This window comes from Vibrio tasmaniensis, from assembly GCF_024347635.1.
Lineage (GTDB): Bacteria > Pseudomonadota > Gammaproteobacteria > Enterobacterales > Vibrionaceae > Vibrio > Vibrio tasmaniensis.
This window is the reverse complement of sequence record NZ_AP025511.1, coordinates 1,211,101-1,326,443: the sequence shown is the minus strand read 5'-3', so window position 1 is coordinate 1,326,443 and position 115,343 is coordinate 1,211,101. Positions and strand designations below refer to the sequence as shown.

At 43.5% G+C, this 115,343-nt stretch carries 88 protein-coding genes and 9 tRNA genes (2 of these 97 only partly in view); 54 read left to right on the top strand and 43 right to left on the bottom strand.

Features of this window, described 5'->3' with window-relative positions; all coding sequences use genetic code 11:
- Nucleotides 1-16,650: the 5' portion of a tandem-95 repeat protein gene (locus tag OCV44_RS20105; RefSeq protein WP_139684946.1), read on the bottom strand. Its footprint begins 3,441 nt before the window's first position; only the first 16,650 of its 20,091 coding nucleotides appear in the window; the start codon lies at nucleotides 16,648-16,650; its stop codon lies off the left edge, out of view.
- A gap of 186 nt (nucleotides 16,651-16,836) precedes the next feature.
- On the opposite strand from OCV44_RS20105, the gene OCV44_RS20100 reads away from it, so the two are divergent.
- The 10 genes from OCV44_RS20100 (at nucleotide 16,837) to OCV44_RS20055 (ending at nucleotide 31,322) form a co-directional block, all read left to right on the top strand.
- Nucleotides 16,837-17,199, top strand: coding sequence for a hypothetical protein (locus tag OCV44_RS20100; protein WP_139684945.1), 363 nt, complete (start codon nucleotides 16,837-16,839; stop codon nucleotides 17,197-17,199).
- A gap of 3 nt (nucleotides 17,200-17,202) precedes the next feature.
- Nucleotides 17,203-18,552, top strand: coding sequence for an HlyD family type I secretion periplasmic adaptor subunit (locus OCV44_RS20095; RefSeq protein ID WP_086051044.1), 1,350 nt, complete (start codon nucleotides 17,203-17,205; stop codon nucleotides 18,550-18,552).
- Nucleotides 18,553-18,555: 3 nt separating this feature from the next.
- On the top strand, nucleotides 18,556-20,787 hold the full coding sequence (locus tag OCV44_RS20090; RefSeq protein ID WP_139684944.1) for an ATP-binding response regulator: 2,232 nt from the start codon (nucleotides 18,556-18,558) through the stop codon (nucleotides 20,785-20,787).
- The gene (locus OCV44_RS20085; protein ID WP_139684943.1) at nucleotides 20,762-22,186 is read left to right on the top strand and encodes a TolC family protein; all 1,425 of its coding nucleotides are present in this window, start codon (nucleotides 20,762-20,764) and stop codon (nucleotides 22,184-22,186) included. The genes OCV44_RS20090 and OCV44_RS20085 overlap by 26 nt, the downstream gene beginning before the upstream one ends.
- Nucleotides 22,176-23,762 (top strand): ABC transporter transmembrane domain-containing protein, encoded by a 1,587-nt coding sequence (locus tag OCV44_RS20080; protein ID WP_139684942.1) that lies wholly within the window; start codon nucleotides 22,176-22,178, stop codon nucleotides 23,760-23,762. Before OCV44_RS20085 ends, OCV44_RS20080 begins: the two co-directional genes overlap by 11 nt.
- A complete protein-coding gene (locus OCV44_RS20075; RefSeq protein WP_139684941.1) occupies nucleotides 23,759-25,897 on the top strand; it encodes an ATP-binding cassette domain-containing protein in 2,139 nt (712 codons plus the stop codon). The genes OCV44_RS20080 and OCV44_RS20075 overlap by 4 nt, the downstream gene beginning before the upstream one ends.
- Before the next feature lie 113 nt (nucleotides 25,898-26,010).
- Nucleotides 26,011-26,385 carry a hypothetical protein gene (locus OCV44_RS20070; RefSeq protein WP_139684940.1) on the top strand — a complete coding sequence of 125 codons (375 nt, stop codon included), beginning with the start codon at nucleotides 26,011-26,013 and terminating at the stop codon, nucleotides 26,383-26,385.
- A gap of 214 nt (nucleotides 26,386-26,599) precedes the next feature.
- Nucleotides 26,600-29,782 carry a response regulator gene (locus OCV44_RS20065; protein WP_139684939.1) on the top strand — a complete coding sequence of 1,061 codons (3,183 nt, stop codon included), beginning with the start codon at nucleotides 26,600-26,602 and terminating at the stop codon, nucleotides 29,780-29,782.
- Nucleotides 29,783-29,791: 9 nt separating this feature from the next.
- The gene (locus OCV44_RS20060; protein WP_139684938.1) at nucleotides 29,792-30,268 is read left to right on the top strand and encodes a hypothetical protein; all 477 of its coding nucleotides are present in this window, start codon (nucleotides 29,792-29,794) and stop codon (nucleotides 30,266-30,268) included.
- A gap of 1 nt (nucleotide 30,269) precedes the next feature.
- Entirely contained in the window at nucleotides 30,270-31,322 is a 1,053-nt protein-coding gene (locus tag OCV44_RS20055; RefSeq protein ID WP_139684937.1) for a porin, read from the top strand.
- A gap of 80 nt (nucleotides 31,323-31,402) precedes the next feature.
- Here OCV44_RS20055 and OCV44_RS20050 read toward each other — a convergent pair.
- The 5 genes from OCV44_RS20050 to OCV44_RS20030 all read right to left on the bottom strand — a co-directional run bounded on the left by OCV44_RS20050 (nucleotide 31,403) and on the right by OCV44_RS20030 (nucleotide 32,077).
- Nucleotides 31,403-31,476, bottom strand: a tRNA-Cys gene (locus OCV44_RS20050).
- 64 nt (nucleotides 31,477-31,540) lie between these two features.
- Nucleotides 31,541-31,627 (bottom strand) — tRNA-Leu (locus OCV44_RS20045).
- Nucleotides 31,628-31,707: 80 nt separating this feature from the next.
- Nucleotides 31,708-31,783: transfer RNA gene (locus OCV44_RS20040), tRNA-Gly, on the bottom strand.
- Nucleotides 31,784-31,832: 49 nt separating this feature from the next.
- A tRNA-Cys gene (locus OCV44_RS20035) sits at nucleotides 31,833-31,906 on the bottom strand.
- 84 nt (nucleotides 31,907-31,990) lie between these two features.
- Nucleotides 31,991-32,077 (bottom strand) — tRNA-Leu (locus OCV44_RS20030).
- A 349-nt stretch (nucleotides 32,078-32,426) separates the two neighbouring features.
- Between OCV44_RS20030 and OCV44_RS20025 the strand changes: the two genes are divergently transcribed.
- On the top strand, nucleotides 32,427-33,215 hold the full coding sequence (locus OCV44_RS20025) for a lipase family protein (RefSeq protein ID WP_139684936.1): 789 nt from the start codon (nucleotides 32,427-32,429) through the stop codon (nucleotides 33,213-33,215).
- Between the two features lie 74 nt (nucleotides 33,216-33,289).
- Here the strand turns inward: OCV44_RS20025 and OCV44_RS20020 are convergent.
- From OCV44_RS20020 to OCV44_RS19995, 6 genes are all read right to left on the bottom strand, one after another.
- Nucleotides 33,290-33,363 (bottom strand) — tRNA-Cys (locus OCV44_RS20020).
- 65 nt (nucleotides 33,364-33,428) lie between these two features.
- Nucleotides 33,429-33,515, bottom strand: a tRNA-Leu gene (locus tag OCV44_RS20015).
- 80 nt (nucleotides 33,516-33,595) lie between these two features.
- Nucleotides 33,596-33,671 (bottom strand) — tRNA-Gly (locus OCV44_RS20010).
- A 46-nt stretch (nucleotides 33,672-33,717) separates the two neighbouring features.
- Nucleotides 33,718-33,791, bottom strand: a tRNA-Cys gene (locus OCV44_RS20005).
- A 199-nt stretch (nucleotides 33,792-33,990) separates the two neighbouring features.
- A complete protein-coding gene (gene viaA / locus OCV44_RS20000; protein ID WP_139684935.1) occupies nucleotides 33,991-35,436 on the bottom strand; it encodes an ATPase RavA stimulator ViaA in 1,446 nt (481 codons plus the stop codon).
- Between the two features lie 12 nt (nucleotides 35,437-35,448).
- Nucleotides 35,449-37,104: an ATPase RavA domain-containing protein gene (locus OCV44_RS19995; RefSeq protein WP_139684934.1), complete on the bottom strand. Its 1,656-nt coding sequence runs from the start codon at nucleotides 37,102-37,104 to the stop codon at nucleotides 35,449-35,451.
- Between the two features lie 287 nt (nucleotides 37,105-37,391).
- Here OCV44_RS19995 and OCV44_RS19990 point away from each other — a divergent pair, with 287 nt between their 5' ends.
- The 11 genes from OCV44_RS19990 to ylqF all read left to right on the top strand — a co-directional run bounded on the left by OCV44_RS19990 (nucleotide 37,392) and on the right by ylqF (nucleotide 48,274).
- A complete protein-coding gene (locus OCV44_RS19990) occupies nucleotides 37,392-37,907 on the top strand; it encodes an NUDIX hydrolase (RefSeq protein ID WP_139684933.1) in 516 nt (171 codons plus the stop codon).
- 40 nt (nucleotides 37,908-37,947) lie between these two features.
- Nucleotides 37,948-38,952, top strand: coding sequence for a low-specificity L-threonine aldolase (gene ltaE / locus OCV44_RS19985; protein WP_139684932.1), 1,005 nt, complete (start codon nucleotides 37,948-37,950; stop codon nucleotides 38,950-38,952).
- 793 nt (nucleotides 38,953-39,745) lie between these two features.
- Nucleotides 39,746-40,270: a hypothetical protein gene (locus OCV44_RS19980; protein ID WP_246091758.1), complete on the top strand. Its 525-nt coding sequence runs from the start codon at nucleotides 39,746-39,748 to the stop codon at nucleotides 40,268-40,270.
- Between the two features lie 78 nt (nucleotides 40,271-40,348).
- On the top strand, nucleotides 40,349-40,849 hold the full coding sequence (locus OCV44_RS19975) for a hypothetical protein (protein ID WP_086050872.1): 501 nt from the start codon (nucleotides 40,349-40,351) through the stop codon (nucleotides 40,847-40,849).
- A gap of 115 nt (nucleotides 40,850-40,964) precedes the next feature.
- On the top strand, nucleotides 40,965-41,690 hold the full coding sequence (locus tag OCV44_RS19970; protein WP_139684931.1) for a fimbrial biogenesis chaperone: 726 nt from the start codon (nucleotides 40,965-40,967) through the stop codon (nucleotides 41,688-41,690).
- Between the two features lie 2 nt (nucleotides 41,691-41,692).
- On the top strand, nucleotides 41,693-42,379 hold the full coding sequence (locus OCV44_RS19965; RefSeq protein ID WP_139684930.1) for a fimbrial biogenesis chaperone: 687 nt from the start codon (nucleotides 41,693-41,695) through the stop codon (nucleotides 42,377-42,379).
- 91 nt (nucleotides 42,380-42,470) lie between these two features.
- On the top strand, nucleotides 42,471-44,855 hold the full coding sequence (locus OCV44_RS19960) for a fimbria/pilus outer membrane usher protein (protein ID WP_139684929.1): 2,385 nt from the start codon (nucleotides 42,471-42,473) through the stop codon (nucleotides 44,853-44,855).
- On the top strand, nucleotides 44,845-45,726 hold the full coding sequence (locus OCV44_RS19955) for a hypothetical protein (RefSeq protein ID WP_139684952.1): 882 nt from the start codon (nucleotides 44,845-44,847) through the stop codon (nucleotides 45,724-45,726). The genes OCV44_RS19960 and OCV44_RS19955 overlap by 11 nt, the downstream gene beginning before the upstream one ends.
- A gap of 95 nt (nucleotides 45,727-45,821) precedes the next feature.
- Nucleotides 45,822-46,505, top strand: coding sequence for a response regulator transcription factor (locus OCV44_RS19950; protein ID WP_139684928.1), 684 nt, complete (start codon nucleotides 45,822-45,824; stop codon nucleotides 46,503-46,505).
- A 352-nt stretch (nucleotides 46,506-46,857) separates the two neighbouring features.
- On the top strand, nucleotides 46,858-47,172 hold the full coding sequence (locus OCV44_RS19945) for a c-type cytochrome (protein WP_139684927.1): 315 nt from the start codon (nucleotides 46,858-46,860) through the stop codon (nucleotides 47,170-47,172).
- 166 nt (nucleotides 47,173-47,338) lie between these two features.
- A complete protein-coding gene (ylqF, locus tag OCV44_RS19940; protein WP_139684926.1) occupies nucleotides 47,339-48,274 on the top strand; it encodes a ribosome biogenesis GTPase YlqF in 936 nt (311 codons plus the stop codon).
- Between the two features lie 183 nt (nucleotides 48,275-48,457).
- Here the strand turns inward: ylqF and OCV44_RS19935 are convergent, their stop codons facing one another.
- Nucleotides 48,458-49,003, bottom strand: a complete 546-nt coding sequence (locus tag OCV44_RS19935; protein WP_139684925.1) for a GNAT family N-acetyltransferase — start codon at nucleotides 49,001-49,003, stop codon at nucleotides 48,458-48,460.
- A gap of 166 nt (nucleotides 49,004-49,169) precedes the next feature.
- Between OCV44_RS19935 and OCV44_RS19930 the strand changes: the two genes are divergently transcribed.
- From OCV44_RS19930 to dcuC, 3 genes are all read left to right on the top strand, one after another.
- Nucleotides 49,170-50,312 (top strand): acyl-CoA desaturase, encoded by a 1,143-nt coding sequence (locus OCV44_RS19930; protein WP_139684924.1) that lies wholly within the window; start codon nucleotides 49,170-49,172, stop codon nucleotides 50,310-50,312.
- 255 nt (nucleotides 50,313-50,567) lie between these two features.
- The gene (locus OCV44_RS19925) at nucleotides 50,568-50,858 is read left to right on the top strand and encodes a putative quinol monooxygenase (RefSeq protein WP_139684923.1); all 291 of its coding nucleotides are present in this window, start codon (nucleotides 50,568-50,570) and stop codon (nucleotides 50,856-50,858) included.
- A 437-nt stretch (nucleotides 50,859-51,295) separates the two neighbouring features.
- Complete coding sequence (gene dcuC / locus OCV44_RS19920) at nucleotides 51,296-52,663, top strand: anaerobic C4-dicarboxylate transporter DcuC (RefSeq protein ID WP_139684922.1); 1,368 nt, start codon at nucleotides 51,296-51,298, stop codon at nucleotides 52,661-52,663.
- Between the two features lie 208 nt (nucleotides 52,664-52,871).
- On the opposite strand, the gene OCV44_RS19915 is transcribed toward dcuC, so the two are convergent.
- Nucleotides 52,872-53,504, bottom strand: a complete 633-nt coding sequence (locus OCV44_RS19915; RefSeq protein WP_009845450.1) for a response regulator — start codon at nucleotides 53,502-53,504, stop codon at nucleotides 52,872-52,874.
- A complete protein-coding gene (gene narQ, locus OCV44_RS19910; protein ID WP_139684921.1) occupies nucleotides 53,491-55,221 on the bottom strand; it encodes a nitrate/nitrite two-component system sensor histidine kinase NarQ in 1,731 nt (576 codons plus the stop codon). Before narQ ends, OCV44_RS19915 begins: the two co-directional genes overlap by 14 nt.
- Nucleotides 55,222-55,474: 253 nt before the next feature.
- On the opposite strand from narQ, the gene napF reads away from it, so the two are divergent.
- The 12 genes from napF (at nucleotide 55,475) to OCV44_RS19850 (ending at nucleotide 69,718) form a co-directional block, all read left to right on the top strand.
- Nucleotides 55,475-55,954 carry a ferredoxin-type protein NapF gene (gene napF, locus OCV44_RS19905; protein WP_139684920.1) on the top strand — a complete coding sequence of 160 codons (480 nt, stop codon included), beginning with the start codon at nucleotides 55,475-55,477 and terminating at the stop codon, nucleotides 55,952-55,954.
- Nucleotides 55,955-55,977: 23 nt separating this feature from the next.
- Nucleotides 55,978-56,283: a chaperone NapD gene (locus OCV44_RS19900; protein ID WP_009845453.1), complete on the top strand. Its 306-nt coding sequence runs from the start codon at nucleotides 55,978-55,980 to the stop codon at nucleotides 56,281-56,283.
- Nucleotides 56,280-58,769, top strand: a complete 2,490-nt coding sequence (gene napA, locus OCV44_RS19895; protein ID WP_139684919.1) for a periplasmic nitrate reductase subunit alpha — start codon at nucleotides 56,280-56,282, stop codon at nucleotides 58,767-58,769. The genes OCV44_RS19900 and napA overlap by 4 nt, the downstream gene beginning before the upstream one ends.
- A gap of 124 nt (nucleotides 58,770-58,893) precedes the next feature.
- Nucleotides 58,894-59,355, top strand: coding sequence for a nitrate reductase cytochrome c-type subunit (locus tag OCV44_RS19890; RefSeq protein WP_009845455.1), 462 nt, complete (start codon nucleotides 58,894-58,896; stop codon nucleotides 59,353-59,355).
- 29 nt (nucleotides 59,356-59,384) lie between these two features.
- Nucleotides 59,385-59,966, top strand: a complete 582-nt coding sequence (locus tag OCV44_RS19885) for a NapC/NirT family cytochrome c (RefSeq protein ID WP_009845456.1) — start codon at nucleotides 59,385-59,387, stop codon at nucleotides 59,964-59,966.
- Nucleotides 59,967-59,977: 11 nt separating this feature from the next.
- On the top strand, nucleotides 59,978-60,115 hold the full coding sequence (locus OCV44_RS19880; RefSeq protein WP_009845457.1) for a TIGR02808 family protein: 138 nt from the start codon (nucleotides 59,978-59,980) through the stop codon (nucleotides 60,113-60,115).
- A gap of 449 nt (nucleotides 60,116-60,564) precedes the next feature.
- Entirely contained in the window at nucleotides 60,565-61,764 is a 1,200-nt protein-coding gene (locus OCV44_RS19875) for an HD-GYP domain-containing protein (protein ID WP_139684918.1), read from the top strand.
- 395 nt (nucleotides 61,765-62,159) lie between these two features.
- On the top strand, nucleotides 62,160-63,368 hold the full coding sequence (locus OCV44_RS19870; RefSeq protein ID WP_139684951.1) for a TolC family protein: 1,209 nt from the start codon (nucleotides 62,160-62,162) through the stop codon (nucleotides 63,366-63,368).
- A 1-nt stretch (nucleotide 63,369) separates the two neighbouring features.
- Nucleotides 63,370-64,590, top strand: coding sequence for an efflux RND transporter periplasmic adaptor subunit (locus OCV44_RS19865; RefSeq protein ID WP_139684917.1), 1,221 nt, complete (start codon nucleotides 63,370-63,372; stop codon nucleotides 64,588-64,590).
- Nucleotides 64,580-67,735, top strand: coding sequence for an efflux RND transporter permease subunit (locus OCV44_RS19860; RefSeq protein ID WP_139684950.1), 3,156 nt, complete (start codon nucleotides 64,580-64,582; stop codon nucleotides 67,733-67,735). The genes OCV44_RS19865 and OCV44_RS19860 overlap by 11 nt, the downstream gene beginning before the upstream one ends.
- Nucleotides 67,725-68,405: a response regulator transcription factor gene (locus OCV44_RS19855; protein WP_139684916.1), complete on the top strand. Its 681-nt coding sequence runs from the start codon at nucleotides 67,725-67,727 to the stop codon at nucleotides 68,403-68,405. Before OCV44_RS19860 ends, OCV44_RS19855 begins: the two co-directional genes overlap by 11 nt.
- Nucleotides 68,406-68,407: 2 nt before the next feature.
- On the top strand, nucleotides 68,408-69,718 hold the full coding sequence (locus tag OCV44_RS19850) for a sensor histidine kinase (RefSeq protein WP_139684915.1): 1,311 nt from the start codon (nucleotides 68,408-68,410) through the stop codon (nucleotides 69,716-69,718).
- Nucleotides 69,719-69,883: 165 nt separating this feature from the next.
- Here the strand turns inward: OCV44_RS19850 and OCV44_RS19845 are convergent, their stop codons facing one another.
- Both OCV44_RS19845 and OCV44_RS19840 read right to left on the bottom strand, forming a co-directional pair.
- Entirely contained in the window at nucleotides 69,884-70,846 is a 963-nt protein-coding gene (locus OCV44_RS19845) for a DUF2860 domain-containing protein (protein ID WP_139684914.1), read from the bottom strand.
- Nucleotides 70,847-71,015: 169 nt separating this feature from the next.
- Nucleotides 71,016-71,696 carry an SH3 domain-containing protein gene (locus tag OCV44_RS19840; protein WP_139684913.1) on the bottom strand — a complete coding sequence of 227 codons (681 nt, stop codon included), beginning with the start codon at nucleotides 71,694-71,696 and terminating at the stop codon, nucleotides 71,016-71,018.
- A 96-nt stretch (nucleotides 71,697-71,792) separates the two neighbouring features.
- Between OCV44_RS19840 and OCV44_RS19835 the strand changes: the two genes are divergently transcribed.
- Together OCV44_RS19835 and OCV44_RS19830 are read left to right on the top strand one after the other, a co-directional pair.
- Nucleotides 71,793-72,368 carry a hypothetical protein gene (locus OCV44_RS19835; protein WP_139684912.1) on the top strand — a complete coding sequence of 192 codons (576 nt, stop codon included), beginning with the start codon at nucleotides 71,793-71,795 and terminating at the stop codon, nucleotides 72,366-72,368.
- A 260-nt stretch (nucleotides 72,369-72,628) separates the two neighbouring features.
- Nucleotides 72,629-72,871 carry a hypothetical protein gene (locus OCV44_RS19830; protein ID WP_139684911.1) on the top strand — a complete coding sequence of 81 codons (243 nt, stop codon included), beginning with the start codon at nucleotides 72,629-72,631 and terminating at the stop codon, nucleotides 72,869-72,871.
- Nucleotides 72,872-73,107: 236 nt separating this feature from the next.
- Here the strand turns inward: OCV44_RS19830 and OCV44_RS19825 are convergent, their stop codons facing one another.
- Nucleotides 73,108-73,566, bottom strand: coding sequence for an Lrp/AsnC family transcriptional regulator (locus tag OCV44_RS19825; RefSeq protein WP_139684910.1), 459 nt, complete (start codon nucleotides 73,564-73,566; stop codon nucleotides 73,108-73,110).
- 149 nt (nucleotides 73,567-73,715) lie between these two features.
- On the opposite strand from OCV44_RS19825, the gene OCV44_RS19820 reads away from it, so the two are divergent.
- Nucleotides 73,716-74,645 carry a DMT family transporter gene (locus OCV44_RS19820; RefSeq protein WP_139684949.1) on the top strand — a complete coding sequence of 310 codons (930 nt, stop codon included), beginning with the start codon at nucleotides 73,716-73,718 and terminating at the stop codon, nucleotides 74,643-74,645.
- Nucleotides 74,646-74,803: 158 nt separating this feature from the next.
- Complete coding sequence (locus OCV44_RS19815; protein ID WP_086050854.1) at nucleotides 74,804-75,259, top strand: exoribonuclease R; 456 nt, start codon at nucleotides 74,804-74,806, stop codon at nucleotides 75,257-75,259.
- A 33-nt stretch (nucleotides 75,260-75,292) separates the two neighbouring features.
- Here the strand turns inward: OCV44_RS19815 and OCV44_RS19810 are convergent, their stop codons facing one another.
- From OCV44_RS19810 to OCV44_RS19785, 6 genes are all read right to left on the bottom strand, one after another.
- Entirely contained in the window at nucleotides 75,293-76,666 is a 1,374-nt protein-coding gene (locus OCV44_RS19810) for a sensor histidine kinase (protein ID WP_139684909.1), read from the bottom strand.
- A 58-nt stretch (nucleotides 76,667-76,724) separates the two neighbouring features.
- Nucleotides 76,725-77,456: a response regulator transcription factor gene (locus tag OCV44_RS19805; protein ID WP_139684908.1), complete on the bottom strand. Its 732-nt coding sequence runs from the start codon at nucleotides 77,454-77,456 to the stop codon at nucleotides 76,725-76,727.
- Between the two features lie 82 nt (nucleotides 77,457-77,538).
- A complete protein-coding gene (locus tag OCV44_RS19800) occupies nucleotides 77,539-78,219 on the bottom strand; it encodes a spondin domain-containing protein (RefSeq protein WP_139684907.1) in 681 nt (226 codons plus the stop codon).
- 9 nt (nucleotides 78,220-78,228) lie between these two features.
- Nucleotides 78,229-78,912 (bottom strand): spondin domain-containing protein, encoded by a 684-nt coding sequence (locus OCV44_RS19795; RefSeq protein WP_139684906.1) that lies wholly within the window; start codon nucleotides 78,910-78,912, stop codon nucleotides 78,229-78,231.
- Complete coding sequence (locus OCV44_RS19790) at nucleotides 78,905-79,045, bottom strand: hypothetical protein (protein ID WP_170213724.1); 141 nt, start codon at nucleotides 79,043-79,045, stop codon at nucleotides 78,905-78,907. Before OCV44_RS19790 ends, OCV44_RS19795 begins: the two co-directional genes overlap by 8 nt.
- Before the next feature lie 254 nt (nucleotides 79,046-79,299).
- Nucleotides 79,300-79,641, bottom strand: coding sequence for a YggL 50S ribosome-binding family protein (locus OCV44_RS19785; RefSeq protein WP_004731398.1), 342 nt, complete (start codon nucleotides 79,639-79,641; stop codon nucleotides 79,300-79,302).
- Nucleotides 79,642-79,895: 254 nt separating this feature from the next.
- Here OCV44_RS19785 and OCV44_RS19780 point away from each other — a divergent pair, with 254 nt between their 5' ends.
- On the top strand, nucleotides 79,896-81,923 hold the full coding sequence (locus OCV44_RS19780; RefSeq protein WP_139684905.1) for a PhoX family protein: 2,028 nt from the start codon (nucleotides 79,896-79,898) through the stop codon (nucleotides 81,921-81,923).
- Nucleotides 81,924-82,146: 223 nt separating this feature from the next.
- Here OCV44_RS19780 and OCV44_RS19775 read toward each other — a convergent pair whose 3' ends face one another.
- The 3 genes from OCV44_RS19775 to OCV44_RS19765 form a co-directional block, all read right to left on the bottom strand.
- Entirely contained in the window at nucleotides 82,147-82,767 is a 621-nt protein-coding gene (locus tag OCV44_RS19775; protein WP_004731394.1) for a LysE family translocator, read from the bottom strand.
- Between the two features lie 164 nt (nucleotides 82,768-82,931).
- On the bottom strand, nucleotides 82,932-84,218 hold the full coding sequence (locus tag OCV44_RS19770; RefSeq protein ID WP_012600498.1) for a DEAD/DEAH box helicase: 1,287 nt from the start codon (nucleotides 84,216-84,218) through the stop codon (nucleotides 82,932-82,934).
- A gap of 182 nt (nucleotides 84,219-84,400) precedes the next feature.
- Nucleotides 84,401-85,384, bottom strand: coding sequence for a CobW family GTP-binding protein (locus tag OCV44_RS19765; protein WP_139684904.1), 984 nt, complete (start codon nucleotides 85,382-85,384; stop codon nucleotides 84,401-84,403).
- A 539-nt stretch (nucleotides 85,385-85,923) separates the two neighbouring features.
- Here OCV44_RS19765 and clcA point away from each other — a divergent pair.
- Both clcA and OCV44_RS19755 read left to right on the top strand, forming a co-directional pair.
- Nucleotides 85,924-87,330, top strand: a complete 1,407-nt coding sequence (gene clcA, locus OCV44_RS19760; RefSeq protein WP_139684903.1) for a H(+)/Cl(-) exchange transporter ClcA — start codon at nucleotides 85,924-85,926, stop codon at nucleotides 87,328-87,330.
- A gap of 232 nt (nucleotides 87,331-87,562) precedes the next feature.
- A complete protein-coding gene (locus tag OCV44_RS19755) occupies nucleotides 87,563-88,543 on the top strand; it encodes a TDT family transporter (RefSeq protein WP_198594507.1) in 981 nt (326 codons plus the stop codon).
- Nucleotides 88,544-88,716: 173 nt separating this feature from the next.
- Here OCV44_RS19755 and hmpA read toward each other — a convergent pair whose 3' ends face one another.
- Nucleotides 88,717-89,913: an NO-inducible flavohemoprotein gene (gene hmpA / locus OCV44_RS19750; RefSeq protein ID WP_139684902.1), complete on the bottom strand. Its 1,197-nt coding sequence runs from the start codon at nucleotides 89,911-89,913 to the stop codon at nucleotides 88,717-88,719.
- A gap of 349 nt (nucleotides 89,914-90,262) precedes the next feature.
- Here hmpA and norR point away from each other — a divergent pair, with 349 nt between their 5' ends.
- Nucleotides 90,263-91,855 carry a nitric oxide reductase transcriptional regulator NorR gene (gene norR / locus OCV44_RS19745; RefSeq protein WP_139684901.1) on the top strand — a complete coding sequence of 531 codons (1,593 nt, stop codon included), beginning with the start codon at nucleotides 90,263-90,265 and terminating at the stop codon, nucleotides 91,853-91,855.
- An 89-nt stretch (nucleotides 91,856-91,944) separates the two neighbouring features.
- Nucleotides 91,945-92,304 carry a glutaredoxin family protein gene (locus OCV44_RS19740; protein WP_139684900.1) on the top strand — a complete coding sequence of 120 codons (360 nt, stop codon included), beginning with the start codon at nucleotides 91,945-91,947 and terminating at the stop codon, nucleotides 92,302-92,304.
- A gap of 106 nt (nucleotides 92,305-92,410) precedes the next feature.
- Here OCV44_RS19740 and OCV44_RS19735 read toward each other — a convergent pair whose 3' ends face one another.
- Nucleotides 92,411-93,004: an OmpA family protein gene (locus OCV44_RS19735; RefSeq protein ID WP_139684948.1), complete on the bottom strand. Its 594-nt coding sequence runs from the start codon at nucleotides 93,002-93,004 to the stop codon at nucleotides 92,411-92,413.
- A 271-nt stretch (nucleotides 93,005-93,275) separates the two neighbouring features.
- Between OCV44_RS19735 and OCV44_RS19730 the strand changes: the two genes are divergently transcribed.
- The 6 genes from OCV44_RS19730 to OCV44_RS19705 all read left to right on the top strand — a co-directional run bounded on the left by OCV44_RS19730 (nucleotide 93,276) and on the right by OCV44_RS19705 (nucleotide 98,821).
- A complete protein-coding gene (locus tag OCV44_RS19730) occupies nucleotides 93,276-93,902 on the top strand; it encodes a thioredoxin domain-containing protein (protein WP_139684899.1) in 627 nt (208 codons plus the stop codon).
- A gap of 42 nt (nucleotides 93,903-93,944) precedes the next feature.
- The gene (locus OCV44_RS19725; RefSeq protein ID WP_139684898.1) at nucleotides 93,945-94,418 is read left to right on the top strand and encodes an FKBP-type peptidyl-prolyl cis-trans isomerase; all 474 of its coding nucleotides are present in this window, start codon (nucleotides 93,945-93,947) and stop codon (nucleotides 94,416-94,418) included.
- 154 nt (nucleotides 94,419-94,572) lie between these two features.
- A complete protein-coding gene (locus OCV44_RS19720) occupies nucleotides 94,573-95,163 on the top strand; it encodes a TetR/AcrR family transcriptional regulator (protein ID WP_009845490.1) in 591 nt (196 codons plus the stop codon).
- Nucleotides 95,164-95,301: 138 nt separating this feature from the next.
- Complete coding sequence (locus OCV44_RS19715) at nucleotides 95,302-96,333, top strand: NADP-dependent oxidoreductase (protein WP_139684897.1); 1,032 nt, start codon at nucleotides 95,302-95,304, stop codon at nucleotides 96,331-96,333.
- Nucleotides 96,334-96,367: 34 nt separating this feature from the next.
- Entirely contained in the window at nucleotides 96,368-96,988 is a 621-nt protein-coding gene (locus tag OCV44_RS19710) for a glutathione S-transferase family protein (protein WP_139684896.1), read from the top strand.
- Nucleotides 96,989-97,138: 150 nt separating this feature from the next.
- A complete protein-coding gene (locus OCV44_RS19705; protein WP_139684895.1) occupies nucleotides 97,139-98,821 on the top strand; it encodes an RluA family pseudouridine synthase in 1,683 nt (560 codons plus the stop codon).
- A 184-nt stretch (nucleotides 98,822-99,005) separates the two neighbouring features.
- Here OCV44_RS19705 and OCV44_RS19700 read toward each other — a convergent pair whose 3' ends face one another.
- From OCV44_RS19700 to OCV44_RS19690, 3 genes are all read right to left on the bottom strand, one after another.
- Nucleotides 99,006-99,299: a YkgJ family cysteine cluster protein gene (locus OCV44_RS19700; protein WP_012600484.1), complete on the bottom strand. Its 294-nt coding sequence runs from the start codon at nucleotides 99,297-99,299 to the stop codon at nucleotides 99,006-99,008.
- Nucleotides 99,300-99,475: 176 nt separating this feature from the next.
- A complete protein-coding gene (locus OCV44_RS19695; RefSeq protein WP_139684894.1) occupies nucleotides 99,476-100,660 on the bottom strand; it encodes a D-alanyl-D-alanine carboxypeptidase family protein in 1,185 nt (394 codons plus the stop codon).
- Between the two features lie 178 nt (nucleotides 100,661-100,838).
- A complete protein-coding gene (locus tag OCV44_RS19690; protein WP_139684893.1) occupies nucleotides 100,839-101,423 on the bottom strand; it encodes a DUF4136 domain-containing protein in 585 nt (194 codons plus the stop codon).
- A 268-nt stretch (nucleotides 101,424-101,691) separates the two neighbouring features.
- Between OCV44_RS19690 and OCV44_RS19685 the strand changes: the two genes are divergently transcribed.
- Entirely contained in the window at nucleotides 101,692-101,946 is a 255-nt protein-coding gene (locus OCV44_RS19685) for a YgjV family protein (protein ID WP_009845500.1), read from the top strand.
- Between the two features lie 81 nt (nucleotides 101,947-102,027).
- Here OCV44_RS19685 and OCV44_RS19680 read toward each other — a convergent pair whose 3' ends face one another.
- From OCV44_RS19680 to OCV44_RS19665, 4 genes are all read right to left on the bottom strand, one after another.
- Nucleotides 102,028-102,870 (bottom strand): IS3 family transposase, encoded by an 843-nt coding sequence (locus OCV44_RS19680; protein WP_139686331.1) that lies wholly within the window; start codon nucleotides 102,868-102,870, stop codon nucleotides 102,028-102,030.
- Complete coding sequence (locus OCV44_RS19675; RefSeq protein WP_139686330.1) at nucleotides 102,867-103,376, bottom strand: helix-turn-helix domain-containing protein; 510 nt, start codon at nucleotides 103,374-103,376, stop codon at nucleotides 102,867-102,869. Before OCV44_RS19675 ends, OCV44_RS19680 begins: the two co-directional genes overlap by 4 nt.
- An 89-nt stretch (nucleotides 103,377-103,465) precedes the next feature.
- Nucleotides 103,466-104,929 (bottom strand): sensor domain-containing diguanylate cyclase, encoded by a 1,464-nt coding sequence (locus OCV44_RS19670; RefSeq protein ID WP_139685564.1) that lies wholly within the window; start codon nucleotides 104,927-104,929, stop codon nucleotides 103,466-103,468.
- A gap of 309 nt (nucleotides 104,930-105,238) precedes the next feature.
- Nucleotides 105,239-108,406 carry a chitinase C-terminal domain-containing protein gene (locus OCV44_RS19665; RefSeq protein ID WP_139685563.1) on the bottom strand — a complete coding sequence of 1,056 codons (3,168 nt, stop codon included), beginning with the start codon at nucleotides 108,404-108,406 and terminating at the stop codon, nucleotides 105,239-105,241.
- 449 nt (nucleotides 108,407-108,855) lie between these two features.
- On the opposite strand from OCV44_RS19665, the gene OCV44_RS19660 reads away from it, so the two are divergent.
- Nucleotides 108,856-110,442 carry a BCCT family transporter gene (locus tag OCV44_RS19660; protein ID WP_139685562.1) on the top strand — a complete coding sequence of 529 codons (1,587 nt, stop codon included), beginning with the start codon at nucleotides 108,856-108,858 and terminating at the stop codon, nucleotides 110,440-110,442.
- 112 nt (nucleotides 110,443-110,554) lie between these two features.
- Here the strand turns inward: OCV44_RS19660 and OCV44_RS19655 are convergent, their stop codons facing one another.
- The 7 genes from OCV44_RS19655 to OCV44_RS19625 all read right to left on the bottom strand — a co-directional run.
- On the bottom strand, nucleotides 110,555-111,031 hold the full coding sequence (locus tag OCV44_RS19655) for a GNAT family N-acetyltransferase (protein WP_139685561.1): 477 nt from the start codon (nucleotides 111,029-111,031) through the stop codon (nucleotides 110,555-110,557).
- Nucleotides 111,032-111,136: 105 nt separating this feature from the next.
- Nucleotides 111,137-111,655 carry a GNAT family N-acetyltransferase gene (locus OCV44_RS19650; RefSeq protein ID WP_139685560.1) on the bottom strand — a complete coding sequence of 173 codons (519 nt, stop codon included), beginning with the start codon at nucleotides 111,653-111,655 and terminating at the stop codon, nucleotides 111,137-111,139.
- A gap of 145 nt (nucleotides 111,656-111,800) precedes the next feature.
- Nucleotides 111,801-111,950 (bottom strand): hypothetical protein, encoded by a 150-nt coding sequence (locus OCV44_RS19645; RefSeq protein ID WP_170213741.1) that lies wholly within the window; start codon nucleotides 111,948-111,950, stop codon nucleotides 111,801-111,803.
- A gap of 93 nt (nucleotides 111,951-112,043) precedes the next feature.
- Nucleotides 112,044-112,400, bottom strand: a complete 357-nt coding sequence (locus OCV44_RS19640) for a hypothetical protein (RefSeq protein WP_139685559.1) — start codon at nucleotides 112,398-112,400, stop codon at nucleotides 112,044-112,046.
- Between the two features lie 98 nt (nucleotides 112,401-112,498).
- Nucleotides 112,499-112,912 carry a lysozyme inhibitor LprI family protein gene (locus tag OCV44_RS19635; protein ID WP_139685568.1) on the bottom strand — a complete coding sequence of 138 codons (414 nt, stop codon included), beginning with the start codon at nucleotides 112,910-112,912 and terminating at the stop codon, nucleotides 112,499-112,501.
- Nucleotides 112,913-113,133: 221 nt separating this feature from the next.
- Complete coding sequence (locus tag OCV44_RS19630; protein ID WP_139685558.1) at nucleotides 113,134-114,381, bottom strand: RidA family protein; 1,248 nt, start codon at nucleotides 114,379-114,381, stop codon at nucleotides 113,134-113,136.
- A gap of 664 nt (nucleotides 114,382-115,045) precedes the next feature.
- On the bottom strand, nucleotides 115,046-115,343 hold the 3' end of the coding sequence (locus OCV44_RS19625; RefSeq protein ID WP_139685557.1) for an AraC family transcriptional regulator. 587 nt of this gene lie beyond the right edge of the window; the window shows 298 of its 885 coding nt (coding positions 588-885); its start codon lies beyond the right edge, outside the window; its stop codon occupies nucleotides 115,046-115,048.

The following is a 115,343-nucleotide window of genomic DNA, read 5'->3' as shown; positions in this document are numbered from 1 at the left end:
GTCCACATCCGATGCTTGAGCAAGCAATTGTTCTTGGCTTAGCGTGATTGAACCATCTTCATCGACTGAGTAAGCCAAGTCACCTGATACTGGTGCGTCGTTGACTGCGATAACATCAATACCCGCGGTCGTTTGAGCAGTTGCACCGTCTTCATCTGCAACAGTTACATCTAGGCTAACATTGCCGTTGAAGTTTTCGTTTGGTGCGAAGCTGTAAGTGCCATCACCATTGTCAGTGAAGATACCGTCTGCGCCAGAGTAGGAAACGTCGCTAACAGATACATCACCTTCGATATCTGAGCTATTCGCAAGAAGCTGAGCATCAGAAATCGTGATAACGTTATCTTCATCAACGCTGTAGGCCGTTGAGCCTGCAACCGGTAGGTCATTAACGGCGATAACATCGATACCTGCGGTTGTTTCAGCTGTTGCGCCATCTTCATCCATCACAGAGACATCAAGACTGATATCACCGTTAAAGTTTTCGTTTGGAGCAAAGGTGTAAGTACCATCACCATTATCAGTGAACACACCATCGGTGCCGCTGTAGCTGACATCGCTGACAAACACTTCCCCTTCAACATCCGAGCTATTCGCCAGAAGTTGTGCATCACTTAGGGTAATGCTGCCGTCTTCTTCAACGCTGTAAGTTGTAGAACCTGCTACCGGTACGTCATTGATTGGAACCACTAGAACATCAATGTTCGCCGATACAACATCAGTGCCATCGCTGACATCGTAAGTTAGGTCGACGCTGCCATTGAAGTTCTCGTTTGGAGCGAAGGTGTATGTACCATCCCCGTTATCCGTGAACACACCGTCTGTGCCTTCGTAGTTAACAGATTCAACAGAAAGGTCATCACCGTCGATGTCTGTTGCACCAGCCAATAGTTGTTCATCGGTAAAGGTCAGCGAGCCATCTTCATTAATGGTGTAGTCGTGGTCGTAAATAACCGAAAGGTCGTTAACTGCTGTTACGGTCACGTCTAGTTCCGCTGGAGTAACCCCGCCGTTACCATCGTCCACGTTGTAGCTAATCGAGAATTCACCATTGAAGTTCTCTTCCGGTGTAATGGTGTAAGTACCATCACCATTGTCCGTGATAAGAGCGTTTTCAATTGAAACATCTCCAACACTTGGTTCGTTACCTCCCGTATCACCAGAATCATCACTTTCATCGCCGGTTAGCAATTCAGAGATATCAATGCCGTTTTCATTCGCGAGCGCTTCTTCTGCCGTTGGCAAGTCGAACGCATTTTGAGTGCCTACATCTTGGCTTGGAACAATAACGCCGTTCACGATATCGAATACATGCCAGTGGTCACCCGATGGGTTTTCAGATAAATCAGGGCTAAAGGTTTCAACCAATATATCGCCAACAAATACCTGAACTTGTACATCTTCAACACCATCTACATCCCAACTTCTGCTGGTGTAGTTGTGTACTGAATAGTGCATGTCCGCATCTTGGTAGTTTGGAATGGTGATGGTTTCAGGGCCGCCACCATTTGTGTCATCAACATCTTGTTGAACGACATTACCTTCACCGAGGTCGTGGCTCATATCGCGGTAGTAGATATGGTCTAGCTCATTGCCATTCTCTGTATCGTAGAGCCATAGGTGGTTGTCCATATCTCGTGGGCTTTCACCCCATGTGACCACGATACGCATATCTGTTTCTTCAAGCACTTCAGATATCGCGGTCACGCCACCATTGGTATCTTCACCTGCTGGTACAAGGAAACTGCTGGTAATAGAGCCTTCTTGTTCAATAGTTACGGTACCTTGGTCAACAACTGGACCACTCACAGAGTAGTGACCAGATTGGTCTGTCACAGTGGTGTATGAGTGACCGGCGTTATCGGTCATTGTGACGTCTGCACCAACGACTGGGCTACCCGTTTCAGCATCCAACACAGTACCAGTAACCGTCGTTTCATCGCCCTGCTCTCCGATAATTGCGGTCATGTCATCGTCTTCGATGTCAGTCGCGAATTGTAGGAGTTCTTCTTGAGTGATGGTGTACGAGCCGTCCTCTTCAATGGTTATTGCCACATCAGCAGAAACAATTGGCGCGTCGTTAACTGGGTCAACGGTCAAGCCTAAATTAGCAGCAATTGGTGTGTCGCCATCGCTGATGCTGTAGGCCACATCGATGTAGCCATTGAAATTTTCGCTTGGAGTGATTGAGAACGTACCGTCGCCATTGTCGACAATCGTTGCATCGTCACCCACTAAGGTTAAGTCGGAAGCGACAAGGTCATCGCCCTCAATATCAGCGGCATTCGCAAGTAGCTGCTCCTGCGTGATCGTGATGATGTTGTCTTCATCAACGTTCGCATAAACATCGTCGCTGGTTGGTAGGTCATTGATTGGGTTAACCGTTAGATCGGCGTTCGCCACAATCGATTCTGTACCATCAGAGATGTCAAAGCTTAGGTCGATATTACCGTTGAAGTCAGCATCTGGCGTTACAGTAAAGGTGCCATCGCCATTATCAACAACGGATGCATTATCGCCTGCGCTTAGGTTGCTTGCGGTCAGGTCATCGCCATCCACATCAGATGCTTGAGATAGCAACTGCTCTTGAGTCAGAGTAATAGAACCATCTTCATCAATGCTGTATGCCAAGTCACCCGATACTGGTGGATCGTTAATTGGAAGAACATCAATGCTTGCCGTCGTGGCCGTCGTTGCACCATCTTCATCAGTGACAACCACATCAAGGCTAACATCTCCGTCGAAGTTTGCGTTCGGCGCGAAGCTGAATGTGCCGTTACCGTTGTCAGTAAAGATACCGTCAGCGCCTGTGTAGTTAACGCTATCAATCGCCACTTCACCTTCGATATCAGAAGCGTTCGCCAACAGTTGATCTGAACTGATGGTGATAACTTCGTCTTCGTTGACTGAGTAACTGGTTGAACCCGCGATTGGTGGATCATTCACCTCAAGTACCGTTATTCCTGCGGTGGTAGCTTCAGTTGCACCGTCTTCATCGGTCACAACAACATCAAGGCTAACTTCGCCATTGAAGTTCTCGTTTGGAGAGAAGGTATAAGTGCCGTTACCGTTGTCTTCGAATACACCATCGCTACCGCTGTAAGCCACGCTATCAATCGCCACTTCACCTTCAATATCTGAAGAGTTGGCTAGTAGCTGTTCGTTACTGATCGTGATTGAGTTGTCTTCATGCACAGTGTAAGACGTGCTGCCCGCCACTGGTGGATCGTTCTCTGGCGTCACACTCACATCAATGTTGGCTTGAACCGTATCTGTGCCATCTGACACATCAAAACTGAAGTTCACATCACCATTGAAGTTTTCGTTTGGCGCAAAGCTATAGCTTCCGTCGCCATTGTCAGTAAGAACACCGTCGGCACCCGTGTATGTCACATCTTCTACCGCCAGGTCATCACCTTCAACATCCGTTGCACCGGTTAACAGGTCAGCGTCAGTAAAGTTAAGAACCCCATCTTCACCAATAGTGAATGCTTGGTCTTGTGGCTCTGGCGCGTCATTGACTGGTGTTACCGTCAAGTCTAGGCCAGCAGCGACCATCTCTTCCCCATCGGTGACATCGTAACTAAATTCGATATTACCGTTGAAGTTTTCACTCGGAGTAATGGTGAAGCTGCCATCGTCGTTCATTTCAACGGTCGCATTTTCGTCATTAGTGGTTAGGTTGATTGCTGATAGGTCATCACCATCAATGTCGACAGCGTGCTCTAGCAACTGCTCTTGAGTTAGCGTGATGCTGTTGTCTTCGGCCGTAACGGCACTGATATCACCATCAACTTCTGGCGCATCATTCGCTGGCGAGATATGAATCGTCACATCTTGCGTTGCCGTTGCGGTTGTTCCTGTATCAACATCCGTTGATGTCGCATTGACCGTTAGTACCACATCACCATTGAAATCACCTGAAGGGATAAACTCTAGCCCTGCAAGTTCTTCTGGCTGTAGAGACCACGTGCCATCGCCGTTGTCGGTACCTGCAGAAAGCGAACTTCCCTCTGGTACATCTTCAATCAAGATAGCGAGGTTTTCTGAGCCATCGGTATCGGTTAACGCCGCATCAATATCCAGTGGTACTGGCGTATCTTCGGTACCAATAATTTGGTAATCCGCATCCGACACTGTGATTTCAATGTTATCGATGCCAAACGACTCATCACTCACACCTTGGTTCAAGGTTGAACCGAAGCCTAACTCAAGTTGGCCATCTTCGACTGGTACCGTTAGGTTGATTTGGTGTGCTTGGTCGTTCCAACCACTGAAGCCTTCACCTTGCGACAGGCCGTGGACGACCTCACCCACTTCATTGCCAGCTGAGTCATACAGTGTTGTTGTGCCGTCTTGAGTCTGGAACGCTGAATTATCTAATGTAGTCAGCTCTTCACCGCCAACAAAGATTTGGAAGGACTCACCATCCCAAGAGTCGATTTCGTAGAAGCTGAACGAGATATTAACTTCGCTCACATCACTTGGAATATCGTAAGTTTTAATTACCGCTTCATCGCCGCCCGTGCCACCGATACGACCTAGCATGTCACCCGATTCGAAGCCTTGTGAGCTTTCTGTGCCCGTATTCCAACCATTCGAGCCGGACTCGAAGTTATCAGAAGCAATGACCAAGTCAGACGCAATCGACAGCTCTGGCATATCAGCCACAGATTGAACATCAATCGTCGCTTCTGCAGGTACCGTTGCCGTACCGTCATTCACATCGAACGTCACATTCACATTGCCATCGAAGTTTTCATTCGGTGCGAATGTGTAAGTACCGTCGCCGTTATCAACCAAAGTACCGCTATCTGAAGCAACATTTTCAACCGATAAGTTATCGCCATCAATGTCGCCCGCATTTTGCAGCAGTTGCTCTTCTGTGAAGGTAAAGCTGGTGTCTTCTTGAGTCACAAATTGTGGCTCACCGACTGTTGGCAAGTCATTAACTGGGTTAACCGTTAGGTCTGCCGTTGCTTGAATCGTCGCATCACCATCGGTAATGTCGAAGTTCAAATCAATGTCGCCATTGAAGTTCGCATCTGGCGTGATAGTGAAACTACCGTCATCGTTTGCAGTGACGCTCGCATCACCACCAACGGTTAGGTTAGCCGCTGTTAAGTCATCGCCATCAACATCGCTGGCTTGAGCAAGTAATTGCTCTTGGCTGATTGTGATTGAACCATCTTCATCAACGCTGTATGCCAAGTCACCCGATACCGGAGCATCGTTAACAGGCAGAACATCAATGCTTGCGCTGGTCGCTACAGTTGCGCCATCTTCATCAGTGACAACTACATCAAGGCTGACATCACCGTCGAAGTTAGCGTTTGGTGCGAAGCTGAATGTGCCATCGCCATTGTCGGTAAAGATACCATCTGAGCCGGTGTAGTTAACGCTATCAATCGCCACTTCACCTTCGATATCAGAAGCGTTCGCCAACAGTTGCTCTGAACTGATGGTGATAACTTCGTCTTCGTTGACTGAGTAACTGGTTGAACCCGCGATTGGTGGATCGTTAACCTCAAGAACCGTTATTCCGGCGGTGGTCGCTTCAGTTGCACCGTCTTCATCGGTCACAACAACATCTAGGCTAACTTCGCCATTGAAGTTCTCGTTTGGCGAGAAGGTATAAGTGCCGTTACCGTTGTCTTCAAATACACCATCGGCACCGCTGTAAGCCACGCTATCAATCGCCACTTCACCTTCAATATCTGAAGAGTTTGCTAACAGCTGCTCATTGCTGATGGTGATTGAGTTGTCTTCATGAACCGTGTAAGACGTGCTGCCTGCAACAGGTGGATCATTCTCTGGCGTTACGCTGACATCAATGTTGGCTTGAACCGTATCTGTGCCATCTGACACATCAAAACTGAAGTTCACATCACCATTGAAGTTTTCGTTTGGCGCAAAGCTGTAGCTTCCGTCACCATTATCAGTAAGAACACCGTCGGCACCTGTGTAAGTGACGCCTTCAACCGATAGGTCATCCCCATCAATGTCAGTCGCACCTGTCAGTAAGTCTTCATCAGTGAAGTTCAAGACGCCGTCTTCGCCAATACTGAACGTTTGATCTTGAGGTTGTGGAAGGTCATTAACTGGATTAACAGTTAGGTCAGCTGTCGCAACAAGCGTATCTGCACCGTCATTAATGTCGAACGTTAGGTCAATGTCACCATTGAAGTTCGCATCTGGCATAATGGTAAAGCTGCCGTCATCGTTTGCAGTGACAGTCGCATCTCCATCAACAATCAAGTTAGAAGCAGTAAGGTCGTCTCCTTCAACATCACTTGCTTGAGCCAGAAGCTGCTCTTGGCTGATGGTAATCGAACCATCTTCATCGACGCTGTACGCTAGGTCTCCGGATACTGGTACATCGTTGATTGGTAATACATCAACCGTAATAAAAGTATCAACTTGCGCACCGTCTTCATCTTGAATGGTCACATCCAGCTGTACTTGGCCGTTGAAGTTTTCATTCGGTGCGAAGCTACATGTGCCATCACCATTGATTGAGAAGATTCCGTCAGGGCCGTCGTAGTTGATCTCAACGAGTTGTACGTCACCTTCAATATCAGAGGCATTCAGCAGAACTTGAGACTCATTAAAGGTCAGTACCGAGTCTTCATCGATAGTGTATGACGTTGAGCCAGCAACTGGCGGATCGTTCACTTCTAGAACCGTAATGCCTGCACTAGTCGATACGGCTGCATCATCTTCATCCACAACAACCACATCGAGGCTAACTTCGCCATTGAAGTTCTCGTTTGGAGAGAAGGTGTATGTGCCGTTACCGTTGATTTCGAGAACACCGTCACTACCACTGTAGGTCACGCTATCAATCGCGACTTCCCCTTCAATATCTGAAGAGTTTGCTAACAGCTGCTCATTGCTGATCGTGATGGAGTTGTCTTCATGAACTGTGTAAGACGTGCTACCTGCCACTGGTGGATCGTTCTCTGGCGTTACGCTCACATCAATGTTGGCTTGAACCGTGTCCGTACCATCTGACACATCAAAACTGAAGTTCACGTCACCATTGAAGTTCTCGTTTGGCGCAAAGCTATATGTGCCATCGCCATTATCGGTTAGGACACCGTCGGCACCTGTGTAAGTAACGCCTTCGACGCTTAGGTCGTCCCCTTCAATGTCCGTAGCACCCGTTAATAGATCTTGGTCTGTGAAGGTTAATACACCATCTTCATTGACGGTGAACGCTTGGTCTTGTGCTTCTGGACCGTCATTCACTGGTGAAACGGTTAGCTCAAGGTTGGTAGAGACAACATCATCACCATCAGAAACATCAAACGTAAAGCTAACATCACCGTTGAAATCAGCATCTGGCGTTAATGTGTACGTACCATCACCGTTATCGGTAATCGTAACGCTCTCATCATCGGTTGCTAAATTCAGAGCGGTCAGCTGGTCGCCATCTAAATCGCGAGCATTAACTAACAAGTCTTCTTGCGTAATGGTGATCGAACCATCTTCTTCTACTGTTGCTGCAACAGGCTGTGCTTCAGGAGCATGCTCGACGTGTGCGCCTGTCGCGTTAATGTAGATGGTTTGAGAGACCGTTTCAGAATCATCATTCGATAGCTCTGTTGCGGTTGCGGTTACATGAACTTCAAGCTGCTCGTTGAAGTCTTCTGGTAACTGGATTTGTAGAGCATTTTCGATTGCGGTTGTTGGTAAGTTCACCGTACCATCAGGGCCAACCGTCACTTCACCGCTGTAGATTTGGCTGTTCACTTCACCCACATCGATTGTGAAGTTGAAGTCCGTGTAATCAGCGTCACCACCGCCATACAAATCTTCAAAGCCGTAAACCAGCTCGCCGTCTTCATTAACCGTCGTACGAGTGTGTTCGATACCATCTTGGTTTAGCTGAGAGCTTGAACCACCATGGAAGATCGCGTCACCATTCTGGCCTTGAATCACTGTTTCGGTGCCATCGGCAGCAACAAACACAAGTTGAGGATCAACCGTATCCATGCTTGCAGGCGAACCATCCTCAGCACGGAACTCATACTGACCGTCTTGCATTGTGTCAAAGTCGTTGTGCTGATGTCCGTTTGGAATCAAGAACAGGTTGAAGCTTTCACCTTCTGCAACTTGGAAGCTGAATTGATCTTGCCCAGGAACAAGGTCACCACCGCCATCAACTTGTGATGCGTTTTCATAAACGACTTCAACACCCGTGATGTTACCGTCTTCGTCAACTTTGTAGTAACCCGCGGTGTTTTGGTAACCTGCGGTTTCACCTTCAAACGTTACAGTGATTTCAGTATCGTTGTAACTGGTGATACCGTTATCTTGGTCATTCAGAACGCCTTCGTTATCGTATTGGATGACAGAACCTTCCGGCACACCATCAACCGTTACAGTCAGTGTTTCTGATAGATCTTGGTCGACAAGCGCCGCTGCAATGTTCAGTTCAACAATGCCGCCAGGCTCAACCAAAATAGCTTCATCATCAACGTTAACGCCGTCGCCATCGGTAATCACAAGATCTGGCGCATCCGCGACCGCTTCAATATGAACGTTAAGGTCTTTCTCTACCTCGTCAGTTCCGTCGGTAACCGTAAAACTGAACTGTAGGTCACCACTAAAGTGCTCTTCAGGAACGAAGCTGAACGTGCCATCGCCGTTATCGGTGACTGTGCCTTCATCGCCAGAATAATTGATACTGGTAACGCTTAAGTCATCACCATCAATATCAATCGCACCACTCAACAGATCTTCTTGAGTGAAGAGAATGCTGCCATCCTCTTCAATGTGATACATACCTGGAGCAACAATTGGAATGTCATTCACCGGATTAACGGTCAATGTCATGTCATTAGGTGTGCTTAGCTCTCCGTCACTTACCTCATAAGTAAATGCAATATCACCGTTGAAGTTTTCAGAAGGTGTTACTGTGTAAGTACCATCACCATTGTCTACAATGCTGGCATTTGGATCGTTGGTTTCGAGCGAAGTAGCAAACAACTCATCGCCATCTTGATCACTCGCGTTTTCTAATAGCATTTCTTGTGTAACGAGGATTGATCCATCTTCGTCGACATCCGCAACCATCGGAGTCGCTTCTGGTGCATCGTTGACGAACTCAACTTTTAGGTCGATGTTTGCAGCCACCACGTCGGTGCCGTCACTCACATCAAACGTTAAGTCTACATTGCCGAAGAAGCCCTGCTCTGGCGTTAATGTGTATGTTCCATCGCCATTGTCTGTTACTTCTACCGTGTCGCTTGCACTCGTCACATTCATAACTGACAGGTCATCGCCTTCAACGTCTGTCGCTTGTGCTAATAACTCAGCTTCGGTAATAGTGATCGCTTGACCATCTTCCGTAGTGAAAGACATGTCTGGAACGTCTGGCGCGTCATTGACTGGATTTACGGTTAGATTGAGGTCAGCTGCAACAGTTTCGATTGCGTCAGTGACATCGTAAGTAAATTCAATCTCACCAAAGAAATCTTCACTTGGTGTAATCGTGAAGCTACCGTCCGAGTTTTCTACGATAACCGCATTTGGATCGTTGGTTGCTAAGTTAACGGCTTCAAGGTTATCACCATCAACATCGGTTGCATTCGATAACAGATCCTCTTGAGTAATAGTGATTGAACCATCTTCATCAACAGCGGCTTCAATTGGGCCACTAACCTCTGGGCCTTCGTTGACGATCTCAACGTCGACTGTTGCAGTGCTTGGCGCGCTTGCTTGACCATCACTGATATCGAAAGTCAGATTCACTTCACCAGAGAAGTTCTCTGTAGGCTCGAAAGTGAACGTGTTATCGCCATTATCCGTTAATGTACCTTGCGTTGGGTCTGCAAGTAGTAGGTTTTCAACATGAAGAATGTCGCCATCAACATCGGTCGCACCAGACAATAGATCTTTTGCTTCGATGATTATGGAGCCGTTTTCAAGCATTTGAGTGTGTAGCGGCTCACCTGGAACAGGAATATCGTTGACTGGTATAACTGTTAGGTCTAGGTGTGTTGCTACTTCATCGGTGCCATCAAAGACTTTGTAATCGATATCGATTTCGCCATTGAAGTTTTCATTCGGCATGAAGGTAAATGTGCCATCGCCGTTATCGACCAAGTCACCGTTATCACCACCATAAGTGATGTCAGAAATAGACAGCGTATCGCCTTCCACATCAGTGGTGTTCGCTAACAAGTCATCCGCACTAAACGTGATACCTTCATCTTCATCTGTCAACAGAACAATCGGGCCAGAAACGATTGGTGCATCATTCACCGACTCGAAGTTAATATTGATGATGTTGCTGTCTGTCAGCTCCCCATCGGTAACTTGATAACCCAGTTCGATTTCACCGTGGAAGTTTTCATCCGGTGTTACCGTCCAAGTACCATCACCATTATCGGTGAGTGTTGCATGCTCTGAGTTTTCACCCACCAGCTCGAGATTTTGAATATCAAGATCGTCGCCATCAATATCAGAGGCTTGAGCCAATAATTGTTCTTCAGTAATCACAACAGAAGCAAACTGTGCTGAACCTTCTGTATCGATAGTGATATTAGGAAGATCAGCCGTTAGCTCAATTTCGTTGTCACCCGCATGGATATTCAGCTCTATCGTTTCAGTAATTTCAGAACCGTCTACACCAATCGATGTGAACACGGCTTCATCATGAGCAGTTTGAGAAACTGTCATATTTTGAACAACATAGGTTCCGTTACCTTGCACGGTACCAAGTTCAAAGTAAGACACAGGTTCAGAAACAGTAAGCGTGTAATCAGTCTCGTAACCACCACGATCTTCTTTGTGGTAAGTCATCGAGTCAATTAGGTCGCCATCCTCATTGAATGCTTTGATTTCTACTTCTGTAAAGTGACGTGACTCTTCCATGAACCAACCACCTAAACCATCTAGGTGGAAACTGATTTCATTGATGTCTTGGCCTTCAACTGAAACTGTCAGTTTCTCATCACCACTCAACCCTTGGCGGTCTGTATCACCAAGGCCATGACCAATGTGTGTATTGCCATTCCAAGCGCCAAGTGGATCATCGTTGCTTTGAACCGTTACCGTTAAGTCGCCATCCGAGAACTCACGAGTATAAGGGTCAACTTCTGTACCCCAGTCATCCACACTCGCGTTATCGTCAAACGTACCGATTTGTGTAGTGTGTGTGCCTTCAGCCAGAGCATCTTCACTTGGAACAAAGCGCACTTCTGTATCTGCAGGAACTTCTTGTCCTACTTCCAGTACCACCCATTCATCATTGACATTCGCTTCAATAATGCCGTTTTCTGGCGCTTGGTCTAAACGCAGTGCGGGCTCTTCACGAAGAGTCACACCAACTGTTTGGTCTTCTTGCGCTTGGATGAAGATTTCATCGCCCGCTTCCGGCGCATCGTTGACAGGGTTAACCGTCAAGTCGAGTGTTGTCAGAACTTCATTGTCACCATCACTGATACTGTATGTGAAGTCCAACTCACCATTGAAGTTTTCTGTGTGCGTAATGGTGAATGAACCGTCGTCATTCGCAACAATTGTCGCATCTGGATCGTTGGTTTGTAGGTTAGTTGCCGTTAACTCATCACCTTCAACATCGGTTGCGTTTGCAAGTAACTGCTCTTGAGTAATGGTAATTGAATTATCTTCGTCTACCTCAGCCTGAATGCCCGAAGTTTCAGGTCCATCATTCACAGCAATAACATCGATACCAGCGGTTGTTGTTGCGGTTGCACCGTCTTCATCAACGACAACTACGTCTAGTGAAATATCACCATCGAAGTTTTCATTTGGCGTGAAGGTGTAGGTGCCATTACCGTTATCAACGAACGAACCGTCGTCACCAGCGTAAGTAACGCTCGATAGAGCAACATCACCCTCTACATCTGAAGAGTTCGCTAATAACTGCTCATCACTGATGGTGATTTGGCCATCTTCTTGAACTGTGTAAGACGTTGAGCCCGCAACTGGTGGATCATTCTCAGGCGTTACACTGACATCAATAACAGCAGCCGTTGAGCCTGTGCCATCAGAAACATCGAATGAGAATTGAACATCGCCATTGAAGTTCTCGTTTGGTGCAAAGCTATATGTGCCGTCACCATTGTCACTCAGAACGCCGTCTGCACCTGTATAGAGCACGTTTTCAATCGACAGTTCATCACCATCAATATCCGACGCACCTGCAAGCAGATCAGCATCGGTGAAGAGTAACGTACCGTCTTCTTCAATCGTGAACTGTTGATCTTGCGCTTGTGGCAAGTCATTCAGTGGATTAACTGTGATATCTAGGCCAACTTGAACCTCACCACCATCGTTATCGATGATATCGAAGTTCAGGTCTAGGTCACCGTTGTAGTCTGCGTCTGGTGTAATGGTGTAGCTGCCATCGTCGTTTTGTTGGATGGTCGCGTTTTCGTCGTTCGACAGGTTAATAGCTTCTAGGTTTTCGCTATCAATATCTCCGGCACGTGCTAGCAATTGCTCTTGGCTTAGCGTGATGGAGCTGTCTTCATTGATGGTGTAAGCCAAATCGCCCGATACTGGCGCATCATTGATTGGCAATACATCAACGTTAATCTGTGTTTCAACGGTTGCGCCATCTTCATCTTGAATGGTCACACCCAGTTGAACCTGACCATTGAAGTTTTCATTGGGTGCAAAGCTGCATGTACCATCACCATTTACAGTGAAGATACCGTCTGAACCATCGTAGTTAATGCCGACTAACTCTACATCGCCTTCTACATCCGAAGCATTCACAAGAATCTGAGATTCGCTGAATGTCAGTACCGAATCTTCGTCAATGGTGTATGACGTTGGGCCCGCAACCGGTGGATCATTCACCTCTAGAACGGTAATGCCCGCAGTGGTTTCATCAATCGAACCGTCTTCATCGGCAACAATCAAATCAAGGCTGATATCGCCACTGAAGTTTTCATTAGGAAGGAAGGTGTAACTGCCGTCACCATTATCTTGGAACACACCATCGGTGCCACTGTAGGTCACGCTATCAACCGATACCGCACCTTCAACGTCAGAAGAGTTTGCTAACAATTGCTCATCAGAAATGGTGATGGCGTTGTCTTCGTTGACCATGTACGAGGTTGAACCCGCAACGGGTGGATCGTTCTCAGGCGTCACAGTCACATCAATGTTAGCGCTGACCGTTTCTGTACCATCAGACACATCGAAACTGAAGTTCACATCACCATTGAAGTTTTCATTTGGCGCAAAGGTATAAGTACCATCACCGTGATCGGTCAATACGCCATCGCCACCTGTATAGCTAATACCTTCAACGGTTAAGTCATCGCCATCAATATCGGTGGCACCAGTAAGTAGATCGGCATCTGTAAATTGCAGAGTGCCATCTTCTTCAATGCTGAATTGTTGATCTTGAGGAACTGGTAAGTCATTAACTGGATTAACTGTAAGATCGGCGGTTGCTTGAAGTGTGTCAGTACCATCAGTAATGTTGAATTGAATATCAATGTCGCCATTGAAGTTCGCTTCTGGAACTATGGTAAAGCTACCATCATCATTGGCGGTTACTGTTGCGTTGCCATCTACCGTTAAGTCGCTCGCGGTTAGGTCTTCGCCTTCAACATCGGACGCTTGCGATAACAGTTGCTCTTGGCTCAATGTAATTGAACCATCTTCGTTAACGTTGTAAGCCAAATCACCCGATACTGGCGCATCATTGATTGGCAATACGTCAACATTGATGACGGTTTCAACTTCTGCACCGTCTTCATCACGTACGGTCACATCAAGCTGAACTTGGCCATTAAAGTTCTCATTCGGAGCGAAGCTGCAAGTACCATCGCCATTTATCGAGAAGATACCGTCAGGGCCATCGTAGCTAATACTAACAAGCTCAACATCCCCTTCTACATCAGAGGCATTAAGCAATACTTGAGACTCATTAAAGGTCAGTACTGAGTCTTCATCAATGGTGTATGACGTTGGGCCTGCAACTGGCGGATCGTTCACTTCAAGAACATTGATGCCTGCAGTTGTCGCATCGGTTGCACCTTCTTCATCGGCAACCACTACATCTAGAGCGATTTCACCATTGAAGTTCTCGTTTGGTGAGAAGGTGTAAGTGCCATTACCGTTGATTTCAAGGACACCATCGCTACCCGAGTAAGTCACGCTGTCTATCGATACATCACCTTCGATGTCTGAAGATGTTGCCAATAGTTGTGCATCAGAAATGGTAATCGAATTGTCTTCATTCACCGTGTAAGACGTTGAACCCGCAACTGGCGGATCGTTCTCTGGAGTCACGCTAACATCAATGTTTGCAGATACGGTATCGGTACCATCAGACACATCGAAGCTAAAATTAACCTCACCATTAAAGTTTTCATTTGGCGCAAAGCTGTATGAGCCGTCACCATGGTCTGTTAGTACGCCATCAGTCCCTTCATAACTGATGCCTTCAACGGTTAAATCATCACCTTCAATATCGGTTGCGCCTGTAAGCAGGTCTGAATCGGTAAATTGTAGAGTTCCATCTTCTTCAACGCTGAACTGTTGATCTTGTGGAACTGGTAGGTCGTTTACTGGATTAACCGTAAGGTCTGCAGATGCTTGAACCGTATTGGTACCATCTGAGATATCAAAGCTGATATCGATATCGCCATTGAAGTTCTCATCTGGCGTGATAGTGAAACTGCCATCGTCGTTTTGAGTAACCGTTGCATCACCTCCAACCGTTAGGCTGCTTGCTGTTAGGTCATCGCCTTCCACGTCAGATGCTTGAGAAAGCAGTTGCTCTTGGCTTAGACGGATAGAGCCGTCTTCGTCGACTGAGTATGCTAAGTCGCCAGATACTGGTGCATCATCAACGGCTGTTACGCTTACGTCGATGTTTGCAGAGACCGTATCGGTACCATCAGATACATCAAAACCGAAGTTCACGTCGCCATTGAAGTTCTCGTTTGGCGCAAAGGTGTATGTGCCATTACCGTTGTCGGTAAGAATGCCGTCGCCACCATCGTAGGTCACACCTTCTACCGTTAAGTTGTCACCTTCAATATCGGTGGCGCCTGTTAATAGGTCTGCGTCAGTGAAGATAAGTGTGCCATCTTCTTCAACGCTGAATTGTTGATCTTGAGGCACTGGTAGGTCGTTAACTGGATTAACCGTAAGGTCTGCTGAAGCTTGAACTGTGTTGCTACCATCTGAGATATCGAAGCTGATATCGATGTCGCCATTGAAGTTCTCATCTGGCGTGATGGTAAAGCTGCCATCGTCGTTTTGAGTAACGGTTGCATCACCGCCGACCGTTAGGCTGCTGGCTGTAAGGTCATCGCCTTCTACATCAGATGCTTGAGAAAGCAGTTGCTCTTGGCTTAGACGAATCGAACCATCTTCATCGACTGAGTAAGCTAAATCGCCAGAAACTGGTGCATCATCAACCGCGGTTACGCTCACATCAATGTTCGCTGATACGGTATCCGTACCATCGGACACATCGAAACCGAAGTTTACATCGCCATTGAAGTTCTCGTTTGGCGCAAAGGTGTACGTGCCGTTACCGTTGTCGGTAAGAATGCCGTCGCCACCATCGTAAGTAACACCTTCAACAGTTAAGTTGTCGCCTTCAATGTCTGTAGCACCTGTTAACAGGTCTGCATCAGTGAAGATGAGTGTGCCGTCTTCTTCTATTTCAAACGTTTTATCTTCTGGTACAGGCGCGTCATTAATAGGACGAACCGTTAAATCAATTGCGCTGCTTACAGTTTCTTGGCCGTCGCTGATATCAAAAGTTAGATCAAGTTCGCCGTTAAAATCTGCAGAAGGAACAACCGTGAAAGTACCATCACCATTATCTTGAACCGTTGCATCTGCGCCAACTTGAACGTTAGAAGCAACCAGTTCATCGCCATCAACATCACTTGCGTATTCGAGTAATTGTTCTTGAGTGAATGTTATCGAGCCATCTTCATCCATGATGTATGCCAGATCTTGTTCTACTTCTGGCGCATCATTTTCACTTTCTACTTGGATTTTGAACGTTTCGCTTACTGTTTCAGAATCAAAGTCATCCTCTACTTCACTGATGGTCTCTTCATCTGAAGCTTGAACATCAACGGCAAATGTCTCTTCGACTGTCTGTGAATCGAGGTCATCACCGACTTGTTGCTCACCCGATTCAGAAGATGTAGAACTCGGCGCTGCTGAGGTACGTGCAGCTTGGCCTTGTTCTTCATTACCTTCAGCATCTGCTCCACCTGTCGCAGACTCTGCGTTATCGCCACCTACGGCTTGAGCGCCAGCACCGGCTCCGCCACCACTGCCAGCAGCATTCTCTGCGCCCGCTTCAGAGGCCGCACCACCGACTACATTAGATTGAGCTGCGTCTGAACCTCCATTGCTTTCTGGCGTCTCTTCTTGAACAGCCGCACTAGAAGCCGATGCTTCTTCCGCATTACCTGCACCACTTGGATTGTCTTCCAACGCTTGGTTTACTTCGTCTGCTGCATCCGTATTTTCAGCACCCGTCGCTACCGTCGACGCAATCGTGTTCTGTTGATTTTGTTGATTCTGCTGTTGGGAGGGCGTACCCGCGTCATTCGTATCCGTCTGTTCTACTGCGTCATTGAGATCTTCATTTTGGTTATTTTGGTTATTTTCGCCTGCCATTACAGCCTCCGTTGCTACTAGCTAACTGATCGTATTTAAATGCATTAAAGGACACCATTTTGGAAAACCAAGTTTTTATACAACTTTTTTCATATTTTTCTTTTTATTCATAAAGAATCAAAAAAAAGTTGAAAACTACCTTTAAAGATCCTTAGTTATTGTGATTAAAGCAATTAAGGCAGTGGGATGATGATAGACATAGCGAACTTGTTGCGTTCAATCGACAACAACCACAAAGGGCTGCAATTGCTTTTAGGCGACTTTTATAAGGATTTTTCGAACGCACCAATGAACATAGAGATGCTTCATAAAGGGAATCGTTTTGACGAACTCAACAGCTACTCTAAAAAACTAAAGACCATCTTGACGTTGTTATGTGACCAAGATCTGCCGCCAAAAATGGCCAAGTTAGAACATTTAAGCAGACACGAGTTCCCGGCTCCGGAAGAGCTTTTAGAAGATGTGAAAACTGAGCTACAAAACGTCAATAGACAAATTAATCACTTGCTGGATATTAAGGAAGTTGTAGATGACGAGTCATCGAGGTAGGTCATGAGCAATAACCAAATAGAGCATCACCTCAGAAAAGCGCTCGTTTCTAACAACGAGGCTTCCAAGGTCACAGCAGATGACACCATCGTGCTCGCAAGTGCGATGACCAGCGTTCACAAGACGTTGCTCATCATCTTCCTACTCGCTTTGGTGGCTATCGCTGTGGCGTCACAAGCGCGCATCGACATTGTTGTTTCTGTACGTGGTGAACTGCTATTGGAATCCGATGTCGAGAAAGTTCAGCACCTAGAAGGCGGTATTTTAGAAGAGCTGTTAGTTAGAAAAGGGGAAGTTGTTTATGAAGGTCAACCTATTGCGCGAATCCGCTCACTCGACCGTAACACCCAACTCGATACAGTGAACACTGAAATCATTCAGCTGGAACTCGATAAAATTCGTTATGAAAGCTTGCGTGACATGGTCGAACCAAACTTTGCTTCTTACATCGAAAAGTACCCAGAACAAGTTCAGGTCAACATGAATACGTGGCAGCAAGAGTTCTCGAAAAACCGCTCCAACGAAGAGCTGATCACTCACGATATTAAACACAAAAACTCTCTGATTGGATCAATGCTAAAGCGTCGTAAAAGCTCAGAGAACCAACTATCGCTCATTCGCAAACAACTCAACATCAAAAACACGCTTTATAAAGAAGAGATGGCGTCCTATGTCGACGTGTTAAATATGCAAGTACAAGAATCCAATATGGTTCGAGAGATTGAGAACCTTGATGAGTCGGTCATGAACGAACGCTTTCAACTCGACAAACTGGAAAAACAACACCGTGATTTGGTTGAGAACCGTAACTCTGAGTACCAAGCACAAATCATTCAGGCCAATAAAGACCTCAAACTAAAACGGATCTTACAACCTCAACATTCAGATAAGGTTGATCGCCTAATCGTCTACTCTCCGGTGGATGGTGTAGTCGACAAATTACACTTCAACTTCCGCTCTGCGGTAATACCTCCAGGAGAGAGCATCGCTGATATTGCACCAATCAATAACTCTCTACACGGTGAAGCCAAGATCCCACGTAAAGACATGGGCTTCGTTGAAATTGGTCAGGCGGTCAAAGTAAAAATGGACACCTATAACTTTGCAAAATATGGATTTGTTGAGGGAACCATCGCATCAATCAGCCGTTCATCATACGAAGAAGAGGACGCCGAATTCTATTTAGCAGAGATTGAAATTGACCGAAACTTTCTTGAACGAGGAGGCACTCAATACAAGTTATCACCGTATATGGAATTTACCGCCGATGTGAAAACAGGCTCGCGTCGTGTGATCGAATACGCAGCGAAGCCAGTGATGTCTGCCATCGAAGATGCATTCGATGAGAGGTAATCAATGAACGGAAAACCTTCTTACAACATTTCCGTACCTGCTCTGCGACTAAGCATATTGTTTAGCGTGGTTTTAGCTGCGCTCGCTTTCTATTTATACTTTTCTTGGTCGAAAGTAGATTCGGTTGCACAAGTGCAAAGCGCCCCTCTACTCATACAAGCCCAAAAGCTTAATCAGACCATAGAACAAGATATTCAAACTCTGCAGCAATGCTTAATTACCAACACTTGTGGTACTAACGAATTCAATCTCGCTAACTTGAAGCGTGAAATTGATGCATTTCGTTCTTTAGCCTCGTTGAACAAAACCGAATTCAGCCTAGTTGGAGCAACTGAATACACGCAACTGGAATTAGCGATTAATCGCTTCTCCGATAGCCCTAAAACACGTAACGACGTATTAGGCTTGTACCTTTCATTAACGAATAACTATCTGCAGATGGATGACAACTATCGCACCATGTTTAACAACCATGCGAACGATTTGATGTCTGAGAAAAACGAGTTCTTTATCTGGTTGTTTATGGTGGTCGTGATATTGGCTGTGATTACGATTTTATCCAACTCAGTTGCTATGTTGAAACTGAAAAAATCCAGCTCGAACGAACGTGAAATCGACTATGAATTCGATGCCCTGTATCAAGAGCTGAAACAGCTCGATTTGCAACGGCTTGAAGAGCTTCTTAATGAAGTGAGCATCAATCCGAAACAACGCCAGATCTACTCTCATCTCAAGCTTATCTTCAGTAAATTGGAAGACCAAAAGCGCAATAACGATCTCTACAAACAGCTGTATGCACTGATCGGCTATGAGATTCGCGGAATCACCAACACCATCAACGGCGGTGTCCAATATCTGGTTCAAGAAACCGATGAAAACGGCGTGTTGATGGCGAAGGATATTACCTCTGCATGTAGCACCTTATCTGAGCTAGCAGAAAACTATAATCGATTGATTTCACAGGGTACGGAAAGCAAGTCGAAAGAATTTTCACTGCTCAACGTATTATCTGAATTGATGATTCATATCAGCGCCAAAATTCAACGAAATGAAGGCGAACTAGACTGCTTTATCTCTGATAATTTGCCGAATCGTGTTGAGGGGCAGTCCACCAGCTTGTTCTGGATCTTGTTCCTGCAGCTTTCTAATGCCATCCAGCTTAAATCAAACAAGAAATTGTTCGTGACGATAGAGTCTGGCGCAGCTTCTGATATGGAAAATACCCGTGTCACCATCAACCTAAACTTCCTTTCAACGTTAGATGTCTCTGTAGCCAAGCTCAATAAGCTTCATTGGAGCACTCATAAACACCATACCGCAAACACCGACGACTTAGCGAAAAGCGTTTTAAAAGATTACGGGTATTACGAAAGTCATTGGTTCCAATCGGGTACACAGGAACGTTTTCAGATTGAGCTGGATCTCAAGGCTAAAAATTTCCACACAGAGAAAACTCGCTTCGACGGCAAGCGTTTACTACTTTGCGCCAATACTCAAGTTCGTATCGATGTCATGAAGAAAATGCTCAGCAACTTGGGGCTTGATATCACAGAAATTCGCACTGCCAATGAGTTATTTTCAGCGGCGAAAACCTTTGGTGAGTACGATGCGATTATGCTAACCGATACCTTTGAACCCAACAAACTGCCGTCACTGAGTAAAACGGTGAAATCTCAACTTAAGAATCATCCCAATACCAAGCTGTTGCTGTCAGTAACCAATACTCAGCATGCACAAGAATGTCATAGCTTCGTCGATAAGATCATCAACTCCCCTGCGATTCCTTATGAGTTTATTCCGAACTTGCTCACCATTATGGAAGCAGAAGCATCAGAAGAGCAGATGGAGAATAGCTCATTCCTTATCGTAGAGGATGACCGAGTTCAGCAGATCTTACTTAAACGAATTCTTACCAAACAAGAGTATGAGCCAGACACGGTTGGCGATGGCGCTGACGCAGTGGAGCACTTCATGAATAAACGTTCTGACATCATCTTCATGGACTGCATCATGCCAGGTATGGGCGGCATTGAGGCGACCAAACGCATTCGCCAGTTCGAACAAGAGAACGAGAAAAACCCTTGTACCATCATAGGGGCAACCGCATTGACCAGCAGTAACGAACACCAGGCTTGTATTGAAGCCGGAATGGATTACGTGATCAGCAAACCTTACAAAAGCGACCAAATCATCAAGGTGATCAACAAGTATGTGGCGGTACAGAAACTTAACTAGCAGCATTATGGCTGCGCTTGCATTCAGCACGATACCTTCAGCATCGGCGACGACCCTGCTTGAGGCGGTAGAGCTCGGCCTGAAAAACAGCCTATCCCTTCGCGCCAGTGATAAAGGTGTGGAAGAGAACGAATACAATATTGGGATCAGCCGATCTAAGTTTCTACCTTCGCTTAATGGCGCTGCCGATACCACATGGAACGAAAATGAAACCTTGCTATCAAGTGTGCCAGATGAAACTTCAAGCTATAACTCAAACAGCTACAGCCTTTCCCTTTCCCAGTCGATATTCAATCTTGGTGATATTTTCAAATATGGAACGGCAAAACTCGACTTCAATATTGAAGAGATTAAACACGAGAACAAAATCCAGAGCACCATCTCTGAAATCGGCTCTCAATACTTCGAGTATTTGAAAAACAACGCACAGATAAAAGCGACCAAGGTCGAGCTTAAATCGTCTGAAACCCGTGAACATCAAATGCGACGCAATGTAGAGTTAGGTAATACAGCCGCCAGTGAACTTTACGAAGTGATTGCTCAGAAAGAAGGCGTCTCGAACCGATTAAGAACCTTACAGAAAGATCGTCGAGTCATTCTCAACGGGCTATCGATTCAGATTCAATACCCTATCACTCCGTCGCAAGATATATACGAAAGCGTGCCATTAAAAGAGATTAACGAAAGCGAACAGCGCTCAATCATGGATCAAGCATTAAAGCTCAACAACGACTTGTTAGTGGCGAAGAAAAACGTCGAGAGAAGCCGGAGAAGCTTAAAAGAGAGCGGTACAAACTTCTTACCTACCGTGTCGCTTTCAGCCAGCTATCGTCACGATGACGCCAATAACTACGATAAAACCGACATCACAGCCACAGGAGAAAGCAACTCTACCAGTGTTGGATTGAATCTAGCCTTGCCTATCTTGTCTGGTGGTTCTGATTATTACGGATATCAAAAATCATCGACGGCAATTGAACGTACCGAACTGCTTTATCAAGACTCGCTTTACACCACACGCAACAGCGTAAACACCTCTGTGCTTAATATTAATGATTTCTCGCAGTCTATAAGCAGTTACGAAAACATCATTCGCGCCAACTACGCCTCTTACAAAGGTATTCAACGAGCTTACCAATTAGGCACACGTACCATCACCGATTTGCTGGCCGCTGAAAGTAAACTGTTCAGCGCCTTAAGAGACTACGAAAGCGCAAGATACGACTACATCATCGAGACCATCAAGCTTGAGCAAATTAAGGGCATACTCTCACTTCAATCAATAGAGAGCATCATGCAATTGATGAGTGATATCGAAGGGCGAAACAATCAAGAATTAGTGCCTAAACACCTTCTCTCAACTGAGTCGTTGAAAACAGGAGGTCGCAATGCAAACTGAGCAATTTTCTCAAAAGATCAATATGGCTGATAAGTGTTACCTCACTTTCTCAACGATAATATCGACCCTGTTTGGCTTGGTACTACCCTTCTCTATTCTGATTATTTTTGACCGAGTATTACCCAACCAAGCACAAGATACCTTGTTCTTATTGTTCGCGATTATCTTGATTTCTATCTTCCTCGACTACCACTTAAAAAGTCAGGAAGAGAAGATATCTTCCATCATCATGAGGCAATTTGAAACCAATCTAACCAACAAGGTATTCCAATCCATTTGTTTGGCGGAGATATCTAAATTCCGCCGTTTAGAGCCGGGCGAATACCTAGAGCGAATCTCAACTATCCCTGAACTTAAGACCTTCTTTGGTGGTGAATCGGTTAGAGCACTGATCAACCTTGCTGTTAGCGTGATTACCATCCTCATCATCGGCCTCATCAATATATGGGCTGGCGTTACACTTCTAATTGCCTCGGCCGTATTGGCGATTTTCGCGTGGAGCCTTTCCAAACAAAAAATTGGTAGCCTACAAAACAAGTCAGACATCGAAGGCTTAACCACCTCAAAGATCATTGAGATCATCTCTAGCCCACTGGATATCAAAGCGCGAAATATGGAATACCGCGTTGAAAGCCTGATGACACAAATGGTCGAGGAGCGCGAAGTTGAGAACATCAAATATGAGCAAATTGAATCGAATTTTGGCTTGATCTTGGCGCTCATCCAACAGCTATCTATTGCTTGTGTTGTTGTAGTATTAGCAACCGCCGTTATCAATATGGAATCGAGCCAAGGCATCATGGCCGCCATCATCATGCTCACCAACCGTTACTTTGCACCCTACCAACAGGTAATGCGCACCGCGAGCCGCTGGGAACTCAATAAGCTTCATATCCAACGTATCGCTGATCTCCTTGAATTGGCAGCCTCTGTTGAACACCAACATGAAACAACAGAAGTAGAACGTATTTCGGTTAAGTATTCTGAAAAGCAGCGTATCGAGTTCGAACTCGGCCAAGCCTATCTGCTGACAGGGAAAAGTGGTTCAGGTAAGACCCACCTTGCTAACTGTATTACGCGACAGAACAGTGATAGCAAACTCGATATCATGATTAACGACACGCCTTTAGATGACGTCAATTACAACGTTTGGCGTAACAGCGTGCTGATGGTTGATAAAACAAGCTCGTTCGTAGAAGGGACGATTATCGATAACCTCACCTGTTTCCGACCAAGCTTGAATAACACGGCGTTTGCACTGTGTGAAACGATGAACATCAAGGCGCAAATTGACGGGCTTCCTGCCGGTTTTTATACAGAACTCAAAGGGCACATGCGCAATCCATTCTCTCGCCAAGTTGGATACGCTCTGTTATTAGTCCGAGCCCTGCTCGCCAGTAAACGTGTATTGATATTTGATGACATCGATTGCGTGTTTGATGAGGAATTTTCACGAGTGGTACTTACCAGCACAGCTTACCGTGCCAATGACAAAATTCTAATCATCGCCAGCAATAAAATGGACAAACTTAACCACCGCCTCAAACGCGTAAAACTTACCGGAGGTGACCAATGAGTATCCTTGTAGACTTCAACAACGTCCCGCAGCGTGTCTTAGATTTTGAATCTAGCGGATACGACGAACGTTACAGTCAATCTCCTCTTATTCGTGGTTTAGCCTACACCCTGATAGCACTCGAATGGGAAGGCACTCCCGCAATACTCAGCGATGCTTTTATTCCAAAACCCAAAGACGGCGACAGCTTTACAGCAACCATCGAGCGCCTTGGGTATCGCTGTGATGTAACCAAGTTAAAGACACTCGAGAATATCGATAAGCACCCTCACCCATGCTTTATTGAAATAGAGAATCTAAGTGCGATTTTCTTAGGCACCAAAGATGGAAGGCTGCTGTTGTTTGATTACACAAACAACAACACCATTGAATACCCAATGTGTAAAAAGCCCTGTTTGCTGATTGCTATTAGTGAATATTCTCGTCTGTTCCGAGAACCACCACCGGAATCTCAAGACAGAAGCAATTGGATTAAATACGCTTTTTATCGTTACAACAATGAACTCAAAAGCCTGATTATCTTGAGCTTCGTCATCAGTATTCTAGGTGCGTTGCAGCCGTTCTTTATTATGAGCGTGTATAACTTCGCTCTTACTTCTAGCTCTCAAGCAACACTCTATTGGCTAACCTTATTTACTGTGATTGTTGGCTTCTCTGAGTATTTCTTTAAGAAGATGCGAGTCAACATCATTGCCACCTCCGGTAAAGATCTCGCGGTACACATATCCCAAGCCGTAATATCGAAGCTTCTTTGGCTGCCCTACGCGATGACATCAACCGCAGGGGTCTCGTCACAATTGGCTCGTTTGAAAGATATCGATACCTTCCGACGCTTAGTGACAGCAGAATCGACCCTCAGCTACTTTGATATGCCGTTTGTGATTGTGTTTATCATCGCGATAGCCCTGATGTCTGGCACAGCTGCTCTTGTGGTAATGGGCGGCTTAATATTGATGTTGGTGTTCTGTGTTTACTCACGCTACATCTACTCGCAAGCCACATCCAAAAGCTCACGCGCCAATGCGATGGTCTCGTACCAATGGAATGAAATCCTGCGTGGTATCAAGACCATTCAAGGCTTGCCTCTACTGCGTGTGGTTCAATCTCGCTTTAGTGCCTCACATATGCAAAGTACCAGCGATGCCGAGAATGTTGCCGTGACTAACAGTAAGATTCAGGCCGCTGGCGGAAGTTTGATACAGGTGATTGGTACTGCAAGTATTGTGACCGCTGTAATCGGTGTAATGGAAGGCACTTCTGATGCTGGTGCCATGCTCGCGACCGTTATTCTGGTTTGGAAAGCGCTAGGCCCAATTATGGGTATCTATAATTCAATTTCTAAGTTCCAGTCGATCAAAGCCTCGTCAGCCCAGATCAACAATCTGATGTCGATGAATGATGACAAATTAACGTTAGAGAAGAGCCCGCCTATTCGCCTATTCCAAGGCAGTATTGTAGGCAGTGGTGTAAGTCATCGTTACACAGGCGCAGCAACCGGCTTAACCAACTTAGGATTCAAGATCCCTCCAAGCGCAAAAGTCGTCATTTGTGGCCCAACTGGCTGCGGAAAAACCACCCTCATATCGATCATTGCTGGTTTAGAAGACCGCTATCAGGGCGCAGTGTCTGTCGATGGTTATAACATTAAGCAGTTCAACAGCTACCGCTATCGCACATCGATAAACTACATCCCTTTTAATTTGCACATTTTTGAAGGCTCACTAGAGACCAACTTCATCTTGCACAATGGCTTAATACCTACTGAGAAAATGCAAGAAATGGTGAGCTTTTTCGAGTTAGATGAATGGCTTCCGGAAGGATTAGCGACTCAATTAAGTGTCGATAAATGCAAAGGGCTTCCCAATGGCATTCAGCAAAAGCTGCGTTTAGCGCTTGGTTTAGGTAACTGTGAGCAATCTCTGATCATCATTGATGAACCGTTCAACGGAGCGGAAAATGAAAACTCGCAGTATTTTAACCGCTTGTTCAGCGATAAGTTACTGAATAAAACTGTCATCTTTTCAACCAATGATCCTGGTTTGATCGCCACTTCCAACATGAGCTTAGTTCTAGAACCTGACGGGAATCTTAAATATTTTGGCTTAACAGACAAATACTTAAATAGCTTAAGTTAAGCACGACGATGGCTACTCGCAAATTACTCGTTAGATAAATAGATGTAATTGACAAAACCATAAGTTAGGGAGATGATTCGACCCAATACTATAGGAAGGAAGCAAGGAAGAAAATGTACACATTCGTTGCAGACAAACTTGATGTCACTTACTTATCCCCCATTCCTGAAAACCATCAACTTCAGGGCTGTGACGTGCCTGAAGAAGAGATCGAACTCCGAGAGATCGTTGAAGTTTGGTATGAATGTGCCTTTCTTCCTGCTTTCAATCTTCAGAAAATCGAAATCGACAACAAAGCTGAACTAGCCGTCATACAAGCCCATGTTTTGAGCAACGATACAAATACGCTCGCTTTCCTACTCAAAAACAGAGTGTACCGCGCTGCACTGAACAGAATGCTCGGTGTTTGGGCGTTAGAACCCTCTGCAAAAACGGTGTTAGAGCAACTCCTATTTGAACTAAGTCTCGATAAAAATCGCCCTCATTAACTCGATTTTTAATATATTAATCAATAAGCATAAAAATCAAACCGACTGGCAAACGCTATAAATTGCTAGTGAGACAACATATTTCAAAATAAGCTCTGGAATCACAAGAACTTATACCCCTCCCACACTTCCATCAAATTTACAGTTTCAAAGTTTCAAAATCGCAATTTTTATTCTACTGTTTTTATATAAAAACAGTTGGATGGATCCTTATATGGCGATTACGGTCTGGAATAACCTTTCAGTCAAACATAAACTCTTTGGCTTAGTTCTACTTCCCATTTCTTTACTACTCTTCCTTGCTGGCAGGCAGGCGTATTTCTTAACCACTCAATTGACAGATTTCGAGAGAACCAGTCAGTTATCGGTGTATCTCGAAGATATTTCGGTGTTATATCGAAGCTCATTTGCCTCCAATCCAGAAGAGTTTACCCAACAAAGTAATCAAGTCAGCGCAGAATTGAAAACACTCTCCCCAAGTATTTTCCTAGGCGCTTCCAATAGCATTAATCAGCTGGTTTCTGACTTTAACGAAGCCACCCTCTCTACGATGGAAGCAACAGACAGCTACGACAAGTTGGATGCTCTTGAATGGCAAAGTGACTTGTTCAAACAGCTACTCCTAGAAATTGAAAAAGTCCCATTCGAAAACACCAAGCGCGAAATTCAACAACACCTTACCGCGTTACAACAGCTTGAATGGCTGATGTTCTGGTCGAACGAAGAGTTTAAACTGGGCACTTCACTTATCGAAATCTTCCAAAATAGCCAAGAATACGACCCAGAACTTGCAGAGCAAATTGCAACCTTGAGTCAAAGACAGCAACTGTTTTTAGAACGCTTCGTTTCTTTGAATGCCAACGAACATCAAGTGTCTTTAATGGTCGAAGTATTTAGAAGTGATGTATTCGCACAAAGCCAAGAAATCAGAAGTGCCCTGCTCGACTTAACGGCTATCAGCCAGCTCACTCCACAAGAGATTTCAGTAGGGCTTGAAGCAATGAGCGCGAGACTTAACTTGCTGCAAAATCTTGGTGGTGTGATCAAACAAGAATTCCAACAAGAAGTTGGACAAGCCATTTCTGATGCTCAAATGCAACGAACGCTATTCATCTCCATCGTTGCCTTGCTTGCGACCATTGTGATGGGCTTAACCTTAAGCTTGGCGAGACAAGTCACTAACAACCTAAATTTAGTGTTGGATTTTTTGAAAAGCGAAAATGATGAAACTCGCCCTTCTTTAGATGAGTTAATTCAAGGTAAAGACGAACTCAGCCTATTTGCACAACAAGTTGAACGGTTGACCATCGAGAGAGAGCTCGCCAAAGAGAGACTAACGATAGCGAAAGAAGACGCAGAAAAAGCGAAAGACCATGCAATACAAGCGAGTAAGGCGAAAAGTAGCTTCTTGGCCAATATGTCTCATGAAATTCGGACTCCACTCAATGGTGTTATTGGTATTTCGGAGATTCTTGCCGATACTCCACTCACACCAACACAACGTGATTATGTAGATACAATCGAGACCTCATCCCAACTACTATTAAGTTTGATTAACGACATCTTAGACTTCTCTAAGATTGAATCTGGCATGTTATTGATAAGCCCACATTCAGCGTCTATTCGAGAATCCATTTACGATATCGCTTCGATTGTTGCGCCTAAAGCCAAAGAGCAGAAAATATCAGTCAACGTCGATATCAGCCCCGACACACCTGCACGTGTCATGATCGATGACCACCGATTAAGACAGATTTTGATGAACTTTATGTCGAACGCAGTGAAGTTCACAGCCGAAGGTGGTGTAACACTATCAATCAAGACACTCGAGCAGTCTAACGACAATGTCACCATTCGATTCGCAGTACGCGACACGGGTATTGGCATCGACAAACAACAACAGAAGCAGATATTCGAACCCTTTGCTCAAGAAGACGATTCAACGACACGCCAATTTGGCGGTACAGGCCTTGGTCTCGCCATCAGTACTCAGTTAGTTGAGCTGATGGGTGGTCAGATTCAACTCGACTCAGTCAAAGGCGAAGGTAGCTGTTTCTACTTCGATCTAGCATTACCCATTGATTTAATGTTGCCAAAACCAAGCACAGCAACCGCCGACATTTATGTTTTGGGTAACGCGAACATGCTCTCTAAACGAATAGAATGGGACCTTAACCTTTATGGTTTAAAAGTAACGCAGCTCACGAGTGATACCGCTGAGGTAACACAACGACTCACGACTCAAAAACACAATAGACCAATCACGGTCATCTTTGCTGAAGATGACGCATTCCTAGCCAGCCACTACACTAATGACCTAGATAAGCTCCACCAACACGGTATCACTATCTGTTTGATTCGCTCTTTCCTTAGCGAGCCTGCGGATATAGGTGATTGTGTCACGGCTCAAGTATCACAGCCCCTACTCGGCTTGCGCTTGATTAAAGCGGTTGAGCTCTGTGATACACGAAGCCTGGTTGAGCTTTCGGAGGCAAGTGAGCCCTCTCTAGAGATACAACACAAAGTCCTTATCGTCGAAGACAACAAAATCAACCAAAAAATTGCTGGGCTTCATGTCGGTAAAAGTGGTTTTGAATTCGAGTTTGCTAATAATGGTCAGGAAGCCGTGGATATGTTCACTGCAAATCCTCATTACGCAGTGATCTTGATGGACTGTATGATGCCAGTCATGGATGGTTTTGAAGCGACAAGTAATATTCGCCGCGTTGAAAAAGAGACCAATGCCAGTCGCCGTATTCCTATCATAGCCCTCACCGCTAGCGTGATTGATGACGATATACAGAAGTGTTTTGACGTTGGGATGGACGACTATGTACCCAAACCATTCAAATTCGAAATGCTAAAAGAAAAAGTACTCGCCGCCGTTGAAGCGATGCCACTTCCCACGACCTACAAAACTAAATCTGCGAAAAAAACTGCGACTGTAACGCCGATTATCAATGCCGCTGCGGCAAAGCGAACATTGCCAGAAGAAAAAGTACATAACACGGTTCCAAGTAAATCTGAAAGAATTTTGCTCGTCGAAGACAATCGAGTTAACCAAAAAGTCGCTTCTGTGATGTTAACAAAGGCAGGTTACTCATTTGAAATCGCAGACAACGGGCAAATCGCCGTCGATATGTACCAAAACGACAGTAGCTTCGACCTTATTCTCATGGATTGCATGATGCCTGTTATGGATGGCTTTACTGCGACCAAAGAGATCCGAGAGCATGAGAAAAACCTAGGCTTATGCAAAACTCCTATCATCGCGTTAACCGCCAGTGTTATTGATGATGATATTCAAAAGTGCTTCGATTCAGGCATGGATGGATACGTCGCAAAGCCAGTAAGGAAAGAAAAGCTATTCCATCAAATAGAAAGTGCGACTTGTTAGGAGAAACCCATGGATTGGATAAAAGCAATAAAAACGCTCCAGTGCAAAGCTGTGCTGACCGCGGCAATAGGGCTGTTAGCAAGTTTACTTCTTGTTAACCCTGCTCATGCCGCGGACGATTACGCCATATTCTCTTTAGATTCCGAATTTGAAGCGTTATCAATTAACAAAGCAAGAAAACTCTACAGAGGAAAAACCAAGCGTCTCAATGGCAAGCGTATAGAACTGTCTGATTGGCCTGAAAATAGCGTCGAGAGAGAGAGATTTTATCAACTTTTACTTGGAAAGAACGCCGCTCAAATGAATGCACACTGGGCTGGGCTGTCTTTCTCAGGAAAAGCTCGTTACCCGCGGGAGATCAAAACGGCCTCAACAGACAGTTTAGTCGACTGGTTAAACGACAAACCAAACCGTATTGGTTATTCCCCACTCTCTTCGGTTCCTGAAAACGCCAATGTTCTATACGTTATAAGTTCGGAGAAATAATATGAAAAGAATAATTACGTCAGTGCTATGTGCTTCAATTGCTTCTCCGGCTTTCGCTATTATTGAACTTACCGATAATTTTTCGTTAAGCGGATTCGGTTCGACTTCTTGGGCAACATCAGATAACGACAACCCTTTAATCATTAACCGTGGTTTTACCGATGAAAATTGTTATGACTGTGATACAACGTTTGGCGTTCAGTTAGATTACTTCTACAACTCATTTAAAGCTTCTGTGCAAGTTGTCAAACCGCCTCAAAATGATTGGAGTGACCCGCAACTAGAGTGGGCTTATCTTGGCTATGAGTTTAACAACTTCGATGTCAGTATCGGCCGTCTAAGGCTGCCCCTATTTCTGGCTTCTGAATACTACTTCGTTGGCCAAGCCTATATGACAGCAAGACCACCTATCGAGGTGTATAACAGCGTTCTGGGTATCACCGCTTTCAATGGGGTCAAAGTCAGCTGGGCTTATGACGTAAACGACGAAGCGACCTTATTACTATCTCCATTCTTCGGAATCAAAGATAAGAATGAAGTCGACTTCAATTCGACGACCGAATTGGAGTTTGAAACGAATCGAATGTTTGGTGGTAACCTACAATTAAGCGGTGACAATTATCGTTGGAACCTATCCTTCCTTGATTCAAATTTCGATCAAACGACAAAAATTAAAAACGTTGGCGCCCTTCCTACAGCAGAGAATCAACACATCCAACTTTGGTCGCTTGGCACTGAATATGAATTTGGCCAAGCCGTATTTTCGAGCGAAGGTCAAATCAGTGACGTTTCTTCATCAATGTACGCCAGCCTTGGTTACCACTTAGGATCATTCACACCTTACGTGGTTTACGGCGCACAATTTAACGCCAATGAACACTTAGAAGGAAATAGCTACTTAATTGGTGTCGATTACGATTTACTACCAAATGTATCTATCAATGGTGAAATGCAATTCTTCGAAACTCGCAGGTCAAACGGTGCCTTTATTGATGCACCTAAAACGGATAAAGATGCGTTGCTCTATACCATCATGTTGAGTTTCGTTTTCTAACTTAAATTCAAGTCAATGGTCATTTACGCCAATTAGAATACAAAAAAGCCCGATCATTTCTGATCGGGCTTTCTAAATGATGGAGGCGCCTCCCGGAGTCGAACCGAGGTCCACGGATTTGCAATCCGCTGCATAGCCACTCTGCCAAGGCGCCTTCAATAGTGTTTTAAGAGAACAACTCTTTTGAGTATTACCAAACAAGGTAACAATCAAATAGATGGTGCCCCGGGCCGGACTTGAACCGGCACAACGCGAACGTCGAGGGATTTTAAATCCCTTGTGTCTACCAATTCCACCACCAGGGCACGCAATTCTTTATTGCGATGCCAATTACTGAAAAGTAAAACACCATCTTAATGTCAAAATGAATCAACATTACAAAATTTGGAGCGATACATCGGGTTCGAACCGATGACCTCAACCTTGGCAAGGTTGCGCTCTACCAACTGAGCTAGTATCGCAATTTTCATTCTTCTAATTTCTTACCTTATCAAAACGTAAGAGAAAGAATGGAGGCGCCTCCCGGAGTCGAACCGAGGTCCACGGATTTGCAATCCGCTGCATAGCCACTCTGCCAAGGCGCCTTTATCAACATAAAAATATATTGAAGTGTTTAAAGAGAACCACTCTTTGTTCATCACTCTACTAAAAAGTAGAAACAAGATAGATGGTGCCCCGGGCCGGACTTGAACCGGCACAGCGCGAACGCCGAGGGATTTTAAATCCCTTGTGTCTACCAATTCCACCACCAGGGCAACGCAATCATGCGATGCTGATTACTGAAGAGTAAAACACCATCTCCCAGCGACCGAAGTCGTGAGAACGAGGTGTACTTTAACGGATGAAAAAAATTCGTCAACAATAAATTTTATCATTTAATTCAAGTGATTAATTATCGAACTCTACAGAATGAATTTAGTGCAGCTTGTACGGTTCTTATACGTAGATCTTGAGTTGTCGCGGGGATTAAAAGGCCGAATTACAATTTTAAGATTCACCAAGTGTTGTTAATTCAGTTGAATGTAAGAAACACTCCTTCGTTTTCATGTGCTTTTCACATTCAAAGGCTAGAGTTTTAAGTAACTTAAATTGCGAAATGAAAACGTGAAGTCACTAAAACGATACCAATATGAACGCTACGCGGTTCTTTGTAACCTCGCCTACCCGAGAGTTTTTAAACAGACTCGTTACGGTTTTGATCCTAATGGACAGCGCATCATAAAGAACCAGTTTGGCAAAACCATGATTCGAGTTTTATGGAGTAGTGACAAAGATGAAGTGGTTGTGGTTATCAAGGGATCGCACAGTATCTCAGATTGGTTGCTTACCTTTGCTCTATGGACAAGAAGCTGTAAAAGAGTTGGGCTCAACTACCGGGTACATGCGGGTTTCTATCATTTGATGTTTCAAGAAAGCCAACCAAGCCGCAATGAAGATAAGCTCGGGTTAAACGTTATCGAGCGCTTAGAAGCGACGCTCATACCTTTGTTAGAGCAAGGGAAAAGAATTTCTATAACCGGGCACTCTTCTGGTGGTGCAATTGGCTGCGTGTTTGCTGATTACCTCGATCAAAAGTATCCAGGCTGTGTTAAGCGAATAGTGACCTTTGGCCAACCTGCGATTGGTGATTGGAATTTTCGAAAGCACTATCGTTTGAGTAAGAAAACCTACCGTATCTGCTGTGACATCGATATCGTTACCTTCATGCCCCCCGTACCTTTATTGTATTGGCATGTAGGCAAAGTACTTTGGCTTTATAACGGACGAATCTACGAGAACACCCCAACCTTTATGCGTCTTGGCCGCTCTATCTTTAGCTGGTTGATAAGACCTTTCTCTTACCACTTAATGAGCAAATATATTCGCAATAAGGATTTCTTTGATAAGCATTGAAATGAATACGTAGGAAACTTATGGATCAGCCAGAAACGAAAAAACCAGCCACGAGGACTGGTTTTTCTAAATGATGGAGGCGCCTCCCGGAGTCGAACCGAGGTCCACGGATTTGCAATCCGCTGCATAGCCACTCTGCCAAGGCGCCTTCAAGTCGTGTTTTAAGAGAACGACTCTGTTGATTACTACCAAGCAAGGTAACAATCAAATAGATGGTGCCCCGGGCCGGACTTGAACCGGCACAGCGCGAACGCCGAGGGATTTTAAATCCCTTGTGTCTACCAATTCCACCACCAGGGCACGCAATTCTTTATTGCGATGCCGATTACTGAAAAGTAAAACACCATCTTAATGTCAAAATGAATCAACATTACAAAATTTGGAGCGATACATCGGGTTCGAACCGATGACCTCAACCTTGGCAAGGTTGCGCTCTACCAACTGAGCTAGTATCGCATTTTCATTCTTATTACCTCTTAATTTATCAAACTAAGAGAAAGAATGGAGGCGCCTCCCGGAGTCGAACCGAGGTCCACGGATTTGCAATCCGCTGCATAGCCACTCTGCCAAGGCGCCTTTTTAATTCAACACGTTAGGGACTAAAGCAAGCCACACCGCTGTGTTCGGGTGCCTACTTTACGGATCGAGGGGAGATAGTCAAACAAAAAAATGAATTTAAATTCCGTTTGCTGACATTTAAATCAAATTGCTGCATGTTCGATCTCTTCAATCGATAAACACGCAGCAATATAAATTAAGTTAAGGTATTCGGACGTTACCACTTCTTCATGAAACGACCGACTAGGCTCGGATGGTAAGCCCAACAATGATCGAACATCGTCATAAGTTGTGGGTTGCCATATTTCGAAAGACTAACCGCGTGAAAACGGTTTTTGTGCTCTTTCAATTTTTCGACTTGAGCAATCATTTCATCAGATTGCTTAGGAGCAATAAAGTCAGAGAGCACGATCAAATCTGCATTCTTGTATTTGTCACCCGTCATCAAATCAATCGACTTCATCAGAACCGGCTCTAAATCTGTACCACCATGGAACGAGTAGCTTAAAAAATCACTCGCTTCACGCAGGCCATCTTGCCTTGTTAACTCGTAAGTGATCTGCTCAGAAGAGAACAGAATCACGTAACAGTCTCTCTCTTCGGCTAGAGCTATCTGCATCAAGGCATAAGCCATTGCTTTAGCTGACTGCTCAGGGAAACCACTCATAGAACCAGAGGCGTCGACACAGACGATAAACGGGCCCTTTTCAATATCGATGTTCTTACTATCAGGCTTTTGCGCTTTCACTTTACGTAATGTTCGTGATTTACCTTGCGAGCGATAGCTCAATAAACGCTTATCAGCCAAGTGTTTGTAAAAGATAACCTCAAGCTCTGGGTACGCTAAGAACATGGTCTCGTTTGGCAACATCTTGTTGAGATCATCACTTTCGTGAATCCCAACAATATCATCGACCGCTTCATCGCTTTTCTCTTCAACCATCTGCAATTCTTCTACAGGGGCTTTGTGTAACGAAGGATCATCTTCCTCACCAGCCATACGGCCGAGTTTTTCTGCGATCTCTTGCAAGCCCTTGTGCTTATTCAAGAACTCAGCGTGGCGCTTCATGATGGTGAGGTCTGTTTTGCTTAACTTAGCTGATGCCATGTCCCATAAGCGCCCAACACTGCCTTCATCGCCCGACTCCGTCACTTTGTCCATGTTTTTCATGGTTTCCATGCGCTGATAAAGATCGGCTAAGACTTTTTCTTTGCTTGTTTCGAGTTCGATTACTTGAGCTTGCTTAATGGCATCTGACAGCGATTGGTACCATTGATCGCAAAAGTAGTGTGGAAACATCGCGTTATAAACGCCTTTATTGTTTTCCATCAAACGTCTTGCTTGTAGATAAAATGCTGAGTGCCATTCCAGCTTCTTGATAACGCTGTCGATCTCGTCAAAGAACTGAGATTCATCCCAGTGAATAACTTCTTGGTATAGCGCGATTTCCTCTTGGAATCGATCGGTTTCGCATACCTTGGTAACACGTTTTTTTACTTTGCCGCGCCATTTAACTAAATGGTTTTTGACTGATGTTTTCACACCTTTGTTCTCAGCAGCCATCATCACTTGAGATCGAGCGATGAGATCATTCATCGCGGTATCAATGATACCTGAATCAGCGACCATCAAAGCAAGGTTTAAGCCGTCTGCTCCTAACATATGCTCCCTCCCTTACTCAAAGTACTGACTCATGAACTTAATACGCTGTGCGATCTTGCTGCTTTTTGCTTTCGTCGTTTCAAGATCTTGTGTTACCGCTTGCAAGCTTGATTCCATCGCTTTCGGCAAATCAGGGTCGATATAGTTATGAGGTAATGCATCATGAAATTCAGTGCGAACTCTTTTTAGCTTGAACTCAGCTTCAGTTAACTGCTCTAGGGCTTTCTCTGCACCACTCAACCACTTGCTATACAGTTCTTGATCTAAGCCGTCTGTGGTAACCACACTCACCAATACAGAGCGATTAGCAATATCTTTAATCACTAATTGATTCGATGCATCCAAGTCGAGCTTTAAGCGACATAGATTTTTGTTTTCGTTTACGTAACCGTAAATGTCGCCATGACCTTCTTTAAGAACACGGTCAAAATCATCTTTGGCTACGTACACCCAACGACTATCGCCTTTCTCAGATTCAGACACCGACATATTGCTTTGCAGCATAACCAATTTAATAAGATTGTATGCGCTACCGACGCTGTACATTTTCGCGTTCTTGATATCATGTTGGTAAACGTCTTTACGTCGTAAGCCACTGGTTGACTCCACAGAGAGCGACACCGACAGAGTCGATTCAACATCATCTTGAATCTCTTCTAGCTCTTCACGAGACATTTCGATTTGAGATTTAGACTCTTGCTGATCAAACGCTCGGTTCAACGCAAAATCTTTTACAACGCTACGAACCACATCGCGAGATTCAGGGCTATGCCACAAACAATCTTGAAGAAGCATAATATCGAGCGGGTTAACGCTATCACGGCCACTGAAGAATGCGCTCGCTTTCAATAGTTTAACCGCTTTCTTCCAGCGTCTGTCTGATACATACAAGTCAGACTCTGATGATGTTCCCTGATTCTTAACGGTCTCTTCAAGCATGGTTTTCAATTCAAATAGCTTGTTAAACGAGTTATCCGTCAGCTCCAAATTATCGAGTTCTTTCTGCCATTGATGGTATTCAATGTCTGTAATCGCTAACCCTTTGGGGATTACGGCTTCCTGAGAAGTACCCGTTGTTAGCATCGATTTGAAGTTTTGTTTGTTTTGAATACGGTTGACGAACACACGAACCAACATTCGGTCATAAAGTGCTTCTAAGCCGCTGTCTTCATCCGGAAGTTCATTGGACGCTGAAACCAATAGACGCATCGGCACGCGCTCGATGTCTGCGCCATTTTTAAATGTCTTTTCGTTAACCACAGTCAGTAACGTATTTAGAATGGCTGGGCCTGCTTTCCAGATCTCATCAAGGAAAACAACTTGCGCTGTTGGTAGGTAGCCCTCGGTCAGCCTTACATAGCGACCGTTATCTTTTAATTCTTGAATACTTAGCGGACCAAACACTTCTTCTGGAGTAGAGAAGCGCGTCATCAAATATTCGAAATAGCTACTGTTGTCAAAAGCCTGTATGAGGCGTTTGGCGATAAGGCTTTTTGCAATCCCCGGAGGACCTAATAAGAACACACTTTCACCAGCAAGAGCCGCCAGCAGACAGAGCTTAATCGTGTCTTCTCTTTCATAAACGCCATCAGAGAGAGCATGCGCTAATTTATTGATTCTTTCAGAGAGTAGCGCCTTGTCAGCATGTGAGGAAATAGAGGGGGTCATGCGTTACTCCGAAAATCTATGAACAGTTGAGAGTGTAGATACGTTTTTATACATTTGTTAGCACTTTGTTACAAGTATCTTTTATTATTGAGTTGCCTTTATATCAGATGGTTACGCTGCAATTTTCGCGCAATCATAGATTCCAATTATGAGATTAACATCACGAACGGTGTGAAACTAAATCTATTACTACGCCTAATTTTTCTTTTATTTTCGACACCATAGACGTTATGGTGGTACACGTCTTCAGTAATACGAAATATTGGCAAGGAAAGTGGCCAGACTGCATGAGTAAAGTTATCCATCAATGGAAAAGTATTTCTCTCATCGAAGAGAACGTGACGCTCCCTACGAACGTTGTGGTAAAACATACAACAATAAACCACCCTGGCGCGGCTGTTATTCTTCCTATCACTTCGTCTGGAAAAATCATCCTCATTAACCAATTTCGCCCTTCTCTTAAAAAATGGCTTTTGGAACTCCCTGCTGGCACGATGGAAATTGATGAGACACCTCTTCAATGTGCACAACGCGAACTCGAAGAAGAAACGGGTTACAGTGCAACTGATTTCCAGAGCTTGGGACAAGTTACCCCTTTAGCTGGCTTCTGTGATGAGATTCAACACTTGTTCATCGCAAAAGACTTAAGCCTTACTACCCGCTTTGAATGTGATGAAGATGAAGTAATAGAGGTTATTGAACTTAGCTTGGAAGAACTGCAACGTAAAATTCGCAACGATCAAATTACCGATACCAAAACCATCGCTTGTTTAAGCAAAGCCCAACTATGTGGCCATCTATAGCCAATTATATGACTACCTAATAGTACTCTAGGAGATAAACATGGACTTTCGTTCTGACACCGTAACTAAACCTTCGCAAGCTATGCGTGATGTAATGGCAAATGCAGAAGTAGGCGATGATGTATATGGCGATGACCCAACCGTCAACGAACTGGAACAATGGGCTGCAAATGAAACCGGTTTTGAAGCGGCTATGTTCACTTCTTCCGGCACACAAGCCAACCTACTGGGTTTAATGGCGCACTGTGAGCGTGGTGACGAATACCTTTGTGGCCAACAGGCGCACAACTACAAATACGAAGCAGGCGGCGCTGCAGTATTAGGCTCGATTCAACCTCAACCCATCGAGAACAACCCTGACGGCACGTTAGATTTTAAAAAGCTTGCTGCTGCGATTAAGCCAGACGACAGCCACTTTGCTCGTACTAAGCTTCTTAGTTTAGAAAACACAATCAATGGTAAAGTGCTGCCAATCTCTTACCTAGCGGAAGCGCGTGAGTTCGTAAACCAACACGGCCTACAAATGCACTTAGATGGCGCGCGTGTCTATAATGCGGCAGCTGCACTAGATGTTCACATTAAAGAGATCGCTCAACACTTCGATTCGATGACAATTTGTTTATCAAAAGGTTTGGGTGCTCCGATTGGCTCTCTACTTCTTGGTAGCAAAGCGTACATAGCTAAAGCTCGTCGACTGCGTAAAATGGTCGGTGGTGGTATGCGTCAGGCTGGTATTCTTGCTGCAGCAGGTAAAATGGCGCTCACGGAGAACGTGGCTCAACTTAAAGTAGACCATGAAAACGCAAAAAACCTAGCTATTGGTTTAAGCAAGTTAGAAGGTTTCTCTGTTAACCCTGATTTCATTCAGACTAATATTGTGTTTGCGAAGTTAGATCAGTCGGTTGATATTAACCGTATCGCACGGGAGTTAGGAGAGGAAGGCATTATTATGTCACCAGGTAACCCTGTACGTTTTGTTACTCATAGAGATATCAGTTCAAAGGATATCGCGACTTTCCTAACTAAGTTGGAAAGTGCGCTTTAACGCTGAACAAGATTCCCATTAAAGCATTTAAGACTAGAGCTTCCCTTACGAAGCTTTAGTCTTTCAGAAAGACCGTTCATCTATTCCACCGAAAAATAACCATCTACATCCGCTAATTTTTCTAATAAACCCCAGTAGATTAAATGTAATAGTACGCAATCTCGTTTTGGCCTATCTCAATACCTTCCATCCATTGCCCCTACATTTTAGTACCCAATTATCGTTTAAGTTCGAGTTACATGAGTTAGGCGGAGCATACATGCCCACGAAAGATAAATAATTTAATAATTTAATAATTAGAGTTTCAGGTTTTTTATTTACCATGCGTGCGGTATTTTAAATATAGAATATATCAATTTTAAAAAAACCGTCGTAAGCGTTTAATTTCAATAAATAAATCCCACTCACTCTCGATAAACATTATCGAATGTGAAAAACCACAAATGCCACATTCAGCAAGTTAATAAAATTACTACGTTTATTTTTAGTAGAAAGCACTGTCAAATTAATGATGGCAGGCAGAATAATCCATAGATAAATTAAAATCACTCCCCGTAGACCATAGTTTTAATTTTATCAATTAAACAATTCTCAATCTCTAATTTGGCTATTGTTTAAAAATCACCTATCTAATTGAAAACAAAATTATTATCAAAAAAATCTCTCTTTATCTTATATATAAAACTCATACTAAAACTCATACTTCTAGAAAATAATAAACTTTTTTTACTACTTCACCATTTTTTAAAGCACTTATAGTTTTGAAAGTTAAGCAACAAGTTACATTCAATTAGTGAGAGGGGAAATGATGACTAGAGCATTCAGGATTCTTCATAATTTCATCATCTCAACGTTAATTTTTAGTTTGTCACTTTCATTCTATGCCAGTGCTAACACCTTAACGTTAGGAATTAACGGTCAGATCAAAGATCGATGCGAAATAAATTTCTTCTCTGGCAACATCATGAAGTTCACGGAAAACCGTGATGTGCAATTGTTGCCTTTTAATATGTATTGTAACCGTCCGTTGGGTATAACGATCAATTCAAAATATGGAGGCTTAAAATATCAGCACCAAGGTGTTGATATTATTGAAAGTTATAATCTGTCATTACAAATAGACGAGCTTCGTCTTTATGAAAACAGGCACAGCAGCCAACTTATTTCACCAGTAATGATAAACAGTTCTGGTGTTATTCCTTTCTCTCAACAAGGGAGCCTTAGGGTAGCACTCGAAAATAGCTTGCGTTACGCAGGTTATTATCAAGACGTTATTGAGATCGAAGTTTACCCTTCGATTCATAGCGTGACAAAGTAAAAACTCTGCAATGTATCTGCAGATACAAAATACGCTCAGCAGTATTCGAGCCAATCATTTAAGATAAAGGAATTTCTAATGAAAAAGCTAACACTCTACGCAGCAACAGTCACTGCTATTTTTGGTGCTCAAGTTCAAGCCGCTCCTGGTGATGTCCAGTTAGTTGGTTTTGTTTCACCTGTATGTGAAGTTACTGGTCTTTCAACACAATTGATGGACTTCGGTAACGTATCTCAAATTCAAAACCTTTCTGTTAGTGGTCTTAACATGAAGTGTAATGACGTCGATGGTGCAACGGTGACACTAACGAGTGCAGAAGGTGGTTTAGAGTCAGACGATAGCGAAGACTACGCTCTTACCTACGATGCAACATTTAACCCTGCGGGCGGCCTAGCTCCTTTCACACTTAATGCTCCCGGTGGACCTGGTCAAAACGATGTTTCAGTCAGTAACTCTTATGGTGGTTCTGGAACATTGGCGACAGGTGTTGCCGCGTCCATTGATATTGTGACAACAGAAACCTCCCCTTGGGCAGGTGGCTACTCAGATACATTAACCGTCAATATCACCTCAAATTAGAGGTTAAATAAGTCGGGGGCTATTTTTTGGCCTCCGACTTCATCCAAGCCTTAGTTGTATTAAAACTTAACCTCAGTTGTATTACCGCCTCTAGTTTAATTTGGAGCTCATCGCGATGTATAAATGGATCATGCATAAATGGACTGTTCTCTTATTATTGTCACTCACTTGTTTGTCAGCTCATGCGTTCAAAGTAGAGCCTATGTCTATGGAGATGACGCCACTTGGTAAAAGAGCTCAAATGACGATGAGGGTTGAAAATTCGTCTCAAGAACCACTCACGGTTGAGTTGTCTCCGGTATACATGACAATGGACAAATATGGAAAAGAGACCACGACGCCTGCAGATGACGAACTATTAGTGATTCCGGTAACCGCGATCATAGAGCCTGGACGTTCACAATCCATTATGGTGCGATATTTAGGTGACCCTTCCATCACAGAGTCAAAAGCTTTTCGTATTGCTGTTAAGCAAGTGAAAGTTCAAAGAGCAAGCAGCAACCAAGGACAAGTGAGTTTGTTACTTCAGTTTAATACGCTGATCAACGTGCGACCCCAGAACACAGCCTCTCAATTAGAAATTAAAAGTATCGAAGCAAATGACAAAAATAACAAATGGGTCCTTGAAGTACTGAATAGTGGTAATAGTTATGGTCGGTTAACCAATACGACATGGAAAATTTCTGACGGTACAAATTCAACATATTTGAAAGGCGTAGAAATCGCCAAACGTATTCCAGGAACTTTGGTTCTTCCCTATTCCACTCGTTTTTTCGAAATGCAGCCACTTGAAGATTACAATGTAGACACGCTATCGATTGAAATCGAGCAGGATCAGTAGCAATGAGACGTTATATCTTGGGTGGGTTCATTTACTGCGTTCTGTGTGCACAAACGTTTGGCATAACACTGTTTCCAACCGTCATTGAGCTCAACACCGATCACAGGGCAACATCGCAACTGGTTGTAACTAACAACTCAACGCGGGATCTCCCACTTGAAGCTAACGTTCGTCGTTTGAAGTTCTTACCTGATGGCTCGTTCCAAACATCAGATCTATCAAGTGAGGTAATGTTTGTATTTCCACCAGCCGCAATGTTGGCACCCGGTGAACGTCAAGTATTCCGTATCCAATGGCTGGGAAAACGCTCACTCGAAACTTCCCAAAGTTACTTTATTCGCTTCAGTACCGTAAACATTGGTCAAAACAACGCAAGAATAGATAAGCCCACAAGTTTAACAACCGGTATCAATTTGCAAGTTCACTACAATGCGCTGCTGCACATTCACTCATCCTCATTAGAGCCTGACGTGAAATTACACATAGATGAACAAGGGCAACTAACACTCACTAATTCAGGGTCGCGATTTACCTATACATCCTTACTCCATTTTAAGGGGCTCGAATCTCAAAACCAAAAAGTACATGCGGCTTTAGGTGAGCAGTTTATTCCACCACGCTCCATTATTACTTTGCCTTCTTCTTTAAATTACTTACCAGTAGGCACTTACCATGGATATGAAAACTGAAACCTCTCACAAGATGTGGCAAGTTTTCTATGTCTTGGGATTAGCACTGTTTTATTGTGCCGCCTTAAGCCCTGCAGCTTGGGGCCAGGAAATGGTCTTGAACCCGACAGGACGTGATATTCAGCTGACCTCTTTACTAAGGATAAGTGACACCATACTGGGGGAAGCGGATATTATCATTACCGCAAACAACGAGATTCTTTTGCCAAAGGAAAGTACGTTGTCTTTCCTTTCGTCTGTCGTCACTAAAGAAGGTATTGGGAAGCTCAATGACACAACAAACGATGAGATGCTTTCTCAGCACCACTTTGAAAACGTAGGGCTGGGACTTAGTTTCGACTTTTCTTCATTGGAATGTATCGTAACAGTACCGCCAGAATTTAGCTTAACCCAACAACTTTCGATGAACGGCGCAGATGATTTTTATAACTATGCTGAGCCAAGTCTGTTAAGCGGGTACGTTAACGTGGTCCTTTCCGCCAATGAGAGTCAATATGTCGATCAAAAATCGTCAAGGCAGGATCTCTATCGCAGTCAATTCGACTCAGCACTTAACATTGGTTTTCTCAATTTTGAGTATGAATCCTATTTAGAAAACGGTTCTTCACGAAAGTCACAATATGTAAGAGAAGGATCTCGTCTTAATATTGACTTTGCTCAGCAAGGTACACGGCTTGTGCTCGGTGATATGTATAACAGTGGTCAATCTTTTCAGGACAGTACCGACATACTGGGGATTGGCTTAACTCGAGATTTCACACTCATTCCAACCAGAAATGCACGACCACGAGCCAATCAATCATTCACATTGCAAAGAGCCTCGAATGTCGATGTCTATATAGATGGGATCGCGGTCCAACGATTAACCTTAGGCGCTGGTAGCTATAACCTGAGTGATATACCTCTCGCGCAAGGTAGTAACGATATTGTACTTGTCATTACCGATCGTTCTGGGAATGAAGAGCGTATCGAATTTTCTATTGCGACGGGTAACGACTTACTCAATAGCGGTGAATTTGAATATAGCATTATGTACGGAGCACCCTCTGAACTCCAAAATGGACAATTAGAATACCTAACCGACGAGCGTATTTTCCATGGTTATATCGATGTGGGTATTAACCCTTGGTTAACGTTAGGTACTAACTTTCAAACCCGTGAAGATCTATACCAATATGGTACCACCGCACTCATTGCTTCTAGATGGGGAGTCACTGAACTCAATGCTTCACGTAGCGAACACCCTGCATTTGGAACTGGCGAGGCTTATAAAGTTGCGTTCGATGCGGAATTATCCAGTAAGAATACACTTGCTCCACAACTGAGTGTTAGTTATGAGTATCTGAGCAACAATTTTACCGGTGTTACTGGGTTTGACGCTTCCGATAAAGACATCAACTTAACCACTCACTATGCTTCTGCATTCGGATCGATTTATCTAGGTCGGTCTTTACGTGCCGCGATGACTGTCAATTACCGTTCAGGAATAGACAAAGAGAATGACTATTGGCTAATTAGCCCGAGTTTATCAGACGGACTGTTTGATACTCCCGCGACTTGGAGTGCGCGTGTTAGCTATCAAGATCACGCCAGTAAAGACGATGACATCAGCACCACGGTCACCATAAGTTGGCCTCTCAGCCGAAAAACTCGTGTCGTCGGTCGTTACAGTACAGAGCTCAAAGAAGCCGCCTTAGATTATAGCTATCAGAATAATATAGGTAACACCGGAGGGATATCGGGGTTTGCGAGTGTCATTACGAATGAAGAAACGGACGTCGATATGGACGCTGGAGTTAATTATACGGCAAACCGTTACGAATTGAGTGCGACCCATGCCTCGCGACTTGACGACATTAGTGGTGACACAAGAAACCACAGTACCGACGTGACCATCAGTAGCGCGCTTGCGTTTGCAGGTTCATCGGTGACGATCGGCAGACCAGTCCGAGAAGCGTTTGCCATTGTCAGCAAACATGAAAGCCTGACAGAGAATGACGTAGCATTAGACCCAACAAAAGATGGACAGTACGCGCGCGTTTACCTTAAAGGAGACGCAAAGGCCATGGTCCCTGATCTCGTTGCTTATAATGGCCAAGTCATCGGTTATGAGGTCGATAACTTACCACCGGGATATGACTTGGGTGATGGTGCTTTTTGGGTTAAGCCTGACTATAAGCGGGGCTACCAACTACAAATTGGCTCCGATGCTGTCTTAACCGTGATTGGCAAACTATACGATCGTCAAAGTAACAATCCAATTTCACTTGTCGCAGGTGTTGCACATTACCTTGGCGACGCTAAACAGTTACCGATTGACTTCTTTACCAATCGGAACGGCATATTTGCAATATCTGGATTAAAGCCAGGGAAATATCAGCTGATCCTTGACACTAAAGGACAAGAGTCAGCCGTCATTACTCTCAGCGAGCGCAGTGACAACTTGATCAGACTAGGAGATGTGTATGTGGATTAAACAACTTCGGTGGGGAGGATGGTTCCTCATCGCCATAAATTCTGTATCCTCTGTATTAGCATGTGAAGCTAGTGCATTGACGATTCAACCCGTCTCATCCCAGTCGCAATACGACGTTTTCAACACTGGTAATTACGCAACAATTAATACTTATCGAATCGATGCGAATATAATTGGCGAAGCCTGCAAATTGAGTTTGGTTTTACAACTTAACGATACCAGTCGGACGTTAAAAGGGGTAAACCAAGACAAACTCAACTTCGAGTGGAGTGGACAAGTGGGTGTACCAATCGCGAATCAGTGGCATTTATTATTAACCGACAGTCAACCTTCGACAACCATACAAATGCGTTTCCCAAGCAAACAGTGGCTAGCGTCAGGAACCTACCGGGGGATTTTAGAAGTGTCGCCCTCTTATACCTCAGACAACCAACAAATAGAGATCAGCCCTAGCTCACTCCCAGTATCCGTTACCGTGCCACCAGCTGCAAAAGTTCACTTTTATGGGTTAACTCAACAGCATTATGACCTTGATCTAGGAACATTATATTCAAACAAGATTATTCGCTCTGCACCGAACCTATGGGTGCAAAGTAATACAGCGTATACCATCGTATTGGAATCATCCCATCAAGGGATGCTACGTCATGAATCTGATGAGACAAAATGGGATATTCCATACGAACTTTCCCTAGATAACGATAGAGTAAACCTCGGTCAACTTGATGCAAAAATTCAGCGTATTTCGGCTACGCTCGGTCAACCTATTCCTTTGAGTTTTGTAATTGGGGAAACAGAGAACAAACCGGGAGGAATATATGACGATACATTACAAATTTCTATAGAACCCCTCCTTTCACAGCAGCCTTAAATATGTAATTATATAAATCCTGAGATATGCAACGCAATTATATAAAACCTAGTATCATATAATCACAACACGATTTGTCAGTTTCGGAGTAAAGTATGCATAACAGTAAAAATAATTTAAAGCACATGCTCCTAATTGGCGATAACGGTATAAATAACCAGTTTATTCAACGAGAAATAGAGAAATACAGTGACTTTTGTTTTAGTCGCGAATGTATTTCAGGCATTGAACGTTCGAATCATCGCAAGACGTTTGATGTCATTCTCATTAGTTACTTACTCTTAGCTGACATCAAAGATGTTTACATCACCTTATCAAAAGTAGAGTCCAACAAATGGGTAATCTATGACGTTCCCTCTGATATTACCGGACAGAGTATTACCGTAATGCAACTATTCAACATGTTTAATATAAAGGGCATAATCTATCAAGATGCTCCTGTAGAACACCTTACACGTTGCTTGAAAACGGTTTGTGATGACGACCTATGGTTACCGAGGAAGTTAATGTCGCATATTTTATCCAATGCGCGCTCTCATACATTCAAGTCACAGGTAATATTATCTAGCCTTACGAAAAGAGAAGCTCAAATATTTAAACGACTTATCAGAGGAGAAACAAACTTAGAGATATCAAATGAACTATTTATTTCAGAAAGTACAGTAAAAACGCATGTATATAACATATATAAAAAAATAAACGTAACCAACCGAAAAGAAGCAATAAGAAAAGCAAATTTTATCAATAGTTTAGAGACTATTATACAACCAGGCATGTAGTTAATATTTGAGTCACAAATATAGAGACATCGGATTACAGTTATTTTACAACATACCGCATTATAATTTAGCCCCTTAAAAATAGGCGCTTCTATTATCCCCCTCCATCATAGAATCACAGTTAGACTGAACAACGAAGTTTAAATCATATCATCAGAGACTTAATTACATTCTGCCCTCTAAGAAACGAGTAGAGTTTGTGGACTCACAAAACATCACTTCTGAAACCCTCGATTTTCCTAGCAGAGCAAAAGTCTGCTGAGTGCTTAACAATATTTGGTTTTATAGCCATTCAGACTTGAGCTTCCCCTTGGGGTAAGCTTTATCGTTGTGTTTTGTCCGGAGCAAAAGCATGACTTACCAATCCTTCGCTTTACTATTACTGACTCTTTCCTCTAGCCTTCACGCCTCTGATTTTGGCGATCCTGAACTGGGCAAAGTGAAGTCACCAAGTTGCGTTTTCTGTCATTATCCCACAGGGGAAACAACTAACGCAGATTACCCCAAACTTTCTGGTCAAGATCCAACTTACCTCTATAACACAATGAAAGCTTACCAAAACGGAGATAGACAAGGCGCTTACGCTGAGATGATGCAAACACAACTGAGTAAGCTCAATGATCAAGACTTGAAAGATATTGCTGCTTTTTATGCTTCACAACAGTAACGGAGCTCACCTTCATTAGGTCAATCTAAGCTAAATAAACATCACAAATTCTCCTATACTTCAAGCAAAGTCACTGAGCTCATTGAAGGTCGCGATAGATATACCTTTACACGTATCATCCAACCCTTACAATGTGCAGCAAATATATTTATCAAGGTTTATCTCTATGTCTATTCAATGGTTTCCGGGTCACATGCATAAAGCCCGTAAAGAAATCGAAGAAGTTATCCCACAGGTTGATGTGATCATCGAAGTACTGGACGCTCGTATCCCGTTCAGTAGTGAAAACCCAATGATCTCTTCACTGCGCGGCGATAAGCCTTGTGTAAAAGTGCTAAACAAGCGTGACCTTGCGGATCCTGAACTTACTCAACGTTGGATTGAGCACTTCGAGAAAGAGCAAGGCGTTAAAGCGATTGCGATTACGACTAGCGTAAAAGAAGAAGTTAACCACGTTATGGAGTTAGTGCGTAAACTGGCACCACACCGTGAGCAAATGGGCAAGAACATCCGCACTATGATCATGGGCATCCCGAACGTGGGTAAATCGACCATCATCAATTGCTTGGCTGGACGTACCATTGCGGTTACTGGTAACCAACCAGCGGTAACTCGTCGCCAACAACGCATCAATCTGCAAAATGGCGTGATTCTTTCAGACACTCCTGGAATTCTATGGCCTAAAGTAGAAAATCCACACAGTGGCTTCCGCCTGGCTGCAACCGGCGCGGTAAAAGATACAGCAATGGAATACGATGAAGTGGCATTCTACACAGTAGAGTACCTTGCAAAGCAATACCCTAACCTTTTGCAAGAACGCTACCAAATTGAAGAGTTACCAGAGTCTGACATCGAGTTGATGGAAGCGATTGGTCGTAAGCGCGGCGCGCTCCGAGCTGGTGGACATATCGACATTCACAAGTGCTCGGAAATCCTACTTCACGAACTGCGTAACGGTACATTAGGCAAAGTGACTCTGGAACTACCAGAAATGATTACTAAAGAGTTGGTCGAAGTTGAAGAAGCGGCCGCACTGAAAGCAGAACAACAAATTAAGAAGAAAGAAGAGCGCCGCAAGCGTTACTTGAAGAACAAGCGTTAATCTCTCTTCGTTTAAAGAAAAACCACATGGTGCGACTAAACGCCAAATAATTTAAGCGTCTACTCGAATCAAAAAAGCCCCGAGCACTTTAATACTCGGGGCTTTTGTCTTTGTTCTTCAGGTTTAAAGCAACTTAACTAGAAGCTACTGTTGAAAAAGGAACGATTAGTCAACGTGAAGCGATTAAGAATACACAACGCTTGCTGTCTTCTGTTCAAGTTCAATAGGAGAACTCCAAGAAATCACTTTTTCTTTAACTTGACTACCACATGGTGCATTCCAAACTTGCTCTAGCTCTTCTTTACCACCAATCGCTTGGTAAAACGCAATGGCTTGGTGATTTTCAGACATCACCTCTAAGTACAGTCCTGAGTCCGAATAGTATTGCTGTAACCACTTCGATAATTCAGACAATAAACGCTTACCAACACCACGACCGCGGTAATTATTGTCGACATGTAACGCATCAATGAACGTACCACGCTCAAAGTTATGATTACCAAACGCACAGACAAAACCAACCAGTAAACCACCCTCTTCAAGCAATAAAACATGTTGGTTAAAAGGAGGATTAATCAAACGAGTCTGCCAAATAACAGATCTGTCCTCCAAAACATCATTTTCTAAGTAATCATCAGCAAGAATGCCACGGTAATATAGCTTCCAGCTATCCGCGTGTAATTGGGCAATCCGCTCATAATCTTTATATTCAGCTACCTTAATTTCCATTTATTAGCCCTTAGTACTTCCATTTATGACTTGCTACTACATTTCACACTACCTTTATACAATATTTAAGCAAAACATACTAATGCACGTTTACACTTTCAATCTTGACTTACACATGTACGCTGATATTCTAGCGCACAGATGTAAGCTCAATGGAAATTTGCTAATGAATAGTGCCGACAAACAATCTACAAAAAAGCCGCCATTAATCTGGCTCAACATTTTTGTGTTCTCTTTTAGTATGCTGCTTGCTGTTGTTGCAGCTCCCGTTTATGGCTACTTTTTTGGCTATGGCATGGAGCACTGGATATGGTTAGCGATCTGCTTTACGTTCTGTAACCTTTCTATCACGACGGGTTATCACCGCTTATGGTCACATAAAGCGTTTGAAGCGCATTCGAGCCTAAGATTCCTGTTTGCATTAGGTGGCGCATTTGCCCTGCAGAACAGCGCGTTACACTGGTCTTCTGATCACCGTGTGCACCACAAGCATGTCGATAACAACGACAAAGACCCATACTCAGCAAAACGTGGCTTTTGGTACTCGCACATTGGTTGGATGATTCGTAACTACAGTACCTCAATGTACGAAAACTATGAAAACTGTCGTGACCTGAAGAAAGATAAGATCGTAATGTGGCAGCACAAGCACTATGTTCTTCTGGCGTTGATCATGAACTTCGGTGTTCCTATTGCATTGGGCGTGATTTACGGTGACGTGATTGGCATGTTGTTAATCGTAGGTGCGGTTCGTTTGGTACTTAACCACCACACAACATTCTTCATTAACTCTCTTGCCCACATCTGGGGTAACCAACCTTTTACCGACAAAAATACGGCCCGTGATAACGGTGTGTTAGCAGTACTCACTTTTGGCGAAGGCTACCACAACTTCCACCACATCTTTGAGAACGATTACCGCAACGGCATCTACTGGTGGCAATACGATCCAACAAAATGGTTGATCAAGAGTGCTTCTTTGATGGGACTGGCAAGCAAGCTTAAGAAAACCCCTCAAGCTCGTATCGAAAAAGCAGAAGCATCAATGTTACTTAAACGCACGCAGCAAAAGATCATGCATCGTGCCGACAAGCAACAAATCGCAGACAAACTTCAACAAGAATTCGATGCTCTAGTATCAAACATGAACGAGTATTACGAAGTCAAAAAGCAGCTACTTGAAAGCAAACGCGAAGATGTTGTGAAGAAGTACGAACACTCTCTACTTAAAGTTCGTTACCAACAAATCAAAATGAATTTTGAGCAACAGAAAAAAAATTGGGCAATGATAGTGGAACAGTATGCTTAAGATAGAACAATATACTTAAGGTAGGATAGTCCGCTTAATGTACCAGTAACGACACTGCTTAACTCTTATCTGAAGCCCTCATATTACTATGAGGGCTTTTCTAATAAGGGTGTCCAATAACCACTAGCTTAAAGCTCTCGAGTATGAATTGTGGACTTCAAGAACCATAGTTATTGGATTTCAGAACTCTTTCTTCAATCTGAATTTATACTTATATTACGTGAAGTTATCGAGTTTAAAGCCGAGGAATTGAAAATGAGCAAACTGACTATTATTGCAACGATCGTCTCTAAAGAAGACAAAACTGAGTTTGTAAAAGCTGAGATGATTAAATTGATCGATAAAACCCGTGTTGAAGACGGCTGTATTAACTACGATCTGCACCAAGATAACAGCAACCCTGCTCACTTCGTTTTTCATGAGAACTGGGAGTCTGAAGCTCATCTAGAGAAACACTTAGCGAGCCAACACATCGCCGAGTACATGGCTGCGACTGAAGACTGTATCGAAACCTTTGTGCTTAATAAAATGACGCACATTGCCTAACCAGTCACTCAGTACTGATTCAATAAAAGCCCTGCTCTCAACGCAGGGTTTGTCTTTTGTACAAACTTATATCTACTCATTCTACTTATAAAAAAACCGCCACCCTCACCGCCTTTCTCATATAAACACCCATTTCGTTACACGTTTCTTTTCAACACACAACAAACCCCCACGCCTTATAAAACAACTCCACCATATGCAACTAAAACAAGCAAAGGTGATCCAAGTTATATTCTAGCCAGCCCTAAAATTTGTTTATTAACATCCAAACAACAGTAGTTAATCAATATTTACAACCACAATTAACATCGAAAAAAATGTTTGTCTTAGATCATAGCAACCTCAAGTATGTCTCGTGCCACAGTGCAGTTTTCTGTACATTCATTGTCATATTCTGAAACACTTTCTTATATTTTTTAAACTTTGTGGAGATTTCTATGTTAGAGCTCTTGATCGGATTAGTGATTACCATCGCTGTTGGTTACTTTATTGTGAAAGGCTATAAAGCGGCAGGCGTGTTACTGACTGCTGGCCTTGCCCTACTTCTTATTACTGGCCTTATCGGTCACACAGTCTTACCAGCTAAGGTCGCTTCAACAGGTAACATGGTTACCGACTCACTAGAATTTGTTAAGTACATGCTTCAGTACCGTGGAGGCGGCCTAGGCATGCAAATCATGCTTCTTTGTGGTTTTGCTTCTTACATGACGCACATTGGCGCTAACAACGTAGTAGTGAAACAGTTCTCTAAGCCGCTTGCTGCTATCAAATCTCCATATGTACTTCTTGTTGCGGCTTACATCGTAGCGTGTCTAATGTCTCTAGCAGTGAGTTCTGCAACAGGCCTTGGTGTGTTACTGATGGCGACCCTATTCCCAATGATGACGGCAATGGGTATTTCACGCCCGGCAGCCGTTGCAGTTTGTGCATCACCTGCAGCAATCATTCTTTCACCAACTTCTGGTGATGTGGTTATCGCAGCAGAAAAATCAGGCATGTCTCTTGACGTGTTTGCCGTTCAAACGGTACTGCCAGTTTCTATCTGTGCGATCATCGTGATGGCAGGTGCCGCTTTCTTCTGGAACAAATATCTAGATAAGAAAGAAAACACACCTATGGAAAAAGTTGACGTTTCTGAAATCGAAACAACAGCACCCGCTTTCTACGCTGCACTTCCATTCCTACCTATTATCGGTGTTTTCCTATTCAACGGCCGCACGATTCCAGGGCTTTCACTTGATATCTACACCATTGTGGTAGGTTCAATCTTCGTGGGCGCAGTTATTGATTACGTTGTTAAGAAGTTTGACGGCGAGAAAACATTAGAAGATTTAGATTCTTGCTACCAAGGCATGGCTGACGCGTTCAAAGGCGTAGTAATGTTGTTGGTTGCGGCAGGCGTATTTGCTCAAGGCCTAATGTCTATTGGTGCGATTGATAACCTAATTGGTCTTGCTGAAGCGGCTGGCGCTGGCGGTATCGCGTTAATGCTTATTCTTACTGGTCTAACAGTTGCGGCTGCTATCGCGACAGGTTCTGGTAACGCACCTTTCTATGCATTCGTAGAGCTGGCTCCATCACTGGCTGCAAAAATGGGCTTGAACCCAGCGTTCCTAATCATCCCAATGCTTCAAGCATCTAACTTAGGCCGTACCATTTCTCCAGTATCTGGCGTAATTGTAGCGACATCTGGGATGGGTAAAATTAGCCCATTTGAAGTCGTAAAACGTACTTCTGTTCCAGTAATCTGTGGTCTTATCACGGTTATCTTCGGTACGTTAGTATTGGTTCCAATGGCGGCTTAATAAACAAACTATCTAGACAGAGAAAAACTGAGACACAGATATAAAATGCCCTAACAAAAAGGCGCTGAACTTAATAAGTTCAGCGCCTTTTTATTTCATCTTATTTTAGAAGATTCAAAACCCTATCTATTGGAGTATGACACTAGAAATGTCTCACAAGAGCTTTAAACAGCACGGCTTTAAATAGTGTTATTCAAAGGACCAAGCCCTACTTCATGTCACCATAGCGTTCAAGATAAAGAACGGTTGCTGCGGTACGAGAAGGCACTTGCAGCTTTTTCAACAAACTCTTCATATGTACCTTAACTGTCGATTCAGAAATAAACAGGTGATCGGCGATCTGCTTGTTACGGTAACCTTTCGCGACTTCTTGAAGAATTTGCATTTCACGTTCAGTCAATTGGTCGAAGATATCATTTCGACTGTCAGCATCATTCAAATAGCGAGCTACCACACTGCTGTATGCCTTATCGCCGCTATGGGCTTGCTTAAGCAGTTCAATCAGCTCATCGGGTTCAGTGTCTTTCAACAAGTAACCATCAGCGCCCGCTTTAACAATCGCTTCGATATCCGCAGGGCTATCAGAAACCGTTAAAATAACGATGTTAGCGCTTGAACCATCTGTGCGAAGTGCTTTCAAGGTATCTAGGCCAGACATGCCTTTCATATTAAGATCCAACAGGATCAAATCAGGTTCTTCTTCATGGGCAAGAGCGACCGCTTCAGTACCGTTACTAGCTTCTGCAATCACTTCAAATTCATCTTCAAAGCTCAGTAATTGGCTTATGCCTCTGCGCATCAATGGATGATCATCAACCAGCATTACTTTACAAATAGTCAACTTTAACTTCCTTCAAACTTTTATATTTCAATATGACTGTACAGCCTTCACCTTGAGCCGCTTCAATCGTTAAGTCACCATTCAGTCTTGCCGCACGCTCCTGCATAATACTCATTCCGTAGTGGTTCATCTTCGAACTACTTGGGTCAAAGCCATCTCCATTATCTTTTATCACGACTAATACTTGTCCGTCCTCATCGATACAGCATACATCTATCAAGTCGGCATTGGCGTGTTTTATTGCGTTTATTGTTGCTTCACGAATCAATTGAAGCAAGTGAACCTGACTGTGTGCATCAAGCTCTAACGATGAAAGGTTATTAGTTAATTTGATCTTCGCATCGGTTCTTTCACTGAGTTGCTCTAGCATGGTGCTCAAAGCATCTCCAAAGCTACCCTCTTTGATGGATAACCTAAATGTGGTGAGTAGCTCTCTCAATTGAGTATAGGCACCCGCTAATCCATTCCCTAGCTCAGATGCTATCTGCTCTGACTGCTCTCTATGTTTATGTTCCGGAAGTTTACCAATCACACGCTTCAACAATGTCACTTGGATTTTTAAATACGACAGCGATTGGGCCAAGGAATCATGCAGTTCACGCGCAATCGTCGCTCGCTCTTCCATAATAATAAGCTGCTCAGCTTTCTTTTGAGCGCGATTATAGTAGATAGCTCTCGATAACAATTGGATAAAACTCTCAATTAACGTCTTAGTCGAATGACCATGATGATATGAGCAATACAGGTAGCCCAAAACAAGTTCGTTATCATCCAGTTTCATTTCAAACTTTTCATAGTCGCAAGTCGGGTCGTACCCTTCATCCATAATCAAAGAACGTCCCGAATTATCGACGATTTCTAACCTTAGCGATTCAATCCCTTCTAGGCTGACCAAGTGCTGCAAAATAGCTCGGAAATTTTCTGGTGCAACACGCGTTACCGTGAGTTCTTGAGAAGAATAGTAGAGTGCTTGCAATGATTGGTTAGCATTTTGCAACTCAACCGTTTTGGCATCGACAACATCTTCAAGGTTTCGATACAGCACCCCTAAGTCTTTCGCCATCGAGTTAAATGTTTTGGTCAAAATGCCCAGTTCATTATTGTTGGTAACCTCTAACTTAACCTCAAAATCACTATTTTTGATTCTCTGGCTAGCTCTCACGAGAGCGTGTAAGGGCTTAACAACTTGTTTACGTACAAAATGAACAACAAAAAGAGATATGACGAGTATGCCACCTAGACCTATACCACCAGCCCATGCCAATTTAATTAATTTATTTTCTGAAAATTCTTGTAACTTAAAAACAAAGCGGTCGATTTCAATAACAAAATTTTTAACCAACACAAGGTAATGTTTTCGATCTTCGCTATTTAAGACCTGCTTCAATTCGTGCCAACGACCAATTATTAAATAATAATCATTTGTAATATCAGTTGGTACTTCCCAACTCACTAAATTAGTCATTGATGTGGAATAAAGCGAACTTTCAAATTCACGAATATGTGAATCATAATCGACTGATTCTATTTGAATATCATGCGCTAAGCGGTAGCTTTGCATACGCATTGAGCCTGCCACGTTAACGGCTTCGGCATCGTTAAGGCTAGACGCCAATGTAAAAATAGCAAAACCAGTGGTGGCAACTGAAAGGAGCAATATTAATAATAATGATTTCGCTATTGTACTCGTCACAGATGAAACAGGTTTAATAAGCAATGTTAATATCCTGAAGGTATATAAGTGGCTATCTGAAACCCATTGTCACACATCAAAAAACAGAGCTCCATTCAATATGTGACCAAACGCTTCATAATTTATTGATCTAAGACAATATAGGATCCTATTTAGCCCTTAAGGGGTATTTATACAAATATTTCTAAAACTACACTACTTGTGAGGATAAATGACAAGATATTAACGAAACAATGACCTACAATTACAACATCTTAGCAACATTAATGGGCATTTAGTGGTAGACCTATCGAAACGACGCCTATTTTCTAGGCGAAAAGTAGATTCAAGCCAGATTCGATTGCCTTGGATTAACAGTCTAGAAAGCTTTGCAGATGATTGTACACGTTGTGGCAAATGCATCGAAAGTTGCGAGACACACATCATCATTGTTGGCGACGGTGGCTTTCCTACTGTCGACTTCTCAAAAGACGAATGTACATTCTGCTATCAATGTGCAGACGTTTGTCCTGAACCAATTTTTAAACCCAAGGAAGAAACGCCTTGGCTGGCAAAAGCAGCTATCTCTGATAAATGCTTAGCACAACAAAATGTTGAATGCCGAAGCTGTGGTGACATGTGTGAACCTATGGCGATTCAATTTCAACTTAGAGCAGGCAGTGTTGCTCTACCAAAAATCGAGTTAGATGAGTGTAGCGGTTGTGGAGCCTGCGTAGCAGTTTGCCCTACTTCGGCTATTCTTGTGAGTAATGCATAAAACAAAAATAACGAGAGCAATTTATGGCACTAAATGAAGTGCATATATCAAGTTTAGTCGTGCATGTGAGCCCAGAGCATCTAGACGAGATCAAAGCACAAATCGAGCAATACGATAATGCGGAAATCTACGGCAGTAGCCCTGAAGGCAAAATCATCGTGGTCCTAGAAACCGAGAACCAAGGTTTTGTTACGGACACCATCGAAGAAATTAATAATATTACGAACGTTTTAGGGACAGCTTTGGTTTACCACCAAATCGAGACTGGACTAGACGAAACGGATTTAGAAACTGGAAGCAACAATTCTCAACTTGAGGGTGAAGTATGAAAATGACAAGACGCGCGTTTGTGAAAGCAAACGCAGCTGCATCAGCGGCAGCCGTTGCAGGTGTAACTCTACCAGCAACAGCAACCAACCTGATTGCTAGCTCAGATCAAACAAAAATTAAGTGGGATAAAGCGCCTTGTCGTTTTTGTGGTACGGGCTGTTCGGTACTAGTAGGTACTCAAAACGGCAAAGTGGTCGCGACTCAAGGCGATCCAGAAGCGCCTGTAAACAAAGGCCTTAACTGTATTAAAGGCTACTTCCTTTCAAAAATCATGTACGGTAAAGACCGTCTTGAACAGCCTCTTCTTCGTATGAAAGACGGTGAATTCCATAAAGATGGTGATTTTGCACCAGTATCTTGGGACAAAGCTTTCGACGTAATGGCTGAGAAATGGAAAGCCGCTCTGAAGAAGAACGGTCCAACAGGCGTTGGTATGTTCGGTTCAGGCCAGTGGACAGTAATGGAAGGCTACGCAGCAGTTAAGCTGATGAAAGCGGGCTTCCGTTCAAACAACATCGATCCAAACGCTCGTCACTGTATGGCATCTGCGGTAGGTGCATTCATGCGTACTTTCGGTATCGATGAGCCAATGGGTTGTTACGACGACTTTGAACACGCAGATGCATTCGTGCTGTGGGGTTCAAACATGGCAGAAATGCACCCAGTACTATGGACTCGTATTACAGACCGTCGTCTAAGCCACCCACACGTTAAAGTAAACGTACTGTCTACTTACTACCACCGTTCTTTCGAGCTTGCAGACACAGGTTACATCTTCGAACCTCAATCAGATCTTGCGATTGCTAACTTCATCGCTAACTACATCATTCAAAACGATGCGGTTAACTGGGAATTCGTGAACAAACACACGAACTTCAAGCAAGCAACGACAGACATCGGTTACGGCCTTCGTGACGATGACCCACTACAGAAAGCCGCTGCGAACCCTAACTCAGGAAAAATGACTGATATTAGCTTCGAAGACTACAAGGCTTCTGTTGCTGAATACACCGTTGAAAAAGCATCTGAAATGTCAGGTGTATCTCAAGATGACCTTATCAAGCTGGCTAAGCAATACGCAGATCCAAACATTAAAGTAATGTCACTTTGGACTATGGGTATGAACCAACATACTCGTGGTGTATGGATGAACAGCCTTGTGTACAACATCCACCTTCTTACAGGTAAGATTTCTACTCCAGGTAACAGCCCATTCTCACTAACTGGCCAACCATCTGCGTGTGGTACAGCTCGTGAAGTTGGTACGTTCTCTCACCGTCTACCTGCAGATATGGTGGTTGCTAACCCTAAACACCGTCAAATTTCAGAAAAAATCTGGAAGCTTCCAGAAGGTACTCTAAATGGCAAGCCTGGTGCTCACGCCGTTGTTCAAGACCGTATGCTTAAAGACGGTAAGATCAACGCTTACTGGGTAATGTGTAACAACAACATGCAAGCTGGTCCAAACATCAACACTGAACGTCTGCCAGGTTACCGTAACCCAGATAACTTCATTGTTGTTTCGGACCCATACCCTACAGCAACTGCACAAGCGGCCGACCTTATCCTTCCAACAGCAATGTGGATCGAAAAAGAGGGTGCATATGGTAACGCTGAACGTCGTACACAAGCTTGGTACCAGCAGGTTAAAACCGTTGGTGATGCTAAGTCTGACCTATGGCAAATCATGGAGTTCTCTAAACGCTTCACTGTTGAAGAAGTGTGGGGCGAAGAGCTTCTAGCTAAGGCACCTGAGTATCGTGGTAAAACGATGTACGACGTGCTGTACAAAAACGGCAACGTTGATGCATTCCCACTGTCTGAAGCACAAGAGCTTAACGACGACGCTCAAGCTCAAGGTTTCTACGTTCAAAAAGGTCTATTCGAAGAATACGCAGCCTTTGGTCGCGACCACGGTCACGATTTAGCACCTTACGACACTTACCACAAAGTCCGTGGCCTACGTTGGCCTGTTGTTGACGGTAAAGAAACACTGTGGCGCTTTAAAGAAGGTTCAGATCCATACGCTAAGAAAGGTTCTGGTTGGGATTTCTACGGTAAACCAGATGGTAAAGCTCTTATCATCAATGCTCCTTACGAAGCGCCACCAGAAGTACCAAGCGACGAATACGACATGTGGCTATGTACAGGTCGTGTTCTTGAGCACTGGCACACAGGTACTATGACTCGTCGTGTACCAGAACTTTACAAAGCAGTACCGGATGCACTTTGTTACATCCACCCTGCTGACGCTAAAGCTCGTGGCCTTCGCCGTGGTGATGAAGTTCTTATTGAAAACAAACGTGGTGAAGTACGCGTTCGTGTTGAAACTCGTGGTCGTAACCGTCCACCACAAGGCTTGGTATTCGTACCATTCTTTGATGCAAGAATTCTGATCAACAAGTTGATCTTGGATGCAACGGATCCTCTGTCTAAGCAGACGGATTACAAGAAGTGTCCAGTTAAGATCACTAAGGTTTCTTAAGAGCCAAGCGCTTTTCGAACCTAGATACAAGATCTAACGTATTTAATATTGTGACTATTTTTTCATCACTTTTTGAAGGAAGTAGTCCACTCAAAGAATTAGCCTTTAGGCGGAGAAATTAACCATGAAAAAACTGATTACTGCCCTACTATCAGCTGGTCTTTTGCTAGCTGGTGCAGTTCAAGCTCAAGCTGAGCTGGATAACCCAGGCGGCATTGGTGGCGTAGAATCTCTACGTGGTGCAAGTGAACTTGAAGCAACTCGCGCAGCAGATGACTTCAAAAAGTTTCCTCGTGACCAAGTACTTGAGAGTGACTACGTATACCAACCACCTTTAGTACCTCATACTATTCGTAGCTATGAAGTGTCTCTTAACGCTAACAAGTGTCTTGCTTGTCATAGCTGGAAAAACGCAAAAGAAATGGGTGCAACTAAGGTGAGTGTAACTCACTACATGAACCGCGAAGATGCGGTACTTGCTGATGTTTCACCTCGTCGTTACTTCTGTCTACAGTGTCACGTACCTCAAGCTAATGCTAAACCGCTAGTTGAGAACGAGTTCAAACCTGTAGATTCACTGCGTTAATCGTAGCCGGACTGTAAGAGAGGCTATATATGATAAAATTACTTAAAGCGTTTTGGAAAAGACTCGCGACACCAAGTAAAGCAGCGGTAGGCGTTGTTTTATTCTTGGGTTTCTCGGGTGGTCTTTTGTTCTGGGGTGCATTCAACACGGGTATGGAAGCAACCAATACGGAAGAGTTCTGTTCTGGTTGTCACGCACCTATCGTTGCTGAAATCCAAGAAACAATTCACTACTCTAACCGTTCTGGTGTTCGTGCTATCTGTTCAGACTGTCACGTACCTCATGAGTGGACAGATAAAATTGTTCGTAAAGTTCAGGCTTCTAAAGAGCTATACGCACACTTTATTGCGAAAACCATCAATACTGAAGAAAAGTTCAAAGCACGTCGTGCTCACTTAGCAGAACGCGAATGGGCTCGATTGAAAAAGAACGATTCACTTGAGTGTCGTAACTGTCACCAGTTCGATTACATGGACTTCTCAGAGCAGAGCCCTCGTAGTGCGAAACAACACTCGACAGCGCTGGCTTCTGGTGAAAAAACGTGTGTAGACTGTCACAAAGGTATCGCACACAAACTACCAGACATGCACGGCGTTGAAGGCTGGCAATAAGGAGCGATTGAATGAGTACTTTAGAGAACGTAATTTGGCACATCCTAGGTTACAGCGCTATGCCAGTTATCATTCTTGGTGGCTTTGCAGGTGTTGCAGCCGTATCTCTTTGGCTTTTATCTATGACTAAAGACAAAGAAATCGATTAAGAATCGAAGAGTACGTCAACTATTATCAGCTAATTTAAATCCATTCTGATATGGGTTGACTCTAAAAGCCACTGATTTCAGTGGCTTTTTTAATATCTGACGTTTTGTCTTTTTATTATAGGTAGCAGCCTCCCAACCTCACCTCTTTAGTCACATCTACAATACAAAGTCCCTTTCTACAGAACCCTTTAGATAGACACTTCGGTTAGAAAAGAACGGTTAGTAACGAACAGCTAGTTTTCTCAACTACGCCACTGCCACTTAACCGTTGTAAACAATATCGCTAAGATCGAAGCGTAAGTCGGTTAAATTTCGATCTTTTGCTTTTGATTTCATGTGTTTCAATATTGATTTCAGGTGTTTTGAGTAAATAAATCAACAATTTGACTAGATTCGTCGCGAAATTGAATTAGAATCACACTGTTTTTGACAACACTTAATTGAATTTAATGCAGTTCGACCTTAAAGACTCAGTAAAAATTTCCATAAACACATTGGTTGTGGGAATGTTTGTTACATCAATTCAGAAAAGTGAGCGTGTTTATTTATCTAACGCTGGACGCGTGTCCTCAAAAAAAGGAATTGATACATTAGTTAATAAAGGTATTAAGTATGTCTGGGTTGACAAGAAACTCTCTGCTAGAGGTTGTAAATTCCACCCAGTTCCTGATGATGAAACGACTGAAGAACAACAAGAAAGCAGTAAAAATCCTCCCAATAAATTGGTCTCTCGAGAAGTAAGACAAAAAAATGCAGCGCGAATCATCCAAGAAGCGCGCGGTCTTGCTCAGAAAATTATTACGGCAACATTTGATTCGCATACGTTTGTTGCGGATGAACTGGATGGTTGGGCGGATGAGCTGATTGAATCAGCACTGATTAATTCAGATGCCTTGCAATGTGTTTCGGCATTACGTAAGAAAGATGCCTATTTGCTTGAACATTCCGTCAATGTAGCCACACTTTTGGTCACATTTGGCAAGCATTTGGGTTTTGGCAAAGACCGATTAAAGCCATTGGCTATTGGTGGGATTATTCATGATGTCGGTAAAGTGCATATCGATGATAATGTTTTGCACAAACCTTCTCGTTTAACCGAGGAGGAATTCGCTCACATCAAGCAACACCAAGTATTTGCTAAACCTATCATCAAAAAAATCGAAGGCTTAAGTCAAATTAGCCGTGATATCTGTTTAATGCACCATGAAAAGTTAGATGGTACAGGTTACCCGAATGGACTGAGTGGCGAGCAAATTCCGCAGCACGGCCGAATGGCTTGTATCGTCGATATCTATGACGCATTGACGGCTGACCGTTGCTACAAACGTGGAATGAGCCCAGCAGAAGCGTTTAAAATCATGTTAGGTATGACACCGAATCACTTAGACCGGCAATTAGTGTACAAATTTATTAATTGCATTGGTATTTTCCCTATTGGGGCCATCGTTGAGCTGAGCAATGGCCATCTTGGAATTGTGTGGTCGTCGAATGATGATGCTCCTGTTGAGCCTGTCGTTAAGTGCTTCTATTCAAGAAAAAATAAACGTTTTATTGATGTCAAATATGTTGATCTGAAACACAGCTGGCTTACGATTGTGAAAGCTATCTCACCAGCAAGGGCTGAAATTGATGTCACCCCTTTCTTTTAATAGAGCCAGCTATTCAAGGGTTAAGAGGTCATTCCATGTATGGCCTAGTTTGGTAGATCGGACAATTCTAAAAAGCCACTGATTCCAGTGGTTTTTCTATTTTCAGCCGCTCTTTCATAAACCCTCTACTAGCTCATATTCATATTCAATTTTAATCAGTAATCAAACACTCATTTCACCTCCAATTTACTTGCTGTTAGGTATATCTAGAGATAAATACCTTAGAGTAAGACAGCATGAACACACACCGCCCCCTATCCGCGTTATTACTACTGGGTAGTCTGACCTATCTCACGGGTTGCGCTTCTCTATCACCAACGCCACAAACCAGTTTGAACAATACAACCCAGATCCCTGATCAATGGGAAAGCTCTCAACGATACGTCAACACTACGATGTCGACACAATTGCTCTCGCTGTTTAACAATCAAGCTCTCGCCGATCTGGTTCAAGAAGCCCTCACCAATAACCACGATCTTCATAAAACTGCACTTCGCTTGAAACAAGCTGAACTATTGGCGGCGCAAAGTGATCAATACCTGCAACCGTCTTTAAATACAGACTTTCAAGCTTCTAGACAAAAAACAGAACAGATTCAGAACAGTCACAAACTGTCTTTGAATTTAAGTTGGGAGTTTGACGTTTGGGGGCGTCTAGCTGACGCAGCAAGTGCAGCAAACGCGAAACAACAAGCAACGCAACTCGATTATGTTTACGCACAAAACTCACTCGCGGCTCGCGTAATAGAGACTTGGCTTGATGTTGCCTACAGAGCAAGAGTAATAGGCGTCGAGCAACACTGGTTACAAAGCCTTTCAAACACTGAGAATATTGTACTAGAACAAGTACTCGACGGGTTTAAAGAACAAGCAGACCTCGACACTGCTCGTGCTGCAACATCCAGAGTAAGAGCGAGTTTAGCGGCTAAAGAACAAGATCAACTTATCGCAATCAGAGGCCTTAATACCTTACGAGGTAAGAGCGACACACAGCTTAACCAAATGATTTTCACGATCCCAGAAGTTGAAGCTCCGCCATTACGCCTTCCCGGAGAAATGATTGGATCTCGTCCTGACCTCCTAGCCGCTTACCAACAAGTGCTTGCTGCCGACAAAAGTGCGGCAGTTGCCTATAAAGATCTGCTGCCTAAATTCACGCTGTCAGCCTCTGTTTATCGTAACGGTTCAACACCACACCAGATTATCGACAACCCTTCCTTGTGGAATCTCATTGGTGGAATCAGCGCGCCTCTTCTTGACCAATCATCACTCCAGACCCAAGCCAAAATAGCTCAGCTTCAAGCAGAAGAGAGCTTTGTCGATTACCAGAAGAAACTATTGATTGCCATCAATGAGGTAGGTAATGCTCTAGACAAAGAGTTCTACCTCAAACAACAAGAACAGCATTATCGAGATGCTTTTACATTCTCCAAGGCTAGTATGAAAAACTATCAAAACCTTTACCAGGAAGGGGCCAGTGACGTTTTGGCGCTGCTTATCGCCCAACAATCTATTTACCAATCTAAAATCGAGTTGCTTAACACTCAGCGTACTCGGCTCTCAAACAGAATTACCTTAGGGTTAGCACTAGGAATGGGGGTTTAACATGAAACAGATACTTATTACGGTTTTGGGTTTGCTTAGTATTGTTGCCACTGTAATGTACATCTTAAAGTCAATCCCCGAAGAAACAACGCTAGAACTGGAAGCTCAGCCTAGCCAATATATCAAAGTCACTACGGTCGACATTGCAGCAGGACAACACCATTCCACCATTGAAGGTTACGGACAGGTCATTCCAGAAGAGACTTTATCGCTTACGAGTCAGGTTTCCGGAGTGGTTCTTTCAAAAGCGAAACACTTTAAACTGGGTGAGCAAGTTTCTAAAGGCGACCTTTTATTTCGCATTGACGATTCCAGTTACCAAGTATTGTTGGCTAACGCAGAAAAAGACCTAGCAAACGCACAACTTTCATTTCTCCAAGAACAACGCAAACATCAACGTGCTCAAAAAGAGTGGAAAACTTCAGGTATAAAAGAAGCGCCGAGTCCCCTCGCTTTGCGAGAGCCTCAGTTTAAAGCAGCAAAGGCACTATTAAACGCCGCACAACAAGCAGTTGAAGATGCTACGCAACAACTAAGCAACACGAATATCCATGCTCCTTTTGATGCCATTGTCAGCCAAAGTAACGTCACCACAGGCAGTGTTGTTGCATCCGGAACCTCATTGGGACAGATAAAATCCATAGAAACTGCTGAAGTACATCTTCAGCTCACGGAAGGCGACTGGCAACAGCTCCCCTCTGATTTAAGTGCACTGGCGGTGACAATACAGTCAGCATCAGATTCAGGGCAACAATGGGCAGCTCGAGCGAGTCACCTTTCACTGCTCGTGGAACAATCAACACGTATGCGTAACCTCATATTAAAAATAGACTCCCCTCTTCAACAGCCAGAACCTTTGTTGCTCGGTAGCTTTGTGAAAATAATCATCCCAGGTAAGAGCTACTCTGATAGCTTTGTAGTTTCTTCCTCTTCCATTACGGCGGACGGTAATATTTGGTACGTCAAAGAAGGCCTGCTTCATCGTCACAAGACGCAATCGCTGTTTCAAAATGTCGATGCGATGGGTTTTGATCAGGACAACCTAAATCAGCAAATCACTTTGGTTGTAAAGCCGTTGTCTAGCTACGTGGAAGGGATGCACGTACTAGCAATCTCGGAGAACCCTCAGACAGATAACACAACCAAACTCGCATCCAATCGGAATCACTCAAACCGTGCGACTAAGGGCGAATCGCTTAAAGAGGTGAATGATGGACAATAACCCAAAAACTCATGGCGTTATCGCATGGTTTGTTCACAATCCTGTTGCCGCAAATCTTTTAATGGTTTTGATCATAGTAGCGGGTGGTTTTGCTGTTATCCAATCACGGGTAGAAAGCTTCCCTTCACTCCCCCCGACCAATATTACGGTGAATATCGAATATCAAAGTGGTTCAGCTCGCTCGGCTGAAGAGAGCGTTGCGATAAAGATAGAAGATTCATTGTTAGGTGTGGAAGGTATCAAACAAATACACAGCAGTTCAAATAGTGACGGTGCCACGGTAACCATCACTAAGTCGAGTGGTTATTCACTCGACAAACTGCAGCAAGATGTAAAAAGTGTGGTTGATGCTATTGGCGATTTACCTAGTGAGGCCAAAAAGCCGGTGATCACTCGTCAAGCCGACCTTGAAGAAGTAGTTTCAATTAACCTGTTTGGCGATGTACCTATCAGTGCATTACAGCGTTATTTAGACGAGCTACGAAACAAGCTCCTAGACTCCCCTTTAATACAGAAGGTTGATTACATTGGCCGGAAAGCTCAGCAAGTTTCTATTGAAATTGATGAGGCCAAATTGCAAGCTTTCAGTCTCTCGATGGACCAAATCGTCAACCAGATCAAAGCAGAATCGTTAACCCAAACGGCTGGTCAGCTTAAAGGTTCTCAAGGGACGTTAGTTCTTAAAACGGATCAACAACACCGAAGTGCGAAAGATTTCGCTTCTCTGCCAATCAAACGCACAGCAACAGGACAAACCATCCTCTTGTCAGACGTTGCTCACATTAAATTAGGGCTTGACGACGACGGCACTATTACTCGTTATAACGGTCAGCCATCAGTAGGCTTAGCGGTGAAAATGTATGGTCAATCAAACATTAACCAGCTAGCACAAGAGACTAAATCCATCGTTGATGCTTACCAGTTGACACTGCCGAACGGTATCCACCTTACCCAATGGAATGATCAAAGTGAGCCGATTAAGAACCGCTTATCTTTGCTACTTAAGAACAGTGCTCAAGGTATCGCTCTCGTTGTTATTTTACTGGCTCTGCTCTTAAACATACGCGTGGCTTTCTGGGTTGCCGTTGGCCTACCGGTTACATTTGCCGGAGCAATGGTACTTATGGGGGATTCCTTCTTTGGGCTCACCCTTAATGAATTAACCACCTTTGGCTTCATTATGGCACTCGGCATTGTCGTTGATGATGCCGTTGTAATCGGTGAGAGCATTTACGAACAAAGAGAGAAACACGGCGCCTCCATTGAATCGACCATCGCTGGTGCACAAAAAGTAGCGACACCGACCACATTTGGTGTGTTGACAACCATAGTCGCTTTTATGTCTCTTAGTTTAGTCGAAGGTGAACTCGGGAAAATCTTTGCGCAATTTGCTATGGCGGCGACTTTCTGCCTAATTTTCTCTCTCATTGAATCCAAATTAATTCTTCCAGCTCACCTTGCTCGCGTCAAAATGAAACCGACTTCAGCAAAAGGTATTCCTGCTGTATGGCACCATGTTCAACAGAGTGTTCTGCGTGGTTTCAAATACATTACTTGGCACTTCTACAAACCCTGTTTACAACTGGCTATACGCTATCGTTATGCTGTAATTTGTGGATTTGTTTCTCTGTGTATTTTGGTTGGCGGGTCGCTAATGACAGGCAAGCTTAAATCGGTATTTTTTCCAGAGATCTCTGACAACTTTATCACTATTGAGCTTGCCTTCGAAGATGATGCTGGCTACGGTTTGGTACAACGTGAAACACTTAAAGTTGAACAAATGGCTGCATCATTGAATGATTCATTGGTGCGCCAATATGCGCTGGCTGTACCGCCAATCCAAAGTGTATTGGTAGAAACCACCAATAACAGTTCTCAAATCATTGTTGGTCTTTCGAGCAACACTCAACGCCCAATCAGCGCGGGTGATATCGCTAAAGAATGGCAGGCCATGATCCCAACACTTGAAGGCATAGACAGCGCCAATTTCTTAGCCGATATGATCAGCGATAAAGCGATCAGCATAGAATTAAGAAGTCAAAATCAAGCAACGATCAGCAGCGCAACTCGCGAGTTGACTCATCACCTCAACAATGTAGAAGGTGTGCATGGAATAAAAAGTAGCCTCGCAAATACACAAGCCCAAGTTGATATTAAAGTTAACGAAATGGGGTTAACCATGGGGCTCACCACATCGAACCTCCTACAACAACTCAACATGGCCTATCAAGGTTACGAAGTGCAGCAATTTCAAGAAGGGTCGCATGAAATAAAGGTCAAGATTCAATACCCTCAGGCAAAAAGACAAACACTGGATAATCTCAAATACGCTCAAATTCGCTTGAACAATGGTAAGTTAGTACCACTCAATGCAGTAGCCAATATATCGACTCGATACGTGTCCAAAAACATTGAACGAATAAACCGTAACAGGGTCAATGTGATAACAGCTGATGTTGATAAAACGATCGCCTCTCCAGAAGAAATCGTTGATAAACTTGATAGCGACCTGTTTAAAGAGTTACAGAATAAGTATCGTGATCTGAGCATTGTTCTTTCTGGACAGCAACAAGAACAGGAACAAATATCAAATTCACTGTATAGCGTGTTTGCTATCGCTCTTATCGGCATCTACGCACTGCTTGCTATACCACTCAATTCATATTTTCAGCCACTGCTGATCATGTGTACTATTCCATTTGGTATTGTGGGTGCTTTAATGGGGCATTTAATCCAAGGGATACCTATCAGTATACTTTCTCTGTTTGGAATGCTTGCATTAACCGGGGTCGTCGTGAATGACAGTTTGTTGCTAATTTCACGCTTTAATACAAAGATAATGAGTGGTGATACTGTATACGAAGCGTTAATTGAATCAGGAACGGGACGCTTGCGCGCTATTGTGCTAACTTCTGCAACTACGTATTTTGGCTTAGTACCCTTACTGTCAGAGACATCTCCTCAAGCTCAGTTTTTGATACCTGCAGCTACGTCCATGGGGTATGGGATCTTATTCGCAACAATAATAACACTTATTTTGGTACCCTTGTTATTAATGGTTCAACAAGATATCAAGCAGCTGTATCACAATATCATCACCCAACGATCAGCTTCATTTACTGGGGTCAGGAAAAATGAAATCTAACCTATCTATCAACGTGTTATTAGTTGAGGATGACAAGGAGCTCGCCGCTTCAGTTGCAGAGTTTCTCGAATTTGAAAGTATCAAATGTGACCATGCTTACAATGGGTTGAGTGGCTTTTCGCTCGCAAAACAAAATCACTACGATGTTATTCTCCTTGACCTCATGTTACCTAAAATTGATGGTTTTACTGTCTGTGAAAGACTTCGAGACAACGGTGATGACACACCTATTTTGATGCTAACGGCAAAAGATACACTGGAAGACAAAGAAGCTGGCTTCAATGCTGGCACCGATGACTACTTAATCAAGCCGTTTGCAATGAGAGAACTCGCCTTACGCATCAAGGCACTCTCTAAGCGAAGAAGTAGCCAACAAAAAAGGTTAGTACAAGGTGACTTAGCCTATGATCTAGAAAGCCAACAAGTATCAAGATCAGGGCAAGTCTTAGACTTAAATCGACTCAACCTAATGCTTTTAGAGCTCCTCATGCGCCGCAGCCCACAAGTGGTTAGTCGAAGAGAAATAGAAGAATGTTTATGGCCAAATGACGCACCAGAAAGTAACAACATCAAAGTGCAAGTTTATCAACTGAGACAAAAAATCGATAAACCTTTTGAATCTAAGTTAATTGAAACGGTTGTTGGTCAAGGTCTGAGAATCAAAGAGTAACCATGAACATGAAAAAGAGCTTCCCAATACGCGGGCATCTAACAGCCTTCTTCTTGGGTTTATCACTGCTGACGGCCTTACTGTTTGGCGAACTGTTAATTCGCCACTTTGAATATGGGATAGAAGATTCAGTAAAAATGCGACTCGCCAGTGAATGGTTGAGCTTTAACGAAGTACGCCTTATAAATCCAGAGGCAAAACTACCTAAGTCTTACGTGGTGTCATTTTATTATGACCAATTGCCTAACATAAAGGTCGATGATAAAAATGTACTTCGGGATGTAACACTAGAAAACAACGAATTCACTGTCGTCTTCGTTGATGAAACGGTTACCAACGACATCAAGAAAGAGGCTGTCTTTGGTGTCTACCGTTTTGCTCTCGAAGACGGACGATTGGTATTCGGTGTAGCTCGATACGACTACCGTCTGATTGGCGATACCATGGACATGTGGTTCGAACATCGCTTTAACCTCATTCTCTACATAGCTCTTAGCTATATCTGTTTCATTGTAATGGCACTTTGGCTCTACAGTTATCGAGTCGGAAAAAAAACCGAACAACTCGTCCAATGGTCAGAAAGTGCGTCCAACGACTTATTGGCGAACCCAGCTCCCAACTTTAAATTTAGTGAGTACAATCGAGTTGCGCTTTATCTCGAAAAGGCACTAAGTAAGAATGCGCAATTGGTAGAAAGAGAGCAGCGTTTTCTGTCTCATGCTAGTCACGAATTGAGAACACCTATTGCAATCATACGAGCAAATATGGAGATATTAGAGCGCATTTCCCTATCCTCAGATTTACAGCGACCAATCAGCCGTATCGACCGTGCTAGTACCAACATGCAACAAATTACCGAAACTATGCTTTGGCTAGTCCGAAAAAGTGAAACCCCTCCGAATCAGAGCTCAGTATCGGTAGTCGCTTTGTTGGATAATTTGATAGAAGAGTTGGAGTACTTAATTCAAGGTGAAGAGATCGACATCATCCGTAATTACGCTCATGCCCCAACAGTGGAACTCCCAGAGACTCCAATCAAAATTGTCGTTGGCAATCTCATTCGTAACGCCTTCCAATACACACATTGCGGCACGATTAATATCTATTTTGAACAAGACAGCATAGTGATCAAAAATATCAATACACAAGAACTTGATCTGCCATTCCAGGATAGCTTTGGCCTAGGGCAGGATTTAACCGAAAAAATATGTAACAAGTTAGGGTGGCACCTTGAATCTGAGGAAATTAAGGGAGGCTTGTGGGCTAGGCTTCATTTACCGACTGGGAACAAGTCAGTACTTTTCGATAATTAGTTATTCTACAATCAAAATTTCTAACGAAGTTATCGAGATTTTTAACAAGCAAGGGTGACCCGTTATTTACTATAACGGTGCAAGTTATATCAACAAAAAGTATAAACAAAAAAGGGCTAACAAATATGCTAGCCCTGAAATAACTATGATTCTGTCGTCAGTTAATTAAAAGTGGTAGCTTGCACCAATACTCATAAAATAACCACTAGAGTCGTAGTATTCGATATTTGAATTGTTATTAGAATAACCAGCTAATGCGTTGAACCCCCAATCTTCCCAGCCCAAAACATCCATATTTTCATAGCCAAGCGTTGCGCTATATTCATTATCTTCACGTGTTTTCTTAAAAACTGGATTGGATGCATCAAATGAACGGTAGCTGTAATCAGCATTCACCGAAAATGCATGGTCGTCCACCATCATTATGTAGGTTAACGAGCTTGAGTAGTAAGAGAACGAAACGGCTTCACCATCCGCAAGATGTTTTTGATAAGATAATGATGGCTCAATAAAAGAGGTTTCAGTGACTGGCGCCTCCATTGATAGGCTTACATAATAGCCTTTAGCATCACGTTGGAGCACGCTTGTAGGCACTCCAAGGTGAGCACCCGATTTATCATTCTTAATATCTTGCTTGTAGACAGCGAAATCACCTGATAAACCAACATCTAATAAGTTATCGAGTTGTACACGAAAGGTATCACCAGAGATATCAGTTGTCTTCCTCGCAGTATTGGTTATAAATGGGTCTTCCCATACTTCACCACTTGCGATTGTTGGAAGATAAGAGAACGATACGACCGATTCGTTGCCATATTCCAGTGCGTAACCGAATTCAAAAGCAAAAACACCTTCAATAACATCGCCTCGCGATGATCCTATAAATACTTGTTGGTCGTTATCTGAGCCAAAGGTATAACGTATCTGCCCTAACGGTTCAATAAGCGCACTCGATTCAGTCTCTCCCTTACTGTTCAAACTGCCTTTTTTTACAGCATCAGAGTTATCGGTTTCACTACCAAACCCCACTAATATTCCAACCTCTCCTCCCCAGCCAGGCTCACCAAGTTCAGCCAATACATTTGCACTAAACAAAACCCCTAGAGTCATTAACATGCGGTAATTCATCGCAACTTCTCCTTATAAAAGTTGCTGATAGTTTGCCGACTCGGAGGTAAACACAGGGTGAATAGGGATACTTAATTGGCAAAGTATATAGGCTACATATGCAATAAAAGTTTAACTAGTAAATCATTTATATCTGGACCTACAAATATCTAAAAATAGAAATGAGTTCCTATTCCATAAATGTTTCATTAGTTTTTACATCTAGATAAATTTTATTTTCAAGAGACAGCCCACCACAATAAATAAAATAAACGTCTCGGTTACTGTATTTAACTGATTTAACCCAACCGCCTAACTCTTCAAAATCACTTGGGTCGCATTCCCCTTCAGAGATAAGCTTAGCCACCGTATTGCGGAACTCCTCTTGATAGAGCTTAAGATCATCGGATTTAGCCAAGTATGAATCTAATATCTCTCTGCTTTCTTGCTCAGAGATAATCACTTCATCATTAGATAGCCCAGACATTGAAATCCATTCCGCCGTCTGTGGACCACCTTCCTTTAAAACAATATAGTCAGAGATACGAGCCCATTCGCCTTGCTTCTCTAATAGCTCGACCTTTTCACCCTTATAAAGATAGTCGGTTATCAAACCATCAATTTCGGGCTGCTCGACTACTTTAAGTTTTCTATCCAAAACGTAGAACTCAGTCTGTTCTGGCTCAGGCTGAGGATCTATGAGGGATGTAAGATCAGAATCAGATTGTGTCGTAGCTTCTACAACTGCCTCTTCTTCTTTCTCTGGTGGAGTTGGATCTGTTTTCATGACGAAGAAGTAGTACGCGGCCCCTCCTCCGCCCAATATTAATAACACAAGTAAAGCGATCAGCGCTTTTTTCATCAAATCCACCAGCTCTTCCGTTTTAGGTATGTCTCAAGTGTACATCAACTCATGTTGCTGCTCATCTATACTCTTAATAGAGAGCGAGTTAAGTAGAGGTAAATCATGAATTTTTTGGTGAAGGTTGTCATTATAAGTGTACCTCTGAGTGCCGATATCGCGTTAGCAGACCATTGTGACCGTGAAAATTGGCAAACACTGTTAGATCGCCAGCTATCATTTGAAGAACGCTATAATCAATACACTAAAGAATTTAACCAAGTTCTCTCGACCTATGAATCACAAACGTTGCTATCTAAACATTTCAACGAAAAGCAGATCATTGGACTTTGGGCAAAGTACGAACAAAGATTTAATGTGCAGCTCAAAAGTCATATGAATACCGCTTATGATGTCTCTGAGGTTCTATTAAAACAGGCGTATATTGTGTCTACAGAACTAGATGGGGCGGAGTCTCTAACGCATTCGTGGCAAACCATAGCTAAACACTGCGCTAAAGCAAGACTACCGCGTCAAACAGAAAGTGCACAGGTACACGTACAAAGCTCACAATCACTCTCGCAAGATCTTCATACACTCAGTAAAAAATTTCGTCAGCTCTCTTCAAAATACCGTAAAGAAGCGACGATGATTGACGAAGCTCGCCACACAAACCAACCAATAAACGATGTACAAAACTAAAATGATTACTCACTTGCTCAACTTGATTACCCCAATAATCATAGTTCGAACAAATCAACACATTCAGAAAGATAATCAATCAAAGCTTTATCAATAAGTTGTAAAAGTAATGTGCTAACTATCAACAATGACGTTCACTTTCCGACCAATGCAAGCAACTATGTGAGATATTCATCACAAAATAGATTTACAAACGCCAGAAAATTGTTATCATGATTCTTCATATAACTTAATAACAATAAATATTTTGGCTAGGTAATATGCAAAAAACTATGGCTTTCAACTGCTTGAGTAACACGGAAGGGACTGCAGAGATAAGAGGTAAACTTTTATCTGTCGCTAAACACATGGAAGAGTTCGGTTCAGTAAGTGAGCTAGAGCTATGTAAGATATTTGGAGAGACGATTTGGAATGACGGTGTGGATTATCATTCACATGCTTTTTCATTCAGAATCAACGCTCAAACCGGGGATTGTTCAATCTCTCACTTTAAGTATCACTAAGTTTTGCACCTATCATATACGGAGTACCTTTCACGAGGTGCTCCGTTTTTTATTGTTGCGTATCCGCATTTGTCAGATAGCAGTTAATAGCGACCGTACTTCCTATTAGTCATAAAATCATTTCTTTTTCAGCTCATGTCATCAGGCAGCGTGTCACCTACCTACGGCTTAGTCGGTATAAACTGTTAGTTCGTATAGACAGTTTGTTCGTATAAACCGTTAGCTCGTATAAACAGTCAGTCCGTATAAACCGGAAGTGGCGCATTGCCTTTCACTTGCCTAATCGCAAGATGGGTATGTATGTCTTTTACGTTGGAGAGTCGCTGTAGCTTTCTGGTAAATGCTTCGTAAGCCATCAAGTTAGGGCTGACAACTTCTAACAAGTAATCATAAGCCCCAGATACAACGTGGCAGCTGATGACCTCTTCCATCTCGACAACCGCTCTTTCAAATTTATCAATCGACACTTCTTGGTGGTTGTTCAAGCTCACCTCAACAAACACGCTCATTGCGATGCCGACCTGTTCCCGTGACAGGCTCACACGGTAACCATCAATAATCCCTTTTTCTTCCAGTCTTTTGATTCGCCTCGCGCATGGTGAAGCCGATAAGCCAACTTCATCAGCTAACTCAGCCGTGGTTAGCCTGCCGTCTTTCTGAAGCAACTCAAGAAGATGTCTATCAATCCTATCCATAGCAAATACCAATTATTGGTTAAATTCATTAACAATTGGCAAGATATTAGCAGAAATCATCAATTACACCTCAAGTTAGAACAAAACTTGCCAACCTATGGCACACCAAGTACCCCATAATGAGTCATCACCCACTTTCCTTGTTTACTATGAAGCTTGGCTATTTATCTATTACTGTCACTCTGCTCATCTGGGCGAGCTTTTTCCTTTCTCTTAAAGGCGGCGCAAATTCAGATTTAACACCTGCAGACATCGCACTGACTCGATTCCTCATACCAGCATTGGCGCTATTACCTTTGTTGTGGAAAGCACGTAGCACGATCGCTGCTGTCCCGAATCGATACTTGGCCGGTATGTTTGTGGGGTGCGGGCTACCTTATTTACTCGTTGCAGGGACAGCCATGCAGTTTGTTCCGGTATCACACGGGAGCGCCTTGGTTCCGGGAACGCTTCCTCTGTTCGTAACAGGGATCGCTGTACTCTTTTTTAAGCAGCCACTTAGCCGACACCGTGTCGTTGGTTTAGGTTTGGTTTTGCTTGGGATATTGTTGTTTCTGGGAAGTAGCCTAACCAGCTTCAATTTTGAACACACCAAAGGTCACTTGTTATTATTGTGTGGCAGCTTAATGTGGGCGACTTTTACCATCTCAGCACGTGTTGCCAATCTTAATGCACTTGTGAGTGCAGGTTTCATTTCATTCGGTTCCACTTTACTATTGCTGGTCCTCATCATGACAGGAACCCTCCCTAGCCATTTGATGGACACACCAATTTCTCAATGGCCAGTTACTGAGCTTGCTGTGCATTCAGCTGTGCAAGGTGTGGGCGCCGGCTTAATCGCGGCATTCACATATTTATATGCTGTTAATACTTTAGGGGCTGAGCGCTCTGCTGCTTTTGGCAGTGTAACACCCGCTGTTGCAACCTTGTTGGCGATCCCACTGTTCAACGAAATTCCAGATACGATGACTTGGTTAGCACTTGGTTCGATTTGCATCGGCAGCTTGGTCGCGAGCAATATTTTCATGAAGCATGACAAGTCTATGCAGTATCAACCGCCAAGCCATAGCAAAGCCTGAGGCTGCGTTTAAATCAACGTACCGTTGCCCTAAGCATCGATCTTAGGGCTTGTAGTACATAGATAAGCCCACAAACGTAGGCTTATCTAAAATCTGCTTTTTCTGAGATCACTTCTCCATTAAACTGTCCGACCTTTTTGCAGATCCAAGAGAACACCATGCAACGCGATTACACTTTAACTTGCTTAAACAACATGCCTCGTGAAGAACTAGAAGAATTTAGTTTAAGAATGATTCATCGCCTTGTCCCTGAAGATGCAATGACGGAACTGTTTACGTTCGAACAGGAAGAAGTGACCAATGAAGAACGTATGCAATCAGCAAAGTTTGATGCGATGTTGCGAATGACAGCAATCGCGCTGAGTGAAGTGAATCTTGCGTTTAGTGAGTCGGATAACTCACAACAAAACATCGAACGCATGACTCGACTATTGCTTTGGCACTTCTATGCAATGTCGTTCAACCTTGAGCAAGCGATCAGCCTTGAAATTCACTGTGACAAAGTCGAGAAGATTTTGTTGAAAGCACCGACAGAAGCATTTGGTTGGGTCAAAGAACTCACAGAGTTGCTTCACTTCTATGCTGAGGTAAATGAAGGCAAAGAAAACGGATAGACTCGAATATCTCCGAATCGAAGGCAGACAGAACTATACCGAAGGCAAGTAGAAACTTTGCTGAAATGAGTTCTCTGCCTTTGTTGTTTCTAACACGCTATGATGCAACATCAGTATCGACTGAGCGATTTTGGTGCCAATACCTAACGAACCATTAGGTGCTTCTAGTTCAACTTCATTATGGATAACGACCTTCACCCGTTTTGAATCCGATTCTAAACCTACATCTAACGACACCATTGTTCCGCTCGGGCTATGCCTCAACGCATTATCTAGCAGATTCAAGAGCAGCCTCTCAAGCAAATCACCATCACCTACAGCCTTGATTCCTTTAGGCATATTGACGTTCAACTCAACATTCTTGTGGCGATACTGGCTTTGTATCGTTTCCAAGCATTCGTTCATCAACATATTGAAATCGATTGAAGCGTATTGATATGTAGGCACAGGATTATCATTCTTGGCGCTGTCGAGTAGTGAATGGAGCTGTTCAGACAACTTGTTGCCATTGCGGTAGGCGACGTCAATCAACGGATCTGATTGAGGATTTTTAATCTTCCACGTTTCTAAATAACCAAGCACACTGGAAAGCGGCGTTTTCAAATCATGACTGAGCTGTAATAAGCTTTGTCTGCGGTGTGATGACTGATACTCAAGCTGCAAGAATTGTTGTTGAATGTGTTTCGCCATCAGTTGATAAGAACGTGCGATGGGCACCAACTCTGGTACTTGATGGACAAAGTTAGGTTCCAATCTAAAATCTTGCTCAGCTTGTTGCTGCAATTTATTGGTTACCGCCTCAATTGGGTTCAACAGACTACGTTTCACTAGCAAATAAGCTCCAATCGCAAAGCCAAATATAGAAACCAGCACAAGGCCTGCAAGCGCAATGTATGGTGTATCAACCTGAGAGTTGGTGATCACAGTATGGCGATTACTTCCTATCACCACATACAAATACCCCACGGTTGAACCTAACTCTTCAATCGCTGCTACAGAAAATACTTTAGGAGAGCCTGGGTTGATCGGGTCTTCGCCTAAAATGGGATATGGCTCGTCGTTTAAGAAATGTTGAATGGGTGCTAGGTCTATCTGATTCGCTAACACAGTGCCTTCCGGTGCAGCATGAGTCGTAATATTGCCCTGACTATCAAGAAAATAAATATCGAAATCCGGCCCTATCAACATCAAGGTATGGAATATAGATTTGAGTGCTTTGGGGTTGTAGTCGGTCCCAATCATGAGAGGATTATCATCACGCATATGCACCGAGAGCTCTTTATGTAAGCTCTGCTTGGTTCTTTGTTCTATGGTCTCTTTTTGCCAATGATAGGTGTAGGCGATGACCACACTCACCAATAGAAACCACAAGCTGGTAAACAACACTAAGCGCGACTTAAAACTCATGCTTACTCCTTAATGACTTCTGTTTCTATTAATGAACTTAAAAAGCGAGAATCAAACCCTAAGCCTTCGACTCAAACTTATACCCAACACCCCAAACAGTCTTGATGAAGTCATCATCGCTATTGGGCATAGCAAGCTTGGTTCGCAAGCGATTGACGGTGCTACAAACGGTGTGGTGGTAGCCTGAATGGTTGGTGTGCCATACATGATCAAGCAGCTCATCTTTGCTATACACTCGACCCGGACGGGTGGCTAAGAAATGAAGTAAAGTAAATTCTGTCGCGGTCAACAAGACATCTTGGTTATTTAAAGAAACCTGATGACGCTCCGGTTGAATGGTAAGGCCACCAAAACTCATCACAGATTCCGTTGTTGGAGCCTCTTTGATTGTGGCTTCTGCATGATTAACCCGACGTAAGACATTACGGACACGAGCTTGAAACTCAAGCACACTGAATGGCTTGGTGATGTAGTCATCGACACCGACTTCTAAGCCAGAGACTTTATCCAGTTCAGCGTCTCTTGCTGTGAGCATCAACACGGGAGTCCAATCTTCTTGCTGACGGATCATCCGACAAAAGTCGAGTCCGTCACCATCAGGTAAGCCTCGATCGAGCACGACTAGATCAAACTGACCATCCAGATATAGAGCCTGCGCTTTTTCAATCGTATTGGCTCTTTCGACATGATGACCTTGGAACTTAAGATGCATCTTCACCAGTTCAGCTAAGTCATCATCGTCTTCAATCAACAATATGTTTGCCATCAAATTTACCGCAGCATTATTCATGATCCCTGCTCTATTCGGAGTCTACCCACCTTTCAATTGACCGGAACAGAACAGGAATTCTTTCATCGTGCTTTCAACCCTATTATTCAGTTCGAGTAATAGTGATTCTTGCGCCTGGGTTAAGGAAGCGGTGGTTGCCACTTAGTGCCGACGTCGTCAGGCCATCATCTTGGCTTATTACGCCTGCATGGAAGCTCACTACATCCGTGTCATTTCTTGTAGTGTTAAAGCCTTCACCACCACCGGCAGGTCCCGGAATCGTTGCAGCAAACTCGTCATTCAGCTCAGTCCCCGAATCCCAAACATTCATGTTCATGACAAAGGTGTCACCCACCGCTAATGACTTGAGCGACAAACCGGATTCACCAACAAACGCATCATTAGTGTTCACCAACATGGAAGCGATGGAGAGGTAGTCTTCTTGGTTAGGATTGACACGGATTGAAACAGTGTCGCTTTCACCAGAAAGAATCAGCCCATTGCCAGAGATACCTTGATAAACATTGGCGTCACTGTCGCTGAGTGCAAGCAATTGAGCATTACTACCCCCTTCCGCTAAGTATTCAAGTTCGACCGAGGCACTTTGCCCGACTTCAAACAGATTGAAGGTATTATTGTGAGTCAACACTGCGAGCGGTGACATTGGTTGATTGGGCGTGAGGTTCGTAACACTCACATCATAGCGATAGTAATCGTCGTCATCGTCCGGACAACCTGCTAACACAGCTACTGATGCAGCGATAAATAGAATTCTAGCTTTCATACATCCCCCTTACTTCACAACAATGGTGATAGTTGCAACAGGGTTTAACCAACGATGACTACTGCTATCGAGGTCACTGATACCGCCCGCCGCGTCACTATCACCAATGTTACCCGGATGAATATGAACCTTAGCGTTTGATACTGTAGTTTCTACACCAGAGCCTCCAGCGCCAAAGGTAATGAATGGAGGGTTCGGCATACTGCCCGCCAGCTCATCATTGGCTTCTGTACCCGCGTCATAACCATTTAGAGTCACTTTATAGGTGCCCGCTTGAGTTGGGATTTTCCAACTGTCTAAGCCAACAAAACCGTCGTTGGTTGGCAGCAGCATTGCACCCAATGACAAATAAGCTAAATCACCAGTGTCGATATCAAACGTCGTTGCGACTCCTGGATTAAGAATTCCGGTAGCTGGATTCTCAACCACCACACCACCCGCGTTAGCAATGACACCAGATAAACCTGAAATATCGCCACCTTCGGCCATCGATTCCAATTCCGCAGAAGCACTCTCACCCGTTCTAAACATGAACAAGCTGGAGTCATGAGCTGCTGCCAAAATAGGCGTAAAGTAGATCCCTTTCGTTGCGTTGGTAACGGTCACCTCAAGCTCTGCAGCCTGAACTTGAGCAGCTCCGAAGGCCAACATAGCCGAGCTAATCACTAAGCTGATTTGAGTACGTTTATTCATTTTGATTCCATCCTTTATCGAGTCCTATCGTTGCCAACAAAACGAATAACAGTGATATACCGTTACCTTTGCCAGAACGAACTGTGGTGTTGTTGACTCTAAGAATGGCGATCAAATCTATCAGCAACTTCATTTAATTCTCATAAAACTCTCACAAGTTTCTTCAAACTTATTACCACCCAGAAAAACAGACATAAGAGACTAATATATAAATAGAAACTCTCGTTATAAAAATGAGAGTTACACAAGGAACCATGGTTCTAGAATAGCGTAGACCAAACGCAAAAAGGCCCAATCGATATACCGACTGGGCCTTTCACTGATGTATAAAGCTTCTCTCAGGAAGACTCTATTCGCTTCCAACTGAGCTAGCCGAACAACACCAATTTAGAATGCGTAGTTTGCGTCAACAAGTTCGCTTACTTCAACTTTGCTTACTTCTGCGCGAGCTTCAAGCCACTGCGCTACTTGCAGTTGCTCTGCTTCTGTCACTGAACGGTAGCGCTCAATAGAACATAAGAAACCTTCGAACAGCTCTAAACCACCGCCGCCAAAGCACAGGCCGATGCTGTCGATAAAATCGATAAACTCATCGATGAACACATCGTATTGGTCAAAATCAGCAATCGAAGTCGTGCAGCTTACTTCAAAACCTAAAATAGCGAATTCACCTAGGTATAGCTTCTTGCGTAGGCGACGATTTTTGTTTTCGATTTTATCTAATTTCATAACTGTCTCTCTTTTCATTTGATAAAGCATTTATACACAGTTCCTCGTTAATTCCCAAGAGTTTTGTATTACATGAGAGGCTTAACAGGAAAAATCGTGCTGCAGAAACAAAACCTTAATCAAAACTATAAAAATCTGTCACTTAACTGCTTCACGATTGGTCACACATTGACCCAACTTATTAACTCAATAGTTGATAACTGGGCGAGCCATGAATAACGAATAATAAAGTCAGCCAATAGGAAGCAGTCCCGATGAGCAAGGAAACATTTGATAGTATTCGTTTTAACAAGAGCAACAACAAGCCCTTCGAAGAAGTTCTAGATGCGAACCTTTCAAGAAGAAATGTTCTGAAAAGCGGTTTAGGCATCAGTGCAATGACCGCATTTGGCGCGTTTGGTTTAGCAGGCCACAGCACGGCTAACGCTGCGACAATACAAGCAACAGGCGCACAAAAAAGCACTGCAACACTTGCCTTCGAATCGGTTAAAGGCTCATTGACAGACAGCGTAGTCGTACCAAAAGGTTACACGGCACAAGTTCTGGTTCCTTGGGGTACTCCGCTTAACAAGCAAGGCAATGCTTGGTTAAAAGACGGCACCAACAATGCACAAGATCAAGCCAACGCATTAGGCATGCATCACGATGGCATGCACTTCTTCCCACTTAATGGCAACAGCAATGATGGCTTGTTGGTGATCAACCACGAATACATCGACCAAAAAGCGCTGCACGCTAATGGTCCAACATACGATGAAGGCAACCGCCCTAGCCTTGATGAAGTACGTAAAGAGATCAACGCGCACGGCGTGAGTGTGGTTCGCGTTAGGCTTGAAGACAATCAATGGGTAATGGTCGATAACGATCCATTAAACCGTCGCTACACAGGTGCAACCGTGATGGATCTATCTGGCCCTGTTGCCCACAGTGAATTCACCAAAACAAAATTCTCACAAGACGGCAGCCAAGCTCGCGGCACGCTGAACAACTGTGGTAATGGCTACACGCCATGGGGCACTTACCTAACGTGTGAAGAAAACTGGCCGGGTTATTTCGTTAACAAAGGCGAGACAACGCCAGCACAAGAACGTATTGGTATCGCAACCGACAAAACACGCTATGGTTGGGACACGCTTTCTGGCAACCAACAAGAACGACTGGACGAGTTCGCGCGCTTTGATGTCACACCAGCAGGCGAATCAGCAATGGATGACTACCGTAACGAAGCACACGGTCACGGCTACATCGTTGAAATCGACCCATACACAGCGAACTCTCGCGCTAAGAAACGTTCAGCATTGGGTTGTTTCCGTCATGAAGGTTGTACGTTTGGCAAACTTACTGAAGGTGAGCCAATTGTGTTCTACTCTGGCCACGATTCTCGTTTTGAATACCTGTACAAGTTCGTTTCTGAAGCGAAATGGGACCCGCGTGACGCAGAGCCGAGTAATCGCCTAAGTGCAGGTGACAAGTACATGGACAAAGGCACGCTGTATGTAGCTAAATTCAATGATGATGGTTCAGGTACTTGGCTACCGCTAACTCTGAGTAGCAAGACCACAAACGGCGGCAAGCTAGGTGATTCATTTGATTCTCAAGCAGCACTTATCATTAATACCGCAGGCGCAGCTGACCTTGTAGGCGCAACGCCAATGGATCGCCCTGAATGGTGCTCTGTTGACCCAATGACAGGTACGGCTTACCTAACGCTGACTAATAACAACAAGCGTAAAGAAGCGAACTCTGCGAACCCTCGCGTAGACAATAAGTTTGGCCATGTTATCCGTTGGGATGAAGGCAAAACAGCAGGGGAATTCGATTGGGATATCTTTGTATTTGGCTCTCCAGCAGTAGAAGATAAGTCTATCAACCGCTCTGGCTTAACAGACATGAACCAGTTTGCTAGCCCAGATGGATTAGCGTTTGATGCTCGCGGCATTTTATGGATTCAGACGGATAACGGCGCAGACGAAGTCACGGGCTACACCAATGACCAAATGCTGGCAGTGGTTCCATCTCAGCTAACGGATGACAACGGCAACAGCGCAGTCATTGATGCAAACAACCAAACGCAACTTAAGCGCTTCTTTGTGGGTCCAAACGGTTGTGAAGTAACAGGCTTTACCATCAGCCCAGATTTCAAATCGCTATTTGTAAACATTCAACACCCTGCTAACTGGCCATCTTCAGAAGATGCAACGGCACAAACTCAAGGCAATGTTCGCCCAAGAGCATCTACGGTTGTGATTCGCCGTGAAGACGGCGGTGAAATCGCGGTTTAATAAGCAAATCTAGCTAAGATCAACAACCTTACTGGTATCTAGTTTCTGTTCGCTAGCTATATAAAATCAAAAAGAGCGATAAGGCCAAATGCCCTATCGCTCTTTTTATATTCTATTCAATCTTGGATTTAAGTAAGAATCTGAACCTTCAGCTCATCATCTTCCCCAAAAGCCATACTAAGTACGCGTCATCCTCGAGGAGGAGGATCTCTAACCGTTATCGCTAGCTCACGAACAACCACACACCAACGCCCATCATCAACGTACCTGCTATACGGTTCATTAACTTAACGTTATCGGCTTTACCCAGCATATGCTTTAAGCTCTTTCCGCCTGTCGCGTATAAGGTCATGCAAACAAACTCAGAAACCAGAATAATCGACACTAAAATCAACAACTGCGGCGCTAAGTCTTTATTACTGTTAATGAAAGGAGGCAATAAGGAAATCATAAATGCCCAGCCTTTAGGATTTGCGATTGCCGTTACGAAGCCTTGCACCACCAAATCCCAATCATTACTGACTTTTGTTGTTTGGTTATCAGTGCTGATCGCAAGCTTGCCTCTTGAACGCCACATCTGAACGCCTAAATAGAACAGATAAGCTGCACCGACAAATTTGAAGCCCGTAAATAGCCACGGGTAGTTCAACATGATAGATGCAATACCCAATACCGCAGCAATAGAAACCACAGCTACACCGGCCAGTTCACCGATCATCATCCATAATGTACGTTTGTATCCAACACTCATTCCCAGTGTCAACGCCAAAGTCATACACATTCCGGGCGTGATTGACACAAAGAAAAACGTGGGAATAAAAGCCCAAAGTAGTGCGCTATCCATATTATTACCTTACTGGCTTATTTTTATTTAGTGGCTTTGGCTTCTTGATCGGACTTGAAATGAAGCGATATTGAAACGAAGTAGTGATGACAATAACCAATATTGCGAACAATACAAACAAAAAGAGCCACATAACAGTGGCTCTTTTCAATCATCAACCGTAATTACTTACGACGGTTTTTAATTCGCTTCATCATAGTCAAACGACGTTCAGCGCTTGCTTGATCTTGTGGCTCTTCGTTTGCGTTGTTCTTACGACCCTGACGGTTTTTGTACGCCGATTTAGTGTTCAGCTTCTCGATGTAAGCATCACGTTTCTTCGGCTCGTAACCCGGTTGCTCAACACGGCGAATACGTTGTTGAATCAGTTTTTCAACTTGAACAACAGTCAGCTCTTCTTCGCGGTTAACGAAAGAAATTGCGTGACCTTGTTTTCCAGCACGACCTGTACGGCCAATACGGTGAACGTAATCTTCCGCCAGGAAAGGCATGTCGTAGTTAATTACGTGCGGTAAGTCTTCGATATCAAGGCCACGAGCCGCAACGTCGGTTGCTACCATCACACGAGCTCTACCTTCTTTGAAGTCATCCAAAGCACGACGACGAGCACTTTGCGCTTTATCACCGTGACAAAGTACCGCTTTAATGCCGTCAAGCTTGAGCTCTTTAACTACATCGTTTGCTGTTTCTTTGTAGTTCACGAAAACAAGCACTTGGCGCCAGTTTTTACGACCGATCAGCTCAGAAAGTAGCTCTGTTTTACGCTCTTGATCAACTGGATACACCACGTGACCAACAGTTGCAGCCGTTGAGTTTTCACGCTCAACACTGATACGTTTTGGTTTACGTAGAATATCAACAGACAGTTGGTTCAACTGAGTAGAAGTCGTTGCCGAGAACATCATGATTTGCGGTGATGTCTCTACATCCAACATGATCTTACGAACGGCATTGATAAAGCCCATATCAAGGATACGGTCAGCTTCATCAAATACTAGAAATTCTAGGTTTGCGATAGACACGTTACCCGCTTCTAAGTGCTCCTCTAAACGGCCAGGTGTTGCAACCAAAATATCCACACCCAGTTCTAATTGACGAACTTGTGAAGACATTTTGTTACCACCGTAAACCGCTGAAACGCTTAGTTCAGTGTATTTAACGTAGTCTTTGATGTTTTGAGCGATCTGCGCAGCGAGCTCACGAGTTGGAGCAAGAATAAGGCCGCGAGCCGTTCCTCTAGACGCCTTTTTACCGCTGTTCAAAAGGTGTTGGATAACAGGCAATGAGAATGCCGCTGTTTTACCCGTACCGGTTTGAGCAGTAGCAAAAATATCATGGCCTTTACGAGCCATTGGAATCGCTTTTTGTTGAATTGGAGTGAGTTTTTCATAACCACACTCAGTCAACGCTTTGACTAATTCAGGAGCAAAACCTTGAGAGGAAAATGACATTGTTACGGGTTCCTTAAGCAGACAGCCTACATTCTTATTTCAGCCGAGCACTATAAAGTAATTAGAGTGATTTATCTCACATTTATCGTGATATAACGCAAACTTTCTCATTTAATCTGGTGTTTACCGTGCCTTCAACGAGGTAAACACCAAGATCATCGCTTCAAACAACCAAAACAGGGCTATTTGATACCACACAGCTTGAGTAGGATCTGCTCGAGATCGCCCCAAGGCATTAACTGCGAGTCGATCACTTCCAGTCGAGATTCGAAGCCATCAAGGGAAATTTCATTCACTGACACGACTTGATTCGCCACGTTAAACGCGTAGCAACCTTGATCGGTGTTTACCACTGCTTTTACACGCTCAGCCGTCAAATCAGACAACATTGAGAACAGCGCATCAAAATCAAATTTGTGTTCAGCGCCAAACAACCAGCCACAACTAAAGTAGCCCTGCCCTTTGTTCTCTTTGCGGATAAAAGCTTCGCCTGGAGGAAGTTGGAATTGAGGTTCTTGTTCAGCGTGATCATGATGGTGTGATTCAAGATGAGATGAAGCACTGCCATATACCCTTTCAATGTCCAACACTTCCAATGGCACTTCACCATCGTGAATCAGTTTATGGAACACTTTTGCAGGTGTTTGGTCAGTCACCCAATCATTGAATGCGTCGATGTCTTCAGAATGAACAAGGTCAACCTTAGTACCAAGAATCACATCTGCACTGTCCAGTTGGTCATTGAAATTCTGATTCAACGTGTACTTTTCATTGGACAGATTGCGTGGGTCAACCAAACCAAGCGTGGCTTTTAAATCAACATAAGGTGTGTATTGCTCTGAAGTCAGCGTCGCAATAACCTGCTTTGGATGACCAAGGCCTGTTGGCTCAATCAATAAGCGATCCGGCTTTTGACGCAGCAAGGCATTAATACCTACCGACATAGGAACACCTGCAGTACAACACATGCAGCCACCCGGAACTTCTTTAATCAAAGCACCTTGGTCTGTCATTAATGCGCCATCAATGCCGATTTCGCCAAACTCATTAACCAGGACAGCCCAGTTTTCATTCTCAGGTTTATTTTTTAGAAGGTTCAAAATAGCGGTCGTCTTACCGACACCTAGAAAACCCGTAATTATGTTTGTAGGAACTTTTTTGGTCATATCAGTTCTCCTTTTTTAAGGAGTATATACACAATCATGGAGAAATTGACCCCAATCGCTTGTTTATACGGAGAATGATCTAAGCCAGAAGTTGTATGAGTGTCACTAGAAAGGGGGAAACGATGAAAAATGAATGCTCCAGACGAACTAAAGGCGTACTTGAAGTACGCCTCACTCTCGTTACTCAATCGTGAGTTCGCGAATCAGGAAGCCTTAAATATCGACCTGAACAATTAACGAGAAACTAAAACTTTGTATCTGAATCCATCCAAATTGTGTGTAAAACCTCACGTCTCCTTGCGGTTTGTTATGTTGCTTTACGATTTAACTATGGTTCATTTTTGGGGATATTCAAGGTGCCACCTGAGAATCGATCAAAATTGTGACGGTGATTCCACTATTGCCCATAGATTCCATTTATGTAACACGTATATTCCATAAATGAAATTCAACTTTGCATCTTTGCTGCTATAGGATATGCAGAGGAAGCGTATAATTTACTGAAGTCCCACCTCAACCCATTCAGGAGCCTTATCTCAATGACCAGAAGAGAGAAAATTAAGCTGTCCCTATTAGCCAAAATGCCAAGGGATGCTATTAATCAATTTCTCTCAAGAGATAAGACCCCAGCTTCAGTTCTGGTTCTTTCATGCATCGTTGGTGTACTTGCTGGTGTTGTTGGTACCTATTTCGAAGTCGCGGTTCATTTCATCACAGAAACTCGTACCGATTGGCTGAAAGATGAAATCGGTAGCCACTTACCACTTTGGCTTGCGGCCTTCCTTATCAGTGCTGCATTTGCCTTTATCGGTTATTTCCTCGTGCATCGCTTTGCTCCAGAAGCGGCAGGATCAGGGATTCCTGAAATAGAAGGCGCAATGGACGGTATGCGCCCTGTTCGTTGGTGGAGAGTATTACCAGTAAAATTCTTTGGCGGTATGGGTGCGTTAGGCTCAGGTATGGTGTTAGGCCGTGAAGGACCAACCGTTCAAATGGGTGGTAGTATCGGTCGTATGGTGACTGACATCTTCAGAGTAAAAGATGATGATACTCGACACTCATTACTTGCTTCAGGCGCTGCTGGTGGCTTAGCGGCTGCATTCAACGCCCCACTCGCTGGGATCATGTTTGTGGTCGAGGAAATGAGACCACAATTTCGCTACTCGCTCATTTCAATCAAAGCCGTCATCATTTCCGCTGTATCAGCCAATATTGTGTTTCGTTCGATCAACGGTCAGTCTGCTGTTATCACCATGCCGCAATACCAGCCACCTGAACTGGATGCGCTTTGGTTATTCTTATTGTTAGGTGTGTTGTTTGGCCTGTTTGGCGTGATTTTCAATAAATTGATTACACTCTCCCAAGATATGTTTGTGGCGATCCATAAGAACGACCGTAAACGCTATTTAATCACAGGTACCTTGCTCGGTGGCTGCTTTGGCCTGTTACTTCTTTATATTCCCGAATTGACTGGTGGTGGTATTGGTATCATCCCCAATATCACTAATGGCAATTACAGCACCAACGTATTGTTATTGATCTTCTTAGGGCGCGTTCTGACTACTCTGCTTTGTTTTGGTTCTGGTGCTCCCGGCGGTATCTTTGCACCAATGCTCGCACTCGGCACACTCTTTGGTTACGCATTTGGGCTTATTGCTGCGGCATTCTTTCCTGAATTGAATATTGAACCGGGTATGTTTGCGATTGCGGGCATGGGTGCTTTATTTGCTGCAACCGTGCGTGCGCCGATTACAGGTATATTACTGGTTATCGAAATGACCAATAACTACTACCTTATCCTGCCGTTGATCATCACTTGCTTGGGCGCAGTGATCATTGCGCAAATGCTTGGCGGTCAGCCAATTTACAGCCAACTATTGAACCGTACACTTAAAAACGAAAAATTAAGACAACAAGACCTCCCTCAGCAAGAGGAAGTTCGTTAATTACAAATGACTCATGAAACAAAAGCACACATTCAACGTGCTTAATGTCCCGATTCCGCATCAAAATCAAAAAAGCAAACGTTAAACTTGGTATCATCCACTCAAAATTAGTTGAACGCCCTCAACATCTATTGATGGCACAGCTATACGTTCTAACTAGAGCAAAAATTCTATTATCACTGATATTCTATAAGCACCCACATACTATAGATAACTAAGCTGGAGCAAGTCGTTGAACTGGAGAAGATTAACCCAAGTAAAAAATGTGCCGCCTTCTCAGGCGTCTTTAGCACTTGGTGTAATTGGACTAGGACAAGCTTGGGCATTATATCTCCCAGGGGTTGGTGAGATCATTCGCCCTTACCTTGCTGCTTTCGGTGCGCTGTTATTACTGCCCGTTTTACTTCGTTATCTCACCAGCTTTAATACCTTCATCAATGATATTCGCCATCCACTAAGCGGAAGCTTAATGGCGCCGATGAGCATGGCGTTATTGATTCTGTGTGACTACTTAGCCGAGATATCGCCAATAATCGCCTACCCAATTTGGTTCTGCGCGTTATTGCTGCACTTTACTATGATGGTGTTGTTCTTCGGTTTCCAAATCATCAATTTCAAAATGTCGAACATCGTTCCAAGTTGGTTTCTCTATCCAGTAGGCTTAATCAGTAGTTCATTGGCTGGCACACAGTTTGGCCACACGGTCTTTTCAGAAACACTGGCCGCGACGTGTATTGGTATCTACTTCTTTATGCTTCCCGTAGTGTTGTACCGTTTGGTTTTTGAAGGGAATTTACCTCGAAGAGCAAGACCAACATTGGCAATCATGGCAGCGCCAGTCAACTTATCGTTGGCCGCTTACTTGGTCAACTTTGATAATCCAGACCCGATCCTGACCGGCGCTTTAGCGGGTATTGCCATCACCATGACCCTGCTGATTTACTTGTGTTACATCCGCTTGATGCGCTTAAAGTTCCAACCTTCCATTGCTGCGGTTACTTTCCCATCGGTGATTAGCGCCATCGCCATGCATCGCTTAACCACCTTTTTCGGTGCTGAGTACCCACAATGGTATTGGCTGCACAAGTTTGGCTTCTTCGAACTGACCATCGCGACTATCTTGGTGATTTGGGTTGCTGGCGGCTATGTGAAAATGTACTGGCCTGAGTTTTTTGATTCTGATTACATGTCCAAAAAGGTTAAGCGTTCTTAAGTCGAACGCCTGAAGATCTTACCTTGATCACTCCCTACTCCAATATCCAATATCCAATATCCAATTATCGCTCGCTGGATAAACCAAACGAAAAAGGTCTCACAATGTGAGACCTTTGAATAGGCAAGGTTGTTAATCGATCAGGCGAGTATTACTAGACCTGCTGGGAGATCTTAGAAGTTAGCGTGAGGGCCAAAAACTTCGTAGTGTACGCGTGAGCGATCCACTTTAAGAGCGTCTAACTGCTCTACGATATTCTTCATAAAGCCAACAGGGCCACAGATGTAGAAGTCGCTCTCTTCAAAGCCGTTAGTATCAGAGATTGACGCTAGATCCATTTGACCCTCATGTGTGTTCTCACATGCAGACTCGTCTTTGTTCATGTACCACGTTTTCGCAGACCAACCGTTGTCGGCAACAATATCTTTCACGCGCGTCGTGAAAGAGTGCTGACCTACGTTTTCACAAGCGTGAAGATAAATAACTGGTTCGTTTTTCTGCTCGTTGTTCAAGAACTCAAGCATAGACTGCATTGGCGTTACACCAACACCCGCAGAGATAAGCGTTACTGGCTTGCTGCGTTCTTGGTACATAAAGTCACCCGCTGGTGCGTATAGGCTAACTTCATCGCCGATAGCAATGGTATCGTGCATGTGGTTAGAAACAACACCTTGCGTTTCTTGACCTTGGCCTTCACGCTTCACAGAGATACGGTAGTATTTTCCGTTCGGCTTGTCTGACAGTGAATACTGACGAATTTCGCTGTACTGCGCGCTTTCAGGCTTCACTTCAATACCGATGTATTGACCTGGTGTGTAATCCAGAACCTCACCGCCATCTTTTGGCTGAAGGATGAAACTTGTTACTAATGCTGATTCTTCAATTTTGTCCGCAATTACAAATGCGCGTGCCGCTTCCCACCCACCAACAGCTTGCTTGCGCTGTAGGTAAAGTTCCGCTTCACGGTCGATAAATACTTGCGCTAAGAATAGGTAAGCCGCAGTCCACGCTTCTTCTACTTCTGGTGTGAATGCATCAGCAGCTAATTCACGCAGTGTTTCAATTAGGTGAAGGCCAACGATTTGGTAATGCTCAGGCTGAATGTTAAAGCTTGTATGTTTCTGTGCAATACGCTCAACCGCTGAGGTTAACGCTGCTAGGTTTTCAATGTTTTTAGCATAAGCCGCGATAGCTTCAAACAGTGCCACACCTTGGCGACCGGTTCTTTGGTGAGTCATATTGAAGATATCTTTCAATTCAGGGTTATGCATGAACATACGTTGATAGAAGTGTTGAGTTAAAGCAGGGCCTGCGCTTTCTAAAAGAGGAATCGTCGATTTGATGATGTTGATATGTAGATTGTTTAGCATTGATTTACTCCGAACACTTAGCCTTTTGACCTTTCGTGTCAAATTGACTAATTTTATTTAAAGATGACTTTATATTAATTCTTTCTCAATGAGCTCTGTGGCTACTATTTTTATGAGAATCACGTGGACTGATAAATTCGCATTAATTGATTCAAATCAATGATGGACCAGTTATTCAGTCATATAGACAACACGCAATGGACACATTGCACAAACAGTGCCAACATGCGAAAGCTAGTTGTGCCTAGCATCCTTTCAAAACTTCGCTTCAAACTTTAGTCAAAAAGACCTTTTTTTTATGTCATAAAGACTCTACCATGTATAAAAATACAAACAGTATGAGCCCTTTATGCAAGATATCTCAGCATCCACTCTCATGGAAATGACCATTGGTCTCGCTAGCGGTGTGAACGATCAAGACCGTTTCAATCGCTTAATCGATGCCATTCGTAAAACCATAACGTGTGATTGTGTCGCGCTTTTAAGCCTTCAAGGCGACACGCTAGTGCCGATCGCAATGCAAGGGCTCAGTCGAGATACATTCGGTCGCCGCTTTATTATTTCAGAACATCCACGTTTTGATGCGATTTGTGCATCGCGTTCTCCTGTTCGTTTTGATGCGGATAGCTCATTACCTGATCCTTTTGATGGCTTACTGATCGACCACGATGGCGATTTGCCCATGCATGCCTGTATGGGTTTGCCTCTCCTATTTGGTGACAAATTGTTAGGGGTGCTAACCCTTGACAGTCTAAAACCTGATGTCTTCGCGAATATTCCGGCTCGGAACCTAGAAGTTCTCGCTGCTATTGCTGCCTCTACGATGCAAATGGCGATGACTTTTTCGCAACTTGAACATCAAGCAAAACAGTCAAAGCAATTACTGGAAGAGTTAAATGTTGAAGCGTGGGAACGTGACGGCGGGGAATTGATTGGTAATAGTGACACCATGGTCGCGCTTAAAAACGACATCGCGGTTGTCGCACCCTCTGAATTTAATATTCTGATTCATGGTGATACGGGTGTAGGTAAAGAGTTAGTGGCTCGTACTCTGCATCATCAATCACAGCGTAAGCGTAAACCGCTTGTGTATGTTAACTGTGCAGCGATTCCTGAAAACTTAGTAGAAAGTGAACTATTTGGTCACGTTCGTGGTGCATTTACTGGCGCAGACAAAAACCGCTTAGGTAAATTTGCTTTAGCCGATGGTGGCACACTGTTCTTAGATGAAATTGGTGAATTGCCTTTGGCTGCGCAAAGTAAGCTATTGCGTGCACTGCAAAACAACGAAATCCAACCTGTAGGCCAAGACAACATTCAAACCATTGATGTTCGTGTTTTGGCAGCAACCAACCGAGACTTGAAGCAAGAAGTTGAAGACGGTCGATTCAGAGCCGATTTATACCACCGACTGAGTGTATACCCTATCGCAGTACCCGCTCTGAAAGACCGTGGTGACGACATTAGCTTGTTAGCAGGCTTCTTCCTAGAACAGGCACGTCGTAAACTTGGTATCAACCAAGTTAAATTCCGCTCTGATGTACTGGTATTTCTAAACCGTTACGGTTGGCCAGGTAACGTGCGTGAGCTTGAACACGTTATCAGCCGTTCAGCACTAAAAGCATTAGCTCGTAGCACCAACAAAAACCTCGTGACAATCACTAAAGAAGATTGTGGCCCACTAGACCAAGATCAGCCGATAGCCACGACACAGGTAAAAAACACACCGTTATCAACACCAACGATCGACCTTTCTGCAGGTTTGCGTGGTGCTACCGATGATTTTCAGCGCAGTATCATTACTGAAGTATTGGAAGACGCCAACTTTAACTGGGCGCAAGCAGGACGAATTCTGAAAACAGACAGAGCCAATTTGACTCGACTGTCTAAACGTTTAGGGCTAAATGTGGCGAAGTCTCACACGATCGAACGGACAAAATAGATATTAGCGGTTTGTTGCGAGCATCTAGCAAAACTTGTGTATATAATGCTGCAAATTGTAACGCTAATTTTAAATATGTAGAGAGAGTTATGAAGTTTATCCGTTGGTTCTTAGGTCGCGTCATCTTGCTATTGAATTTTGTTTTCAGCCCACGTGGTGTGAAGCGTTCTCAAGAAGATCAAAATATAGTAAATGAGCAAGCAAAAACGCACACGTTATACCAATTCGAAGCGTGCCCATTTTGTGTGAAAGTGCGCCGCGCGATGAAACGTCAGTCGGTTCAATTTGAACTTCGTGATGCAAAAAACAACGAACAACACCGTGCAGAGCTTGAAGCTGGCGGCGGTCGTGTGAAAGTGCCTTGTCTACGTATCGAAAAAGACGGCAAAACTGAGTGGATGTACGAATCTTCGGATATCGTATCTTACTTAGAGAAACAATTCGCATAAGCGAAAAAGCAATACAACCCAAATACAAAAAATCCCTCTTCATGAGGGATTTTTTATGTCTGTTATCAATACGCTCTTTCGATTCAATGAATCAAGCTTCTCGCATCTATTTCGCCACAATCAGCATCAACTCTACACGGCGGTTACAAGCTTTACCTTGCGGCGAAGCGTTAGTACACGCGGGAACGTACTCGCCAAAACCGCGGGTGTAAATAGCACGACTCGAAACATAGTTACTTTCTAATCGAGCTTTCACTTCTTTTGCGCGCAGTTCAGAAAGCGGATCATTAACACGATCACTGCCTGTATTATCCGTGTGTCCTTCAATGACGACATCAATGTCTTGGCGTCGAGAAAGATAGCTGCCTAACGTGTCCAACCAATGGTTGTAAGCGGGTTCTGGAGATGTCGAACCTGTTTTAAAGTTCACATGCTGTACAAGCTTTACCATCACATGGTTGCCAGGTAAAACTTCAAAATCGATACGGTTTTGTCTTAAAAAGACTTCCAGTGGATCATTGGTCGAAACACCACGTCCGTAGTTAGTGGTAATAGTTCCTTGCTGATGAGTGGTTTGAACCACACCCCATTCAGGGTACATAATGTCGTAATCAGTTTTCGGTGCAGTTTGTAACATATCCTCACCGAATAACCCTGTTGGTAACGTAGTTTCGCACCCAGCCAAAGCTATGCTTAACATTATCGCTAAATATCTCATTACTTCACCAACCACTTATGCAGATAAACCATTCACTAATGTCTATATCGGCATTGAGAGAAAAACTTTAGACAAAAACTTTATACGAAAAGAAAACACGTCCGAAAAAAGTGTTTTTGATCACAGTTCACCGTCAACTCGCCAGTCATCGCCCGCCAGTTCCAACTGTTTGCATTTATTTACCTTATAATTGTTTTCCAATTCGTACTAAATAGTTAGAATCTCACGACTTCTCAACGCTAGAGCAAACATTATGTTTAAACCATTTACTAAATTCATCACAGCACTTGCTGCCGTACTGATTATCGCGGGTTGTAGTGAAACCAACGAGCCACAGAAAGGCGTTCAATACGAAGCGCTGCCTACTGCTCTAACTGAATTTAACCTGTCTCCGATCACTGAAATCTTCTCTCTAAATTGTGGTCACTGCCGTCAAATGGAAAGTGCAATTCCAGAGATCGAATCTCTAACGAACCAAACTATTGGCAAGATGCACGTTACGTTTAATGAAAGTGCTCAAATAAGCGCAATGATCTACTACACAGCGGTGATGCAACTTGACGCGACACCTGACCACACGTTCATGGACGACCTATTTGGTGCGGTTCAAATGGGTGCAGATGCGACTCCTGAACAACGTCAACAAGCTCTAGAGACTGCGTTCACTTCTCGCGGCCTGGTTAGCCCATACCAACTGAACAAAGAACAGCAAGTCGCTCTATTTGACTACGTAAAGAAAGCTGAAGAGATCTCGGTTAAAGGTCAAATCAACTCAGTACCAACATTTATCATCAACGGTAAATACCAAGTACTGACAGCAGGTCACCAAGATGTTCAAGGTATCGCAAAAACAATCAACTACCTTTTGACTCAGCCGTAACGGCTTTTCTCTATAAAGAATCAACAATAAATAGGTTTTACTATGTCTAAATTTATCATCCCGGTCATTGTCTTTATTTTGGCTGGCTTCATGATCTACCGCACTTGGATGAACCATAAATCTGGCGAAGAAAATATCGAACAAGGCCAACAATTCCTTATCGAAAACGGCGCTAAAGATGGGGTTGTAACGACTGAAAGCGGCCTTCAATACCTAGTTCTTGAAGAAGGTACAGGTACAGAGCACCCAACGAAGAACAGCAAAGTAACGGTTCATTACCACGGTACACTTATCGACGGCACTGTTTTCGACAGCTCTGTTGATCGTGGTGAGCCAATCTCATTTGCTCTTAAACAAGTGATCAAAGGCTGGCAAGAAGGTTTGACTTACATGGTCGAAGGCCAAAAAGTTCGCCTGTTTATCCCAAGCCAATTGGCTTACGGTAAAGGTTGTTCAGGCCCTATCCCACCATCAGCAACTTTGATTTTTGATGTTGAGTTAATCTCTATCAAATAATTGAAGAGACTGATTTAAGCCCTAACATACGAGCTATGTTGGGGCTTTTTTATATGTGAACGTTTGAATAGTTGAAGCCACTTTTGCAACGACGAAATTACCTTCAAAAAACCGAAGACTAGACGACTGGTCTAATTTAACTTATAGTAAGTCCATGAACGATAAAACGAACGACACACGCCTACATGTTTTAGATGTTGGCTACCAATTAATAGTGAACAACGGCTTTAACGGCGTTGGCTTGTCGCAATTGCTTAAAGAAGCGGATGTTCCAAAAGGATCGTTTTACCACTACTTTAAATCTAAAGAGCAATTTGGCGAGGCTCTGATCCAGCACTATTTTGAGACCTACATCAGCAGAGTTGAAACTATTTTGGTTCATGGTGAAGGCAACCATTACCAGAGAATTATCAGTTATTTCACTCGATGGTCACAGATTGAAAACGGTACCTGTAACGCTCATAAATGCTTAGTCGTTAAGCTCAGCGCCGAAGTTTCTGATCTTTCTGATCCTATGCGCCAAGCGCTATTAAAAGGTGCTGAGAAAGTGACGCATACCATCGAGCAGTGCATTGTCGGTGGTATTGATGATGGCTCGATAAAGGTTGAAGAGAGCCAAGAAACCGCTCAAAATCTATATTCTATGTGGTTAGGCGCAAGCTTATTAAGCAAACTAAGCCAGAGTTCACGCAGTTTAGAATCAGCTTTAAACCTAACCCAACAGATTTTAAAAGGTAAAAACTAACCACGTACTGTGTTTAGTTTTTATTAACGACAGATAACCCGCCCTCTTATCAATTTGATGACGGCGGGATTTTTAGACAACAAGACTAGACGACTGGTCTAATTCTAAATAAACATAATATAAAATTAAGGATATCCAATGACTCAACAAGACAATCGCCGCATCGTACTGGCTTCTCGCCCAGTTGGCGCACCGACTCAAGATAACTTCCGTTTAGAGGCAGTAGCTGCAACAACAATTAAAGACGGCGAGATGTTACTTCGCTCAGTCTACCTTTCTCTCGACCCATACATGCGTGGCCGAATGAGCGATGCAAAATCTTACGCTGATCCAGTTGCAATCGACGAAGTGATGGTCGGTGCAACCGTGTGTCAGGTTGAAGATTCAAACAACAGCGATTTTGAAGTTGGCGAATGGGTACTGGCTTACACCGGTTGGCAAGATCTTGGTGTGTCTAATGGTGAAGGCCTAATCAAACTAGGTAAAGAGCCAACACACCCTTCTTACGCACTGGGCATCATGGGTATGCCTGGCTTTACTGCGTACATGGGCTTACTTGATATTGGTCAGCCTAAAGAAGGCGACACTCTAGTCGTTGCGGCGGCAACAGGTGCAGTAGGCGCAACCGTTGGCCAGATCGGCAAACTAAAAGGCTGTCGCGTAATTGGCGTTGCAGGCGGTCAAGAGAAGTGTCAGTACGCGAAAGAGGTACTGGGCTTTGATGAATGTATCGACCATAAAGCTGACGATTTCGCAGAACAACTGGCTAAAGCGTGTGACAACGGTATCGATGTTTACTTTGAAAACGTTGGCGGCAAAGTATTCGACGCGGTAATGCCTTTGCTTAACACAGGTGCTCGTATTCCTGTGTGTGGCCTTATCTCTCAATACAATGCAACATCACTTCCTGAAGGCCCAGATCGTATGTCTAGCCTTATGGGCACTCTTTTGGTCAAGCGTATTAAGATGCAAGGTTTCATTATCTTTGATGACTACGCACACCGTTACAACGAGTTTGCTGTTCAAATGACAGAATGGTTGTCTCAAGGCAAGATGCATTACCGTGAGCACCTAGTTGAAGGCCTAGACGAAGCGCCACAAGCATTCATGGGTCTATTGGAAGGCCAAAACTTCGGTAAGCTTGTTATCAAAACAAACGAAGCTAAATAAATTTAAAAACTAAACCAGTTAACTAGGTAAAATCATGATTATTTTGCATCACCTAAACAAATCTCGCTCAAAACGAATCATCTGGCTACTGGAAGAGCTTGGTGTTGATTATCAAATCAAACCATACCAACGAGACAGTGTAACGTTTCTAGCACCACCAGAATTGAAGTCCGTTCACCCTCTTGGTAAATCTCCGGTTATTGAAGACGATGGTGTTGTGATCAGCGAATCTGGTGCTATCACCGAGTACCTAATCGATAAATACGGTCAAGGTAAGTTCGCACCAATGCGCGGCACCGCTGACTACGTGGAATACTCACAGTGGCTTCACTTCGCTGAAAGCTCTGGTATCCTGCCAATGCTACTTAAAATCTTTGTGATGAAAGACGGTTGCGAGACTAATTTCCTTGGCGGCTACGCTGATGATGAAAACCAAAAGATCCTAACCTTTGTCAACGAAGCACTTGAAGGTAAAACTTACCTTGTTGCTGATACTCTGACGGGTGCCGATTTCATGATGTCGTTCATCGTAGAAATCGTGGGTAACTTCGGTGCCACTGCGCTCTACCCTAACATTGCTAAATACGGTGATCTTTTAACGAGCCACCCTGCTTACCAAAAAGCCGAGCAACTAGAGCTAGAACACTCGAACTGATCGAGTTTCAATCAAGCTCTGCGCGCTTAGGATAGGCACAAGCAACTAAATGAAGCCAAAGCCGATTTATCTTTCGCTTTGGCTTCTCATTTGCCTTCATTTCGACAACAATACCGAACTCTAACTGAACAGCCATAGAGTTTGATCTTCATGTCAGCAAACCTTGCTCAATACACACCACTGCACCTAAAAAACGACAATACGAATGTAGACTTACCGCTACCGACTCGTTTTACGTTTCCGTACTACTACACACCACATCCAACGTGTGAGTTTGCCATGCAGCAACTTCAGCAGTCATTACTCGACTGCGGTGTGAATGAAACATCGCAAGGCAACCTCTATGCCGTACTTCTTGTTCAGGATCCAACAACTCAAGAGCTAGGCTACCTTTCTGCATTTTCAGGTTTGCAGTTAGATTCTTCACTCGCCTCTCAGCTAACCAGTATCACCTTTGTTCCTTCTGCTTTTGATGGGCAACAGTTTCAAGTCCAAAACACGCAAGGCTTAGTCAAGCAAGCAACCTTAGTCAATGACATTACGAACCTAGAAAAAACTCATAACCTAGATGATTTGACGTCAAGCCTAAATGAACTCAAAAACGATGCGAGTAAAGCAGTTGAAGCATTTCAGATCGCAATGGCTGCCAACAAGGCTGAGCGTACGGTTCTAAGAGAAAAAGCTAATCAAGAGAAAGCGTTGGGGAATCTTGATTCAGCCGCTGACCTGCTTAAACAGTTAGGCAATCAAAGCAGCCAAGAGAAACGCGACTTAAAAGCACTTAGAATAGAGTGGAAACAAAAGATCGCAGAACGCCAGTCGCAAGTTGATGCTATCGAAAGCGAACTCAAGATCCGCAAGCAAGAGTACCAAGCGATCTCAGCCGAATTAGAAGCGCAACGGTTGTCTCATTATCGCTTTATCAACCAAGCTCTCGAATCAAAGAACCTGCTTGAATTGTTAGATGGCAAAGACGCTCTTGAAGGCTCTGGCGACTGTTGCCTACCTAAGCTGCTTAATTTTGCTTTTGAACACGGATTTAAACCATTAGCTTTGTCTGAGTTTTGGTGGGGATTGCCTCCAACGGCTGTCATTCGCCAGCACGCAAACCTGTACCCGGTTTGCCAAAGTAAAAGCTTCGAGATCCTCGACCACCAGCTAAACGGCATCGAATTAGAAGATAACCCGCTTATCGTGAATCCTGCAGTTGGTAAGTCGTTTGATATTGTCTATGAAGACGACGAGATCGTGGTGGTGAATAAACCCGAGGAGTTCTTGTCGGTTCCTGGTAAGTTTATCGAAGACTCTGTTTATACCCGTATTAAAGCGCGTTATCCCGATGCAACAGGCCCTTTGATTATCCATCGATTGGACATGTCGACGTCAGGCTTATTGATCTTGGCGCTGACCGCAGAGTCCAATAAACACATCCAGAAGCAATTCATTGATAGAACAGTAGAGAAACGATATACAGCTCTGTTAGATGGCGAAATCCACGGTGAATCTGGCGATATCAGCCTGCCCTTGCGCGGCGACATCACCGACAGACCAAGACAACTGGTTTGTCATAAACACGGCCGAAACGCAGAGACCCATTGGCATGCGGTTAGCACCAACAATGGCAAAACCAAGGTTCACTTGTACCCTAAAACAGGACGCACACATCAGCTGCGTGTGCACTGTGCTCATCCATTAGGCCTTGGTGTACCGATTCGTGGTGATGATCTCTATGGTTACAAACGTGAGCGCTTACACCTTCACGCTGGTTACTTAAAACTGATTCACCCAACAACCGGTGAATGGATCGAGTTTGAAGTACCGTCAGAGTTTTAAGCTGTTCTTATCATGCTAAAACTATTACCGCACTAAAATTTTTGTCCCATAAAAGTTCTTGTCTCGTTAAACGCTTCAGGGTTCTAAATCTGCTTGAGATATAGAACCCTGAAATTTAATTTTTTAATGTGCTTATCACAGCTCGGTAGCGTACTTTCGTTACTAACGTCAATGTTGCAGACACTTAGCCCATTACATCTTTGCGCTGATCAACACATTCAAAAGAGGCCATTTCGAATTCACGACAGATCCAAGGTCGGTTTTCGTAAATAGTACACATCAGTGTTTCTCTATCTACAGCAGAACACCAACCGTCGTCGAGCCGCAACATCGTTTCGCCGCCCCATTCGTCATAAGCGATATGCTCTTCAGGTACGCCTGTATCTGTGATGATCATAACCTCTAAACGGCAACAGCATGCCTGACAATTAGCACATGTTACTTCGGGTTCGGTTACGTTCTTTATCTCAATCGTCATAAGTGACTACGCTGCTAAATTTTGCGTATAGTAATCGAAACCGACCGCTACGGCTAATAAAGATAGTGCGGCGCAGTGTTTTGATTGATGTAGAAATAAAAATAGGCGCTGTGATTTACTCACAACGCCCATACTATTTATGGTTTTCCATCGCGACTTGTCGCCACTATCTCAATTTAGAACAGACTAGCGAAAAATAGCTTTACGTAGTCCATCAAGCGTTTGAACAAGCCAGCCTGCTCTACCGCTTCCAACGCGATCAAAGGTTGAGTTTGAACATCTTCACCATCAACGGTGTAATGAACAACGCCTAGGGTTTGGCCTTCTGAAATCGGGGCTTTCAGTTCAGATATCAATTCAATCGATGCCGTTAACTTTTTACTGTCTGACTTAGGCAGCGTAATAAACGTATCTTCTGCAACGCCTAGCTTCAACGTATCTTGAGCACCAAACCACACCTTCTCTTCAGCGACTTGGTCACCTCCTTGATGAGGGTTTAGCGTATCGAAGAAACGAAAACCATAGCTCAGCAATTGTTTGCTGTCTGACTCACGGCTCTTAACGCTTGATGCGCCCATCACAACCGCAATAAGTCTCATCTCACCTTGTGTCGCCGAACTCGCTAAACTATAGCCTGCACCAGAGGTGTAGCCTGTTTTCATGCCATCGACCGTCAAGCTTCTATCACGTAACAAGCCATTGCGGTTGTGTTGGGTTATCTTGTTGTAGCTAAACGAGCGTTCGCTGTATAAACCATACACATCCGGTAAATCGCGAATAATTGCACGGCCTAATAGAGCGATATCATAAGGAGTTGAATAGAGATCATCCGCATCTAAACCATGTGCATTCGCAAAATGGGTATTTTCCAGTTTTAGCGAAGCCGCCCAAGAGTTCATCAAGTCAACAAATGCATCTTGTGAACCTGCAACATGTTCTGCAATCGCAACACTCGCATCGTTACCAGATTGAATAATCAAGCCGCGGTAAAGATCCATCATCGCGACATCAGTGTTCACTTCGATGAACATTTTTGAAGAATCAGGGAAGTTTTTCGCCCATGCGTTTTCGCTGATTCGCACCTGATCATCAGCAGAAATGTTGCCACGTTTCATCTCTTGCCCAGCCACATAACTGGTCATAAGCTTGGTTAAACTCGCTGGGTTTAACTTAGTGTGCGCGTTTTTTTCTACCAGCACATCACCGGAATTAAAATCAATTAACACATACCCTTTTGCGCCTAGGCTAGGTGGGCTTGGTACTATAGAAGGTGCCGCGACAGCATTATTCGTTACCATCGCTGCGCTACTTACAATGAACATACTTAATAGAGGGAGAGAGTATTTTGAGAACCGTTTCATTGAATCAAACCTAAGTTAACGTTTTGTTCAGTATAGACAAATGCTAGCAAAAGAAGCGCGAACTTTACGTTGCTTTACGTATTTGTACGGTTCGTTACAAATAAAAAAGTATAATCTGCGATCAGTCCGTTTTTTATACAAGAATGATTGACTCAATGAATACATTCAATACTTCTCCTTACCTCTGAGGCATACGTTTAAATAGCATATCAACAAAGCCCATAACCCGCTGTTTGCTTTCGCTCGGCTCTAAATCAGGTTGGATACCGGACTGCGCCAGTGCTTGCCACTGTATAACTTCCGAATTAGGAACAAAAAAAGCAATATACAAAGACCCTTTCTCGCTTACCTTTCCATCATCACTATAAAATGGCACACCTGTAGATAGCTGAATCGCATCAAAGATCGATTCATCGTTCAGTTCAGATTCTTCAGCTAATCCAAAACCCACTACGACATCACCAGCCCCGGATTTCAACTGATAACCTTTCAATGAAAGTTGTTCTTTAATCGCTTCGCGTACAAGATCAGTGACGACCGTCTTGTCATATTTTTCAGAAAGGTACACTTGCTCTGATTCGGGATGCCATGAGTACGTGACTACCCCATGCTTCATGAAATCAAAGTCACCACTGGTCACCACGCCATAATTGTGAGTTGGAGTCGTTTCATTGGTTGTACACGCTGTCAGTCCAATCGCTATCAAAGCCAACAACGCGACTTTATTTACGCCTTTTGTTGCACATATGAATCGTTTTATCATTCGCGGCTTCCTTTCCTATACAAGAATAATTATCAATTTGACCTTCAACATAAACAGTAATTATATTAATAGAAAGATCATTAAACGTTTGCGTAATCGCTAACCTTCACTTCTACTCATTTTGGGGGTTTAACCACAGAAATAGACTCGGTATAGTAAGCTTAGTTAAACATAACCAAACCATTCGGGGCACGGAGCTTCCTCAATCATCTCATGAAGAGAAGAATTGGTACCGATAAAGCATCGGCAAATTTAAGAGGGTCACACAATGGAATTCAATATGGTTGAAATTTTAGGTTACGCGGCATCTATTATGGTCGCAATTTCATTAACAATGAAAGATATCGTGCGTCTGCGTGTCCTTAACTTTGTTGGCTGTACTCTATTCACAGCATACGGCGTTATGATTGATGCATGGCCAGTGGTTGCAACCAACGGTTTCATCGCTTGTGTGAACATCTACTTCCTTGCAAAAATGCAAAAGGAAAAAAAAAATGAAGCGATGAAAGCAGCAAAAGCTTAGATTAACGGCTAGCACTTTCAAACAATTCTAAAAAAGCCCAAATAAAACGTTGAAGTGACCCCATAAAGTTGGACATTTCTGTTAAGCGGCTTTCAAGGCCTGAGCTCGATATTCTATCGGAGTCAGGCCTTTTAGTTTCACTTTTATACGTTTCGTATTGTAGTACTCGATGTATTCTTTAATTTGCTCTATCAGAGCATCTGCATCTTCAAAGCTTTGATTGTGATACATCTCTGTTTTGAGTAAAGCAAAAAAGTTTTCAGCAACGGCATTATCCAAGCAGTTACCTTTTCTAGACATACTTTGCGTTAACCCACTCTCCGCTACCTTTTCCTGATACTGTCGATGGCGATATTGCCAACCTTGATCGCTATGTATAATTGGCTTTGAGTTGGGTTTAAGCGTTGATATGGCTTCCGTCAGCATATCCGTGACAAGCGGCAAGCAGGCATTTTTGGCCACTCTATAAGCAACCACTTCCTGAGTAAACAAGTCGACCACGGGAGACAAGTATACTTTCTGCTCTTTGACTTTGAACTCCGTGACATCCGTTACCCACTTTTCATCGGGTTGAGTCGCACTAAAATCTCTTTCAAGCACGTTAGGAGCAGCTGTTCCAGATTCTCCTCGGTATGAACGATACTTTTTAATCCTGACCGTCGATTTAAGATTGAGCTGAGCCATAAGCCTTTGAACCGTTTTGTGGTTAAGTGCGAACCCCTGATTTTTTAGTTCCAAGTGAATACGGCGGTAGCCGTATCGACCCTTATGCTCATGATAAATTGACTTTATCAACCGCAGCTCACGTTCGTAGTTATTTGGGCGCTTGCTCGTTTGAGCCTGATAATAAAAGACACTTTTTGCCAGCTGTAGAGTCTGCAGTAAGTGCTTCAATGGATACTTGCCTTTAAGAGTTAGAGCTATGACCGCTTTTTCTTTGTTCGACGGTTTTTTTCCTGCTCCAACTCTTCCAACTTTTTTAGAACGGCATTCTCAGTTCGTAAGTAGACCAACTCCTCTCTTAGCTCCTCAAGTGTCATTTCATTATCAGGCTTAGTGGTACGTTGAGGTTGCTGTTTCATTGAGGGGCTTCCTTTATGGCGTATTTTGAGCCCCTTGATACCGAGCTCATTAAATCGTTTGAGCCAGACAGAGAGTATTCCAGGGGATGAGAGATTTAATACTGCGCTAGTGTGCGTGAGAGACCATTCATTCGTCCACATTAAATTCAATGCTTTTCGTTTTGTCTGAGCAGTAGCAGCATGCTTAGTGGGTAAAAATGAATCAGTACCATGGATGGCAAAGACTTGAGCCCAATACCGTATCTGTCTCGAAGAAATTGAATATTGTTTTGCTAAATCGCGAGATGACGCGCCACCTAAACATTGTTTAGCAATGATACATTTTAGCTCTCGGCTATATTTGGACATAAAAAGACCCCCAATAATTGGAGTCCAACTATTGGGGGTCAGTTCACGTTCTATTTGGGCTTTTTCATGCTTATCAGTTTTAGACAACTTCAATGACAGACAATACGATATTGACTCTCTCTGTATACCTGTGTGTTATTGCGTCCATTCTTTTTCGCTTGATAAAGTGCTTTGTCAGCTTGGTCTATCGTGCCTTCTATGTGGAACAGTGCATTTGCATAGCGACACCCAACACTGACCGTTACAGGTAACACTAACCCCTCAATTTTTTCGACGCTACGCCTAAGCTCTTCCGACAACTCGTACAATTGATATTCATTGCAATCAAAAGTCACAAAGATAAATTCCTCACCGCCATAGCGAGCAATTAGACGATTTTCATTTGCAAATTGCTTCAATATTTTTGCAACGGCACAGATCACTCTATCGCCTTCATTATGCCCGTGTAGATCGTTTACCGATTTAAAATGGTCAATATCTAGAAGAATGATACCAACACCTTTTAACGGATAAGGCGAACACTCTAAAATTCTCATCTTAACCTGAGAAATAAAGTCCCGCCGATTACTCAACCCCGTAAGATAATCTAAGCTAGCTACATCTAAGATCTTTAAATGACGGTGCCGCAGGTAAAGCACCAAAACGGCGATGATGCTAAGCAAACTTATAACCAAGGTCATCAAACTAACTAGCAATAAACTGTGGTTCTTATTGAGCTCTTGCTCCAAAACTCCAGCAGAAATGATCCAATTCAGATATGGGTAGAACTTATAGAAAATGTTTTTGTTTGTCGTACCGTTGTCATCTGAAATTGAGTAACTAAAATGCCCTTCAGGCTCAGCAACGACCTTATCGATGAGCAACTCTGATGAATAACCAATTAAGGCTTTCAAGTGTTCGTGTTCAAAATTGGGTCGGAGGACTAGCTCGCCTTGCAAATCAACAATATATACATAACCACTATCGCCATATGAATACTTTCTTAGTTTATCTTTAAGCGCTTCGAGATCGACCAAGTACATGAGTTCATCTTTATAAGTGGTCGCCACCAATGTATTACCACTCGGTAGCCTCACTGAATACGCGACCTTCGCACGCTTGCCGACTTCATGTGGATTAGCATGAGAATACTGAGTCATTCCAGACTTTGAGGTCAGTTGCGTTTGAATATGGGTTAAATGCGCGCGATTTTGCCCTTGTAAAAACGGATGATACAGGTGGACACCTTGTGGTGACATCAAATAGATATAACCTGACTCTCCAATCACTAATTCGTTAGCAATTCGGATGACTTCTTTAACTTCTTGCTCTGGAGTGACACCTAGTGTGTGAGAAGCGACAGTATCAGTCACACCTTTGAGATAGGTTTTAATCGCTTCGTTAACGGTAGTATCTACGATGTCGTAGCTTGCGTTTACAATAGTACGGAAGAAGAATTGATTAGATTCTAAAAGTGATTCTTTAGTTCGGTTAAATTGAATAGCAGAGAGGACCAGAGATACTAGGGCCAACACGATGGAAAAGTTGAGGATATACTTACGTCTTACTTTCAAAATTACCTCATAGCTTTTAAATTTTAGGTAACGCTATTGTTTTTATAAGTAGATTGTTTTTATAAGCAGATTGTTTTATATCACATTGATCTATTTTACTGAACGATAGTCGATATTAATAGCGCTCTTCATGTGCAATCTGTGACTTATAGCAAAAACGCCGAACTGGATTCAGTTCGGCGTTTTGATTTTACGTTTAAATTGTTCACTTAATTTATACTAAAGCCCTGATAAATAGACTTAAAAGCATTCGCATTTATTACCTATTACTACTCTCTATTGTCTATAAATAGATTGCTTAGCATTAAATTAAGAGCACACTTTGGTCCAACTGCCGTCACTACCCGGCTCGGCACTTGTCCACCAGTTTGCTTGGTAAACACTACCGTTATGAACCACTTGGTCGCCCGTGTTTGCGTGGCTTGGGTTACCCGCCCAATCTTTCTGAGGTAAATCGGGATATACAGCTAAACCCGCAGTATCGCATGTACCTGGGTTGGTACCGCCGTCACCAGGATTACCGCCACCAGTACTGATATCACCCAGTGGTAGATCCGGCTGCTCAAAGCTAAATGCATAATCGACACTATTCACATTCACTGTATAGTTTGCAGGGCCAGAAATTGGCAAGTAATAAACCATATCAAGTTCATACACACTACCAGCAGGAAGCTCTTTCCATGCAGGTAACGTAAACGCTACTCTGTGCATCGGACCATCTAGACCACCAATATTATTGGCACGAGTGTGGCCAGAAGCAATAACGGATAAGCCGCCACCCGATTGGTCTTTTGCGTTATCAGGTGCAGACACTGGGATATCGAACTGGAACTCAGTACCACCAGGAAGCGCTTGACCTGTATTGTTTGTAAACGTGATCTTAGGGTTAATTGGATAGTTTTGATCACCGACTTTGAAGCCACCTACAGAGACAGTAATATCTAATGCTTCCGTTGGGATAGCCCCCGTTGCAACCTTGTTTCCATATGGAGTAGCTGACTTAAACTTATCGTAAATAGCCTTCGTCATAGTGTTACCCATGTGGAATTCACCGTTTCCGCTATTACACGCCTGTTCGGTTGTATCGATTGAAGTTCGGTTACCGTTCGCATCGAGTACGTAACAGTTGTAATCCCCTGCTAGTTCCCAGAACATGATGCCACCGATCTCTTTGTCGATAACGTAATCAGCTTTGACATCGATAGAATCTTTATCTTCCGTTGAAAGGAATACGCCCTTCTCTGCGTTCCACAACCAAGGAGCTACAGCCACGCTGTCATAGTTACGCGTGTAAGTCCCCGTTAGAACATCTGAAGGATCGTTAACAGGGTCAAGCTTATAAGCTGCTGCATAAGAACCCAAAATACCTTTCTCTAGGTTCTTCGCATGCCACATTGGGTTTGAACCTGCACCCATTTCGTTGCCTTTTGGATCAGTATCGTGCCACATGTTATCGATACCAATTGCGCCATGGCCACAGTTGTTCTTCTCGCCTTCACCAGTACCTGCTGAGCATTCAGCTTGGTTTGGTAGAGCAGCTCGGCCCCAGAGACCATTGTCGCCACCAGTTACACCTTGCCAACCACGTGTGTAGTAAGGCACACCGATGTTAATACGACCTGCTGGCATAGAACCACGGAAGTAGTGGTAGGCCCAATCCGTATTCAGATAACCGATACCGCCGTAAGCCGCTGTGCCGTATACGTTCCACTGTGCTAACTCTGAATCTTTACCTGTATCAAATAGGGCTGCGTTGTGACCTACGTGATCGTTCCACGCACCGTGAAGGTCATAAGACATGATGTTTACGTAATCGAGGTATTTGGTTACATCGAATGTCTCCATACCGCGCAGTAGGTAACCCGAAGAAGGCGCCGCGATAGTTAACATGTAGTGATTGCCGTCTTGCGCAGAAGCTGCATCAAGCTTCTCACGCAACACTTTCATCAGCACTTGGTAAGAAGCCCATAGGTATTGACGACGTGGTTCCATAAAGTCTTTGTCGTACGGATTACCTGCGCCCGCCATTGAAGTTGGGTATTCGTAATCGATATCTAGACCATCGAACTGGTATTTACGAAGCATTTCAACCGCTGACGTTGCGAATGTTTCGATACCTTGATGGTTAATAGAGCCGTCCGCGTTGGTCGTCATGGTATAGAAACCACCATCAGCCACTCGGCTACCATCAGTGGCGAAGTGGCCACCGGTTTCAGCCCAACCACCAATAGAGATTAGCGTTTTCACACCGTGTTTTTTCTTCGCTGTCGCTAACGCACCGAAGTGGCCTTTAAAGCCTAATGCAGGATCAACTTCCACGCCCGGCCACTCTTTACCAACCGCGGCGTTATTTGGATCGTTTACATCACCCACGTTTACTTTGCCATCAGAGCCGATGCTTACGAAAGCGTAGTTAATGTGTGTGAGTTGTTCCCAAGGAATGTCATTAACCAAATAAGCGGCTTGTGGGTCATCCCCGGCACGCCAACTTGTGAAGTAACCAATAACACGACGTGGATGATCCGCGCCCATTTTCTCACGGCCTTCATCATCGTAAATCGTACAGTAAGGAACATCGACACCTTGAGTTTGATACAAGCCATCAGGACGACATGTACTCACTGTTGGGCCGCCGTTGACGGTCAAAGAAGTCAGAGCTGATTCAGCCGTTGCCCCTTGATTGTCTGTCGCTTTCGCGTAAACCGCTAGAGATCCTGCTTGAGTGGTTGTGTAGTTAAGCGTGTATGGGCTTGTCGCAGCCGTTCCGACTAAAGAACCTGCCACATAAAAATCGACCTTATCAACCGTGCCATCGCTGTCTGTTGCTGTTGCGGTAAGCGTTACCACACCACCAACATCGACCGAAGATGCAGAAAGCGCAACCGAAACTGTCGGCGCTTCATTTCCAGGTGTAACTGAATCGACAGAAATAGATACCGCGCTCGCTAAGCTAGCCGCGCCTTCATTGTCTGTAGCAACAACCGAAACCTGATGGCTACCAGACGTTGCTGCCCAAGCCGCTTCGAAAGGTGCTGCTGTAACAACCGCGACTGAAGTTCCATCAATGAAGAATTCAACTGAAGTAACACTGCCGTCGGAATCGAGCGCCGTTGCACTCAACACCACGTTATCGCCTTCAGTGAACATGTCAGAGGCAGATGGAGTCGTTAACGAAGCCGTTGGTGCTTCATTTGGTGTACCTCCACCTCCATTGCCGCTACACACATCTAGCTTTTTCCACTGTGCGTAGTCACCTTCAAATTGACTTGGGTTGTTGTTCTGATTCCAGTAATTGGCATTGTAAGCGCTACCGTCATGTGAAACTTGATCGCCGCCAGTGTAAACCGTGGCAGGTTCCCACGCTTCTAACGTTGAACAATCCACAGCCGCATAGCTGTTGAAAGCCATTAAGCATGACGCAGTGAGAGTACTGAGCGTAAAAACCGTTTTGGCCACTCTTCCTTGATTTAGGTGCATGTTAGCTGTCCCTTAAGTTGTTGTTTTAAGATATTTAAAGAAAATGACATTTTTTCGCCACTTAAATTCCTTCGAAAAACAACTGTAGGTAACAGTGCCAATTAAACACCTAAAATATTCATTATTTATAAAATGACTCGCATTAATGTGTTTATAGCATGCAATGATTCGACACTTATTTTGCACCAACAACTAATATTAATTTATTTCGGAAAGCTAAAAAAATAATGCATCAAAAGCTAGGAACGTGATTTAAATTCGAGAAAAATTCGTATCAAAACTAATCAAAAAGTAGGGAATTATTGGCGATTTGGGATTATTTTATGAAATCGCCCACTTTTTGATTACAAATATGTTAGTATCAGCGGCTTTTTTGACGAGCCTCACATTTTTATCCGAATGTGGGAGAAATACATAGGCTTGAAAGAGCCAAATATAGCGAAGAAATAATGTCCAACTTGACGCAAGTCGCCAACGAAAACATCAACGCAGAATCTACTTCTATCGATTTCAATAAAGCTCAATCTTTGGGTGAAAAACTGGAACTCGGAAACCCAGTCTTTTGGCTGAGTGGCAGTTTCCTGACCCTCTTTGTCATCCTTGCTTTCACCAACACCTCCGTATTGTCCGAACTTGTCAACATCGGCTTTAGTTACTCAACTAAATGGTTCGGTGCTTTCTGGCAAGTCCTACTACTACTCAATTTCATTATCGGTTTAGTGCTTGCACTAAGTCGCACAGGCCATGTTCGTTTAGGGAAGCTTGCCCTACCAGAAATGACCACGTTTAAATGGATGTCTATCGTCCTATGTACACTCCTTGCGGGTGGTGGCGTGTTCTGGGCAGCTGCAGAGCCAATTGCTCACTTTGTTTCAGCTCCACCACTGTATGGCAACGCAGACCCTCAAGCGATGGCATTCAATGCACTATCACAATCTTTCATGCACTGGGGTTTCCTTGCATGGGCTATCTTAGGTGGCCTCTCTTCGATTGTGCTTATGTACTTGCACTACGAAAAAGGCCTTCCTCTTAAGCCACGCACCCTGCTTTACCCGGTACTGGGCGACAAGGCAATCAACAGCTGGATTGGTAATGTCGTTGATGCGTGCAGCATTGTGGCAGTAGCCGCAGGTACAATCGGCCCTATCGGCTTCCTTGGCCTACAGATCAGCTACGCACTGAGCGAACTATTTGGAATTTCTGACAGCTTTGCTACCCAAAGCGTCGTTATTCTATTCGCTATTGCAATGTATACGCTGTCGGCATTAAGTGGTCTAAGTAAAGGCATCCAACTGGTAAGCCGTTACAACATCATCTTATCGGTGTGCCTAATCGTTTACATTCTCCTTGTTGGCCCAACCAGCTTTATCATTGATGGTTACCTACAAGGCATCGGTGAAATGGTCGACAACTTTATCCCAATGGCGCTATACCGCCAAGATACTGCGTGGCTAGGTGGCTGGACTGTATTCTTCTGGGGTTGGTTCTTAGGTTATGGCCCAATGATGGCGATCTTCATTGCTCGTATCTCACGTGGCCGAACTATTCGCCAAATGATCGTTTCTATCAGCATCGTTGCACCGCTTGTGACTTGTTTTTGGTTCAGCATTGTTGGTGGTAGTGGCTTAGCGTTTGAATTAGAGAACCCAGGCGTAATATCTAGCGCATTCGAAGGTTTCAACCTTCCTGCTGTACTACTGGCTATTACTTCGCAACTGCCGTTCCCGACTCTGATTGCAATCCTATTCCTTATCCTGACGACCACGTTCATCGTGACCACAGGTGACTCAATGACCTACACCATCAGTGTAGTAATGACAGGTACAACAGAGCCTAACTCAGCAGTTAGAACATTCTGGGGCGTCATTATGGGGGCAGTGGCTATCGCGCTTATCTCAATGGGCTCTGGCGGTATCTCAGCTCTGCAGTCGTTCATTGTGATTACTGCTGTTCCTGTTTCGTTTATCTTGCTGCCATGTTTATGGCATGCACCTAAGATCGCGAAGCAGATGGCAAGAGATCAAGGCATCGCTTAATACCTAATCCGATTTAGTTTCGGATAGCGTAGAACACTAAAAAGCCACTCAAGTGATTCACCTGAGTGGCTTTGTTGTATCTGTAGCGTTATCTATATCTAAGATACGTTTTCTAGTGTGTTGGAGCTTCATGGTTAAAACACTGTCTAGTCACCAAACCCCATTTTTCGTCCTGATATTGATCTTCCACGTAGTTACCTGATGTGTATTCATTAACGACCTCTCTCCAGAACTTAACAGCATGCTCTGCGCCCAGTACTTGCTTGATCTCCCAACTGCCTTTTAGATGTTCAAACAGTTCACAGATGAACCGTTTTCCTACTTTGTTTTTCCGAAAATAAGGCACAACATAGAAGTCGCAGATCTCAAACTCGTTTGGCACTTTGGTTTCAATGGCTGTTAACGCAGCAGGGACACCATCAATGTAGAGTAAATAGCCCGTTACGGTATCGCCAAGCGTCGGATAAATCTCGAACAAGCCGTACTCGTCAGGCTTATCGCCGATGATCTTTGAAAACTCGGCCGCATAGCCCTGATACAAATTTGCATATACCTGCTGATTGCCACTATAGACTGTCACAATGTTCATAAACTGATCTCTGTATTATGTCGCACCACAGTTGCTGTGAGCTCATCTTGTCTAAATCTATTATCGTATTGATCATAGAACAGATAATAAATATCAAACATTCGCTTAAGAAAGTATCGCTTTACGGTAATAATTGGCGTCTTGGTTTTGCCCTTTAAATACAATGTAATTCTCTACATGCGTAACTAAGTCAAAACAGGCCTTGGATAAGATTTTATTTGAGCCGACATTACCCACTAACGCATAGGCATCAACATATTTAAGATTTGTCTGTTCCGTCAAGTAGACTAGAAACTGCTTTACTGCCTTAGACGCAATTCCTCTTGAAGCAAAGGAATGACCAACTCGATAACCTAGCTCACCACTTTGAGCGCTCTGGTCGATATCACGAATGTTGATTCTTCCACAGACTGTGCCATTGGCGTCCTTGATCAACATAGGGATCATCTCTCCGTTTTCATATTCAGTGAGAAAGCCGGTGATTTGCTCGGCCACACCTGCATTTGAATAAAAGCGATCATCCCTAGCTGGAACAAATTGCTCAAACCACTCTCTATTTTCAACTTCAAACTCCAATAAAGCACTGACATCGCTTAGGTGAAGTAAGTGTAAAAATACATCCATAATTAATCGCCTACACTTATTTAATATGTCATGTTCAAACCTGATACTAAAATCACAAACAAGCCGAATCAATTATGCGAGAGCCTTTAAGTCAGTTGGAATAGTGATAGTTGGCAGTGGTTCAAAAATTCCACGAGACTATTTACTAAAACAGTCCAACCAACACGACTGACAACAGTACGCCGCCGATAAAGCTTGGGGCATGAAATGGTCGAGCTTTAGATCTAACATACTCTTTCTCAAGATCTTCTTGGTAAGTTTTGACGGCGAGTTCTTTTACGTAGTTATTTTGCATAATAAGCTCCTTCTCTATGAATAGAAGAAGCTTAATACTTAAAGTTAAGTTGAGGTAAAGTGAAATTTTACATTAATTGTGCATATAAGATTGTTACTCGAGAATGACTCTAAACACATCATTGTTCACACCACCAACATCCACTAACTCCCTCGGCTTCATATGGAGCGAAGTGTTCAACTGTCTAATCGATTGGTGCATTTTATCTTCTCGAATCACTAATATATCGACAAAGTAACCTGAATTTTGCTTTGATATTGAGCCAGAGAAAGTAACACTCTCTTTTCTATCGGCTAGAACCGAATTAAACGTTTTATCTTCTAATACACCTGCAGAAATAGAAGTATCATCATAGAAAAGTGTAATGGACGATGGAGCATAAAACCGCTCTTGATTAGACGAGCACCCAACGATTGCCAGACACAAAATTACAATTACTCTAAATCGCATACACTTAGTTTTTCCTCACGTTCCCATTCTATTTTCGGTTTTAGAACCGTCGCTTCTATGCACCCCAGTTAATTACACAGAGTAAAATTTAAGCTTCTTCAATCTGGAACTGAATAGACATCTTTAAAATACTCGGTACGCTCTAAAATCATTCTTAGCTTACACTCCTCGATTTGAACCCCGCCCCAAGGAGAAGCCGTAGATGACTTGCCAATAAATTCACACTCTGCGTCTCTGTATTTCAACCAAGCTTGTTGAGCTCTTCGGAAAGGTTCTTCTAGATCGATTTGAAACTCGAGTTTTTGCAATTCGGCTTCTTCCTCGACGATTCGCATAATGGCTTCTTGATATGTTTTATTGAGATCGATGTTTGCTACTTTCATTTTCTCTTCGATACACAGATAACCCGCAGTAACCCCTCCACCTTCAACGTTACATGGGTCTTCATCATCAACAGCGAAACAAGATGTAGTAACCAACGCCAGTACAATTAATGACTTTTTCAAGAACACCTCCAAATACAGTTCAAAATCTGCCATGCCTCTTCTACTCTACAAAACAGTAGTTAGAGCCATCAGTATTGATCATTTCTTCGAGATCAGGCTAGCTAAACGTTTAACTAATTATTTCTAACGATATGAGAATGTGCGGTACAGACAACAACTTAAAGAAGGAGCAGATCAGATCATCACCGATAATCTGATCGCTTAGTTTGAAGTGGGTTTAACTTTATCTACGCCGTAAGGTCTTGTGGTGGCGTGCCTTCACAGTTAGAAACGACAGCATCAATTTGGATTAGAGCATTCATAGGAATTTCAGACACTCCGACTACCGTTCTTGCCGGTAAATCAGCATTAAAGAATGTGGTGTAAATCTCGTTCACCGCATCAATATCTGAAATATCCTTAAGTTGAATATTAATTTTCACAGTATCGTCCATGCTGTGGTCAACACTTTCAATGATCGCCTTAATATTTTTCAAACATTGTTGAGCTTGCTCTTTTACACCACCAGCAACCACTTGATTTGTTTTCGGGTCTAAAGGTAATTGACCTGAAATATGATTGTAGTGAGAAAAAGCAACAGTATGCGAATAAGGCATGAATGGTGCAGCAACAGTATTATTGGTTTCAATAACCAGTAAGCGAGTGTCTTCTGGTAATTGCGGTGGTGTACCGTCGCCATGTGAAACGGATGTATCAATTTGAATTAAAGCGCCCATTGGTAATTCAGCTGCGTTAACAACGGTACGAGCAGGAACGTAGCTTGGGAAGAATTTAGCACACACTTCATTTACCACTTCCGCATCTGCGATATTTTTTAAGTAGATAGTCGTTTTAACCACATCATTCATGACATGACCGATGCTTTCTAGAATCGCTTTAATGTTTGATAGACATTGTGACGTTTGCGCTTCGATACCACCATCAATCAACTCACCTGTGGTTACATCGATAGGCAATTGAGCTGAAAGGTTGTTGTAGTGAGAAAAAGCCGCAGTCTGCGTCGATACAGCACTTTGAGGCGCATTATCCGTATTTCTTGAGACCTTAACTAGTGCGCAAGGTGCTTGTGGTTTAGTACCTTCACCGTTTGAAATAAGAGCATCCATTTGAACTAAAGCGTCACTGTTCGGTAGCGCAGCTACACCCACGACTGTACGTGTCGGTAGGCTGTTGTTGAAGAAGCTTTTGTAAACTTCATCGATAGCATCGATATCAGAAATATTCTTAACGAAAACATTAATCTTCACAACATCATCCATAACATGGTCGATGCTTTCAACAATGGCCTTAATATTATTTAAGCATTGTGCTGCTTGGTCTTTAATATCACCAATCACTACTTCACCTGTTTTAGGGTCAACAGGCAATTGAGCTGAAAAGTTATTATAATGAGAAAAAGCGACCGTTTGTGTAGATACAGAATTAATTGGTGCATTTTCAGTATTTCTTGAAATTTTAATGATATCGCTACTCATCGGAATTATCCTTTTAATAATATAGGCATACGTATTTATATTTAACAATCGTATTGGAAAGAATGATTAAAGTAGCGCCATGTTAAGTGAATTATTTTAAGGTAAACGTGATATCCATCAGACTCTCAGTTGACTATAAATCAGCAAGTTACAGGATAATTAGTCATCAAACGACTAATTATCCGTCCCACTAGGCTTTATCAACTGCTAAATTCTCTTTAATTTTAAGTCTATTCAATAATCCTGAATACTCTCTCAGATAATTCGATGAGTAATTACCAAAATTTAGATGATATTTGATAGGTTGTTCACACTAAAACTCCGTTACTTGCTAAGTTAGTGAATTTGCCCCTTATACCCGTGCATAAACTCTTAGGCTATTTAATTAATTATTTTAGAGAGCCTATTTTATATAAGTACGTTAATAATATATTCGAGAATCAAATACCTACAATCTGACAATACCTATAATTAGATACATTTACTCATATAATTCAACAAATATGAGACTTATGGCTGACGACATGAGAAAGATGGTTGCTCAGCCAAGAAATAGGACTTGCAGGGAGCATGATGGCGTCAACGATGAACGAGACGCCATAGCTTTTTGCACCATAGTCCTCAACACCATAGCTCTCAACACATAGTTTCGTTGAAAGAAGAACTAAATCGCTCTTGGGGTTGTGTTGAAGTGGCGCTTAAATTCGCGGCTGAATTGGGATGGGCTCGAGTAACCGACTCGGCGAGCAGCATCGCTGATGCGAAGGCCTTCTAGCTGAATCAGTTCTTTGGCTTTGTTGAGCCTGACCTTCTTCAAGTATTGAAGAGGTGATTCAAAAGTGACATTACGGAATGCATTATGGAAGGCAGACACGCTCATGTTAGCTTCGTTGGCAAGCGATTGAACAGTGATGGTTTGGTCGTATTCTTCATGCACTTTAGACAGCGCTTTAGCAACACGT

What these genes read in the sequence shown, in the direction of transcription:
- OCV44_RS20100 (WP_139684945.1), top strand. Translation starts at nt 16,837, where the DNA reads ATGATGATAGACATAGCGAACTTGTTGCGTTCAATCGACAACAACCAC.
- OCV44_RS20095 (WP_086051044.1), top strand. Translation starts at nt 17,203, where the DNA reads ATGAGCAATAACCAAATAGAGCATCACCTCAGAAAAGCGCTCGTTTCT.
- OCV44_RS20090 (WP_139684944.1), top strand. Translation starts at nt 18,556, where the DNA reads ATGAACGGAAAACCTTCTTACAACATTTCCGTACCTGCTCTGCGACTA.
- OCV44_RS20085 (WP_139684943.1), top strand. Translation starts at nt 20,762, where the DNA reads ATGTGGCGGTACAGAAACTTAACTAGCAGCATTATGGCTGCGCTTGCA.
- OCV44_RS20080 (WP_139684942.1), top strand. Translation starts at nt 22,176, where the DNA reads ATGCAAACTGAGCAATTTTCTCAAAAGATCAATATGGCTGATAAGTGT.
- OCV44_RS20075 (WP_139684941.1), top strand. Translation starts at nt 23,759, where the DNA reads ATGAGTATCCTTGTAGACTTCAACAACGTCCCGCAGCGTGTCTTAGAT.
- OCV44_RS20070 (WP_139684940.1), top strand. Translation starts at nt 26,011, where the DNA reads ATGTACACATTCGTTGCAGACAAACTTGATGTCACTTACTTATCCCCC.
- OCV44_RS20065 (WP_139684939.1), top strand. Translation starts at nt 26,600, where the DNA reads ATGGCGATTACGGTCTGGAATAACCTTTCAGTCAAACATAAACTCTTT.
- OCV44_RS20060 (WP_139684938.1), top strand. Translation starts at nt 29,792, where the DNA reads ATGGATTGGATAAAAGCAATAAAAACGCTCCAGTGCAAAGCTGTGCTG.
- OCV44_RS20055 (WP_139684937.1), top strand. Translation starts at nt 30,270, where the DNA reads ATGAAAAGAATAATTACGTCAGTGCTATGTGCTTCAATTGCTTCTCCG.
- viaA (WP_139684935.1), bottom strand. Translation starts at nt 35,436, where the DNA reads ATGTTAGGAGCAGACGGCTTAAACCTTGCTTTGATGGTCGCTGATTCA.
- OCV44_RS19995 (WP_139684934.1), bottom strand. Translation starts at nt 37,104, where the DNA reads ATGACCCCCTCTATTTCCTCACATGCTGACAAGGCGCTACTCTCTGAA.
- OCV44_RS19990 (WP_139684933.1), top strand. Translation starts at nt 37,392, where the DNA reads ATGAGTAAAGTTATCCATCAATGGAAAAGTATTTCTCTCATCGAAGAG.
- ltaE (WP_139684932.1), top strand. Translation starts at nt 37,948, where the DNA reads ATGGACTTTCGTTCTGACACCGTAACTAAACCTTCGCAAGCTATGCGT.
- OCV44_RS19975 (WP_086050872.1), top strand. Translation starts at nt 40,349, where the DNA reads ATGAAAAAGCTAACACTCTACGCAGCAACAGTCACTGCTATTTTTGGT.
- OCV44_RS19970 (WP_139684931.1), top strand. Translation starts at nt 40,965, where the DNA reads ATGTATAAATGGATCATGCATAAATGGACTGTTCTCTTATTATTGTCA.
- OCV44_RS19965 (WP_139684930.1), top strand. Translation starts at nt 41,693, where the DNA reads ATGAGACGTTATATCTTGGGTGGGTTCATTTACTGCGTTCTGTGTGCA.
- OCV44_RS19960 (WP_139684929.1), top strand. Translation starts at nt 42,471, where the DNA reads ATGGTCTTGAACCCGACAGGACGTGATATTCAGCTGACCTCTTTACTA.
- OCV44_RS19955 (WP_139684952.1), top strand. Translation starts at nt 44,845, where the DNA reads ATGTGGATTAAACAACTTCGGTGGGGAGGATGGTTCCTCATCGCCATA.
- OCV44_RS19950 (WP_139684928.1), top strand. Translation starts at nt 45,822, where the DNA reads ATGCATAACAGTAAAAATAATTTAAAGCACATGCTCCTAATTGGCGAT.
- OCV44_RS19945 (WP_139684927.1), top strand. Translation starts at nt 46,858, where the DNA reads ATGACTTACCAATCCTTCGCTTTACTATTACTGACTCTTTCCTCTAGC.
- ylqF (WP_139684926.1), top strand. Translation starts at nt 47,339, where the DNA reads ATGTCTATTCAATGGTTTCCGGGTCACATGCATAAAGCCCGTAAAGAA.
- OCV44_RS19935 (WP_139684925.1), bottom strand. Translation starts at nt 49,003, where the DNA reads ATGGAAATTAAGGTAGCTGAATATAAAGATTATGAGCGGATTGCCCAA.
- OCV44_RS19930 (WP_139684924.1), top strand. Translation starts at nt 49,170, where the DNA reads ATGAATAGTGCCGACAAACAATCTACAAAAAAGCCGCCATTAATCTGG.
- OCV44_RS19925 (WP_139684923.1), top strand. Translation starts at nt 50,568, where the DNA reads ATGAGCAAACTGACTATTATTGCAACGATCGTCTCTAAAGAAGACAAA.
- dcuC (WP_139684922.1), top strand. Translation starts at nt 51,296, where the DNA reads ATGTTAGAGCTCTTGATCGGATTAGTGATTACCATCGCTGTTGGTTAC.
- OCV44_RS19900 (WP_009845453.1), top strand. Translation starts at nt 55,978, where the DNA reads ATGGCACTAAATGAAGTGCATATATCAAGTTTAGTCGTGCATGTGAGC.
- napA (WP_139684919.1), top strand. Translation starts at nt 56,280, where the DNA reads ATGAAAATGACAAGACGCGCGTTTGTGAAAGCAAACGCAGCTGCATCA.
- OCV44_RS19890 (WP_009845455.1), top strand. Translation starts at nt 58,894, where the DNA reads ATGAAAAAACTGATTACTGCCCTACTATCAGCTGGTCTTTTGCTAGCT.
- OCV44_RS19885 (WP_009845456.1), top strand. Translation starts at nt 59,385, where the DNA reads ATGATAAAATTACTTAAAGCGTTTTGGAAAAGACTCGCGACACCAAGT.
- OCV44_RS19880 (WP_009845457.1), top strand. Translation starts at nt 59,978, where the DNA reads ATGAGTACTTTAGAGAACGTAATTTGGCACATCCTAGGTTACAGCGCT.
- OCV44_RS19875 (WP_139684918.1), top strand. Translation starts at nt 60,565, where the DNA reads ATGCAGTTCGACCTTAAAGACTCAGTAAAAATTTCCATAAACACATTG.
- OCV44_RS19870 (WP_139684951.1), top strand. Translation starts at nt 62,160, where the DNA reads ATGTCGACACAATTGCTCTCGCTGTTTAACAATCAAGCTCTCGCCGAT.
- OCV44_RS19865 (WP_139684917.1), top strand. Translation starts at nt 63,370, where the DNA reads ATGAAACAGATACTTATTACGGTTTTGGGTTTGCTTAGTATTGTTGCC.
- OCV44_RS19860 (WP_139684950.1), top strand. Translation starts at nt 64,580, where the DNA reads ATGGACAATAACCCAAAAACTCATGGCGTTATCGCATGGTTTGTTCAC.
- OCV44_RS19855 (WP_139684916.1), top strand. Translation starts at nt 67,725, where the DNA reads ATGAAATCTAACCTATCTATCAACGTGTTATTAGTTGAGGATGACAAG.
- OCV44_RS19850 (WP_139684915.1), top strand. Translation starts at nt 68,408, where the DNA reads ATGAACATGAAAAAGAGCTTCCCAATACGCGGGCATCTAACAGCCTTC.
- OCV44_RS19845 (WP_139684914.1), bottom strand. Translation starts at nt 70,846, where the DNA reads ATGAATTACCGCATGTTAATGACTCTAGGGGTTTTGTTTAGTGCAAAT.
- OCV44_RS19835 (WP_139684912.1), top strand. Translation starts at nt 71,793, where the DNA reads ATGAATTTTTTGGTGAAGGTTGTCATTATAAGTGTACCTCTGAGTGCC.
- OCV44_RS19830 (WP_139684911.1), top strand. Translation starts at nt 72,629, where the DNA reads ATGCAAAAAACTATGGCTTTCAACTGCTTGAGTAACACGGAAGGGACT.
- OCV44_RS19825 (WP_139684910.1), bottom strand. Translation starts at nt 73,566, where the DNA reads ATGGATAGGATTGATAGACATCTTCTTGAGTTGCTTCAGAAAGACGGC.
- OCV44_RS19820 (WP_139684949.1), top strand. Translation starts at nt 73,716, where the DNA reads ATGAAGCTTGGCTATTTATCTATTACTGTCACTCTGCTCATCTGGGCG.
- OCV44_RS19815 (WP_086050854.1), top strand. Translation starts at nt 74,804, where the DNA reads ATGCAACGCGATTACACTTTAACTTGCTTAAACAACATGCCTCGTGAA.
- OCV44_RS19810 (WP_139684909.1), bottom strand. Translation starts at nt 76,666, where the DNA reads ATGAGTTTTAAGTCGCGCTTAGTGTTGTTTACCAGCTTGTGGTTTCTA.
- OCV44_RS19805 (WP_139684908.1), bottom strand. Translation starts at nt 77,456, where the DNA reads ATGAATAATGCTGCGGTAAATTTGATGGCAAACATATTGTTGATTGAA.
- OCV44_RS19800 (WP_139684907.1), bottom strand. Translation starts at nt 78,219, where the DNA reads ATGAAAGCTAGAATTCTATTTATCGCTGCATCAGTAGCTGTGTTAGCA.
- OCV44_RS19795 (WP_139684906.1), bottom strand. Translation starts at nt 78,912, where the DNA reads ATGAATAAACGTACTCAAATCAGCTTAGTGATTAGCTCGGCTATGTTG.
- OCV44_RS19790 (WP_170213724.1), bottom strand. Translation starts at nt 79,045, where the DNA reads ATGAAGTTGCTGATAGATTTGATCGCCATTCTTAGAGTCAACAACACC.
- OCV44_RS19785 (WP_004731398.1), bottom strand. Translation starts at nt 79,641, where the DNA reads ATGAAATTAGATAAAATCGAAAACAAAAATCGTCGCCTACGCAAGAAG.
- OCV44_RS19780 (WP_139684905.1), top strand. Translation starts at nt 79,896, where the DNA reads ATGAGCAAGGAAACATTTGATAGTATTCGTTTTAACAAGAGCAACAAC.
- OCV44_RS19775 (WP_004731394.1), bottom strand. Translation starts at nt 82,767, where the DNA reads ATGGATAGCGCACTACTTTGGGCTTTTATTCCCACGTTTTTCTTTGTG.
- OCV44_RS19770 (WP_012600498.1), bottom strand. Translation starts at nt 84,218, where the DNA reads ATGTCATTTTCCTCTCAAGGTTTTGCTCCTGAATTAGTCAAAGCGTTG.
- OCV44_RS19765 (WP_139684904.1), bottom strand. Translation starts at nt 85,384, where the DNA reads ATGACCAAAAAAGTTCCTACAAACATAATTACGGGTTTTCTAGGTGTC.
- clcA (WP_139684903.1), top strand. Translation starts at nt 85,924, where the DNA reads ATGACCAGAAGAGAGAAAATTAAGCTGTCCCTATTAGCCAAAATGCCA.
- hmpA (WP_139684902.1), bottom strand. Translation starts at nt 89,913, where the DNA reads ATGCTAAACAATCTACATATCAACATCATCAAATCGACGATTCCTCTT.
- norR (WP_139684901.1), top strand. Translation starts at nt 90,263, where the DNA reads ATGCAAGATATCTCAGCATCCACTCTCATGGAAATGACCATTGGTCTC.
- OCV44_RS19740 (WP_139684900.1), top strand. Translation starts at nt 91,945, where the DNA reads ATGAAGTTTATCCGTTGGTTCTTAGGTCGCGTCATCTTGCTATTGAAT.
- OCV44_RS19735 (WP_139684948.1), bottom strand. Translation starts at nt 93,004, where the DNA reads ATGTTAAGCATAGCTTTGGCTGGGTGCGAAACTACGTTACCAACAGGG.
- OCV44_RS19730 (WP_139684899.1), top strand. Translation starts at nt 93,276, where the DNA reads ATGTTTAAACCATTTACTAAATTCATCACAGCACTTGCTGCCGTACTG.
- OCV44_RS19725 (WP_139684898.1), top strand. Translation starts at nt 93,945, where the DNA reads ATGTCTAAATTTATCATCCCGGTCATTGTCTTTATTTTGGCTGGCTTC.
- OCV44_RS19720 (WP_009845490.1), top strand. Translation starts at nt 94,573, where the DNA reads ATGAACGATAAAACGAACGACACACGCCTACATGTTTTAGATGTTGGC.
- OCV44_RS19715 (WP_139684897.1), top strand. Translation starts at nt 95,302, where the DNA reads ATGACTCAACAAGACAATCGCCGCATCGTACTGGCTTCTCGCCCAGTT.
- OCV44_RS19710 (WP_139684896.1), top strand. Translation starts at nt 96,368, where the DNA reads ATGATTATTTTGCATCACCTAAACAAATCTCGCTCAAAACGAATCATC.
- OCV44_RS19705 (WP_139684895.1), top strand. Translation starts at nt 97,139, where the DNA reads ATGTCAGCAAACCTTGCTCAATACACACCACTGCACCTAAAAAACGAC.
- OCV44_RS19700 (WP_012600484.1), bottom strand. Translation starts at nt 99,299, where the DNA reads ATGACGATTGAGATAAAGAACGTAACCGAACCCGAAGTAACATGTGCT.
- OCV44_RS19695 (WP_139684894.1), bottom strand. Translation starts at nt 100,660, where the DNA reads ATGAAACGGTTCTCAAAATACTCTCTCCCTCTATTAAGTATGTTCATT.
- OCV44_RS19690 (WP_139684893.1), bottom strand. Translation starts at nt 101,423, where the DNA reads ATGATAAAACGATTCATATGTGCAACAAAAGGCGTAAATAAAGTCGCG.
- OCV44_RS19685 (WP_009845500.1), top strand. Translation starts at nt 101,692, where the DNA reads ATGGAATTCAATATGGTTGAAATTTTAGGTTACGCGGCATCTATTATG.
- OCV44_RS19675 (WP_139686330.1), bottom strand. Translation starts at nt 103,376, where the DNA reads ATGTCCAAATATAGCCGAGAGCTAAAATGTATCATTGCTAAACAATGT.
- OCV44_RS19665 (WP_139685563.1), bottom strand. Translation starts at nt 108,406, where the DNA reads ATGCACCTAAATCAAGGAAGAGTGGCCAAAACGGTTTTTACGCTCAGT.
- OCV44_RS19660 (WP_139685562.1), top strand. Translation starts at nt 108,856, where the DNA reads ATGTCCAACTTGACGCAAGTCGCCAACGAAAACATCAACGCAGAATCT.
- OCV44_RS19655 (WP_139685561.1), bottom strand. Translation starts at nt 111,031, where the DNA reads ATGAACATTGTGACAGTCTATAGTGGCAATCAGCAGGTATATGCAAAT.
- OCV44_RS19650 (WP_139685560.1), bottom strand. Translation starts at nt 111,655, where the DNA reads ATGGATGTATTTTTACACTTACTTCACCTAAGCGATGTCAGTGCTTTA.
- OCV44_RS19645 (WP_170213741.1), bottom strand. Translation starts at nt 111,950, where the DNA reads ATGCAAAATAACTACGTAAAAGAACTCGCCGTCAAAACTTACCAAGAA.
- OCV44_RS19640 (WP_139685559.1), bottom strand. Translation starts at nt 112,400, where the DNA reads ATGCGATTTAGAGTAATTGTAATTTTGTGTCTGGCAATCGTTGGGTGC.
- OCV44_RS19630 (WP_139685558.1), bottom strand. Translation starts at nt 114,381, where the DNA reads ATGAGTAGCGATATCATTAAAATTTCAAGAAATACTGAAAATGCACCA.